The organism is Actinopolymorpha pittospori (genome assembly GCF_014873875.1).
Taxonomy (GTDB): domain Bacteria; phylum Actinomycetota; class Actinomycetes; order Propionibacteriales; family Actinopolymorphaceae; genus Actinopolymorpha; species Actinopolymorpha pittospori.
Genome location: NZ_JADBEM010000001.1, coordinates 6,685,641 through 6,798,680 on the forward strand (window position 1 = coordinate 6,685,641; position 113,040 = coordinate 6,798,680).

The window sequence follows — 113,040 nt, forward strand, 5'->3', positions numbered from 1 at the left end:
GACCTCGCCGGGGCTCAGCGCGGCCCGGCGATTCCTCAGGAACTCTGCCAGCAGTTGAGCATCCACGCTCTCAGTGTGCGCGCCCACATACTCGCTCGACAGAGTGAGGTTCACTCTGCCAAGGCCGCGCCGGGCCGACCTAGGTTGAATCACGACCGATCCGGCCGATCTAGGCCGGACCACGACGATCCGACCGAGCTTGGGAGAATCACCATGAACACCTGGTTCCTCACCGGCGCGTCCCGCGGGCTTGGCGCCCACTGGGCCGAAGCCATCCTGGACCGCGGCGACAACCTCGCCGCCACGGCGCGCGACGCCGCGACACTGAAACCGCTGACCGACCGCTACGGCGACCGGGTGCTCGCGCTCAAGCTGGACGTCACCGACCGCGCTGCCGTCGACGCCGCAGTCGATGAGGTCGAGCAGTGCTTCGGCGGTATCGACCTGCTGGTCAACAACGCCGGGCACATGCTGCACGGGGCGGTCGAGGAAGTCAGCGCCGATCAGGCCCGCGCGCAGATGGACGTCAACTACTTCGGCGCGCTGTGGACCACCAGGGCGGTGCTGCCCGGCATGCGTCGGCGTCGCCATGGCCGGATCATGCAGGTTTCCTCCATTGGGGGCCTGGTTGCCTATCCGACGTTGGGCATCTACCAGGCGTCGAAATGGGCACTCGAAGCGATGAGCCAGTCGCTGGCCGCTGAGGTCGCCGCCTATGGCATCCACGTCACCTTGATCGAACCGATCATGTTCCCCACCGGCCTGGCCGCCGCCTCACCACAGTCCACGCCAGACCCCGCATACGCAGATGCCCGCGAAGCCCTCTACGCGGGGGCGGCCGGGTTCCTCCCCGGAGACCCCGCCGCCACTGCCCAAGCGATCCTCGCACTCGCCGACACACCCAATCCACCCCTGCGAGTGCTCTTCGGCACCAACGGACTCGACGCGCTACGAACCGAGTACGCCGGCCGTCTCGCTGGGCTCGAAGAATGGGACTACATCTCACGCCTCGCCCAAGGCAACCCCGTCCGTCAGTGACACGAGTGCCGGACGCCACCGCTCAGCCCTCCGCCAACGTGGCGCATCACTGAGCCTCTTCAACAGGTCATTAGCGCCTATCGGCTGGTGAGTTCAGCCAGAAGCATGTCGCGACAGGTGCAAAGACCGTCAGTGCGTCGGGGGCGGGCGAATTCCTTCGGTGCGACCTCGGAGCGAGGTCGTTGATCGTATAGCCGTAGGCCACGTCGTAGACCGCGCACGCCTGGTTCCAGCGCATTACCCGTTCACGGTCCATTTCCGCCGCCTCGGACCAGGCGGTGAGCTGGCGGACCAGGGAGCCTTTCAGGTCCCCTTCCGCCACCATCTGAGGCCACCGGTCGCGCAGGAGTCTTACCGAGTCGTACGCGGGATCGCCGGAGTGTCCCTTCGGATCGATCGCAAGCCAGGGCTCACGGCTACTCCGCAGCACGTTGCCAAAGTTCATGTCGCCATGGACGAGAAGGTTCGGCTGAACGGTGGCGAGGTTCCGAGCGGTCTCCAGCGCCAGGTCCACCACCGGGCGCGGGAGGAGTTGACGCACGAACTCAGACCTGCCGATCACCTCGACCCACTCCTCGGCCAACATCGTCAGCGGCAGCGCGGTGTCCGGGGCCTCCACCGCCAGCCGTCGGGTGAGGCTTCCAGCGATGGTGACGGCCTCGATCGAATCGGACAGGGTGTGGAGCGACTGGGGCTCAGCCCACTCCAGGAGCATGGCGAAGCTGGCGTCGTCGCGCTCCAGGAGATGGACCGCACCGTGTCCACCCCAAGCGGCCAATGCCACCGGTTCGGGCCTGTTTCCGGGATGGGGGTAGGAGATCTTCAACGCGGCGGGCGTGCCGTCGAGTCGACGAACCGGAACGACAATCCCCACATGTCCGTGGGTGACCGGCCCGGCCGGGCGGCATTTCCAGCGCTCCAGGAACTCATCCACCAAGGCAGGTAGCGAGTCGATCCAGGCCCGGCCCTCTTTCTCAGCCCGCCCGAGAGTGATCTCTGTCAGCCTCGCCGGAACCTCGACCACGCCAGCCTCCAGTCCGAGCCGCAGAGACGGCCTCGCGATCCGTCAGGGCATCCGAAGGTACTAGCTCCGGCACGCATGGAACAGGGATGGACTGGCGAGCATGGGTCGCAGGCGCGCGACCTGGCCCCTGCCTACATGGAAACGCACCCTAGCGGACCACGCGGTAGTCGACGAGAAGGTGGCCACTGGGTGAGGCGGTGCTGCGGATCGTCTCGAGCCGTATGGGCGGCAACCCGTCGAACAGTCCCTGCCCGCTCCCGACGATCGTCGGCGCGATGACAAGCCTGAGCTCGTCGACGACGTCGGCGGCAAGCAGCGTCCGGGCGACCGAGATGCTGCCGTGGAGGCCGATATCGCCGCCCGGCCGACCCTTCAGGTGCCGCACGAAATCGACCAGCCCGCCGTCGATCACACGCGAGTTGGTCCACTCACGTTCGAGCGGCGTCGACGTTGCGACGTACTTGGGAACGGCGTTGATGAAGGAGGCGAAAGGCTCGATCTCGCTGCCCGGCCAGAACTGTGCCCATGCGTCGTAACTGCGGCGGCCGAGAATGACCGCGTCCTGGGTCTTGATGAGGTCGGCGCCGCTGGCATCCGTTTCGTCGTCCCAAGCGGTGATGAACCGGTCGGGAGCCTCAGCCACTCCATCAAGAGACAGGAAGTAACCGCCAACAACCTTGCGCGGGGACTGGCCGGCCTTCGTCTCGTTCGTGTCGGGGTGGGCCTGGAACGACATGGTGGCTCCTCCTGAGGATGTCCGGAGTGGCGTTCAGGTCGGCATGGTGGCACATCGCAGCATCTGACGACTGGGACATGCCCTGGAGAGTGTGCGCTTTTCCGTCTGCCGCTAGTCCTGACTGGGTGCGTGGATCGGTACGTCAGGGCGTCACGCAGGCCGATCATCGCGTCGCCGGGTTGGAACCGGACGATGCCCGAGCCGATGGCGTCGACGTACCCGGCAACGTCCCAGCCAAGTCCAGCGAGGTCGCGTCCATCGTCGCCGGCGCGAGCCAGAAGATGCTTACCCAGACCCTCCGCAAGCTGGAACGTGACGGCCTGGTCGAGCGCAGCGGCACCGCCTCGGTCCCGCCGCGGGTCGACTACGAGCTCACGCGTCTTGGTCACGACCTGCTTCCACTCCAGCGGGCCATCAAGTCCTGGGCGGAGAGCCACATCGAGGCCGTCCACGCTGCTCGGGCACGCTACGACGCCACCGAGTAGCTCGGCGCTCATGCGGACGCACAAGGACCCTGCAGGCGCCTTGCGCCGCCGGCCGCAAGGATCAACAGAGTCCGTAGGATGCCTGGGGGCCAAGGGGGGCGTGGGACCAGTGAGTCGCCTCGGGACCCGGGCCGTTGCATGACGTCAGTCCAAGGAAGGAACACCTTGCCCACCAAGACGCTGCGGATTCCCACCACGGACGGCCAGGCCGATGCTTTCGCCGCCTTCCCCGACCGTGGTGAGCGGCAACCGGGGGTGCTGCTGTACGCGGACGCCTTCGGCGTGCGCCCTGTGCTGGAGGGGATGGCCCGCGAACTGGCCGAGCACGGGTACTACGTACTCGTCCCCAACGTCTTCTACCGGCAGGGCCCGGCACCGGTGATCGAACTTCCCGAACACATCGGAGAAGAGGTCCGGCCTGCGGTCATCGCGCAGCTGATGCCCCTGATCCGGGCGCACACCACCGAACACGCGCTGCGCGACGCCGACGCCTACCTCAGGTTCCTCACCAACCAGCCCGAGGTCAGCGCCGGACCGGTTGGCGTGGTCGGCTACTGCATGGGCGCCGTCCTGGCGATGCGCACCGCGACGGTCCACCCCGACCAGGTGGCCGCCGTCGCCGGATTCCACCCCGGCCCCTTGGTCACCGACGCGCCCGACAGCCCACACCGCCTCGTTCCCGAACGCCTCACCGCTCAGGTCCACCTCGGCCTCGCCGAGAACGACATGTCGCCCGAGACCATCAGTGAGCTCAACCGGGCCCTGGATGCCGCAGGCGTCGGCTACGCCGTCGAGATCTATCCCGGCACCATCCACGGCTACACCATGTCCGACACCGACGCCTTCAACCCCTCCGCACTGCAGCGCCACTGGGACCGCCTGCTCCCGCTTCTCGACCGCACCCTGGGCAACGGCTGAGGCTCGGCTCGGCTCGGAAACCTAGCCAGACGGCTGCGGAGTTCTCAGCTCGCACGTCCCGGCCGCTGCGTAGCGGCCGGGACCGGCTCCGTCGGGGAGCGGGGCCGTTACCGGAATCCCCCTGTGCCAATTCGGTTGCTGACATGGCGGGTAGCTGGTCGAATGTGCGCCGTGGCAGCCAGTCGTGAGTCCTCGACGATCTATGAAGCCGCCGACGGCAGTGAGCTACCCATGTTGGTCTTCGAGCCAGCCGAAGGCACACAGCCCGTGGCAGGCATCGTCATGTTCCACGGCGGCGCTCTGCGCAAAGGATCGGCCGACGGGCTGGCCCCGCACTGCCGCCAGCTGGCGTCGCGCGGGATCTTCGCGGTTTCAGCCGGGTACCGGCTGATCGGTCAGCGTGCTGTGAGCATCGACGACTGCATCGCCGACGTGCGTCTGGCGGTCGAGTACTTCTCGAGATTGGCCGCATCGCGCGGGCTCGATTCGTCACGCCTGGCGTCTGGTGGGACTTCGGCCGGCGGTCATCTCGCGCTCGTCGCTGCGATGATCGCTCCTGACGGGCCCTTTCCGGCGTCCAAACCTGGAGTCACGGCCGTGGTGGCCCTCAACCCTGTGGTCGATCTACTCGCCTATTCGCCAGAGCAGCAGCACGTCCTTGAACAGGGCGCCGGCATCGCTGCGGGAAGGGCAATCGAGTATTCGCCGATCGAGTTCGTTCGACCCGGGAATCCGCCGATGCTGATTCAACACGGAACACGCGACGAGGTCGTGCCCATCGACCAGGTGCGACGGTTCCGGGACGTGATGGTGCAGGCCGGTAATGACTGCATACTGATCGAGTACGAACGCGCCGAACACGGGTTCCATTACCCTGGCCCCGCTGGACACTTCGACGACGTTGTCGATGCGACCGCCGAGTTCCTCCTCCACCGGCTCGTGTCGCGACGTGAGGCGGGCGCGGTGGTGCCGGCGCGTGAATGGCCCTTTGATGGCACGGCGGGATCGACGGTGGTGACGACGCGATGACCCTGCCGACTTTCGTGGTGATCGGGGCGATGAAGGCGGGGACCACGAGTCTTCGTCACTACCTCGATGAGCATCCGGACATCTTCGTTCATCGTCATGATCCCATCCGTCATGCGGCCGGTCGGCGCGGCCCATTCTTCGACGAACCGAACTTCTTCGTAGCTGAGGACAACTGGCGCCGCGGACGCGAGTGGTACGAGTCTCTCTTCGAAGGCGCCGACCGGGCGGCCGCAGTCGGAGAGTGCTCGCCGTCCTATTCGTGGGCCCACACCTACCGCGGCGTCCCCGAGCGGATGGCACAGCTCATTCCGGAGGCACGTCTCGTATACGTGGTACGCGATCCCGTCGCCCGCATGCAGTCGATGTACATCCATCAGGTCTCAGCCGGCCGGGAGCGACGCCGCCCGGAGGTGGCCCTGCTCGACGACCGCTACCTCGGGCCAAGCCTGTACGGGTTCCAACTCGCGGCGTTCCTCGATCACTTCGATCGCAGCCAGGTACTCGTGGTCGCGAGCGAGGTGCTCCGCGACCGGCCACGTGAGGCACTGAGCGCGGTGTTCGACCACCTCGCCGTCGATCCGACCGCGGTCGACCTCGACAAGCAGCGCCGAAACCACCGCTCGATGGACAAGCCCATCCCGCGCCTGCACGATCTCAAGTGGCTGCCGCGACGCCAGGTCAAGCTCAATCCGCGATGGCGACCCGACCAACGCACCGGGCTGGCTCGACTCCTGACGACCCGGCCAGGGCGTGTCGACGACTCCACGATCCCACACGAACTCCACGACCGACTCGCCGAGCGCCTTGCCGGCGACCTGCGTCGCTTCGAGCACCTCCTCGGCCACGAGGTACCCAGTGACTGGAGATGGTCCTCTTCAGCGTCCACCTAACCCCGCAACCAGCAACCGGCCGGATCTGGATAATCAGGCCCCGTCATCGTCGGCTTGCGACTGGCGACCGATGCGGAAGCCGACCGTCCGGAATCGCGGGTAGCGTGCCGGCGAGTCTCATGGAGGACGACTGATGAAGATCGCCAGGCAGATCACTGTGTTCGACGCCACCGACATCGCCGCCGAGAGCGCGTTCTGGGCAGGGCTGCTGGGCGGCACAGTCTATGAGGACGAGGACTTTCATTGCGTGTTCGTCGACGGCAAGTGGCGGTTCGGCGTTCAGTACTCCCCGAACCACGTTCCGCCCGAGTGGCCCGACGGTTCGCAGCAGCAACAGGTCCATCTCGATCTGCATGTCGAGGACATCAGGGCCGCGCACGAGCACGCGACCTCTCTCGGTGCCCGGCTGCTCAAGGCCGCCGACGACCTGGACACTGAGGAAGGCCATCAGGTCTACGCCGATCCCGCCGGGCACCCGTTCTGTCTGGGCTGGCACCGAAACGTGCCCGCCGAGCACGACTTCGGCGCGACGCAGGGGTAGGTCCGAGACACAGTCACGAACGGCGCCTCAGCACGGAAGCCTGATGCCGTTTCGCCAGACCTCCTGTATGGACCTGGTCGCGTCGATGTCGGCGGTCGGGTCGCCTTCGACCAGTACCAGGTCGGCGCGCAGACCTGGTGCGATTCGGCCACGGTCACACAGTCGAAAGTGTTTGGCCGGCGCTATGGTCGCTGCGGTGAGCGCCTCGGTGGCGGTGAGTCCACTGCGGACCAGGAGTTCCAGCTCGTGGTGCATGCTGGCGCCGTACGTGGTGCCAGGATTCGCCGAGTCGGAGCCCGCCAGAATCGGTATACCAGCATCTCGTAGAAGGCGCACCGCGGCCAGCCCGTATTCCTGAAACTGCTCCTGACCATCAACCCTCTCGCAAAGAACGTCTCGCCATCTGGCCTCGAGCTTCGGCTCCAGCCGTGGGTCGTTGGCGAGTTTCACGCCCTCACAGCTGTGATACACGGCCAGTGTCATCACCACGAAGATGCCAGCGGACTTGAGGACCTGAGCAAATTCCGGGGTCAACGGCTCGTCGACCTACTGATGGGCAAGACCGTCCACGCCTGATTCGATCGCCTGCTCCACAAAGCGTCGGGACTGGGCATGGGCGACGACGAGTAGGCCGCGGGCATGCGCCCGCGCGGTGACTGCGGCAGAAACTTCAGGGGGGATGAACGGCGTCGACTGTCCGATCACGGAACTGTCTTCGATGATGATCTTTAGGTAGTCTGAGCCTTCCCTGATTCGGGCATCGATGAATGAGTCGACATCCCCCACGCCATCCAGGGTTGGGTAGTCGTCGAAGAACTGAGTTGGGTGGCTGCCGTCCACAGATGCGACGATCCCAGCGGAACGAAGATCGCTAAGCCTGGATCCGTGGACCGGGTGAGTGGTCCTTCGGCGTGGTAGCAGAGGAAGTGCCTTCTGGATCGGGAGAATCTGGAGTGTCGAAGTCCTGATCCAACCCGATCCAAAAGGCACTGACAGTGAAACTACCGTATGGGTGGTCGCGAGCCACGCCGGTCTTCGATGAGCAGAACCTGGTGTCGTGTGCGGGGCTGGTGCCGGTGATGGCGTTGGCTGAGCGGGCGGGCCTGTCGGAGTTGGTCTCCAGCCGTGTCGCGATCACCGAGACCAAGGTCAGGTCGGCGGCGGTGAACCCGGCGGGCAAGCTGGCCTCGATCGTCGCGGGGATGGCTGCGGGTGCGGACTGTATCGATGATCTGGATGTGATCCGGTCGGGTGGGATGCGTCGGCTGTTTGGTGGGGTGTATGCGCCGGCGACGTTGGGTCAGTTTCTGCGGGAGTTCACCCATGGCCACACCCTGCAGTTGGCCTCGGTCGCGCGGGCCCATCTGGTCGGTCTTGTCCAGGCCAGCGGGCTGCTACCAGGTATCGAGGATCAGGCGTTCATCGATATCGACTCGTTGTTGCGCCCGGTGTATGGGCATGCCAAGCAGGGCGGGAGTTTCGGGCACACCAAGATCGGCGGCCGGCAGGTGTTGCGCCGGGGCTTGTCGCCGCTGGCGACCACGATCAGCACGATCCAGGGGGCGCCGGTGGTGGCCGGGATCCGGCTGCGCGCCGGACGGGCCGGCTCCGGCAAAGGCGCGGCGAGCATGGTGACCGAGGCGATCGCCACCGCCCGCGCCGCCGGCGCCAGCGGGCAGATCCTGGTGAGGGGCGATTCGGCGTATGGCAACCACGCCGTGGTCGGCGCGTGTGTGAAGGCAGGCGTGCGGTTCTCGGTGGTGCTCACCAAGAACCCGGCCGTCACCGCCGCGATCGCCAGCATCGCCGAAGACGCCTGGACACCGGTGCACTACCCCGGTGCTGTCGTCGATGACGATACCGGTGAGTTGATTTCGGATGCTGAGGTCGCGGAGGTGGAGTTCACCGCGTTCACCTCGACCAAGCACCCGGTCACCGCCCGGCTGGTCGTGCGCCGGGTCCGTGACCGCGCCCGCGACCAGGCCGGCGAGGAGGAGCTGTTCCCGGTCTGGCGTCATCACCCGTTCTTCACCAACAACACCGAACCCACCGCCGATGCTGACATCACCAACCGCCGGCACGCGATCATCGAAACGGTGTTCGCTGACCTGATCGACGGGCCGTTGGCGCACCTGCCCTCAGGCCGGTTCGCCGCGAACAGCGCGTGGGCGATCTGCGCCGCCATCTGCCACAACCTGCTCCGCGCCGCCGGAACCCTCACCAGCCCCCGCCACGCCCTCGCCCGCGGCGCGACGCTGCGCCGTCACATCGTCACCGTCCCTGCACGACTGGCCCGCCCCGGGCGCCGGACCGTGCTGCACCTACCCGAGCACTGGCCCTGGGCCCAACACTGGAAAACCCTGTGGAACAACGTGTTCCGCCCTGCGACCGGGCCACCACGCCTCGCCTGAAACCTGCCCACCCGCCGTCAAGGCCCGACCAGAAACCAAAGGAAAGCTGGGCAGACCAGCGAGCCCGACCTGCCCAGCCGCAGCCCACACCACCAAACCCACAACCAAGATCACCAACCCACCCGGTCCACGGATCCAGGCTAAGGTCTGACTGTCTCAACGTCTTCAGCTGTGCAACAAAATCGGGGTGACGACAGCCCATGCACAGCACGGTGGTGACTCCGAACCTAAGGGCCTGTCGCAACGCGGAGACCGCATCGGCCAGGGTGCCTTCGTCGGGGGTGTGAACGTGGGCGTCGATGAAACCTGGCATGAGCATGCCTCCGCCGCCGTCGACGACCGCGCTTCCAGCCGGGGCCGAGAGATCCCGGCCGACCATGACGATCCGGTCACCCCGGAGTAACACGCAATCGGCGTCCAGGACCTCAACGCCGTCGAAGACGCGAACCTGTTTGATGAGCGTTGGCATCCGGATGATCGTAGTCGCCGACAGCACTCAGAGCATGGGGCTGCTGCGCTCCGTCCTCCTTTGGGATCTACTCAGTTGGCCGACAGGGGAGCGGCCCTTCAGTCACATCGCGCAGCTGTGGCACGCGGGTCAGTATTGCGTTGCGCCCGAATCCTCGGAGCGTTCAGGCTGTGGTTGTGGAAGCGAGACGAGATGACCCAGCGATCCGGCCGTTCGCGCCTACGTACGCTGGCGGGATCTCGGCATCAGCGCGAGCAGAGGGGTGGCCGACGTTCTCCGATCCAGACCGAGTACGTCGGCTGTTCACCGCACCTGGGGCGCTGGGCGTAGTTGCGGTCGGCCGCCGTTCTACCGGAGCCTGCCCTACCGTGACTTGCTCGGGTTCCGCATCTGGCCGGAATGGATGGGTGACCATCCCGACCCGCACACCGAACAGCCAAGCGAGTGAAAGAGGGCGCGCACATGATGACAGTGCCGAGACTCGGCGAGGATGGCGAGATGTCGATCAGCCGCATCAACCCCCCGGATCTGCATGAGACTCCCGGCTACCACCACGTCACCGTCGTACAGGCGGTACGAATGGCGATGTTGGCGGGCCAGTGCCCCCTCGACCGGACGGGCGAGGTGGTCGGCAAAGGCGATCTTCTCAGGCAGGTAGATCAGGTTGTGGCCAACGCGACCGCCGCACTCGCCGCTGTCGGTGCGGGTCCTGAGCACGTAGTGCGATCGGTGATCTACGTCATGAGCGCGGACCGCGCCGAACTCGGCGCCGTCTGGAGACGCCTGACGGACTCCACTCTTGCGCCGGCCTTCACCACGGCGAGCACGTTGCTAGGAGTGGCGGCGCTGGGCTACCCGGGCCAACTCGTCGAACTCGACCTCACCGCCGCGCTCGGCACATAGCGTTGCTGGCCGCCGTCATCTAGCTACGCTTCCGGGATGACGAGCGGAGAGCATCGCCGGGCAGTCCGAGGTGGGTGGGAGCCAGATCCTTCGTGGCAGGAGATGCCAGGGGCACGGGGGTCTGCGACACGCGGTGTCTGGCGAGTGGAGCAGGGGGAGCGTCCCTGCATCGTCAAGCGTTTGCAGAGGCCACGGTCCCCGCACGGCTTGGCCCAGCTTGACCGTCGACATCATTCATGGTGGCGGCGGGAGGCCGAGGTTGCACGCGAGGACATCCTGGTCCGTCGGCCTGATTGCGCCGAGTCCGACGAAGGTGGTCGAGGACGAGGACGGAATCTCCCTGTGGATGCCGGAGATTCCGGCCGAGCCGGTCGCGGATGAGGTGCTGGCCAATGCCTACGGTCGCTTTGCCAGTCAGGAGATGATGGACCCCGGCTGGTTCAACCGTGGGATGCTGCGCCATCGGGTTGTTGCCACTGACCGCATCGGCGGGACCGCGCCACTGCGAGAGGAGGGGGTAGTCCCCGAATCTCTCCGGTCTCAGTGCGAAGGTGTTTGGCGGGCGCGCCACGTGATCCTGGATGCCTTGGACCGACTCCCACTGGTCCTGTCCCACGGCGACGCGCTGCCGAGGAACATGATTCGCCAGGAGCAGGACCAGGTGGTGGCGGTCGACTGGGGCCAGCTCGGCCACAACACGGTTGGCGCCGATCTCGCGACTCTTGCTCTCTACTCTTCGGCTGAGATCGACAGCCTTGTGGAGGCCTACGTCGACGGGTTGGCCGGCGCGTATCAAGCGAACAAGCCGATGGTCAGATACGCCACGATTCACACCATGGCGTTGATCGCGGTCTTGCGGGCATCGAGGGCAGTCGCCTCCAAACAGGATATCGATGGTTACGTCAGCCGACTCCGCAAAGCGGAGCCGGTCCTCGTCGAGGCGTCCCGGTAGCGGCACGCCGTTGTCAACGGCGAATGGATGGAGGCGCAGCGTGGTTCAGACGCCGCCGTGGCGCAGTCCGTTCATGAGGAGGGCGAGCAGGCGGTCGGCTTGAGCTGAGCTGTCCGGGGCGTCCTGGGCAGCCCACGCGATGGCGCCGACCATCCTGAGCACATCGGCGTCGTCCGCGTCGGCGGCCACAACCCCTGATCGCTGCGCCCGCGCCAGCAGCGCCGCTCCGACCTCGAACAGCTCCGCATGCCAGGTCGACGCCAGGTCATTGCCGCGGTCGAGAGCCGAGTTCATCACCGTGGCCGCCAGACCTCGATAGGTCAGGGCGTGCACGAGCGCAGCGCGCAACCAAGTGGACAACGCGTCGAAGGCGTCCTCGACCGTCAGCAGCCCGCGACCAAGGCTGACCAACTCGGCTATCTGTTCGGCGAGCACCGTCTCGATGAGATCCAGTCGAGTGGGGAAATGCCGATACAGCGTCCCGCTGGCCACCCCCGCCCGCCGAGCGATCTCGTCCAAGGAGGCGTCCACTCCGAACTCGGCGAACGCAATCTTCGCCTGCTCGACCAACTGCTCGTAGTTACGCCGTGCGTCCGCACGCCTTGGGCGCCCGGGGCGCGACAGCGACTCCTGACCCGCCAGTGCGATCACCACACCCTTGCTCACCGGGGGCACGGTCCGTTACCGTCCCCGTCTAACCGGACTATGCCTCATCTTACCGGCGTCACGCACCCACAGCTTGGAGGGTCGCCCGCATGGCACTGTCGGAACGCGATCGAATCGGCGAGGAGGGAGCCGGTGCGCGTGAGGTTCTGGAGCGTCTCCGCCAGGCCTCTGTCAACCAGTCCGTCGATGACATGAGTCGTCTCTACGCGGTCGACGCGGTCCACGAATTCCCGTTCACCGCACCAGGCTTCCCATCCCGGCTCGAGGGCAGGGACGAAATCGTGAACTGGATAACCGCTCTGTGGACGACCAACACGTTGAGGTATGAGCGTTACCGCACTCTCGCCACCTACGACACCGACGATCCGGAAACGATCATCGTCGAGCAGGAAGCCCTCGGAACCAGCGCATCCACCGGCGAGTTCGCGCTTCCCAACATCGTCGTGCTCACCGTGCGCAATGGCCAGATCGTCCGGCTGCGCGACTACGTCAACATCCTGGCGGCCGCAGCGGCCATCGGACGCGACATGTAAGGGCCAATCCAGCCGCGGCACGCCCTGTTCGCGGTGGACTGCCTCATGCGTCGAGCAGCCGCCAGGCGGTGAGGGCGAGTCTGGCCCGGGTCAGTCCGGTGGGCTCGGTGAGGTCGATGCGCAGCGCCTTTCCGATCTGTTCGAGCCGGCGGGCGACGGATCGCCGCCGTCGGCGAAGCGATGACCGTGATGACCGGCCCATGGGGTCGGCCTGTCGGCCTGTCCATGGCCGACACACCCAGGTGGTTGTTAGGGTCCAGTCAGGAGCGCTGGTCGTGATGGCGGAGAGGAGCGTGGGGATGACGCACAGTTGGTCGACACCCCGGGCTCTTCCTGCCGCCGAGCCTCTTCACCCGCGCCGATGCGGTGTCCGTACGTCGGTGCCGATGGGTGAGCGTCGCCCGATCGGCACGAACGGCTACGTCAGCACCTGGGGTGCGATCGTGAGTGCCTGTCCTCCTCAAGGTGGCTGAACCCGCCGGTTTGTCTGGCGGGGACAAGGGTCCATGACACCTCCTGCCACCCTGGAGTTTCTCGATGTCTGCGTTCGCGCGGATGATCGCTGCCCTGCGCTCGGATGTGGTCAGCGGATCCCTGCTGATCGGCGTCGCCGCGTTCGCCTTGATCTGGGCGACCTCGCCTCTGTCGGCTTCCTATGAAGCGGTCCGTTCCTTCACGTTCGGACCCGCCGCCCTGCACCTGGACCTGCCGCTGCACGTGTGGGCGTCGGACGGGTTGTTGGCGGTGTTCTTCTTCATCGTCGGCAACGAACTCAAACAGGAGATCCGCCACGGCGAGTTGCGTAACCCGCGCCGGGCCGCCGTGCCGATCGTCGCGGCCCTGGGCGGGGTCCTGGTGCCCGCCGTCATCTTCTTGGCGATCAACGTCACCGATCCCGAAGCTGTCCGAGGCTGGGGCATCCCGATGGCCACCGACATCGCGTTCGCGCTCGCGGTGCTCGCGGTGGTGGGCCGGCACCTACCCGGCTCCCTTCGGACGTTTCTGCTCACCCTGGCCACCGTCGACGACATGTGCGCCGTGGTCGTCATCGCGGTCTTCTACGCCAAAGGCCTGTCCTGGCTCGCTCTGGCCGCGGCCGTCGCGGGCCTGGCCATGTTCGGGTACCTGCAGAACGGACGCGGCAGGCTCGCGCTCTGGCTGCTGACCCGGATACCTGGCTGGCCGATCTACGGGATCCTGGCCGTGGTGATCTGGGCGTTCGCCCACGCTTCCGGCGTGCACGCCACCATCTCGGCGGTGGCCATGGGCCTCCTGATGCGCACGAAGGCACGCGCCGGCGAGACGGTCAGCCCGTCCCAGCGGGCAGAACACGCGCTGCGTCCAGTGGCGGCGGGGGTGTCGTTGCCGGTGTTCGCCCTCATGTCCACGGGGATCTCCGTGAGCGGCGCCGAGGGCATCTGGTCGAGCACCATCACCTGGGGAATCCTGATCGGCCTGGTCGTAGGGAAACTCGTCGGGATCCTCGGCGGCGGCTGGCTGACCGCCCGGCTCACCAGCGCCCACCTCAACCCGCGGTTGGCATGGGCTGACATCGCGGGGATCGCGGTCCTCGGCGGGATCGGCTTCACCGTGTCGCTGCTCGTCAGCGAACTCTCCTACACCCGCATCGAAGCTCTCACCGATGCCAAGGCCGCGATCCTGCTCGCCTCCACCACCTCCGCCCTCGTCGCAGCCATCGTGCTCACCGCGCGCAGCCGCCACCACCGCGTCGCCGGCGGCGACACGAAGTCCCCGTAGGACGGATCACATCTCAGTGTCACCGAGTCGGGCCGTCCAGGAGGTAGTCGGTCAGGTCGCCGTACCTGAAGCGGCGAGCACAAGCGCGGCGTGCGCGGCCGCTCAGAACGATGAACCTGGCCGTGGCCTGACAGCAGTTCTGGAGACGTATCGCGGGTCAGCGGTAACCGCGGGCCTGACGCGCGTAAAGCTCGGCGTACTGGCCCTCGGCCGCTGTCAGTTCCTGGTGCGTGCCGACTTCGACGACGGCTCCCTGGTCGACGACGACCACGAGGTCGGCGGCGGCAACCGTGGAGAAGCGGTGGGTGACCAGCAGGGTGACCGCGCCACGAGCCCGTGCCTCGCCGGCGGCCGCGATCTAGCGCTCGAAGAGTCGGTGCTCGGTGATGGCGTCGAGTGCGGCGGTGGGTTCGTCGAGAACGAGCAGGAGCGGTTGCGAGCGCATCATGCCGCGCGCGATCGCCAGGCGTTGCCACTGGCCACCGGACAAGTCGACGCCGCCGGTCCAGGAGCTGCCGAGTTGGGTGTCCAGACCCTGGGGGAGCACCTGAAGAACGTCTTCACTCGCGGCGCCGCGAAGCGCGTCGTGGACCGCGGCCGGGTCGTGGACCCGCGGTAGGTCGCCCACGCCAACGGTCTCTTGGACGCGAAGCTCCAGCTTCGCATGGTCCTGGAACGCTCCGGCGGTGCTGGCTCGCCACGCGTCGATGTCGAGCGCGGCGAGGTCGGTGTCGTCCAGCAGGATCTGGCCCGACGTAGGTCGGTACATACCCGTGAGGAGCTTGACCAGTGTCGTCTTCCCGGCGCCGTTCTCGCCCACCAGCGCGACCACCGCGCCAGCCGGCAGGTGGAGATTGACATCGCGGACGGCCGGCGTGTCGGCGTCGGGATAACTGAACGTCAGGTGCTCCAGGAGTATCCCATTCTCGAACCGGGCGGGAGGGGCCTTGACTCCGGAGCCTGCGGCACGGACCTGCTGGTCGTAGTCGTTCAGCCAGAGGAACTGGCCCGTGATGCGGGCGATGCGAGTGAAGCTGGCGATGGCCCACTGGACGGACTGTCCGGCGTTCTGCAGACGGCCTGCCAGCATGACGGCCAGGACCAGCGCGCTGACAGGTACGGCCCGAACGAGTGCGTCGCTGACCATCCAGGCCAGGACCGCTGCGGCAGTGAGGAAGAAGAATGTCGCGCACGCGCCCTGGAGTGCGTTCGTGCGGATCGCCAGCAGCACGGCGGGTTGGCGCCAAGCGGTCACAGCGTCGGCAAGTCTGGCGCGCGTGGTCCGGCGGATTCCGAACACGCGCAGTTCGGCACCCGCGGTGGGTGAGGTGCCCAGGGCCAGCAGGTGGGAGGCCAGACGGCCCGGTTCGGCCGAGGACTTCTCGGCCGCGGCCTGCCAGCGCGAGATCCATCGCGTCACGACGAGGGTGGGGAGGCCGGCGAGAACGAGCAGCAGCAGTCTCGCATCTGCGGTCAGGGCGAGCAGGATCGTGCCCGCCACGGTGAGCAGACTGTTGAACGTGTTGACGAACATGTTGAACGCCCCGCCGAGAGCCGTCTGCTGATCACGCAGGATCTGGAGCCGGTCGAGATAACGCGGGGACTCCAGGTGATCCAGTGTCGGGATGCTCGCCGTGATGCGGGCGATCTCCTTGTCGAACGCGAAGCCCACGCGTTCCATCTGGTTGACCCGCGCGGTCGTACCTGCCATCTGCAGGATCCAGTTCAGGCCGATCGATGCGGTGAAGGCACTCACGGCGAGCACCATCTGCGGCGTGTTGGATCGCACCGCACCGTCGACGAACCACGCCAGGTAGAGGGGTTGGAGCAGCCCGATGACCTTGCCAACCGCCTCCAGGAGACAGACCAAGGTCTGCCAGGGGCTGACACGCACGGACATGGCCAGCACGATTCCGATGCCTCGTAGGGCCCTCACTGCCTCGACACCTGTCCGGCGTCGGCCGCCATTTGCTCGCCCTGTTCGGGCCAGCCGGCGCCCGCGGCGGCGAAGCGCCGCGCCTGCAGGCTGAACATCCGCGCGTATGCGCCGTTCGCGGCCATGAGCTGGCCGTGTGTGCCGTCCTCGACGATGCGGCCCCGTCCGATGGTGTCCTGGCCGATCACGATGATGCGGTCAGCATGGCGAACGCTGGAGAGTCGATGGCTCACAAGCAGCGTGGTCATTCCGGCGGTCACCTCGAGGAAGCGATCGAACAGAGCCGCTTCGGCGCGCACGTCGAGCGCGGCTGTGGGTTCGTCGAGCACGATGATCCCGGCCCCGCCAGCGACGGCAGCGAGCGCACGGGCCAGGGCGACCCGCTGCCACTGGCCTCCGGACAGGTCGGTGCCACCGGTGAACTCCGGTGACAGGATGGTGTCCCAGCCGTTCTCGAGACGCTCCAGGAGTTCTGAGCCACCCGCGTCCTCCAGCGCCTTGGCCAGGGCCGAGTCGTCGACCTGAGGCGCCGACGAGATGAGCCCGACATTCCAGCGCAGCGACGACTTGTAGCGGACAAAGTCCTGGAAGATGACGCCGATCCGGCGCCGTACGGAGTCATCGGCGGCGGGATCGCCGCCGTCGATCCTGACGGTCCCGGAGTCCGGTGCGTACAGGCCACACAGCAGTTTGATCAGCGTCGACTTGCCCACCCCGTTCTCGCCTACGACGGCCAGTGCCTGGCCGGCCGGGACTGTCAACGACAGTCGCGTGAACGTTGGCTTCTCCTGCGCCGGGTAGGTGAACGTCACATCGCGAAGCTCGATGTCCGCGGCAGTTGACCGGATCCCCGGTTCAGGTGATGACGCCTGTGTTGGCGTCTCGTCGAATGGATCCGGCAGCTCCCTCAGCCCCAGCTGGGTTCGTAACCGGACCAGCTCCCACGTCGCGGCGGTCGACCGGCCGAGCGCCATCTGCTCGTCGCCCAGCGGACCGAAGGCCTCCAACGCGAGGATCGCCTGCACCAGCGTGACGATCGCCGCGAGCGACACCACGCCAGCCGAGGCATCGAGAGCGAGCAGAGCCAGCACCAGTCCGTTGGCGGCGAGCATCCCGGCCTCCGCCATCATCACCATCCCCAGTCCACGGTGGCGATTGCGCCAGACGAGACTCATCGCGTGTCTCCACGTGGTGGAGTACCGCTCCAGCAGCCAGCCTGCCAGGCCGAACAGGCGGACCTCTTTCGCCGGTCCGGCACCGGTCAGCAGTCCACGCAGGTAGGCCGCGCGGCGACGCTCGTCCCCGGAGACGTCGAGGATGTCGTCGTGTTGCCTGCTCACCCACCAGCTGAACACCCGGGACAACAGGACGTAGGAACTGGCAACGACCAAGGGTGCCCACCAACGCCACGTCATCAGTACGAGGAGCGATCCCAGCCCGGTGAGCCGAGTACGGACGATCGACCAGGTGAGCTCGATTCCGGCGGTGAAGTCCCATTCGCGGGTAGCGCTGATCACCGCATCGAGCCGACCGGCGAAGTCCGGGTCCTCCAGGTGCGCCACACCGTGCGGCGCGGTCCCGGCGTCCATCGCCATGTCATGGACTGTACGGAGGTAGCGGGCGGAGATCGCTTGGGCCAGCGCCGCCGTCGCCGACGTCAGGATCGGGGAGGCGACGAGGGCGGCGGCGGTGAGCAGCAGCCAGAACCACACCGTTTCGGTGGCGGCCGGCGACGCCTCTTTCGCGATCGCCTGGTGCAAGGCTCCAACCAACTGGCCGGTCGCCAGGACGCCGCCGGTCGCGACTGCGGCCGAGCCGGCGGCCAATGCCAAGGCCGTTGACGAGTGGGCTGGAGCGGACGCCCACAGCACCCTGCCGTAGAGAGCCGTACGACGAAACGACGTGACCAGCAGAGATGAGCCTGGAACGTCCACGCGCGAAAGCTAGCAGTGGCTGAGGATCATGAGCCAGCGCTTTTGACTTCCCCTTGCACTGTCCGGCTCAGTGCCGTCGACGCCGGTACGGGGTTCCATCGGTTGCAGCAGGGCTCAGCTGAGCGGCGGTGGGGCGGCGTCGACCGGACGATCAACGACGCACCGAAGTTCGATCTCCTCCCGATCGCGACCGAGGGCCGCCCGGTCACCACCACTGGCGGCATCCGCATAGAGGCACCCAACCGGCTCGACGACCTCGACCGTGCCGGGATCGTGGTCATCCCCAGTTGGCGTGACGCACACGAACGCCCTCCGCAGGACGTCCTTGACGCGATCGTCGCGGCGCACCACGACGGCGCGCTGATCGTCAGCCTGTGCATGGGCGCGTTCGTCCTCTGAGCCACCGGGCTCGTCGACGGCCGGCGGGTGTCGACGAACTGGTTCTGCGCGCGGGTGCTGGCGGAGCTGTATCCGCAGGTCGAGGTTGACGCGTCCGTGCTGTACGTCGACAACGGAGACGTCGTCGCCAGCGCGGGAACCTCTGCCGGCATCGACGCCTGCCTGCACGTCGTACGAAGGATCTGGGGCGCGCGGGCCGCGACGGCGATCGCACGGCGCATGGTGGTCCCTCCACTGCGAAGCGGTGGACAGGCACAGTACATCGCGCAACCAGTGCCCGACGGGAACGAGGACCCCGACCTGGCGGACGTGATGGGCTACGTCCTCGAGAACCTCGGCAGCCGGCTCGACGTGGGCCAGCTGGCCCGGCACGCGCACCTCACCCGCCGCACCTTCGACCGAGGCTTCCGCGACGCCACCGGTAGTTCGCCGATGCGATGGGTGCTGGGCCAACGGATCCTTCAGGCACAACGGCTGTTGGAGGACACCGACCTTTCGGTCGACGCCGTTGCCAGCCAGGTCGGGCTGTCCACGGGAGTGACGCTACGCCCGCACTTCCGCCGGCTTGTGGGCGTCAGTCCGCAGCGGTACCGCGAGGCGTTTCGCCTCACCGAAGCCGAGGCCCGATAGCGATCGGTGGAGGCTCACGCGCGTATCTGACGATGAGCCCGTCGAGCCCGTCGCCCCGCTAGCCGAACTGGCTGACGCTCGTCGTCGACCGCTGCGCCTTCCGGTCACGGAGGGCGGTGAGCGCGATGATCAGCAGCCCCATGACCGCGACGACCGCGTTACCCGTCGTCAGCAGGATCGCCTGTCCCACGTTCGCGTTCTGCATGTTCTCCAGGTGGTAGAAGAAGTGCGGGATGGAGAACATCGAGTACGCGACAGCCGCCGGGAAGACGAAATGGGCCAAGGGTTTGACCAACGCGATCCCGAGGACCACCGCGATTCCCAGCATCACCTCGCCGTAGTCGCGCGCGTAGTGCTCGCTGAAGGGCGGCGTCAGATCGACCGTGGGGAAGTACAGGTAGAAGGTCTCCGGAGACAACGCGTTCCATGCTCCGACGACGGCGGCCTCGACGAAGAGGATGGCCAGAAGGATGCGAACGGTGATGGTCACGGTGTACTCCTTGGTGCCGCTGGGAGATCCTCACACCTAAGCCTCAATCCGTGGACTCGCTGGGTTGATGGTTTTGGTTGTGGGTGGGTCGCGGTTGGTGGTGGGTGGGCAAGGCGGGCCTGCTGGTCTGCCCAGCTTTCCTTTGGTCTCCGGTCGGGCCTTGGCGGCGGGTGGCTAGTTTCAGGCGACGCGTGGCGGGCCGGTTGCGGGCCTGAATACGTTGTGCCACAGGGTTTTCCAGTGTTGGGCCCAGGGCCAGTGCTCGGGTAGGTGCATGACTCTCCGGCGCCCGGGGCGGGCGATCCTGGCGGGGACGGTGACGATGTGGCGGCGCAGGGTCGCGCCGCGGGCGGCGGCGTGGCGGGGGCTGGTGAGGGTGCCGGCGGCGCGGAGCAGGTTGTGGGTGATGGCTGCGCAGATCGCCCAGGCGCTGTTGGCGGCGAACCGGCCTGAGGGCAGATGAGCCAAGGGTCCGTCGATCAGGTCGGCGAACACGGTTTCGATGATCGCGTGCCGGCGGTGGGTGATGTCAGCCTGCGCGGTGGGTTCGGTGTTGTTGGTGAAGAACGGGTGGTGACGCCATACCGGGAACAGCTCCTCCTCGCGGGCGCGGTCCCGGACCCTGCGCACGACCAGCCGGGCGGTGACCGGGTGTTTGGTGGAGGTGAACGCGGTGAACTCCGTCTCGGCGACCTCGGCGTCGGAGATCAACTCACCGGTGTCGGGATCGGTGACCGCGCCGGGGTAGTGCACCGGGGTCCAGGCGTCGTCGGGGATGGAGGCGATCGCAGCGGTCACTGCCGGGTTCTTGGTGAGCACCACCGAGAACCGCGCCCCTGCTTTCACACACGCGGCGACCACGGCGTGGTTGCCATACGCCGAGTCGCCCCGCACCAAGATCTCCCCACTGGCGCCGGCGACACGGGCGGTGGCGATCGCTTCGGCCACCATGCTCGCCGCACCCTTGCCCGAGGCGGCCCGTCCGGCGCGGAGCCGGATCCCGGCCACCACCGGCGCGCCCTGGCTGGTGCTGATCGTGGTGGCCAGCGGTGACAGGCCCCGGCGCAGCACCTGCCGGCCGGCGATCTTGGTGTGCCCGAAGCTCGCGCCCTGCTTGGCATGCCCATAAACCGGGCGTAGGAGTGAGTCGATGTCGATGAACACCTGATCCTCGATACCGGGCAGCAGCCCGCTGGCCTGGACAAGGTTGACCAGATGCGCCCGCGCGACCGACGCCAACTGCAGCGTGTGGCCGTGGGTGAACTCCCGCAGAAACTGGCCAAGCGTCGCCGGCGCGTACACCCCGCCGAACAGCCGGCGCATCCCACCAGAGCGGATCACATCCAGATCGTCGATACAGTCCGCGCCGGCAGCCATCCCGGCAATGATCGAGGTGAGCTTGCCCGCCGGGTTGGCCGCTGCCGACCTCACCGTCGTGGTCCGGATCGCGACCCGCTCGTCCACCAGCTCCGACAGGCCCGCCCGCTCGGCCAACGCCATCACCGGCACCAGGCCCGCACACGACACCAGGTTCTGATCATCGAACACCGGCGTGGCTCGCGACCACCCGTACGGTAGTTTCACTCTCAGTGCCTTTTGGATCGGGTTGGATCAGGATCTAGACACTCCAGATTCTCCCGATCCAGAAGGCACTTTCCCTGCTACCGCGCCGAGGGCCCACTCACCCGGTCCACGGATTGAGGCTAAGGACGAGACAGCGCGGCCAGGAGTGACACCCACGCTGACCCGCGCGCTGTCACCAAACACCGGGCCGTCTCGTCCTTGTCACGGGGCCCACGGGGCTCTCCACACGCACGAGGTACGAGGGAGACGATGAGCAAGCTGCTTGTGACCGGCTCGACAGGCCAACTCGGCCGGCCCACGACGGCCGCTCTGCGAGCCGCCGGAGTCGACGTCCTCGGCCTGACCCGGTCCGGTGGCCCGGGAGCGGTCGCCCATGACCTCCGCACCCGCCGCGGCCTGGACGAGGCCATACAGGGGGTCGACACCATCGTCCACCTGGCCTCGACCAACGGCAGGCAGGACGTCGAGATGGCCAGGAATCTCACCGACAGCGCGAGACGCGCCGGGGTCGCGCACCTCGTCCTGATCTCCATCGTCGGTATCGACGAGACGCCGCTGCGGTTCTATCGGGACCGCGTTGAGATCGAGCGGATCGCCCTTGCTTCGGGAGTGCCGCTGACGATCCAGCGCGCGACGCAGTTCCACTCCCTGATCGACATGATCTTCAGCGTCCAGAAGCTACCGATGATCTTCGTCCCACGCTGGCGTGTGCAGCCGATCGCCGTCGAGGACGTGGCGAGGAGGCTCGCGGAACTCGCGGTCGGAGCCCCGCAGGGACGGGTCGACGACATCAGCGGACCGGAGCAGCACTCGATGCGAGACCTGCACACCTTCTGGAAACAGGCGACCGGCAGCAGACGCCCCGCCGTGATGGTCCACCTTCCCGGCAGGTTCTTCGCCGCGTACGACGCCGGCGCCAACCTCGTGCCCGGACCGGGCTATGGCACGAAGACGTTCGAGAGCTACCTGCAGGAGAAGTACCGATGACCCGATCCCGTACGACGCCCCCCATGGCCGGGACCTGGCCCCTTCGCCTCGCCGCCGGCGTCCTCGCGCTCGCGGGTGTGTTCTGCGTCGACGTCGCCGTCGGCGCATCGACCGGGTGGGCGCACGGAGCCGTCGAGGCCACGACCCCACGGGCGGGTGAGCGGCTCGCCTCGCCGCCGGTCGAGGTCCGGGTCGAGGTCAGCTCGGGGCTCCGTGAGGCCGGAGCTGCCGTCGTGGTCGAGGATTCGGCCGGCCGGAACTGGGCGGTGGGGCCGGCCAGCGTCGACGCCCCGACCCTGAGTCAGCGGGTCCACCCGCGAATGCCTGACGGCGACTACCAGGCGCGCTGGAACGCCGTCGCCGCCGACGGCGCACCGTTGCATGGCGTCCTCCGATTCACCGTCGGCGCCGTGCCCGGGGACTCGAATCCGTTCAACGCCGTCGTCACCGCCGACGGGGTGCGGTGGTTGCGCGGCGCCTCGTTCGCGTTCGTGGGCGTCGTCGTGGCGCTCGCCGGCTACGTCCTGGTCACGACGTATCGGTCGCCGACCTAGGACTCCGGGTGCGGCCACCCCAGCGGGCGCGGCCGAGCGTCGGGGCCGCGCCCGGCGGAATCCGAGCGTGGGGATAACGGACCGTTGGGACGGCGGAGCACTGGGTGGCTGTCCGAGACGTCCACCTAAGGGACGTGTCATCCCCAAGGACAAACCTTCGGCACCTTCGGTGGAGGCCGGCGAAGGGTCGCGGTTCGTAGCGTGCCGGTATGACGATCCTTCTCTGCGACCCCCGGGTCGGCGCGATTCCGGTCCAGGACGACGGGGAGCCGCTGGTCGAACTCCCGGCCGCGTTCGGACCAGCCGGAGCGCTGGTACGGGCGTCCCTGGCGCAGCGGCTGATGCTGGCCCGTGGCCGGCTCCCCGTCGGTGTCGGACTGCGGGTGGTCGAGGGACACCGGACGATCGAGGACCAGCGCGCGATCATCACCGCGTACGCCACCGATCTCCTCACCGCCCGTCCCGAGTTGGAAGCGGATGAGCTCCTCACGCTGACCAGCCGATACGTGGCTCCCGTACCGGTGGCGCCGCATGTCGCGGGTGCGGCCGTCGACCTCACTCTCGTGGACCACGAGGGGAGCGAGCTCGACCTGGGTACTCCGATCGACGCCACACCGGAGCAGAGCGGGGGAGCCTGCTACTTCGACGCGCCGCAGGTGACGGGCCAGGCCCGGGCACACCGTGACCTGCTGGCGACCGCCCTGACCAGCGTCGGGCTGGTCAACTACCCCACGGAGTGGTGGCACTGGAGTTACGGCGACCGCTACTGGGCGCTCAGCACCGGCGCTCCGGCCGCGCTGTACGGGCCGATCAGCGCCCACCAGGTCGCCGCATGAGCGCACTTTCGGTAGCCGTGGAGCTGCCGCGTGTCAGTGGACCGACGCTGCTGGTCGACCTTTCCGCGATCGCCGAGAACACGAGGACCTTCACCGCCCGGACCGACGCCGCGTTGATGGCCGTCGTGAAGGCGGACGGCTTCGGGCACGGCGCCGTCGACGTCGCCCGGACCGCGCTCGCGCACGGCGCCACCCAGCTCGGAGTGACCAGCATCGAGGAGGCTCTCGCGCTGCGCGAGGCGGGGCTGCGGGCCCCGGCGCTCAGCTGGCTCAACCAGGTGGACGCGGACTTCGAGTCGGCGGTATCGGCGGACGTCGACCTCGCCGTACCGAGCCACCAGCACCTCGAGGCGATCCTGCGCGGAGTCGCGGGGCGGACGCGCGCGCGGGTCCACCTCCAGCTCGACGTCGGCATGGCTCGCGACGGCGCCCCTCCGGATGAGTGGGCCCAGCTGTGTCGGGCGGCGCGCCAGGCGGAGCAGCGCGGCCTCCTCGACGTCGTCGGTGTGATGGGCCACCTCGGATGTGCCGACGACCCCACGGATCCGTCCAACGCCGCGGGTCGCAGGCGCTTCGCCTGGGGCCTGGAGACGGCACGCGCGACCGGCCTTCGACCCCGGACGCGCCACCTCGCCGCCACCTCGGCGACACTCACGGACCCGCGTACCCACCACACGATGTGCCGCGTCGGGGCCGGTCTGGTGGGCATCGACCCGTCCCGGACGGTCCGCCTGCGACCGGCGCTGACCCTCACCGCGCCGGTCGTCAGCGTGCGCCGGGTCCGGGCCGGCACCCCCGTCGGTTACGGGCACACCTGGACCGCACCCACCGCGACGAACCTCGGCCTGCTCCCGCTCGGATATGCGGACGGGCTGCCGCGCGCGGCGTCGGGTCGGGCCGAGGTCATGGTGCGCGGGCGCCGCGCGTCGATCGTGGGCCTGTTCTCGATGGACCAGATCGTGGTCGACCTCGGCGAGGACGCGGTTCCCCCCGGCGAGCCGGTGACGATCTTCGGCCCGGGGGACGCGGGCGAGCCCACCGTCGCCGAGTGGGCTGGCTGGGCCAGCACCATCGAGCACGAGATCGTCACGGGGATCGGCGCCCGGGTGCGTCGAGACGTTCGAACCGAACACACCAGCGGACTACGGAGCATGCGATGAGGACCCGAGTCGCCGTCATCGGTGGCGGACAGAACAGCGAACACGAGGTGTCCCTCGCCTCCGCGGCGGCGGTGGCCTCCGCACTCGAGGAGGCCGGGTACGACGTCGTACGGCTGCGGATCGACCGGAGCGGCGACTGGTATGGGGGAGAGGAGCGCCCGGTCGGCCTGGCCGGCGCGGTCGAGGTGCTGCGCACCTGCGACGTCACGATCCCGGTGCTGCACGGTCCGCACGGGGAGGATGGCACCCTCGCCGCGTTGTGTGAACTCGCGGGCGTCCGTTATGTCGGATCCGGCGTCCGGGCCGGCGCCCTCGCGATGGACAAGTGGGCGACCAAGCTGGTGGCCGAGGCCGTTGGTATCGCCACGGCTCCGGCCGTCCTGCTCGCCGCGGCGACCGCGCCGACCTACGCCTGGACCCGTCCGGTCGTGGTGAAGCCGGTCGCGTCCGGCTCGAGCCAGGGCGTCTCGCTGGTCCGGGAGCCGTCCGGGCTGAGCGCCGCGCTGGACGCCGCCCTCGCGTTGGACGACCGGGTGCTGGTCGAGGACGTCGTGACCGGCCGGGAGATCGACCTGGCCGTCCTCCGTCGGCCGGACGGGTCCCACCTGGTCGCTCCCGCGCTGGAGATCGTGGTGGACGGCCTTTTCGACTTCGACGCGAAGTACGGCGGCGGGGCCGACTTCCGGATCCCCGCGGAACTCGCCGACGTCGAGCGCAAGACGCTCGAGGAGGCGGCGGTCACGATGTTCGACGCGCTGGGGTGTTCCGGTGTCGCCCGGGTGGACTTCTTCTGGACCGACAAGGGTCCGGTGCTCAACGAGGTCAACACCATGCCCGGCTTCACCGAGCACTCCCAGGTGCCGAAGATGTTCGCGGCCGCAGGAACGTCGTACGCGGACCTCCTCGACCTGCTGGTCCGCGACGCGCTGACCGGGTGATGGGGCCCGGCAAGCCCAGCCGGCGCGTCGCGGGGCTGGACCTGCTGCGGGGGATCGCGGTCGGGCTGGTGCTCGCGCGGCACGCCTTGCCCACTCCGTTCGCCGGTGCGGGCGTCGTGGGTGTGGTGATGTTCTTCACCCTCTCCGGCTACCTGATCACGGGTCTGCTCGTCGACGAACTCGAACGGACCGGGCGCGTGGACCTGCGCCGCTTCTACGCCCGGCGGGTCCGCCGGCTCGTCCCGCCCCTACTGGTGCTGATGGCGGCCGTGGTCGTGGTGACGCTCGCGTTCGACCCGATCGGTGACCGGGGCGAGCTACCGAAGACGGTGCTCGTCGCGCTCACCTGGACCGGAAACCTGCCGTTCGGCCACCCGAGCGACGCGACGTTCCACCTGTGGACGCTCGCGACGGAGGAGCAGTTCTACCTGCTCTGGCCGACGGTCCTGGCCTTCGCGTTCGTCCGCCGCCGGGTCGGTGCCGCACTGGTTCTGGCGGGCGCGGCCTGTATGCTCGCCTGCGCCATGACCGTGCTGTGGCTGCGTGAGGCTCCCGACCTGGCCTACTCGCTGCCGACCTCATGGGCCGGATGCTTCGTGATCGGAGCGGCCGTCCGAACGCACGGTGATCGGCTGGCGCTCCCGCGGTGGGCGGTTCCCCTCGCCCTGGCCGGGCTGGCGGCGCTGAGCGTCGTACCGATCCGTGGTCACGCGCTCACCTATCTCGCAGGAGGACCGACCATCGCAGTACTCACCGCGGTCCTCGTGCTGGCCTGGCGTACCTGGACCGACGTGACCACACCAGCGCTGCGCGTGATGGTGTGGATCGGCACGGTCTCCTACGCCGCGTACCTGTGGAACTACCCGCTCACCATCTGGCTGCGTCCCTACGTCCCGGTCGGCAGCGGCCTGCTCGCGGCCTGCCTCACCCTGGCCGCCGCGGCGCTGAGCTGGAAGTACGTCGAACAACCCCTGGCCCGTCGATGGCAGGGGCAGCGGCTCACGACATGAGGCGTACCGACCTGCGCGGCTGGTTGCCGGACGTGGCCGTCGCCGCGGTCGTGGCGTTCTTCGGGCTCTTCGAGATCTCGGCCCTCAGGAGTTACGAAGGGCCGCGGCCACAGGCGTTCGTGACGCTTGGGATGTCGGTCGCCGCGGGTTTGTGCCGCCGCTTCCCGTCCGCGGCGCTGGCGCTCCTCTGGGCGATGTGCGGCGTGCAGTTGCTCTGGGGAATCCAGGTCATGTTCGTGCAGTTCGCCGTGGGGGTCGTGGCGTTCGGCACCGCCCGCTGGGGAAGCGCCGCGACACTCTGGCTCAGCGGCCTGTCGATCCCCGCCGCCACCATGATCGTGATCGTCGACGCCCAGGTCCTCGGCCGCTTCAACGGCCTCGGCCATCTGCTGAGCAACCCGATTCTCGTCCGTGGCGTCCGCGAGCTCGGGTTCACCTTCCCCGTCGCGGTGGCGAGTATCGGCATGCTCACCCTTGGTACGCCGTGGCTGGCCGGCCTCGCGTTCCGGTTCGGTGACCGGGCCCGGGAGTCACGGGCCTCGCAGATGGCCGCGGAGGAGGTGGCGGCCCAGGCGGTACGGGATTCGACGCAGGCACAGGAGATCGCCAGGCTTCGCGACGAGCAGACCCGACTCGCCCGCGACGTGCACGACGTGGTTGGCCACTCGCTGGCGGTGATCCTGGCCCAGGCCGAGTCGGCCCAGTACCTCGACGCCGCCGATCCGCAGGCGCTCAAGAGCACCATGGCCAACATCGCGACCGCAGCGCGTTCGTCTCTGCGGGACGTGCGACACGTCCTTTCCGACACCACGCAGCCGGCCGCCGTTCCGGGTGGCCTGGACAAGGTCGTCGACGGCGTACGCATGAGTGGCCACGAGGTCGTCAGCACCGAGGTCGGGACCCGGCGACCGCTCCCACCCGAACTCGAGGTGGTGGCGTTCCGTGTCCTGCAGGAGATGTTGACGAACGCGATCAAGCACGGTCGTCGAGACCAGCCCGTGCTGATCGAGCGGCGCTGGGAGGACGAACTGCGGATCGAGGTACGCAACGCCATCGGCGAGCCGGACGCGCTCGACGCGGCGCAGCCGATTGGCGGCCAGGGCCTGGAGGGCATGCGAAGGCGGCTCGAGTCGGTCGGTGGGCGCCTCCACGTACGACGCGAACAGGAACCACAGCGAGGACAGGGAGGGCTCGGACCGATGTTCACCGCCACGGCGTGGGTGCCGGTCCGGGCAGGAGGACGATGAACGACGACATCAGGGTGCTTCTCGTCGACGACCAGGAGCTGTTCCGCGAGGGCGTCCGCGTGATCGTGAACGCCCAGGACGGGATGACGGTCGTCGGCTCGGTCGGGGACGGGCTGGCGGCGGTCCGGCTGGTCGAGGAACTCGCCCCCGACGTGGTGCTGATGGACGTCCGCATGCCTGAGATGGACGGTGTCGAGGCGACCCGGCAGATCTTCCTGCCCGAGCTGGTGGAACGACGGGTCAAGCCGGTCCGGGTCGTGGTGCTGACGACGTTCAACCTCGACGACCGTGCCGCCACCGCGATCCGCTACGGCGCGAGCGGGTTCCTGCTCAAGGACACCACACCGGCGTTGCTGTGCGACGCGATCCGTACGGTGCACGCCGGTAACGCGGTCCTCGCACCCCAGGACCTCGCGGCCCTGCTCGACGGTCAGTACCGCTCGCGCGTTCCGTTGCCGGAGAACTACCTCGCGCTCACCGACAAGGAACGTGAGGTGTTCACCGCCGTCGCACGCGGCCTGTCCAACACCGAGATCGCCGGCCTGGTCTTCGCGAGTGAGTCGACGGTCAAGACACACGTGGGCGCGATCCTGCGCAAGCTCGCCTTGCGCGACCGGGTACAGATCGTCGTCTTCGCGCACGAACACGGCCTGGTCGAAGGTCGTTCCTGACGGCCGCTCCCGCGCCGAAGGTCGATCGCGGGTTTGTGTGGTGCCCACGCGGGCGATGTTCCTTTCACCATGGGTGTGAAGGTCAGTGTCGTCGTCCCGATCCACAACGCACGGTCCTGCCTCGACGCGTGTGTGGAGTCGGTGCTCGACCAGTCCATGCCGCCAGAGGACTACGAGGTGCTGTTCGTCGACGACGGCTCGACCGACGGGACGTCGCGGCTCCTCGACGATCTCGCCGACAGGCATCCGCGGGTACGCGTCATCCACAACGACCCGAGCGGCGGGCCCGGACGTCCACGCAACAACGGAGTCGCCGCTGCCGAAGGTGACTACGTGTACTTCCTCGACCAGGACGACCGGTTGGCTCCACCGGCCCTGGAACGGCTCGAGGCCATGGCGAGGCGATGTGACTCCGACATCGTGATCGGCAAGGTGGTCGGCCACGGTGGAAGGGGCGTTCCGAAGAGCATGTTCGCCGCCTCGCGCGAGCGGGCGGACATCCTCGCGGACAGGTTGCTCGGCTTCATGACCCCGCACAAGCTCTTCCGGACCAGCTTCCTGCGCCAGCACGACCTCCGGTTTCCCGAAGGTCCCGCGTGGCTCGAGGACCATCGCATGGTCGTCAGGGCGTACCTGCTGGCGAAGACGATCAGCGTCCTCGCCGACGACGTGTGCTGTCACTGGATCAGGCTGCCCGGCCGCGCACACCACTCCGCTCGCCGGTTCGATCCGATCGCCTACTACCAGGCGCTTCGGGAGGTCCTCGACATCGTCGACGCGCACACCGAGCCGGGCGACGAGCGCGACCAGATGTATGCGTACTGGTACCACGCCAAGATGCTGCGGCTGCTCACCGGACGGGCGTTTCTCGGCCGGCCGTTGCGCCCCAGCAGGTACCGGCACTACCGACAGATCCGTCGACTCGCCCTCGAACGCTTCTCCAGCGGGGTCGACCGGTTCCTCCCGTTGTCGATGCGGGTGAGATCGCGGCTGCTGCGCGCGGGTGCGTACGGCGACATCGCCCGACTCACGGCGGCCGAACACGGGCTCACCATCGCCGCCAGCCTCGACGCCGTGCGGTGGACGGGTGCTGGCCTGGTGGTCGAGGCGAGCGCCCACCTGGTCTACGCCGACGGAGCGCCGGTCTCGTTTCGCCGCCGCGGCGACAGGTTGTTGTGGGAACCCCCGTGCGCGCTGCGGACGAGACTGCCGGACGAGGCGTTCGACGCGACCGCACTGGTGCGGGACAGCCGGCTGGACGTCTACCTGCGATGTCGCGAGGACCAGGGAGACTACCCGCTGCCGACCACCAGTGCGCTCGTCCCGGAGGTCGGGGTTCGCGAGGCGATCGAGGGTGTCGACGGGTCCGGCACGCACCTCCGGATGCGGGCCTCCGCCCACCTGGACGTGTGGACGGCGAAGCTGGGCCGGCCACTCGACGCCGGGACCTGGGACTGCTTCGTCCGGGCCGAGACGTGCGGGTGGGGGCCCCAGCGTCGACTGGGGCGGGCCAACGGCCCGCTGGCGGACTCGAGCGCGCCTGCGGAGACCCGAACGCTGGACGGGGACGCGGTGGCTGCGGTGGCTACGGACGAGGTGGCCGTCGTCCAGCCGTACTGGACCGCGCTCGGCAACCTCAGCTTCAGGATCAGTCGGCCCTCCCGCTGACCCCATCGCGCTCCCGAAGCGGGCGGCACCGATCACCCGGCGAGCCGGCGTCCCAGTTCCCGCAACCGCTCGCTGATCTCCTCGGGTGCGTCGAGGGTGAACTCGGCACCGAGTGCCGCGATCGCCGCGACGTACTGGACCACGAGCTCCGCCGAGTCCGCGCTGAGCCGGACCACGCAGCCGTCGGGACCACGCTCCTCGATACTGCCGGGCACCGACGCGAACAGCCCGGCCAGTAGTGCCTTCGCCGAGAGCTGGACGCTGACCCAGGCGGTGTAGCGGTACGGAGCCGTCGAGAACGACCGCGTGAGGTAGGTCGCGGCGTCTGGAGCGGGCAACTCGCGCGGGGCGAAGTGGCGGTGGGTGGGGAGTATCCCCTCGATCCGGTCCACCCGGAAGATCCGCCAGTCGGCGCGGTCAGGATCGTAGGCGAGGAGGTACCAGTACCCCCGGACGGTCACCACACTGTGCGGCTCGACCCTGCGCGCACGCGTCTGCCCGCCTCGATCGCGGTAGTCGAAGGAGAGGATCTCCCGGTCCCGGCAGCACGATGCCAGGACGGCGAGGACGCTCGGGTCGACGCGCGGTGCGTCCGGATGGGGTACGGCGGCGGTGGCGGTGCTGACCGCGGCCAACCTGGGTCGCAGGCGCGCCGGCAGCACCTGCTCCAGCTTCGCCAGCGCGCGCATCGAGCTCTCCTCGATCCCGGCCACACTGCCGCTCGCCGCGGTCACCAGACCGATGGCGACCGCGACCGCCTCGTCGTCGTCGAGCAGCAGGGGTGGGAGGTTCCGGCCGGAGGTCAGCCGGTAGCCGCCGGCCGTGCCGGTGACGCCCGCCACCGGGTAGTCGAGCGCGCGGAGCCGATCGACGTCCCTGCGGATGGTCCGGTCGGTGACTCCGAGCCGCTCCGCGAGTTCGCTACCGGACCACTCGCGTCGGCTCTGCAGCATCGCCAGCAGCCGCAACAGCCGGGCGGGCATGTCCTTGCGGGCGGAGATCTCGCTCATTGCCTCAGATTGCCACGCCTTGCGGACAAGATAAGTCCGCAACGGTTCCTAGCGTGAAGGCATGAACGAAGCACGAGGTGACCTGAACGCCGCGCTCGGCCCGCTCCGTGATCGGATGCGTGGGCCGGTCTATCTGTCCGGTATGGACGAGTACGACGAGGAACGCACCGGCTTCCAACGAGTCGCGGCGCACCGGCCCGCGATGATCGTGGGAGCCGGACACGAGCAGGACGTGCGCGCCGCCGTCCGGTTCGCCGCCGCGCACGGGACCAGGGTCGCGGTCCAGGCCAGCGGGCACGGCCTCGGCCGACCCCTCGAGGGTGGTGTGCTGATCAGTACCCGTCGGATGTCCGGAGTCGACGTGGACGCGCGGCGTCGTACCGCGTGGGTCGAGGCCGGAGCGAGCTGGCAGCGGGTGATCGACGCGGCCGCACCGCACGGGCTCGCGCCGTTGTCCGGTAGCTCGCCCGGGGTGGGCGCCGTGTCCTACACCCTGGGCGGGGGAGTTGGCCTGCTGGCCCGACGCCATGGCTTCGCCTCGGACCACGTGCGCCGTCTCGACCTGGTGACCGCCGACGGACGGCACCACCGGGTGACGGCAGACGACGAACCCGACCTGTTCTGGGCGCTGCGTGGCGGGGGCGGCAACTTCGGCGTGGTCACCGGGATGGAGATCGACCTGGTGCCGGTCAGCCGGATCTACGGCGGCGGGTTGTACTTCGACGTCCGCCAGGTGCCGGAGGTGCTGGACGGCTGGCGCCGCTGGACCGCGACGGTGCCGGAGGAGATGACCTCCGCCGTGGCGATGCTGCCGTTTCCGAACCTGCCGATGGTGCCCGAGTCGCTGCGCGGCCGACACGTCGCACAGGTGCAGATCAGCTGGCTCGGCCCCGTCGAGCAGGGCCGGCTCGTGGTGGAACCGCTTCGCGCACTCGGCGGCCTCCTCCGGGAGACGTTGCGCGAGATTCCCTACACCGAGTCCGGCACGGTGTTCGACGAACCAGACCGACCGCATGCCTACCGGTCGCGGAACGCGCTGCTGCGCGACCTCGAGCCGGACGCGCTCAGCGCGCTCACGAAGCTGGCCGGACCCAGCGCCCCGGTGATGTGCGTGGTCGGACTGCGCCACCTCGGCGGCGCGCTGGCCGAGCCGCCGCCCCTCGCCAGCGCCGTCAGCCATCGAGAGGCGGCGTACTCGCTGAACGTGCTCTCACCCGTCGAACCCGGACAGGAGGAACTCGTGCGTGCCGTGCAGGACGAGGCGGTCGCGCCCTTCGCCGAAAGGACGCTCGGACGCTCACTCAACTTCAGCTACGGCCCCCTGACGCAGGACCAGGTGCGCTCGGCGTTCTCGGCCGAGGCCTATCGGCGCCTCACCGAAACCAGGGCGGTGTACGACCCGCAGGGCATGTTCCACAGCAACCACGTCATCCCGCCGGCCATCCGGACGTGAGCAGGCCGAGGTTGACGCCAGACCCGCAGCGCACGGTCGGGCCGAGGTCGACAGCAGGATGAGGTTGACAGCGGCCCGACCCGTCTTCGGGTGTCATTACGCCTTCGCCAGAGGGATGATCCTGCGGAACTTGCCGCCGGGGGACTGCTGCGGTGGCTCGGCGGCACGTTCGAGGGTGACGTCGGCGACCTTGTGCTCCGTCAACAGGTGGACGATCTCGGCGCGCACCGTCTCCCAGACGTGGTCACCGTCGGCACCATCCGCGGACCGCAGGCGTACCCGCAGCGTCGCGGGCGCGGTCTGGACGAGCTGGAACTGTGCGACGCCGGGAACCCGGTCCAGCAGCGTCCCGAACAGCATGGGCGAGATGTCGACCTGCTCGCCGTGGCTGGTGGGGAAGGCGAGTTGGTCGGCGGCGCGGCCCTGCACACGGATCGCGGGGAACGGGCTCCCGCACGGACACGGCTCGGGGCGGAGCAGGACACTGTCGCCGAGGTCGTACCGCAGGATCGGCTGGACCCGGTTGGCGAGGTTGCTCAGCAGCACCGTGTGCGACGGTTGACCGGGCGGGACAGGCCGGTGGTCGGCGTCGACGGGCTCGACCACGGCCCAGTCGCTGTTGACGTGGTACCAGTCGTACGCGCATCCCAGGCAGAGGAAGCCGCACTCGGTCGCGGCGTAGGCGGCGCGGACCTTGGCGTGGAAGGCGGTGGCGATCCGCTCCCGGGCCTGGGCGCTCAACGTCTCACCGCCGGGGATGACAACCGCCGGGCGGACGCGCAGTCGACCAGCCTCCTGCTCCCCGGCCAGCAGCGTGAGCATGCCGAGGAAGCCGGCGAGGCTGGCGGGGTTGTACCGGTTGAGTTCGGCGACCAGGTCCGGCAGCGGCTGGTGGATCGAGAAGACCCGCATCATGCGGCCGAGCCACGGGTGGTCCAGGCGAAACCGGGCCTTCGTGGCGACTGTGAAGAAGTGGCCGCCGGGCGCGGAGACGATGGCGGTACGCCCGGCACGGGCGGCCATGCGGATGAGGTCGCCGGCTCCGACCACCCCGCCGGCGCGCGATCCGAGCGCGGTGTGGACGGCGCTGTAGCGATCGTCGATGACGAAGAGGCCACGTAGACCGCTGGTGCCGGAGGTGGTGGCCACCAGGTAGCGACCCAGGAACCGCTGCCCCGCGAGACCGGGGTCCGCCACGAACGCTTCCACCTTCTCCTGGGTCACCTCCCGGTCGGTGACCCAGTCGTCGAACCGGTTCATCAACGACTTCTTGTCGGTGACCGGGAGCCGCGTGACGTCGTCGAGCTCGGCCGGCAGGTCGTCGTACAGCTCCCGGTAGTACGGCGAGTTGGTGCGCGCGTAGGCCACCAGGTCGGCCAGGTGGACGCGCTGGCGTCGCGTGATCCCCTCGGGGCCCTCGGCTGTGGCGCGTCGCGCGTCCCGGGCGAGCTGTCGGAGGCTTTCCCCCATGACGGCCTGATCCTTTCCCCACCGAGCGGATCCCGCTGGTGGCGTTGGAGGTGACTCGACTCCCCGTCCGGTGAAAACCCTTGTCATCAGGGGCTTTCGCCAGACGGTCGTACCGAGAGCAGGCCGCGCAGGGCGACGTCGAGGCCGTGCTGGGCGGCCTCCCACAGCTCGTCCTGCGACCGGCCGAGCTGGACGCTTGCCAGGCTCGCCTGCTGGATGGCGCCGAGCAGGGATCCGGTCATCGCCGCCGCGGTGATCGGGTCGAGTTGGTCGGGGAACGCCTTCACCAGCTCGCCGGCGATCCGCTGCTGCAGATCCAGCAGCAGGTACAGCCCCTTGGCCTGGAGAGCGGGCGTGGTCAGGGCGAGTCGGGCCGTCGCCGAGAGTTCCTCGGGTTTTCTGGGGGGAACCTTGGGCCGGCGGTGGGCGGCGTACTCCCGGACCATCCTCGCCAGAACCTCGCCGGGGCTCTCGTCGGGCCGGCGTTGCGCGATGGCCTCCAACAGCACGTCGAAGTCCTGCTCGTTGTCGGCGAACAGCACCTCGTCCTTGCTGCGGAAGTAGTTGAAGAAGGTCTTGGCGTCGACATCGGCCGCTGCGGCGATCTGCGCGACCGTGGTCTGCTCGTATCCCTGCTCCTCGAACAGCCTGATGGCCGCCGCGGCGATCCGCTCCCTGGTCAGCCGTTTCTTCCGGGCGCGCCGCGACTCCTCCATGCCCCCAATATGCACCTCCTAGAATTTTCTAGCAACTAGAAAAATCTAGGACGTGGCATCAACAGGCCGTGCGCACCGCGCACGGACGACGCGGGACAGCAGCGCCGGCTGCAGTGAGTCGTCGCGCGCACCCCAGCCGTGGTCGAACATGTCCCGCTGGCACAGGTCCTCGACCACGCCGAAGCCGTGTTCGGTGAGCAGTGCGGCCATCTCGTCGGGCGTGAAGAAGCTCAACCAGGGCTCACCGCGCTCGGCGGCGACGGCCGCGACGCCTTCGGCGTAGGTCTGACCGGCGGCGTCTCGCAACCGCTCCGGAACCATGTAGTCCAGGACGATCTCGGTGCCCGGCGCGAAACCGCCGACGACCGCGAGGGTCTGGGCGATGGCGGCGCGGGACAGGTACATGCTCACGCCGAGCCAACTGACGAGCGCCGGGAGGCAGGGGTCGAAACCCGCGGCGCGGAGACGTTCGTCCAGGTCCTCGGCCTCGAAGTCGACCGGTACGTAGGTGACGGTCGCGGGGATCGGGATCCGCGTGTCGGTGAGCTGCTGACGTTTCCAGTCCTGGGTCGCCGGATGGTCGACCTCGAAGGTCCGAATCCGCTCGGCGAGGTCGGATCGGTAGGCGAACGTGTCGAGGCCCGCGCCGAGGATGACGTACTGGCCCAGGCCGGCCCGCACCCCGTCCGCGAGGCGTTCCTCGGTGTAGCGGCTGCGGCAGAGCACCTGGGTGCGCGCTCCGGCGAGGATGACGTGCTCGCCGTGGGCCCGGTGATAGCCGAGAAGTCCCTCGGCCAGGTCGCCGAGCAGGGTGGAGGCAAGCGTGTCAGCGAAGAGCGGCGGGGGTCGTCGACGATCAGGTGGGCCGCGCGAGCCGCGGCAGCTGTCAAAGCAGAGTTGCTGAGAGTCGTCACGCCGGAAACCGTAACGTGAAGAAATCGCAGTATAACACATCCAAGGATTTTTTTCAAGCCTTCGATCCATGCCCTCGGACTGCCCGCGAACTGCCTGGGCGGCAGGTCGGCGGATCCGGAAGGCGGCTCCGCGGCGCGGGCATCCCGGGGGAGGGGGCAAGGGCCGGGTAGCGTCGTTTCGGACCGCCACCGGCGCCCTGAACGACCGCCCGCACGAGGACCAGCGGACAGCCGCGACGGGCTCCTTCATCGACGAGGGAAGCAATGACATCGCGACCACCACTTCCGCCGTTCTCCCTGGAAACCGCTCGCGAGAAGGTGCAGGCGGCTGAGGACGCCTGGAACACCCGGGACCCCGAACGCGTCGCTCTCGCCTACACCGAGGATTCCGTGTGGCGCAACCGAAGCGAGTTCGTGACCGGACGCCAGGAGATCGTGGCGTTTCTGACGCGGAAGTGGGAGCGCGAGCTGGACTACGCACTCCGCAAGGAGCTGTGGAGCTTCCACGAGAACCGCATCGCGGTCCGGTTCCAGTACGAGTGCCACGACAGCTCCGGCCGGTGGTGGCGAAGCTACGGCAACGAGCTGTGGGAGTTCACCAGCGAAGGACTGATGAGTCGGCGCGAGGCGAGCATCAACGACCTGGCGATCGAGGAGTCCGAACGTCGAATCCACGGCCCACGGCCATCCAATGAGCACGGCCAGCTGTTCCCGCTGCGCTGAACGCGCTTCTCATCAGGGCATGACGCTCCCGATAACTTTTCGGTAGTGACCGCAACCTCGCCCGTGGGCGAAACGTCCTCCGGACAAGATCCACGAGCGCACGCGCGGTTTGGGGGACGTCATGAGCACCATCACGAGACGCGGGATCAGCGCACTGGGGGCGGGGGTGCTCGCCGTCACGGTCGCCGTGCTGCCGGCCACACCGGCATCCGCCGCCGGCGGACTCGACCCGTCGTACGGAACCAACGGCACCGCTGCCGTGAGGATCACGGAGTGGGGACTCTCGCCGGGCTGGATCCTGCCGGGGTGGAACGACGGCGCGATCGTCGTCGGCGGCGACACGAAGTACCTCGGCGGAGATCCTTACGACGTCGAGACCCTGGGAGTGGCGACTCTGGCCAGCCTCACCAGCACCGGTGCGATGGACCGGTCGTTCAACTCCGGCGCCGTCAGGGCGATCGACCCCGAGATGGGGTACGTCATGGATCCCGGCACCACGGTGGTCGGCGCGGCGGTCGACCCGAGGAACGGTTCGCCGTTGGTCGCCACCCAGCACATCACCCGGCCCGGGCGCATCACCAAGCTCGGCCGGACCAGTGGGCAGGAGTGGAGCGTCGAGACAGCGGACGTGGGAGCGATCGCGGTCCTGGCCGACGGGCGGGTGCGCTACTGCGCGACCCGTGTCGGGTCCGGCACGGTCCAGAGCTTCGTGGGCGGACTCACTGCCGACGGCGAGCCTGACCCGGCGGTCGGCGCGAACGGCCTGCGCCCGCTACCCGCGATCTTCGGGTTCTGCAAGGCGATGGCTGTGACACCCACGGGCGCGCTCGTGCTGGCGTCGAGCACCGACAACGCCCGCAGCCGGATCATCGTCGCACGAACGAACGCGACGAGCGGCGTCGTCGACACGACCTTCGGAAAGGGCGGCACCCAGGTCATCGGCGCCGTCAACCGCGACTACAAGGTCAGCCGGGTCGCGATCGGCGCGGACGGCGCCGTCTTCCTGCTCGGGCAGTTCACCGACCTCAACCCGGACGGGTCCGGTGGTGAGGCCAGGGTCGCCCTGCACAAGCTGGGCCCGGACGGCACGGGGATGCCGGGATTCGGGTCCGGTGGTCTGATCAGGTACGGGGTCGGCTACTTCGTCCCGGGCGCGCTGACGATCGCACCGGCCGGCAAGGTCGTGGTCAGCATCAACAACGGCTCTACGGGGTCGGCCAAGGGGATCCTCTACCGAGTGACCGGGGCGACCGGTGCGCCGGACCCGGCGTTCGGAACCGGCGGCAGGGTCATCCCGCCCGGTCCCGTCGTCGACGCGAGGATCACCTCGTCGGGAAAGCTGCTGACCCTCGGCGTCAAGGGCGGCGCCGCTGACTACCAGACGGTCCTGCAGCGCCGCTACGGCTGACGAACGCGTCGTTCTGGCCTCTGTAACGGGCCGGGCGTCAGGGTAAAAGGATCTTGCGCCCGGCTCGCCGGCTCCGGCAGCATGCGTCCATGCGCTCGAAGTGAGATCTGCACGCGTTCCTCGGGTCCGCGCCTCGTCGAGGTTGCTTGACGGCGAACGGGCTCGCGTCAGCCTCTCTTCGACAGGACCTCAGATGCGCGCCGAATCCGGCATCCCCGAACATCAGATCCGCCCCTACCAGCGCAGCGACGCCGCGAGTTGGCTCCGCTGCCGCCTGCTGAGCTTCTTCTCCACCAACTACTACGACGACGTTGCCGTCGAACGCCCCCGCTACGCAGCCCCCGCGATCCAGCGGGTCGCCGTCGTCGATGAGGCCGTCGTCGGTCTGATCGACGTCGCGGTGGCGGGTGCGAAGGCCACCATCGAGGTGCTCGCCGTCCATCCCGAGCACGCACGACGCGGGCTCGGAACCGCCCTCCTGCACTCGGTCCTCACCGAGCTTCGAGACGCCGGTGCCGTCGAGACACTCGATGTGTGGACGCGCGAGGACGTGCCCGCGAACCGGTGGTACCTCCGTTCCGGCTTCACCGAGGCGTTCAGCTACCTGCACGTTTACAAGAGCCACGAGGATGACGCCGCGGGATTCCAGAGCCCGGCCGGGTTGGACCCGCCGCTGACGGCGTTCGTCCACGCACCGCGGGAGCGGGAGGCCGAACTGCGACGGCGGTTCCGGCGGGTCTACGTCTGCCGGCGCTACGTACGGGCGCTGCGAGGAGGTGCCGCGACATGCGACACACCCTGACCGCCGGAGTGCAGGTCGAGATCACGACGGTCGCGGAGCGTCCGGAGCCATCGAGGTACCACTTCGATGCCGGTCCCTGGGGCGAGTTCATGCGATTCAACCGCGTTGCGGAGGCGTACTTTCTGCAGGCGAGACAGGTGTTCCCGGAGATCTGCTTGCTCGCGACGACGGACGACGGGACGGTCGTGGCCGACGGGCAGGCGGTCCCGCTCGCACTGGGCGGACCTGGGCGTGCGCGGCTTCCCGACGGCGGATGGGAGCAGGCCGTCGTCTGGGCGTTCGCCGACCAACGACGGGGTGTCCAGCCCAACGCCGCCTGCGCCCTGAACATCGCCGTGGCGGCGTCGCTTCAGGGACAGGGCCTGTCCCGCCTGATACTCGCGGCGCTTCGCGATGCCGTCCGCGACGCGGGCCTGTCCACCCTGGTCGCGCCCGTTCGACCGACCTGGAAGGACCGCGAGCCCTGGACGACGATGGGGGAGTACGCGGCGCGGGTGCGCACCGACGGTATGCCGTACGACCCGTGGCTGCGCACCCACGTACGGGCCGGTGGCGTGATCGTCGCGGTGGCGCCGACGTCGTGGGTGATCGCCGCGACGCTGGCCGACTGGCGGGCGTGGACGGGACTGGCGTTCGACGCGGACGGTGAGGTGGAGGTGCCGTACGCGCTGGTCCCGGTGCGTTGCGACACCCGCGCCGGGCACGTGACCTATGTCGAGCCGAACGTCTGGGTCCGCCACGACGTCGGCTCGTCCCGTCCCCTCCTGGCGGCGGGGGATTCGGAGCGACAATGAGAACTTGACCCTGACACGGTGTCAGGCCCGACCGTTGGACGTGCCATGTTCAGTATCGGAGACTTCGCCAAGCTCGGCCGCGTGTCGGTCCGGATGCTGCGGCACTACGACGCGCTCGGGTTGCTGTCCCCGGCCGTCGTCGACCCAGCGACCGGCTACCGGCTCTACGAAGCCGACCAGCTGCGCCGGCTCAACCGCGTCGTCGCTCTCAAGGATCTCGGTTTCACCCTCGAACAGGTGGGCGCGATCCTCGACGACAAGGTGAACGCCGAGGAGCTACGCGGCATGTTGCGCCTGCGCCGTGCTCAGCTCGAGGCGCAGATCTCGGCCGACACCGACCGGCTCACCGGCGTGGAGGCGAGGCTCCGGATGATCGAGACGGAGGGTCGAATGCTCACCGAAGACGTCGTCCTCAAGCACATCCCGGCGGTCCGGGTCGCGGAGTTGGCCGCGCTCGCCGCGAGCTACGAGGGCAAGGACATCGGACCAGTCATCCAACCGCTGTACCCGCGGCTGTGCGAACTGCTCGACGCGGCGGCGGTGGGCTGCTACGGGCCGTCGATCGCCTACTACGAACCGGCGCCTGAGGTGTCCGAGGAGGCCGTCACCGTGCACGCGGCGATGACGGTGTCGGTCGGACCGGATCCGGCGTACGACTTCGCGATCCTGGACCTGCCGGAGATCGAGTCGGCAGCGACGATCGTCCATCGCGGTTCTATGGACGAGGCGGACCGGAGCATGCAGATCCTGGCTCGCTGGATCGAGGACAACGGCTACCACATACACGGCTATGCGCGTGAGGTCTGCCTGGAGTTCGACCCGCAGGATCCCGACAAGTGGGTGCACGAGTTCCAGGTCTCCGTCACCCGTGGTTGACGCGACTCGCGGTTGACGGGGACGCGACGTCGGACCCGCCCGCCAGGTCAGGCGGGCGGGTCGTCGTCGCCCAACGGGTGCAGGTCGGTCGGTGTCAGCGTCCAATGCAAGCCGTACTTGACACCACGGCGATCTCCCTTGCCCGGCGCGAAGTACTCCGCCACCAGGCTGGTCAAGCGTTCCCTGAACTCCGCGGCCTGCTCGAGGGAGAGCCGGCCGCCGTGCTCACCGCCTGCCTGCACGTAGGTGTCGCCGAACATCCCGGCCGCGGCGTCGGCGAACGCCTGCCGGAAGTCGTACACCGTCTGGCCCGGCATGGTCGTTCCCTCCGGCACCGACGACGGGCCGGCGAGCAGTCGGCTTCCCTCGGGCGTACGGGTCCACCTTCCCCCAGTCACGACGACCCGGCCGCTCGCCTCGAGCTTGCGGAGGTACCACAGCACCCGGGCGTTGTTGACTTCCAACTGTGTCGCGACCTGCTCAACGGTCCTGGGCGAGTCGAGGGTGCGGAGGATGTCGCGCGGAAGCGCCGAACCATCCCAGGACGTGTCGTCGGAGGTCACCTGGTCGCCCGCTTCGGTTTCGGCCATCCGGACATCGTAGGGACGGGCCGACCGCGGTTCGGTCCTGTCGCCCGGGTCGGACACCCCCTTCGTGGCATGGCGTGCGGAGACGGTCTGTGATGTCATCCTTCGATAAGTCACGACCGTGGAGTCTCACCCGGGGCGAGGAGGCTGAACCGTCATGGACGCCTACACGATCGCGTTGTGCGATGTGCGCCGCGAGGACGTCGCCGCGGCCGGCGCGAAAGGAGCCAACCTCGGCGGCCTGATCCGGGCCGGCTTTCGGGTACCCCCGGGATTCGTCGTGACGACCACGGCCTACCGGGACTTCCTGCACTCGGCGGGACTGCATGCCTGCGACCCGGCGGAGACCTGTCAGCGGATCCCGAACGCCGTGGTCCCCGACCAGATCGTCGAAGGCGTGCTCGACGCGTTCGGCAACCGCGGTGCGCGGGCCGTCGCGGTCAGATCCTCCGGTACCGCCGAGGACCTCGCCGACGCCTCCTTCGCCGGCCAGTACGACACGTTCCTCGACGTCGCCGGAGAGCAGGCCCTGATCGATGCGGTCCGGTGGTGCTGGGCGTCCCTGTGGACCCCACGCGCCGTCGCCTACCGCCGGCAGCGAGAGTGGAGCGACGACGTCTCGCTCGCGGTCGTCGTCCAGGAGATGGTGGACGCGGAGTGGGCGGGCGTGCTGTTCACGGCCGACCCGGTGACCGGCCGACGGGACCAGATCGTCGTCGAGGCCGTTCGCGGGCTGGGGGAGAAGCTCGTGTCGGGCGAGGCCACGGGGCAGCGGTACGTCGTGTCGAAGGACTCCGCCGCCGGAGTCCTGTCCGCTCCGTCGGACGACGATCTCCCGCCCCGGCTGATGGCGCAGCTGGCCAGGGCCGCCCGGGAGGCCGAGCGGCATTTCGGCGGCCCCCAGGACCTCGAGTGGGCCTACGCCGAGGGGGAGTGCGCGCTCCTCCAGGCCCGGCCGATGACCGCGCTTCCGGACGAACCGGCCGAGCCGGCCGAACCGGCCGAGCCGGCGTCCGTCAGGAGCGGACGCGGACGCTCCAAGGGCCTGACGAGACGGGCCGCGATGGCGGCCGACCACGTACCCTTCCCGCCGTACCCGATGGACAACTCCCTCACTGTGCGGCCCGTCGTCCGTGGACTGGTGCGCATGATGGCTTCCGCGGGGTTGGCCGCACCGGCGGCCGAGGATCTCCTCACCGAAGTCGCCGACGGTGTTCTCCAACTCCGGCCGCCGGCGATCCGCTTCACCCCACGGGCCGTCGTCCGGCTGCCGGCCGGGTTGCCACGCCTGGTGGCGACGATCCGGACTCAGCCCGAACGCTGGATGGCGCACTACCGGACGACGTTGCTCCCGCTGCTGGAACGCGTCGATCAGGTCGACCTCTCCACCTGGTCCGACGAAGCGCTGCTCGACCACGTCGCGGAGATCCAGCGCGCCCAGGGCCGGTTGGTGGCCTCCCGGTTCGGCGCGGCGGTTCCTCGGGTGCTCGCCGACCGCGTCGTCGCCGTGCTGCTCTCGCTGACGCTCGCTCCGGCGCGAGCCCGGGCCAGTCACGCGGATCTGATGTCGGACATCCCGAGCGTCACCCGAACCGTGAACGACGAACTCGACCGGCTGGCCGCCACGGTCGAGGCGACGCCCGAACTCGCCGAGATCTACGACCGCACGGAACCCGACGCGATACCCCGCCGGCTCGCCCGGACACAGGTCGGGACGGCGTTCCTCGAGGAGGTGGGCGGGTTCCTGCGGCACTACGGCTACCGGCAGCCCACCATGTCCATGGCGGGCTTTCCGACGATGGGGGAGACCCCCGCCGTGGTGCACCGGCTGGTGAAGGCTCTGGCAGGCCGGAACGCGGCTGGACGCGGCAAGGAAGGCACCGGCCGGAACCGGTTCGTCGCCGTCCGCGAGGACCTGCGCCGGGAGCGTTCGGCGCGGGCGCGGGCGCTCGTCCCCCTCGTCCTCGCGATGACCCGCCTCGCGCGGACGGGCACCAGCTTCCGCGAGGACAGTCACGCCTTCCTGTTCATGCGTCCGGCGGCCGCACAGCGTCGGCTGCTGCTGGAACTCGGCAGGCGGTTGGTCGACCGCGGGACGCTCGCGAGCGCGACCGACATCTTCTTCCTGGAGTTCGACGAGGTACGTCAGGGAGCCGAACGCGCCGGGGAGGTTGTCGAGCGGCGTCGATCCGCCCGCAACCGCGTCCTGCCCACCTACCGGGTTCTGCCCGACCGGAGCCCGCCGGACCCGACGACGGCGGACGGACGATCCGAGGTGTCCCGGCCAGCCCGGGTACGGTGGCGGGCACGGTCCGGATCATCCGGGACGAGGAAGGGTTCGGCGACCTCGCCGCCGGTGAGGTACTGGTCTGCGCGTTCACCAACCCCGCGTGGACCCCGCTGTTCGCGCTCGCCGGCGCGGTCGTCACCGATGCGGGCGGGGCGGCCTCCCACGCCGCGATCGTCGCCCGTGAGTACGGCATCCCGGCTGTCATGGGTACGGGTATGGCGACCAGCCTGCTGCGGGACGGCCAGCGCGTGTCCGTCGACGGGACCCATGGCACGGTGACACCGCTGCCCGGTCCGACGGGACTCGCGGAACCCGGCTGACCCCACCGTCCGCACGGGCACCGAGAGTGGGCATACGCCACAGCGCGTACATGCACCCCGGAAGCGGTGATTCGGGCGGTCCCGGCAGCGGCTCGCCCCCTACAGTGGGGCGTATGGGGTTGGTTCACGCTGTCGGCTTGGTGCTCCACCCCGAGCGCGACGCCTCGCCGGCGATCGACGCCGTGGTGAAGTGGGCCCGCGCTCGCGACGTGGACGTGCTCGGCCTGACCGAGGAGGTCGGGCGCCTTCGGTGTGGTGCGACCCCGATCGACGCCGTTGAGCTCGCCGACCGTGCCGACCTGCTCATCAGCCTCGGTGGCGACGGCACGATGCTGCGGTCGATGGCGCTCGTCACGGGACGTCGCACGCCGGTCCTCGGTGTCAACCTCGGCCGGCTGGGCTTCCTCGCCGAGATCGACGTCGGTGAGTTGTCCGAGGCGCTGACGGCGATCGACGAGCATCGCTACACGGTCGAGCCGCGGATGGCCATCCGCACGATCCTCCCGAACGGCGCGGCGGTGACCGCGTTCAACGACATCGCCCTCGTCCGGGTGCCCGGGCACGGGTCGGCGGCGGTGGCGATCTCCGTCCTCGGCCGCCCCTTCGTCCGCTACTCCGCCGACGCGGTTCTGGTGGCGACGACGACCGGGTCCACGGCCTACAGCTTCTCGGCCGGCGGACCGATCGTCTCTCCCCGCGTGGACGCCGTCCTCGTGGTGGCGGCGGCCGCCCACTCGACCTTCGACCGGGCGCTCGTCCTGCCGGCCGATGAGCAACCGTCCCTGGAAGTGCTCCCGGTCAGCGGACGGCTGGCGGTCGAGGTGGACGGCCGGGTGGCGGGTTACGCGGTGCCCGGTGACCGACTGGACGTCACCACCGTACGGGCGGCGGCCCAGGTCATCCGGCTCGGTCGGGCGAGCTTCTACGAGCGTGCTCGGCGCAAGCTTCAGGTCAGCGGCAGCCTCGAGGTCGAGTAGCTCCGACGGCCCGTCGCGTTGCCGAATATTGACATCAGTGGCGAAGCGGTTGACCGGTTATAACAAGGCGCGGCAAGCTTCCGTCAAGAGGAAGAATAATTTCGCATCCTGGATACGACCTCTCGCATTCCCTTCGGCGATGACGCCGAGGTCTCTCGTCAAACCACCGCCCCGCCCGCCCGGAGGAGACCTCTCATGGATCCGTCGTGCCTGCAACACCGGCTTACCGACGAGGAACGCAAGACCTTCGAAGAGACCGGCATTCTGCAGATCGAGAACGCCATCTCGCCCCAGCAACTGGCTGACCTGACAGCCGCGACCGACGCTCTGCACGAGCGCCAGCTCGCCGCCGGCAAGGCGAAGCCGGACGTGGCCATGTTCTACCCGAACTTCATCCCCGTGGACCAGGTCTTCGCCGACCTGGTGGACTACGACCGGATCCTGCCCAAGGTGTTGGACATCCTGGGCTGGAACATCTACCTCTACCACGGCCACCTGATCGTGACCCCGCCCTCGGGCCTGGAGAAGACGGACAAGACCTTCGGATGGCACCAGGACTCCGGCCGGGTCAACCGCGACATGGAAAGCCCACGGCCGCGCCTGTCCATCAAGGTTGCGTACTTCCTCTCCGACACCAGCGAAGAGGGACGCGGCAACTTCTGGGTCGTCCCGGGCAGTCACCACACCGACAGCCTGGAGATCCCGGACGGTAAGGGCCAGCCCGAAGGAGCCGTCCCGGTGCTCGCCAAGCCCGGCACCGCGGTCTTCTTCGACCGTCGCCTGTGGCACGCGGCCAGCCCGAACTGGTCCAACGTCACGCGCAAGGTCCTCTTCTACGGCTACGGCTACCGCTGGATCCGGACGAAGGACGACATGACAGTCCAGGATCTGTGGCCCACCAGCAGCCCGATCCGTAAGCAGCTGCTCGGCTACGGCGTCAACGCCAACGGCCACTACTCGCCGTCCGAGGACGACGTGCCGCTGCGTACCTGGCTGCAGGAGCACAGCCCCGAAGACGGTCAGTGAGCGGTGTGCGGGGTCACCTCGAAGAACCGAGGTGACCCCGCACTCGTCAATGAAGTCTCACCGAACCGTCACCGCACGAACCTCACGTCGGGATGGCGTGGCGAGGGCCCTTCGAGCAGCCGCTGCCGTCGGTGGCGCAGGTGCTGGTCGAAGAAGGCCGGCAGGTAGGCGCGCAGCGAGTCCACGACGCGTGCCGGATCAACCGTGCCGAGGGTGCTGGTGACCAGCGCCTCCGGAAGGTCGAAGGCCGCGGCGAGCCGCGGCAGCAGCGGCTCGTGGTCGGTGAAGGTCATGTGCTCTCCCTCGGGCACGTGCAGGTCGAGCTTCCACCCGGTGGAACGCTCCCAGAACCGTCCCCAGTCCACGGCCCCCAGATGCGTGTGCGGCGCGCCGTCACTCAGGCCCGCCCCCATCAACAGGAACGGCCGGTCGAGTCCACGTTCCACGACCTGCCCGAACTCGCCTCGGGAGAAGCTGTAGGCCATGCTCCCGTCGAGGTTGGCTCCCGCGTCGACGCGCCGGTCGACCAGCATCGTCTCGCCCGTGGTGAACCCGCCCGCCGAGTGGCCGAACATCCCGATCCGCGACAGGTCGAGGGCGTGGTGGAGTCCAGCCGGTAGCCGCCGACCCTCCGCGTCGGGGTTACCGCCCGCGGCCAGGACCGCGAGCTGGTCCAGCACGAACCGGGTGTCCTGGACGCGCATCTGGATGAGCAGGCGGTTGAGCTCGGTCGGGTCGATCGCCGGTACCTGAAGCTTCTCGACCCGCCCGAACGGAAACTCCACCTCGTTCGCCTCGAAGGTGTGGTCGATCGTGACGACGACGTACCCGCGACTCGCCAGTTCCTCGACCAGCAGCGTCCCGAGGGTTCGCGGTACGCCACGTCCGGGCGAGAAGAGCACGACCGGGTTCCCGCGGGCGCCGGTCCGAACCGGCGCCTCGGACGCGGCGTGGGTGGTGATCCCCGTCCAGTCCACCTGGCCGGGCGCCAGGCCGAGTTCGGCCTCGGTCCGCGTCGCGAACGCGGCCGCGGCGTGTGGCCGCATGTACGGCGCGAGCGGGTGGCGCCGGCCCGGCCGGGCCGGGTACCACACGCTGACCATCAGTTCCCGCACACGACCCGCCACCAGCGGATCGGGCCGGGTGTGGTCGACGAGGTGGAGTTCGGTCGTCCCGACCGGGATCGGTCCGGTCGGCCTGGGCAGTTCGAGCCTGAGCGGGCCGGCGCCCCTCGGTGCGGTGAGCAGGGCCGGGCGTGACGTGGTGGGCAGGGACGTCGAGGGCAGGAACGTCGAGGGTGGCGCGGGGCTCGCGGAGGCGGTGGGGCCGTTCCCCGAAGTGATCGGCACCAACGCGAGGGTGAGCCCGCCGAGCAGACTTCGACGGCTGAGAGTGCGCATGGCCGGAACGCTCCCAGCGAACACCGCCGGGCGCCTCACCCGAAGGTCGATGGCTGGTTCGACGAAGGTGGCAGCGGATCGGCTGAGATCACGGCCCGCAGGTAGGCGGTGGCGGTGTCGCGGGTGCGGATCACCGCCGGCAGGACGACGTGCTCGACCTCGCGGTAGGGGTCGTCGCTGCCGATCCTGCCGGCGAGCAGCCGCATCGCCTTCCGGCCCATGTCGTAGGAGGGGAGGACCGCGGCGACCGCGGTCAGCGGCAGGATGTCGTAGGGGCCCGCGTCGTCCATGCCGGCGAGGTCGACCTGGACCGGGATCTCGACTCCCAACTGGAGCAGGGTGTTGGCGGCCGCGGCGAGGACGTAACCGTTGGAGCACAGGAAGACGGTGGGCGGCTCGGTCGAGCCGAGGAGCCTGGCGAGAGCGGCACGCCGTCCGGCGTCCGGAAGTGTCTGGAACGACTGCAGCACGGTCAACTCAGGCACGACCGGGAGCCCGTGGTCGCGCAGTGCGTGTTTGTGGCCGGTCAGCCGATCCCGGACACTCGTGCACTGCGTCTCCCCCCACAACGTGCCGATCCGGTGATGGCCGCGGTCGATCAGCTCCTTCGTCAGCTGGTAGCCGACGGTGAAGTTGTCCACGATGACCGCGTCGGTGGCGAGGTCGGTGCGGTAGCGGTCGACGAGCACGAGCGGTACCCGCCGACGCCGAAGCTCATCCACCAGGTCGCCGTTGACCTGTCCCTCGACCGGATAGAGCACGACGCCGTGCGCGTGCGTGTCGACGGCCTGCCGCAGGGCGCGGCGTTCGCGTTCGGCGGAGGCGTCGGACTCGCTGAGATACATGCGGTAGTCGAGTTCGGAACACATCGACTCCACGCCCTTCACCAACTGCGAGACGTGCGGACCCTGCAGGCCGTGGACGACGCAGGCGATGCTGCGGTCGGCCCCGGTCGGTGCGGGCTTGGGGGTGTCCTGGTCCGCGACGTAGGTGCCCTTTCCCCGGCGGCGGATCAGCACGCCTTCGGTGACGAGGTCGTTGAGGGCACGCACGGCGGTGGTGTTGCTGACGGAGTAGCGCTCGCAGATCTCCCGCTGGGTGATGAACGGCGCACCCGGAACGTAGTCGCCCCGGACGATCGCCGCACGGATCTCTCGCTTGATCCGGTCGTAGAGCGGCGCGGGTGACCCGGGATCGTCCATCACGCCTCCATCACGCCTGCCTGCTCCGGTCGAACGGAACGCCCTGGGCCACACGCTTTTTGACATGTCAAACGGTTGCCGGTGACCGTAGCACACGGATTGCCGGCTTTTTGTCCGTCCATTGACATGTTAATAACGCATTACTACGGTGCGCCGTAAACGCTTTCCTACCTGTCGTGCGACCGCTCTCGTGTGCCCCGGACCACCAGGTCCCACACGGGCCGCGGCACGACGCGCAGCATTCGCGAGCGACGCCGAAGCGATCCCGCCGCAACGATGCCGAACCGCGGGCCGGCTTCGTGAGACACCGCAGTGGCAGTGCAGTCAACGCCTGTCCAGCAACGGGTTCGACCACGGATCCGGTACGGCCAGGGCAGTTCCCGAGCAGCGGTCAACAGCGTCCAAAAACGGTCGTGACGATGGTTTGGGAGAGGTGAGATGCGCAGGATCCGTTCGGTTCTCGGCTATCTCATGGCGGCCGCGGTCGCCGCCACGGCAGCACTGGTCGCGGCACCACCGATGCCGGCCGGTGCCGCCGACGTACGTGAGGTGATCGGTCACTTCGAAACAGGCTCGGAGGGATGGGCACTGGGACTGGGGAACGAGTTTCCCGGCGCCCGGGGCGACTTCCAGTTCGACACCGCCGACGCGCACGAGGGTGAACACTCCGGCCTGCTCTCCGGTGACTTCAGCGGTGGCGGTAACTACGTCGAGGTGAGCCGGCCGGTCGGGCTCGACATCACCTCGCTGCGGTTCTGGACGAGGTCGGCCGACCTGGACCGGCTCGTGGTCCGGGTGTTCGACTCCACCGGTCAGGCACACCAACAACAACTCCCGCTCGCGGCGGGCGGAGCCTGGCAGCAGCTGGAGGTGACCAGGTTCGACGGGGGCGTCGGGTACTCCCACTTCGGCGGCGCCAACGACGGCGTCTGGCACGCACCGGCCCAGCGGGTGACCTTCATCCTCGACCGAGGACGCCTCCTCGGCGGCCGGACGAACGGCACAGTGCGCTTCGACGACGTGAGCGTGACCACGCAGGCCTCCGACCTGGACCTGCGACCGGTCCAGCCGGGCAACGTCTTCGTGGGTTCGGAACCCAGCCGGATCTCCGTCGTCACGAACGGCGACGCGCTGAGCTGGGAGGCCTACGACTTCGCGGGGAGCCGGGTGGGTGGTGAACGAACGGCCGTGGAGCCGGGCGAAACCACGCTGACCCTGCCGATCCAGCAGCCCGGCTACTACCGGCTGACCGTGACCGCCGAACGGGACGGAGCCGTCCTCGCGACGCGTGACACCACCTTCGCCCGACTGACACCGTTCGACACCGCGGGTCTCGCCGACTCACCCTTCGGCATGGCGGCACACATCTCGGGCACGTCGAACCTCGGCATCACCGCGCTGATGGCCAAGGCCGGGGTGAAGAACCTCCGCGAGGACGCGTTCTGGAACTCCATCGAGGCCACGAAGGGCAGCTACGGCTTCCAGCGCTACGACGCGCTGCAGTCCTCCGTCGAGGACGCGGGCATGCAATGGCTGCCGATCGCGGCCTACACCAACCCGTTCTACGACAACAACGCGACGCCCTACACCGACGCGGGCCGAGCGGGGTTCGGTGACTTCGCCGCCGCGACCACGAAGCACTTCGACGGCCAGGTGAAGTGGCTCGAGGTCTACAACGAGTTCAACATCCCGGGCTTCGGCGACCAGGGTGGCGGACCCGCCGACAACCGTGCGGACTACTACTTCCCGCTGCTCAAGGCGACCTACGAACGCGTGAAGGCGCAGACCCCCGACGTCACCGTCGCCGGCGCGGTCACCGCCGGCGTGCCCCTGGACTGGCTGGAGGAGCTGTTCAAGCTGGGCGGCCTGAAGTACATGGACGTGGTCTCGGTCCACCCCTACGTCTACCCGGCCGTGCCCGAGCTGGCGGCGAAGAGTCTCGCCGACCTCCAGGACCTCATCAAGCGCTACAACGGCGGCAAACCCAAGCCGATCTGGATCAGCGAGCAGGGCTGGCCCACCCACACCGGTGGGAACGGCGTCAGCGAGTCGACGCAGGCGTCCTACATCGTCCGCAGCCACGTGGTGGCGTTCTCCCAGGGCGTCGAGCGGTACTTCTGGTACGACTTCATGAACGACGGTCTCGACCCGGCCTACAACGAGAACAACTTCGGCATCGTCCGCAACACCTCCGACCCGGCGGGGGCGTGGACGCCGAAGCCGGCGTTCGTCTCCTACGCGACGATGACCCGGCAGCTGACCGGTGCGACGTTCGACCACCAGGAAGACCTCGGTTCGGGAGTGTCGAGCTACGTCTTCACCAAGGACGGCGAACCCGACCGCGTCCTGTGGTCCACTGATCCCACCGTGGTCACCGTGCGGACGGACGACCCGATCACGGTGACCGACCTGACCGGCGTGGCCAAGACCTACACACCCCAGGCGGGGCAGGTTCATCTGTCGCTGTCCGGTGACCCGATCTACGTCGCGGGTGACGTCGAGGTGAGCGTCACCGGCAAGTTGTCCTTGACGGCCGGCAACGGCGGTCAGGCGGTGCTCGGTGAACCCGTTCCGTTGACGCTCACGATCGACACGACCAAGGCGCCACAGGCGCCGGTGCGGGGCACCTTCGAGATCGCCGGTGCCTCCGTCCCCGTCTCGGTGCCGGCCGGAACGAAGGCGGAGATCCCGGTGAGCGTGCCGGCGCAGTCTCGGACCGGTCCGCGCGACCTCGTGGGTGACCTCGTCGTACGCGGTCGAGCGATGGCCCGGCTCGACGTCCGGGTCGAGGTGACGCACCCGTTCGGACTCAGCGCCACCCACGTCCTGAAGGAGGGCGCCGACGTTCTCACCGTTGCCGTCACCAACCACGCGAGCCAGGCCCTGTCGGTGGAGGCGGTGTCCTGGAAGATCGGTGACGCGACGGGAACGATCGACCTGCCCGAGGCCGTGCCCGGCCGCTCGACCCGAACGGCCGACGTACCGCTCGGCGACATCCCGAAGGGCCAGGCGTACCCCCTCGAACTCCGGCTCAGCTCGCCCGGCCTCAGCGAGGTCGTGGTACGGGGCAAGGTCTCCTTGCCGGAGAGCGCGGACGTCCGCGCGCTCGCGCACAAGTCGATCACGGTCGACGGGGTACTGGACGACATGAGCGGCGTACCCGGGATCGACCTCGCCGCCGAGGGTCAGGTCGAGATGCCCGGTTACGGCGGTACGGACGACCTGAGTGGCACCGCCTGGTGGACCTGGGACGCGGACAACCTGTACCTCTCCGCGCGGATCCACGACGACACGCACGCCCAACCGGCGACCGGCGACCAGATCTGGTCCGGTGACGGGTTCCAGTTCACGGTCACCGGGGGCCTGCCGGGGGAGAGCACGACCTGGTACGAGTACGGCGTCGCCCTGACGGCGCAGGGGCCGCAGGCGTACCGGTGGTTGTCGGCACAGGGGCCGGCCGGGCCGGTCACCGACGTCGATCTGAAGGTGACCAGGGACGACGCCGCGGACGAGACCGTCTACGAGCTGGCGATGCCGTGGCAGAAGGTCGCACCCTTCGACCCTGACCATCGACTGATGAGCCTGTCGTTCCTCGTCAACGACAACGACGGTACGGGGCGCAAGGGCTGGATCGAGTGGGGCTCGGGCATCGGCGGGTCGAAGGACCCGGAGCTGTTCAGGCCGGTTCGGCTGGCCGACGCGTCCTAGCCCGGGGTCCACTGGTGGGGAGTGCCTCCGGAGTTGTGGGCCTGAGGCACTCCCACCCCGCGTTCTGGCCGTTCACAATTGAGGTGGAGGCGAGGCGACGCGCCGGTTCGTCGGCGCCTCGAGGCGACGTCGTCCTTCGGTGTGCGGAGCCCTCGGGGGTACGCGGGGAGGTGACCGCGCGATGGCAGACGTGGACGAGCGGCGAATCGTCGTGGGCGTCGACGGTTCGGAGGAGTCCAGGGCCGCTCTGGGCTGGGCCGTGCGGCAGGCCCGGTTGACGGGCGCGGTGGTGGACGCGATGGTCGTCTGGAAATATCCGTCGACGTTCAACTATGACACTCCTTTCACCGACGCGGACTTCGCCGCGTGGGCGAAGGAGTCGCTGTCCGGCTGCGTCGACGACGCTCTGCACGCCGGACCACCGGTGGAGGTGCGGCAGACGGTGGAGCACGGTGATGCCGCCAAGGTCCTGCTGGAGGCCGCGCGCGACGCGGACCTCCTCGTGGTGGGAAACCACGGGCACGGCAGCTTGATCGCGGCGCTGCTGCGTTCGGTCGCCCGCGAGTGCGCGCACCGCGCGAGCTGTCCGGTGGTGTTGGTGTGTCGCCAGAAGCGGGGCCAGGGCGAGGTGGGCGGCCTCCCATGATCGGAGCACCGGCGCCGTGCGGTGCCCCATGGGGGACGCCCTAGAGTTGGGGCACATGCGGATATGCGTCTTCTGTGGTTCCTCACCCGGACTGGTCCCGGCCCACGCCGAGGCCGCCGCCGACCTCGCTCGGTTGCTGGTCGGCAAGGGGATCGGCATCGTCTACGGCGGTGCGAGTGTCGGGATCATGGGCGTACTCGCCGACGCGGCCCTCGAAGCCGGTGGTGAGGTCATCGGTGTCATCCCGGCCCACCTGAACGACTGGGAGGTCGCGCACGGCGGTCTCACGCAGCTGCACGTGGTCGACAGCATGCACGAGCGCAAGGCGCGGATGGCCGACCTGGCCGACGCGTTCGTCGCGTTGCCCGGTGGTGCCGGGACGATGGACGAGTTGTTCGAGATCTGGACGTGGTCCCAGCTCGGCCTGCACAACAAGCCGGTCGGACTGCTCGACGTCGCGGGCTACTACCGCCGCCTGGTCGAGTTCCTCGACGACATGGTGGAGGCGGGGTTCCTGCGACCCGCCGGCCGATCTGCGCTCATCGTCGCCTCCGACCCTCAGGTGATGCTGGAGCGGTTGGGCGCCGCCTGAGTCCCACGACGGCAGTACAGGAACTGTTGGGTCTCCGCTGGGGTGTCCTCGTGCTCGGGCGCGTAGGTGCGGTGGCGCTGCTCCACGACCTCGAAGCCCGTGGCCTCGACGACCGCGCGGAGCTGGTCGTGGGGATAGCCGGTGAGCCGTACGGGGCTGCCGAGGAACGGCAACTCGACGTCGTCCAGGTCAGCCTCGACCATCGCCAGCATCAGCAGGCCGGCGGGCGTCAGCAGACCGTGCAGGAGCCGCAGCGCGGCCATGATCTGGCGCCGCGGAAGCATCAGCAGTGAGAAGAACGCGACCACACCGTCGAAGTGCCCCCAGGTTTCGTCGAGATCCATGACGTCGGCCTGGTGGAACGACGCCTCCGGCACCGCCGCCCGAGCGAGGTCCAGCATCCCCGCGGAAATGTCGATCCCGGTCACCCGAAGGCCGGCGTCGACCAGCTGACGGGCCGTGGGCATCCCGGTGCCGCATCCCACGTCGAGCACCCGGCTGCCCGGCTCCAGCCGAGCGGCCAGCCACTCGCCGGCGGCGAGTTGCTCCTGTTTGTGCGGGAAGGCCTCGTCGTAGCGCGCTCCGATCCGGTCGAAGGCCAACGCCTGCGCGGACCGTCGCGCGTCGCGCGCGTTCGTCGCACCGCCTGACGGTGCGTCCTCGGGTGGGCCGGTGTCGGCTGAGGTCGGGTCCGTCGTCATGCCCACGATCCAAACACGACCGGCCCGCGCATTCCACGACCGGCGTGCGGTGTGGCGAACGCGTGTCCGCGCCGAGGCGCGGATTCGCCCATCCACCAAGAAGATGCCCGGTCTCGGGCACAAAGTCGTCCGGCTTTGCCCATACGGTGCTCCCGCGGTTGACGCCCCTTCGCGACGCCCACTACTACAGGACCAGACCTGAACTGCGGAGGCAGGGTGACCACGACACAGACCCGAACCGACCGGCCGGCGGTCAGAACGCCGGCAGCGCGACCGCAGCGCTCTGTGTGGGCACAGATGTGGCGGGAGCGCTGGATGTACGCGTTCATCCTGCCTGGCTTCGTCTTCTTCGTCGTGTTCCGCTACATCCCGCTGCTCGGCAACATCGCCGCCTTCCAGGACTTCTCTCCCTACCTCAGCTTCAGCGGGAGCACCTGGGTCGGACTCCAGAACTTCGTCAATCTCTTCACCGATCCCGACGTCGCCATCGCGCTTCGGAACACCCTGGTCATCAGCCTGTTGCAGATCATCTTCGCCTTCCCGGCCCCGATCGCACTGGCCCTGCTGCTGAACAGCATCCTGAGCGATCGGATCCGCCGCTTCATCCAGTCCGTCGTGTACCTTCCGCACTTCATCGGCTGGGTGATCCTGATCTCCTTGTGGCAGGAGGTTCTGGGCGGTGCCGGGCTGGTCAACCAGGTCCTGCAGAGCCTGGGGATGGGCACGATCGACGTCATGTCCAACCCCGACTTCTTCAAGGTGCTCGTCGTCCTCCAGGTGATCTGGAAGGAGATCGGGTGGGGAACGATCATCTTCCTGGCCGCGATCACCCAGATCGACCCACAGCTGTACGAGGCGTCCGTCGTCGACGGTGCCGGCTCCTGGCGACGGATGTGGCACGTGACCCTGCCGGGCATCGTCAACGTCATCGTCTTGTTGCTGATCCTGCGCCTGGGCAGCGTCCTGACGGTCGGGTTCGAGCAGATCCTGTTGCAGCAGCCGGCGGTGGGTGCCGACGCGGCACAGGTTCTGGACACGTTCGTCTACTACCGCGGCGTTCTCGGCGGTGACTGGGGCATGTCCACCGCCGTCGGGCTCGTCAAGGGACTGATCGGCACGATCCTGGTGATCGGCGCGAACCGGCTGGCGAAGCGGGCCGGCACGGGAGGGGTGTTCTGATGGCGTCGACCGCGGTGCGGCCACCATGGATGGAGAAGCCGTCCGGTGCGACCCAGACGGTCAAGACCGTCGTCCTCGTCCTGCTCACGATCGTCATGCTGCTGCCGTTCGTCTACGTGGTGGCGGTGAGCTTCTCCTCACCTGAGGACGTGCGCGAGGGTGGGTTGATCCTGTTCCCCACCAACCCCACCCTCGGGGCCTACGACGCGGTCCTCGGCGGCAGCAGCGTCGTCGGACGCTCGCTGGTGGTGAGCCTCGGGGTGACCCTCGTCGGCACCGCTCTGAGCGTGGTGATGACGATCCTGATGGCGTACGGCCTGAGCCGAACCCGCGACGTGCCCGGCAGCAGGTTCATCCTGATCCTCGTGCTCGGCACGCTGCTGTTCGGCGCGGGGATCATCCCGAACTTCCTGCTGGTCAAGCAGTTGGGACTGCTCGACACCTACGCCTCGCTGATCCTGCCGGGTGTGATCAGTGCCTTCAACCTGGTCGTGATCCGCAACTTCTTCATGGAGATCCCACAGGAGCTCTACGACTCCGCCCGGATCGACGGCGCCAACGAACTGCAGATCCTCGCCCGCATCGTCCTGCCGCTGTCCAAGGCGGTGATCGCGGTGATCGCGCTCTTCTACGCGGTGGCGTACTGGAACGAGTTCTTCAACGCACTGCTCTACCTGAACGACACCTCCAAGTGGCCGGTGCAGCTCGTCCTGCGGCAGTTCGTCCTGGAGGGCTCGCCACTCGCGGACGCGGTGCGGGAGCAGGCAAACACGCAACCACCGCCGGCACAGACGATCCGGATGGCCGTGGTCGTCCTCGCGACCGCACCCATCCTGCTCGTCTATCCCTTCGTGCAGAAGTACTTCACGAAGGGCGTGTTGACCGGCGCGGTCAAGGGCTGAGGGAGGCACGGCATGGAGGGCCTGAGCCGGCGGCGGTTGCTCGCCGCGGTCGGGATGGGAGCCGCGGGGGCCGCACTGGGCGGATGCGCCGGCGGTGCGGCAGAGGGCGGGTTCCGACGCAGCCACCCGCTGCGGCTCCCGTTCGAGGCGCCGCAGCCGAACGTCGAGGGCGCGATCCCGAGCGGAACCGACGGTGTGCCGACCGCCTACCGCTCCTTCGTCTCGCCGCCGTACCGCTCGGTCGCGTCCCCGCCCGGCAGTGGCGGGACGGTCACGACGTTCCAGATCCTCTACGGGCCGCCGCCCCCTCCGGTGGACGAGAACCCCTGGTGGCAGGAGCTGAACAAGCGGCTCAACGTGCAGATCAAGCCGATCCTGGTGCCGGACGCCTCGCTCGGCGACAAGCTGCAGACGATGATCGCGAGCGGGAACCCGCCGGACCTGACCTACGTGCACCTCGGGGTCGCCCCCGCCGCAATGCGGGTGATCCGGCAGGGCGCCTTCACCGACCTGACCCCCTACATCGGGGGAGACGCGGTGAAGGAGTTCCCGAACCTCGCCCGGCTCCCGACGTACATGTGGCGCAACTCCGCGATCGAGGGCGGTCTGTACGGCGTGCCGCGGGTGATCCCGATCGTCAACGGCACCATCGGACTGTACCGCCGCGACTGGGCACGCAAGCTCGGCTATCCGGAGCCGCCGAAGAACGCCGAGGAGTTGCTCGAGCTGTTCACAGCGTTCTCCAAGGGCGATCCGGACGGAAACTCGAAGGTACAGACGTGGGGTCTCGGCAACATCGACACCAACCTGGTGCGACAGATGTTCCGGGTGCCCAACGGCTGGCGCCGCGAGTCGAACGGGCGGCTCGTCAACGCGATCGAGACCGACGAGTTCGAGGAGTCGCTGAAGTATCTCGTGCGGATGTGGAAGGCCGGGGTCTTCCATCCGGACGCGCCGAACCTCGAGTTCTCGAGGGTGCAGGACCTCTACATGGCCGGCCGCACCGGACTCTTCGGAGGCGGCTACATCCCGCTGTTCGGCCGCACCGGCACCCGCGGCTCCCTGCGCAAGACCTTCCCTACGGCCGATCCGTACCCCCTCCTCCCGCCCGGCCATGACGGCGGCGACCCGCAGATGCTCCAGGGGCCCGGCTACTTCGGCTTCATGTCCATTCCCTCGAAGGTGGGTGCGGACGAGAAGCGTGCCAAGGAACTTCTGCGGATCCTCGACTACTACGCCGCGCCGTTCGGCAGCGAGGAGTACGTCTTCATGACGTACGGCATCGAGGGCAAACAGTTCAACTACGACGACGACGGAAGCCCGGTGGCGATCGACGACGACCGCGTGGCCAACTGGGACACGTTGAGCTACATGTGTCAGACGATGGAGAACGCGTTCTACTACCCGGGCGCGCCCGAGGACGCCGTACTCGCGCAGCAGACCCTGAAGCGGGCCGTCGAACTCTCGGTGGCCGATCCCACGCTGGGACTCGTCTCCAACCTCGCGATCAGCCGGAACGCCGCGCTCTCCTCGTACAACGACGACCGGCAGACCGGCATCGTGACCGGGCGCGAACCGCTCAGCGTGCTGGCGGAGTGGCGCAGGGGCTGGCGCGAGCGCGGCGGCGACAAGATCCGCGAGGAGTACCAGGAGGCGCTCGCCAGAGCGCAGGGATGACCCGCCCGACGTCGCGGTCGCCGCCCAGGGCGACCGCGGCGCGTCGAACGTTGCCCACCTAGCGTAGTTCGTGGTAGAAAATCTTCGCACTTCGGTCAGGGCCGTTACACCAGTCCACCCGTGCCCTTCTCGAGCCGACGTACGCCGTCGACGCCCCATCGCACAGTCGCGCGGACACCCACGAACACCAGCCGGGAGGGGAACGGCTTTGGCAACCACAGCCAGCGCTTCGGCGACCGCCGCGGCACGGGGAGAGGGCCCACAGGCGCCGACCCGTTGAGTCGTCGAAGACGCAAGGAACACTTGCTTTTCCTGGCGTTCGTGGCACCCAACATCGTGTTGCTCGCGGTCTTCTCCTACTGGCCGATCATCTACAACGGCTACCTCAGTCTCACCAGCTGGGACCTGCTCTCACCGACCAAGACGTTCGTCGGCCTGGCCAACTACGTCGACATGTTCACCGATCCCGACTTCCGTGCCGTGCTCTGGCGGACGCTCTACTTCTCCGGCGGCATCGTCGTGGTCAGCATGGTCGCCGGACTGGCGGTCGCCCTGTTGCTCAACCAGAAGTTGTGCGGCACCCACGCCGTCCGCACGATGGCGTTCGCCCCTCACATCGTGAGCGGCGCGGCGATCGGCACGGTGTGGCTGTTCATCTTCGATCCGACGTACGGCCTGCTGAAGGCGATTCTCGCGCCGTTCGGCATCGGTTCCCCCGCGTGGATGACCGACTCCGCCTGGGCGCTACCGGGCCTGGTCATCGTCTATCTCTGGAAGACGATCGGCTTCGTCGCGGTCGTCTACCTCGCCGGAATGCAGGGCCTCCCGGCCGACCTGTACGAAGCGGCGAAGATCGACGGCGCCGGCGCGTGGACACTCTTCCGGCGACTCACGCTGCCTCTGCTCTCGCCGGTGACCTTCTTCGTCGCGGTCACCGCGATCATCGGGAGCTTCCAGGCGTTCGACGTGATCGCCGTGATGACCGACGGTGGTCCGGGCGGCGCCACCAAGATCCTGTCCTGGTACATCTACGAGCAGGCGTTCCGAGCCTTCGACGCGGGCCACGCGGGCGCGGCCTCGATCGTCATGTTCGTGATCCTCCTGCTCATCACCGGCGCGCAGGCGCGCTTCATGGAGCGGAGGGTCCACTACCGATGAGCACCGGCGAAGCGGTGGCCGCGCCCCGTGGAAGCGCGACCCTGGCGCGGTTCGGCAAGTACGCCTTGCTGGTGATCGTGGCCTGCGTGTCGATCCTGCCGATCTACTGGCTGCTCTCCTCCTCGGTGAAGCCGGCCGACGGCATCTACCAGTTCCCACCCGACTGGATCCCGATGCGGCTGCGGTGGAGCAACTACGCCGAGGCCTGGCGGTCGGCACCGTTCGGCAACCTGTACCTCAACTCCGTGCTCGTCACCGTCGTCGGCACGTTCGCCCAGATCACCGTCGCGGTGCTCTCGGCCTACGCGTTCTCCTTCCTGCGCTTTCCCGCCAAGCGGTTGCTGTTCCTGCTGTTGCTCGGCGCGATGATGGTGCCCGGCCACGTGGTCCTATTGCCCAACTACATGACGATCGCCCAACTCGGCTGGGTCAACACCTATGCCGGCCTGATCGTCCCCGGCCTCGGCAGTGTGTTCGCGACGTTCCTGCTCCGCCAGCACATGCTCACCCTCGACCGCGCCGTCCTCGACGCGGCCGAGGTCGACGGAGCCGGACATCTACGGATCCTCTGGAACGTCGTCCTTCCGATGTCGCGCCCGATGATCGTGACGGTGCTCATCATCGCGCTCGTCGACAAGTGGAACGACTTCATCTGGCCGCTCATCACGACCAGTGCGGCGACGATGCGGACCCTGCCGGTCGGTCTGTTGATGCTGAAGAGCGACGAGGGCTACACCAACTGGGGTGCGGTCATGGCGGCCACGGTGTTCGTGGTGCTCCCCGTGCTGGTGGTCTTCTTCTTCGCCCAGCGGCACATCATCGCCGGACTCACCCAAGGCGCGACGAAGGGCTGACACGGTGACCACGACCAGGACGACGGCGCTTCGCGCCGGCATGAGCAGGCGGGCACTGCTGGCCGCCTCGGGCGGTGTCCTCGCCGGACTCAGCGGCCTCGCCGCCGGTTGCGGCTCACGGGCGTTCGTCCAGGCGACCGGCGCCGTTCCCGCGAGGTACGCGCGAAGGACCCACATCGTCTTCTGGCACTCCTTCGCGAGCATCGTCGGCGACGCCATGCAGAAGCTCGTCGACGAGTTCAACGACATCCAGGACGAGATCTACGTCGACGCGCAGTTCCAGGGCAGCTACGACCAGACGGCACAGAAGCTCGCAGCCGGCGTCATCGCCCGGCAGGTTCCCGACATCTCGATCTTCTCCGAGATCACCTGGCGGAAGTTTCACCTCGCCGACGCGCTCGAGCCGCTCAACGACTACTTCGACGCCGACCTCGCGCCGACGGCCTACCTCGACCAGTTCATTTCGGAGGGAACGGTCAAAGGCACCATCTGGTGGATGCCCTTCGCCCGGAGTACTCCGCTCTTCTACTATAACAAGGAGATCTTCGCCAAGGCCGGCCTACCCGACCGCGGGCCGAGGACCTGGACGGAGCTCCGCGAGTGGGGACCCGCGATCCAGGGCGTGCGCACCGCGAGCGGACCCGCGAAGGTGCACGCGCTCACCTCGGGCGACGCCGACTGGTTCTTCCAGGCGAAGGTATGGCAGTGGGGCGGCAACTACTCCAAGGGGCTCGAGGTCACGATCGACACCGAGCGTCCGATCGCCGCGGGAGAGTGGATGATCGACTTCATCCGCAAGGTCAAGATGGCCTATCTGTCCGCGTCGTCCAACATCGACTTCGCCAACGGCGTGGCGGCCACCACCGAGATGAGCACCGGTGGCCTGCGCAACGCGACGGAGCAGGCGAAGTTCCCCGTCGGCGCGGCGTTCCTGCCGGCGTTCGAGCACTTCGGCTGCCCCACCGGCGGCAGCGGTTTCGGCATCATGGCGACCTCGACGCCGGCGCGTAAGCGGGCGGCGTTCGAGTTCGTGAAGTTCGTGGCGACTCCGCAGAAGTCGGCCCAATGGTCGATCGCCACCGGTTATCTGCCGATCATCAAGGCCGCCCAGCAGGAACCCGCCCTCCTGGCCGCGACGAAGGAGAACCCCAACTTCGCGGTCGCCGTACGTCAGTTGGAGCGGACGCGGGTTCAGGACCTCGCCCGACTGGTCGTCCCCAACGCGAACGTCACGATGTACACCGCGCTGCAGCGGCTGTACTCCTCCAGGGACTCCGTACCCGACGTCTTCGCCACGCTTGCCCGCAAGCTCCGCTCCAGCGCCGACCTGATGCGGGAGAAGTACGACCGTCACTACACCTGAGCGCAGAGCGGCCTTCACGACGATCGGTACGAGACCGGGATTCGTGATCATCGTGCCGAACGGGCCCGAACCCAACAAGCGCGACCGCGCCGCTGCCCCCGAGGCGGCGCGAGGGGCGTCCGGAGCGACTGTCAAGGCCGTCTTGACGTAGGCGTGGGCTGAGCGGCACCGACCGGCCACGACGTGGTGGCTCCAGCGTGTGGCCCCGAGCGTGCGTCTGAGGGTGGGCGCGGGCTCGGGCTCGGGCGTGACACCGCGTGGCCGGCTCGAGCGCAGCGCTCCAGACGTCGCACGGTCAGACGTCGCACGGTCAGGCGTGAGCGGGGGCGCACCGCGCCAGCGTCGTGAGGGTGCGCCAGGCGCGGCCAGTCCGACCAGGCGCCTCCCGCGGCGCGGACGCGGAACCACGCCAATTCACGCGAGAACGCGGGCGGCCACGCGTACGTGTCGACTCACGCCAGGATCTGCTCGCGAACGTATCTTGCGCACCACCTTGACCTGGCTGGAAACTGAAGTGGTCGACCCAAAGGACAGCCCCGCTGTAACGCGGCGCCGGGCGTTCGCGAGGCAGGAGGTGCTCATGCCTGGACCACTGCCGGTCAATGTCGTCGCCTCGATGGACGGCGTGCTCCGGCAGACCGCGGCCTCCGCCGTGCTCTGTGACCTGCCACACGCCGTCGTCGTCCAGCACGACCTGTACCGAGGCGACGACGACGACCTTCTGCTTCGCCGCGTCGTCCACGACCTCGGCGGCGTGGTCGAGGACACCGGCGTGGCGCTCGACCACGCCTGCCTCAGCTGCGCGCTGAGGGAGGACATGGTGCCGACGGCGGCGCGGCTCGCGCGAAGCGGCCGCTGGGAGCGCGTCGTCCTGGCGTTGCCGGTGACCGCCGAGCCCGGTTTGGTGCGCGATGCCCTGCAGGGCGCCGTTGTCGGCGGGCGTCCGGTCGCCGACGTCGCGAGGTTCGCGGGCGTGCTGACGGTCGTCGACCTGTCCACGCTCGTCGACGACCTCTTCGGCGACGACCTCCTGGTCGAGCGCGACCTGGCCATGACCGATGACGACCGGCGCGCGGTCGGCGAGGCGCTCGCGCACCAGGTCGAGTGCGCCGACATCGTGGCGACCCGGGGGGAGTGCGCACCTGACGCCCGTGCGCTGAGCGTGCTCAGGCACCTCGCCGGTGCGTCCGCGACCTTCGCCGACCTACACGAACTCGACCTCGCCAAGGCGCTGGACCAGGCCGACGGTGGGCGTGGCCCGCGGCGTGGCGACTACCGGACGGCCGCACTCCCGCAGCCGGTGGACGCCGACGGGGTCTGGACGCTCGAGCTGACCTCCTGGCGACCGGTGCACCCAGCTCGCCTGCACGATCGGATCGTCGACCTCGCCGGCGGGCGGCAGCGGAGCCGCGGGTGGTTCTGGCTACCCACCCGTCCGCACGCGGTGTGTGGGTGGGACAACGCGGGCGGCCAGCTCAGCATCGGCACCGTCGGCCGCTGGAGCGCGGGCGACCGGCAGACCCGGATCGTGGTCACCGGCATCGACTACGTACAGGACCGGCTGCGGGACGCCTTCGACGCCGTCCTGATGACCGACTCCGAGCTGGCTCGCGGGCTCGACCACTGGGAGCGTCACGACGACGGCTTCTCCCCATGGCTGGGGGACATCGACCGGGCCGCCTAGGCGACGCCCGGTGTCCGCCGGCCGTCCCGGGCCAGCTCGTCCGGGCCATGCCGGACCAGATCGTCCGGGCCGGGTCAGATCGGCGCCGACAGGGAGAGCGCGAAGTCGCCGGCCGGGTCTGTCCACCACGCCTCCAGGGAGAGGCCTGCCGCCCGGAGTTCCTCGCGGACCCGCTCCTCCCGGAACTTCGCGGAGATCTCGGTACGGAGTTCCTCGCCCACCTCGAAGGTGACGTTCAGGTCCAGATCGGCGACCCGGACCCGCTGCGCCCGGCTGGAGCGCAGCCGCATCTCGATCCACTCCTGCTCGGCGTTCCACAACGCCACGTGCTCGAACGCCTCCGGGTCGAAGTCGGCGTGCAGGGCGTGGTTGACGACCCGGAGGACGTTGCGGTTGAACTCCGCCGTGACGCCCGACGCGTCGTCGTAGGCGCGCACCAGGCGGCCCGGGTCCTTCACCAGGTCGGTACCCAGCAGGAGCCGCTCCTGCGGGCGCAGACCGGAACGGAGAGCCGTGAGGAAACGCGCCCGCTGCGCCGGCGCCAGGTTGCCGATCGTCCCTCCCAGGAAGGCCACCAGCCGGGTGCCCTCCTGCGGAAGAAGCTCCAGGTGGCGCTCGAAGTCGGCGATCACCCCGTGCATGGCCATACCGGGATAGTCGACGTGGAGGGACTCGATCGCGCCTCGTAGGGCGCTCTCGCTCACATCGACCGGAATGTAGCGCGCGAGGCGTCCGATCTCTCGCATCCCGTCCAGCAGCAGCCGGGTCTTGGTCGACGAACCGGACCCGAGCTCGACCAGCGTGTCGGCGTCGGCGAGCTTGGTGATCTCAGCGGCATAGGTGGCGAGGATGGACTCCTCGGTACGAGTGGGGTAGTACTCCTCGAGTTCGGTGATCTCCTCGAACAGCTCGCTGCCGCGGGCGTCGTAGAAGTACTTCGGCGGGATGCTCTTCGGCGTGTGATCGAGCCCCTGCCGGACGTCACGGGCGAGGCTCTCCGCGAGATCGGCGCTGGTGAGATACCGGCTGATCCTCGGAGCTGTGCGGGGAACGGTCACGCGAACCTCCATCGTCAAGGCAGAACTGCCTGCCGTCGAGTCGGGGTGGGATTCCTACAGCGCACTGATCGTGACGCCGTGCTGGTCGACCTCGACCAGCGAGTGGGGTGGGACGGGCGCCCAGGCGGGGTCGTCGTCACACGGCTCGGACGCCAACAGCACGCCGTCGGCCGACTCGTGCACGAACAGCGTGTCGCCGTACGTCGTACCGGCGATGCGGTGGCCGTCGCTGGCGAGCAGGTTGAGCCGGCCACCACCGACGGCGGCGACGTCGTGGGTGGCGGAGGCGAGCCCCTCACCAAGCGTCGCGCCCGCCTCCCAGCGGGCCACGGCCAGTCCGAACAGGAGGGCCGAGTCCACCGGAGCGAGCGCGTCCGGCACCCAGGCTACGTCCTCGCGCAGGGCCTTCCGGGCGAGGCGTAGGTCGGCGAGGACGCCGTTGTGGCTGAACAGCCAGCGCCCGTGGGTGAAAGGTGCCGCTCCCGACTCCTCGGACGGGAAGCCCGGCGTGGCCGAGCGGACGGCGGCGAGGACACAGGTCGACTCCACCGTCGGGGCGAGGCTCGCGAAGGACTGATCGGCCCAAACCGGTTGGGCCCGGCGATAGCGGACGGGTTCTGGACGAACGGGGGTGTACCAGCCGACGCCGTACCCGTCCACGTTGATGGTGCCGTGTTCCTGGCGCCTGGGCGCGTAGGCCTGCACGGCAAGGGAGTGTGGCGGGTCGAGGACGACGGCCTGCAGGGACCGGGGCCTACCGAGGTAGGCGAGATGACGACACATGCGCGGCGCCTACGCGTCCCGGGCGCAACGGAAGCCGGCGAAGATCTGCCGCCGGATCGGATAGTCCCAGTTGCGGAACGTCGTACGGCACGCGGTCGGGTCACTCGCCCAGGAGCCACCACGTAGCACCTTGTACTCGTTGCCGAAGAAGACCTCGGAGTACTCCCGGTAGGGAAAGACGCAGAAGCCCGGATGCCCGGTGAAATCGGTCGAGGTCCACTCCCACACGTCGCCGAGCATCTGCCGCGCGCCGACCGGCGAGGCGCCCTCGGGGAACGACCCGACCGGCGCGGGCCGGTAGCGCCGCTGGCCGAGGTTGGCGCGGGTGGGGTCGGGCGGCTCGTCGCCCCAGGGGAAGCGGTGCTTGGTGCGGCTCACCGGGTCCCAGGAGGCGGCCTTCTCCCACTCGGTCTCGGTGGGGAGTCGCTTGCCGGCCCAGCGTGCGTAGGCGTCGGCTTCGTACCAGCAGACGTGCTGCACGGGCTCGTCGTCGGGAAGCTGCTCGACGTGGCCGAAGCGGCGGCGTAGCCACTGGTCGCCCTCGCTCACCCAGAACGCCGGCGCGCGTTTGCCGGAGGTGCACCGCCACTCCCAGCCGGCCGGGCTCCACCAGCGCTCCTGGTCGTAGCCACCGTCGGCGATGAACGCGCGGTAGGCGGCGTTGGAGACCGGCATGGTGTCGATCCAGAACGCCGGCAGCGAGACGGTGTGGGCGGGGCGCTCGTTGTCCAGGGCCCAGGTGTCGGTGGAGGTGCCCATCACGAAGTCACCCGCCTCCACCAGGACCTCCGCCGGCAGCACGCGGTCGTCACGTGGGGCGGGGTCCTGGTCGGTCGCGGGAAAGACCGGTGCGCCTCGCCTGAGCTGGTGGGTCGCGAGCATCGTCTCGTCGTGCTGGTGCTCGTGCTGGATCACCATGCGGTAGACGAAGCCGGCGTCGAGCAGCGGCCGGTCAGGGGAGAGCCGGATGGTTTCGAGGGAGTGGAGTACCTTGCGCCGGACGAGACCGATGTAGTCCTGCGCCTCGGCGGGGGAGAGCAGCGGCAGGGTCGGGCGCTCTGACCGGGGATGCTCGAACGCGTCGTACAGGTCGTCGATCTCCGGCCGCATCGGATCGATCCCGGCGGCGGCACGCAGCAGCCACAGCTCCTCGTAGTTGCCGACGTGCGCGAGATCCCAGACCAGGGGAGACATCAGCCGCGAGTGCTGGGCGGTGAGCTCGGCGTGGTCGAGCACGTCGGTGGTGAGCCCGAGACTTCGGTCGCGGACACGTTCGAGTTCGGCCGCCACCAGCGCCTTGAACGTGTCGATGTCGGCCTCGCCGGCCTCGGTGAGCAGACCGGTGCTGATCGGCTGGCCGATGGGGTGGGGGTGTTGGTCCTCGGTTGTCATCGCGTGGCTCCTCCCTGGCGGGGTTCGGGCAAGGGGGTGGTCGAACGGCGCGTCGCGGTCATGCGGGTCACGAGACGTGCCGAAGCGGATCGAGGTCGTCGTCGGCGGGACATCGCCGGCGTAGGACGTAGCGGAGTCGGTAGGACTCCACCAGGTCGATGAGGGCCGGGTCAGCGCCCTGGCGGTGCAGCGCGTCCAGCGCCGCCTCGAAGCAGCACTGGGCGGCCCGGGCCAGACCGGGATGGTCCAGGCCGTTGCGGGCGGCGTTCCACCAGGCGTCGGCCACCGGCTCCACGGCGGCGAGGGCGCGTTCACCCGCGCGGGGGTCGTCGACCAGCGCGGTGAGGACGGCGACCGCCACCGGCCAGTACTCCGCCGGCTGGTTGTCGAGGTAGCGCACCTCGAACCACCCCCGCGGTCGGACCGGCGGGAACAGCGTCGTGAGGTGGTAGTCGAGGTCCTGGGCGGTCGGCCTGCCGTAGGTGTGACCGTTGACGCCCGAGACGTGACGGCCACCGCCGACGGCGCTGGTGGCGGCGAGAGTGGCGGCCGCCTCCGCGTTGCCCTCGTTGCCCTCGTGAGCGGGGACCGAGGACAGGCCGGTGGTGCCGTGGTGGGCGCAACCGGTGGAGTCGTGTCCGGCGCCGTCGAGGTGCAGCCACTGGCGGAAGGTCAGGCCTGGGTCGGCGTGCCAGTCGCTGCCACGCCGACGCATCATCAACGGCGCGTCCAGGGCGTAGTCGGTCCAGGCCGTGATCGGGTCGGGCCCCTGCGCCGGCCGGGTGCGGCGTGGGTCGAGCCGCTGCCAGACGGCCTGCCGGGCGGACTTCCAGCCGGTCAGCCGGCCGGCGTGCCGTGGTGAGTTGGCGAAGGCGGCCACCAGGGTGGGGCCGACCGCGTGCAGGATCTGCCAGCGCCGGCGGATGTCGTCGAGGTCGGCGCCGGCGTCGACGTTGACCTGGAGCGAAGCGGTACAGCACATCATCAACCGGCCTTCGGGGCCACGCCGGTCGAAGTAGGCCTCCATCGCGGTGTAGCGCGGGTCGGTGAGCTGGCGTCGGGGCCCGCGGAACGGATCGATCGCGGTCCAGAGCATCGTGAGATCAAGGCCGGCCAGGACCGCCTCCACGTGGCCGATGTCGGCCTGGAGTGCCCTCCAGCAGGCGTCCACACCCACCGCGGGCGCGGAGCTCAGCTCCAGCTGCCCGCCGGGTTCGAAGGTGATGCTGCTGCCGCCCGGTAGGGGACCGGCCTGGTCCAGGGCGGTGCGCATGAGGTCGATGGGAACGGGTCGACGAGGGTGCCGTGGCGAGGTGACGAGCCACTCGATCTCGGCGCCGACCGTGGTCGGTGGCCCGGTCTTGAAGCAGATGGTGCCGATATGCCCGTGTACGGAATCACATGAGACAACCTGTGCCGTCCCGGCCATTGGTTCCTCCTGGGATCGCGCCGGTCAGGATTCTGCCCTGTCCAAGCCCTCGCTAACGCCGTCATCCGATCCTCGCGCGGACCACCCCCAGGGCCAAAGGCACTGAGGGGCTTGTCACATCGGGTGACGACACGCCGGACTGGTGCTTTCCCGGGCCAGTACCTCGAGTTCATCCGTCGGCGGCCAGGACGACACTTTCGGGACGCCGCCGAATCTCCGCGCCCGGACACAGCTCACCACCGGCACGTCCGGGTGCGGGCCGCGTCGCCCGCGCCCGGACGGACCTGGTGGTTTCGCGTCGCCCGGACTACCGGGCCCGCGAGCGCGGCCGGGTCGCGCCGTTGCGGCTCCGGCCCTGCCGGGCTGGTGCCTGCTCGCCCCGCTGGGCCTGCGCCCGCTGGCCGCGGCCACCGCGCATCCGGCGTTCCACGACGTACGTGCCGATCGCGACGACGCCCGCTACCGGCCACTCCACGACACCGAGCGCGGCGACGGCGGCGAGTCCGCCGTACCAGAGGAACCGTCCGGACCGGTCGTTCAGGGACACATGCGGCACAGGTACGTGCGGCATGTGCACCTCGGGCATGTGCATCTCCGGCATGTGCATGCCAGGCATATGGATGTCGGGCATGTGCATGCCGGCCAGGCGGCTTTCGCCCCGGCCGGTCCTGCGCCGGGTCGGCTGCTTCTTCGCGACCGGAGCGGCGGTCTTCCTGGCGCCCGTGGCGGTCTTCTTCGCGGCCGTCTTGCGGGTGGCCTGCTTGCTGGTGGTCTTCCTGGCGCCCGCTCGGGTCGTCGGCTGGCGGGGCGTACGGCGACCGGCGGGTCGCGTCGTCCGTGGTCGGGTCGAGCGGCGGGTTGTTTCGGTCATACCTATCCCCCCTCGCGTTCCCCATCCTTTTGCGGTCCGGCGAGGCGACCGTAGGGCCGAAGGTCCCGGGGCAGGGATCGAGGGTTGTCGGCGGCTCGATCCGCCGAGTCCGGCCGGCCGTCGACGGGGCTGCCGGCGAGGACGGAGCAAGATCAACGCCCGGTGGATCGGGGTGGTTCCCGCCTCGACCAGCGTCTGGATCCGCGGGGCCGTAGGCTTCCTCCCCGTGGAAGAACGAATTCTCGGACGAACGGGTCGCAAGGTGGGCGCCGTGGGCCTCGGTGCCTGGCAACTGGGCGCCGACTGGGGTGAGGTCAGCGAGGCCGAGGCACTTTCGATTCTGAACGCCGCGGTCGACGCCGGCGTCACCTTCATCGACACCGCCGACGTCTACGGCGACGGCCGCAGCGAACGCGTCATCGGCCGCCTGCTCCGCCAGCGGCCCGAGGCCGACCTGATGGTCGCGACCAAGATGGGGCGCCGGGCTCCGTTGGACCCGAGCGAGCACAACCTGGACAACTACCGCGCCTGGACCGACCGGTCGCGGGAGAACCTCGGCGTCGAGCGGCTCGACCTGGTGCAGCTGCACTGCCCGCCGACTCCCGTCTACTCCTCCGACGCGGTCTACGACGCCCTCGACACCCTGGTCGAGGAGGGCCGCATCGCGGCGTACGGCGTGAGCGTGGAGACCTGCGCGGAGGCCCTCACGGCGATCGCGCGGCCCGGGGTCGCGACGGTCCAGATCATCCTCAACGCGTTCCGGTGCAAGCCGCTGGAGGAGGTGCTTCCGGCCGCCGTCCGTGCGGGCGTGGGCATCATCGCGCGGGTGCCGCTGGCGAGCGGGCTGCTGTCGGGGAAGTACGACGCGACGACCGAGTTCGCCGCTGACGACCACCGCACCTACAACCGGGACGGGTCGGCGTTCGACGTGGGCGAGACCTTCGCGGGGGTCGACTTCGCCACCGGTGTCGAGGCGGCGAGCCGGCTGGAGCCGCTCGTGCCGCCGAAGGCCGCGCTGTCCCAGGTCGCGTTGCGGTGGGTGCTCGACCAGCTCGGCCTCAGTGTCGTGATCCCCGGTGCTCGTAACCCGGTCCAGGTCTGGTCCAACGCCAGCGCGGCCGACCTGCCCCGGCTCTCGCCCGGTGCGCACGACGAGATCCGGGCGGTCTACGACGAGCTGATCCGGCCGCAGGTCCACGACCGCTGGTAGGGGGTTTAGCTGGTAGGGGTTCAGCTGGTAGGGGTCAGCGGAAGGCCGACAGGCCGGTGATGGCCTCCCCGAGCACCAGGGTGTGTACCTCGGTGGTGCCCTCGTAGGTGAGCACCGACTCGAGGTTGTTGGCATGCCGCAGCACGGGGTACTCGAGCGAGATTCCGTTGGCACCGAGAATGGTCCGCGCCTCCCGGGCGATGTCCAGTGCGACCCTGACGTTGTTGAGCTTGCCGAAGCTCACCTGGTCGGGGCGAAGCTCGCCGGCGTCCTTGCGGCGGCCGAGGTGGAGCGCGAGCAGGAGCCCCTTGTTCAGCTCGAGCGCCATGTCGACGAGTTTGTGCTGGGTGAGCTGGAACGCGCCGATGGGCCTGCCGAACTGCTCGCGTTCGCGGGCGTAGCGAAGCGCCGTCTCGAAACAGGTCCGGGCCGCGCCGAGGGCGCCCCACACGATCCCGAACCTCGCCTCGTTGAGGCAGGCGAGGGGCGCCCGCAGGCCGGTGGCCTCGGGGAGCTGTGCGTCGGCTGGAAGTTCGCAGTCCTCGAACACCAACTCGGAGGTGACCGAGGCGCGGAGTGAGAGTTTGTGGCGGATGTCGCGGGTCGTGAATCCCGCGGTTCCCCTGGGGACGCAGAAGCCGCGAACCCCCTCATCCGTGCGGGCCCAGACGACGGCGACGTCGGCGATACCGCCGTTCGTGATCCACATCTTGGTCCCGTTGAGCACCCACCCTCCGCTCGTGCGCCGTGCCGTGGTCGCCATGGCGGAGGGATCGCTGCCATGGTCGGGTTCGGTCAGGCCGAAGCAGCCGATCGCCTCGCCGGCTGCCATCCGGGGAAGCCACTCCTGCTTCTGCGCCTCCGACCCGAAGCGCCACAGGGCGAACATCGCGAGGGAGCCCTGGACGGACACGAAGCTGCGCAGGGCGCTGTCGACCGCCTCCAGTTCCAGGCAGGCCAGGCCGTAGCTCACGGCGTTGGTCCCCGCGCAGCCGTACCCCGTGAGGTGCATGCCCAGCAGCCCCAGCTTCGCGAAGCGGGGAACCAGGGCGGTCGGGAACTCCGCCTGTTCGAACCAGGTGCCGACATGCGGCTCCGCGTGTTCCCGCACCGTGCGACGCACGGTGTCCTGGATCGCGCGTTCCTCGTCGCTGAGGAGAGCGGAGGCGTCGAGCAGGTCGCTGGGGTCGAGGGGTCCGGTGGACCGGGAGGCGCGGCTCATGGCCCCGATCTTCGCAGCCCGCTCGAGGTGGTGTCCCAATGACGGGGTGGCCGCGTCGGCCCGGACGGGTCCGGGCGGGTCGCTCGGGTCGTTCTCCCCGGGTGAGGTTTCCGGGCGTGGTTCCGGGTGCGTTATCGCGGAGGGACCCTGGGTATCACCCGCTCTGGGGGAGGGCCAGCACCTCGACAGCACCAGTTCGGCGCCGACCCGCGTTCCGCCGACAGGCCGTCGACCGCCTTCGGGCGCGGTTCGCCGGGCGACCAGGGAGAGAGCACGTCATGAGCAACCGAGCAGGACTCACCGTCCGGGCGGCGTCGGACCGGACGCGGCCGCACCGGGCCTCGCTGTCGCGGACCGGCCTGGTCCCGTTCGCGGCTGCCCTGCTGTGCGCACTCGTCGCGGCTGGTTGTGCCGGACCGACCGACTCCACGCCCTCCGCGAGTCCGAACGCGACCGGGGCGGCACCCACCCCCACGCCCAAACCCGCGAGCGCCGCGTTCTGCGCCCAGGCCCGGAAGCTGCAGACCTCGCTCGGCGCGCTCGGGAAGATCGACATCCGGGACACGGGCGTCGACGGGGTGGAGGACAAGGTGAAGCAGGTGCGTACCGACCTCGACGGGTTGGAGTCGGCCGCCTCGGCGGGGTGGAAGCCGGAGATCAACGCCCTGTCCAGCGCCTTGACCGGGCTCGGGACCGCGGTCGAGGAGCTCGGCGAGTCCGAGTCGTCCGGGACGTCCTCAGCCTCACCCTCGATGGACGGGATCGCCCCCGCCGCCGTGCGTGTCGCCACCTCGGCTGAGGCACTGCGATCGACGATCACGGCGAGCTGCCCGAAGCGGTAGGCGGGTCACGGACTCATCCCGCGCAGGGCGAGGTCGAGCAGCCGGTCCGCCCGGGCCGCGCCCTCGGGCTCCTGTTCGGTGGCCAGCGCGATCGCGTTGGCGAGCGTGAGCAGGTCGATGATCGAGATCTCCGGTCGTACGGCGTTCGCCGCGCGGGCCGGCGACAGGAGTCTCTCCCCGGCGTCCACGATCATCGCGTGACACGTGGCACCCAGGGTGGGGTCACCGTCCTGGGCGCCACGCAGCAGTGCGGCGGCCAGGCCTCGGTTGGACGCCGCGTGCGTGACGACGGAGCGGAGCCAGGTCACCAATGCGTGCTCGGGATCCGGGTCGGTGGCCAGGTCATCGGCGGCGGCGCAGAGGGTCTCGACCTTCCCCCGGAAGACCGCCTCCAGCAGCGCCTGTCGGGTCGGGAAGTGCCGGTGCAGGGTCGCCGAGCCGACGCCGGCGCGCCGGGCGATCTCCTCCAGGGACGCCTCGGCTCCGTCCTGGGCGATGGCCGAGGTGGCCGCCGCCAGGATCCGGTCGTAGTTGCGGCGCGCGTCCGCGCGCATCGGCCGGTCGGGTGAGGTCGTACGGGCGTCCTGAGGCATGCGATCTCCGCCAGCTTGCAAAACGGGGTGGTCCTCCATATCGTCCTCGACGATACCGGAGGGGCACCCCGTTCAGGTCGCGCCCCACGAAAGCGCTTCTGGAGACACACCTTGGACACCGTGGGCCACCACGAACTGGACACAGTGGGCCAGCACGAACCCCACCTCGGTCGGATCGGAATCTGGGCCGGCGAGCTGGACCGCTGGCCGGCCACCGACCTCCGCGAGGCGGCGGCGGTCGTCGAGGACCTCGGCTATCCGGCCTTGTGGTTCCCCGAGGCGGTCGGTCGTGAAAGCGTGGCCCAGGCCGCGATGTTGCTCTCGGCCACCCGGCGCACCGTGATCGCCTCCGGCACCGCCAGCATCTACGCCCGCGACGCCGTGACCGCCGCTGCCGCCCAGCGCACCCTCGACGAGGCGTTTCCGGGTCGCTTCCTGCTCGGCCTCGGAGTGAGCCACCCCGCCCTGGTCACACAGGTACGCGGCCACCGCTTCGGCCCACCGGTGGCAACCATGCGCGCCTACCTGGACGCGATGGACGCGGCGCCCTTCGGCCCGCCAACCACCTCCTCCTCGGCGCCGCCGCGTCGAGTCCTGGCCGCGCTGGGCCCGAAGATGCTCCGCCTCGCCGGCGAACGCGCCTGGGGCGCCCACCCGCTGGGCATGCCGGTCGCGCACACCCGCGCCGCCAGGGCGGTGCTCGGCCCGCGGGCGCTGCTGGCCGTCACCCAACTCGTCGTCCTCGACCGGTCCCGCTCGCGGTCGGCGGACCTGGCCCGCGCCCATGCGTCCACCGCCCTGCCCAACCGGCTCACCCTGCTTCGGGATCTGGGCTTCGACAACGCGGAAGCCCTCGACGACCGGGTGGTGGACGCGCTGGTGGCGACCGGTGGCACCGACGACATCGCCCAGCGGGTTCGTGAGCACCTCGACGCCGGCGCGAATCACGTCAGCCTCCACGTCATCACCTCCGTACCCGACGAGGCGCCGTTACGTCAGTGGGGTGAGCTCGCCGCCCTGCTCCTGTGACAGAGCGGACGACGGGCCGTCCCGTCGTGCGTCGTCTCGTGCACCGCCACCGCGGCGGCGGTCCGTTCCGGTCCGCCGCCGCGGAGCGCGGCGCTCAGTCGGCGGTGGCCCGGGCATCGGCGAGGGCCTTGGTCCACCAGGCGAGGTCGTCGGCGAGCACCTTCAGCTTCGGCTCCAGCGGCGCGAAGATCGAGTCGTCGAACGGCTCGGGCGCCTGGATCGCCGGCACCAGGATGTCGGGCAGGATGTGAACGGCGTGACGCAGCGGAGCCATCTCGAACTCCACGGCGACCTCCCGCAGTTGCTCGATGGCGCGGGCGCCACCGACGTTCCCCCATCCGACGAAGGCCACCGGCTTGCGCCGCCACTCGACGAGGGTGTGGTCCATCGCGTTCTTCAGGACCGCGGTGTAGCCGTGGTTGTACTCCGCGGTGAGGATGAGAAAGCCGTCCGCGGCATCGACCCGGCGACCGAACTTCGCGATCTTCTCGCTGGGGTAGTCGCGCAGGGTGTACATCGGGCTCATCGGCTGGTCGAAGAAGGGCAGCGGGTGCTCGCGAAGGTCGAGCAGGTCGACGGTGAAGTCGCTGCGACCCTTCAACTGGTCCACCACCCACGCGGCGGCCTTCTCGCTGAAGCGACCTTCACGGGTGGTGCTGTTGATGATCAGGATCTGGGGCAACGGTCTCTCTTTTCCTCGATGATCGTTCGTGGTTCCACAGCTGGTTGGAACGCCGCCGCGGTGATCAACCGGACCGTGGTCCGGTTGGACACGCCCAGGTTAACCGGACCTCGGTCCGGTTCTATTCCCGGGCGTTAGGCTGCCCCCGTGCACCCCGAAACTCCGCCCCACACCGTGTCGCCGGTCGATCACCCGACGCGCACGCTCGCCGTGGTGGACCAGGGACCGCCCGAACGCGCCGACGCGGCGCGTAACCGTGCCCGGCTGCTGGAGGCGGGCGCCCGCATGGTCGAGGAGCTCGGCGCCGAGAACGTCACGATGGAGGCCGTGGCCGCGGCCGCCTCAGTGGGCAAGGGGACGGTCTACCGGCGCTTCGGGGACCGCGCCGGGCTGATGGCGGCGCTCGTGGACGACGCCGAACGCAGTTACCAGGAGTCGTTTTTGTCCGGCCCCGCTCCACTCGGCCCGGGCGCGCCGCCCGAACAGCGGCTGCGAGCCTTCGGAATCGCCACGATCCGGCACGAGATCCGGCACCGCGACGTCCTGCTCGAGGCCCGGCGCGAGCACGGCCGCCGCCACGCCGTCACCCCCGCGCTGGGGCTGCGCGCCACCCACCTGTCGAACCTTCTCCGCGAGGCCGACGTCGCGGGCGACCTCCAGATCCTCACGGAGGTACTGCTCAGCTACCTGAGCACCGGCTTCGTCAACCACCTGCACACGCGGCGGGGTGTGCCGGCCGAACGTATCGAGGCCGGCTGGAACGACCTGGTCGACCGGGTCCTGTGTCCGGCGTCGAAGCCCTGAGCGGAAGGCGCCTCGCGTTCCGCGCCGGTCAGGCGGCGCCGGGTGGCCGGTCGGGCCGCGGTTCCTCCTCAGGTGAGAGCCGGGGTTCCGGCAGGGGCTGCTGGGGGCGCTCCGGCGGACGCTCTTCCTCGCCGGCCTGCCCGACCTGCCCACCGAACGCGCGGGTGACCTCGCGGAGTGCCGAGGTCACCTCGCCCGGGATCACCCAGAACGTGTTGCCCTCGCCCTGGGCGATCTGCGGGAGTGCCTGCAGGTACTGGTAGGCGAGGAGCTTGGGGTCGGGGTCGTTACGGTGCACCGCCGAGAACACCGAGTCGATCGCGGTGGCCTGGCCCTCCGCGCGAAGCATCGCGGCCCGACGTTCGCCCTCGGCGGTGAGGATCGCTCCCTGCTTCTCGCCTTCGGCGGTGAGGATCCGGGCCTGTCGCACACCCTCGGCCGTCAGGATGGCGGCGCGCTTCTCGCGGTCGGCACGCATCTGCTTCTCCATCGACTGCTTGACCGAGTCCGGCGGGTCGATGGCCTTGAGCTCGACGCGGTTGACACGAATGCCCCACTTGCCCGAGGCCTCGTCGAGAATTCCGCGCAACTGACTGTTGATGTGCTCACGGGAGGTCAGGGTCCCCTCCAGATCCATGCTCCCGATGACGTTTCGCAGTGTCGTGACCGTGAGCTGTTCGATCGCCTGCAGATAGTTGGCGATCTCGTACGCCGCCGCCCGTGGGTCGGTCACCTGGAAGTAGAGGACCGTGTCGATGTGGACGACCAGGTTGTCCTCGGTGATCACGGGACGGGGCTCGAAGGACACCACCTGCTCGCGCAGGTCGATCAGTCGACGGACCCGGTCGACGAAGGGGATGACGAGGTTCAGGCCGGGCTCCAGGGTCCGGTAGTAGCGGCCGAGGCGTTCGACATTGCCCGCACGCGCCTGCGGGACGATCCGCACGGCCCGCAGGGCGATGAGGACGACGACGAGCGCGACGATCACGCCGACGATCACGTCGGCCATGGTTCCTCCTGGGGGTACACCAGCGCGGTCGCCCCCTCGATCGCGAGGACCTCGACCATCGCCCCTTCCGGAATCACCACGGAGGAGTCGTAGGGACGCGCGGTCCATTCCTCCCCGCCGATCCGCACCCGCCCGGAGTGCCGGGTGACCTCGCTCAGCACGAGCGCCTCCCGACCCACCAGCGCCGCGGTTCCAGAGCGCATGACCGGAGCTCGGCGCAGCGCGTGCTGCGCGAGCGGTCGGACGAACACCATCAGGAGAAGCGCACTGATCGCGAACGCGGCGAACTGGAACGGTGTCCCCAACCCCACCGCGGCGAAGAGCATCGCCACCAGCGCGGCACCGCCAGCCAGCGCGAGGTAGAGCGTGAGGCTGAGGAGCTCGGCGATGCCGAGCACCATGGCCACGATCAACCAGACGACCCACGCATCCATTGCTCACCTGCTCATAGGTCGTGCCCAGGTCTCCATACGACCGTATCTCTGATCGCTTCGATCCAGCCGCGATGAGCACGAAGTCCTTGTCCGCAAGGGCGTCGAAACCTGCCGACAATCGGCGTTTCCGGCTGTGGCGAGGGACTTTCGGCCCGTGCGGGCCGGGGATTCGCCCGACCGAAAAAGGTGGGGCACATCCCCCCAGAGGTCACCGCCGGCTGGGGCACTTCGCTGTCCGGATGCCTTGTGGCGTGCTGATCTGGAGGGGCGGAACGACACATGTGCGGGGGCGGGCAGGGCGAAGCGGGCACAGCACGCACTTCGGGTCAGGAGTTCTCGTGACGTCGATTCCTCGCCAACGTCTGGTCCTGGTCGTCGCACTGGTGGTGGCGGCACTGGTGATCGCGGGTGTGGGCAGCGTGATCACCTCGATGAACCGCAGCGGTCACGACGATCCACGCGCTTCGGAGAACCCCAAGGATCCTCCCGTCCCGGTGGATCCGATCGCGGGGGAGACGGTGTCGACACAGGACCTGATCACCGAGGTGCTTCCCAACACCTCGACGACGAGCCCGGTGCTTCGGCTGCCACCACTGCCGATGCAGCAGGGGCAGGTGATGTACCTCAGGGCCCAGATGAGTGGGCGCAGCAACATCGTCCGTACGCCGATGTTCGGGATCCGCGTCATCTGTCTCGGCCCAGGCGGGGGAGCCGGTTCGATCTGGACCGTGCAGAACCACCTCGGCCAGACGTTCGGCGTCAACACCGAACGCCTGCGGTGGTTGTTCAGGGCGCCCAACACCACGAGCTACACCTGCACGATGCACGGGGTCTCGACCACGGTCGTCGATCCGACCGTCGCGGAGTTCACGATCGACGCGCGGACGACGATCCTGTCCGCGACACCGGTGACACCCATCTCGACGCAGTGGTTCGAGGACATCGACACCTGCGTGGGCGCGGTGCCGATTCCACAGATTCCGCGCTGCTCCGTCGCCCGGCCTTCGGTGACCGTACTCGAGCAGACCGTACCGACCCGGGGCGCACGGTTCGCGAACCTGCTGGGCGACGTTCAGCTCACTCGGGAGTACGGAGCCTTCCCGGGCGGGGTCTCGACCGTGGAGGTGGCGGTCCGCGCGACGCCGGTCGACAGCGGCGGGCAGGGATGCGCGCCCACCCGGACGATCACCGGCCGGCAGGCCATCACCAACGACCTGCACCACATCAAGGTGACCCTCAACCTGCTGGACGTTCCACTGAACCAGAGCCCCTCGTGCGGCCGTTCGCTGCGGGTGGACGCCACGGTGACCCACCTGGCGGGAAATCCGGTCACGATCGACGGGCCGAGGTACTCCATCGGCATCGCCCTCCTGCGCTGACCCGGGCCGGGACCGGGGCAGCGCAGGAGGGCGATGCCCCGTCTCAGTTCAGGCGAACCCGCGGATCCAGCACGGCGTAGGCGAGGTCGACCAGGATGTTGGCGATGATCACCGCCGCCGAGGCGAAGATGACGATCCCGATGATGACCGGCAGGTTCTGCTGGTTGATCGAGTCCACCGCGGTCTTGCCGAGCCCGTCGATGCTGAACACCGCCTCGGTGACCACGACACCGCCGACGAGCTGTCCGAGGTCGATACCGAACTGCGTGACGACCGGCGTGAGCGCGCTGCGCAGACCGTGTCGGTAGATCACCCGGCGTTCGGAGATGCCCTTGGACCGGGCCGTACGGATGTAGTCCTCACCCAGGACGTCCAGCATCGAGCCACGCGTCAGTCGGGTGTAGGTGGCCGCCAGCACGAGCGCCAGGGTGAACCAGGGGAGCACCAGGTGTCGGGCCCAGTCCAGCGGATTGGCCAGGAGCGGTGTGTATCCGCCGGCGGGGAATATCGGGAAGCCGGCGAGAGTGAGTTGGAAGTACAGGAAGAACAGCAGCAACAGGCCGAGCAGGAACGTCGGCATCGAGTAGAAGAACAACGCGAAGCCGGTGAGGCCGCGGTCGGCGACCGAACGCGGGCGCACCGCCGAGACGATGCCGTTGAAGACACCCAGCAGCATCCAGATCACGGCGGCACCCGCTGCCAGCGACACGGTCGCGGGCAGCGCGCCGGCGATGACCGAGGTCACCGGCAGCTGGTGGTAGTAGTCGTAGCCGAGGTTGCCGTGCAGGGCCTTCCACAAGAAGTTGAGGTACTGCTTCCACACCGGCTGGTCGAGACCGAGGCGCTCCTGGATGAGCGCGATGGTCTGTGGGGTCGCCTGCCGCCCGGCGAGAGTGCGGGCGACGTTGTTCGGCGCCACGAAGAAGATTCCGAAGACCATCATCGTGATCAGGATCAGCACCAGCAGGCCGTGCAGGATCCGCTTGACCAGGAAACGGGCCATCGTCAGTCACCCTTTCCCGCGTTGATGAGGCGGTCCGATCCCGGGTCGAAGGCATCGCGTACGCCGTCACCGAGCAGGTTGAACGCCAGAGTCGTGATGACCAAGGCGGCGCCCGGGAACACGATGAACCACCACGCGACCTGGTAGTAGCTGATCGCTTCGTTGAGCATGCCGCCCCAGGTCGGGGTGGGTGGCGGAACGCCGAGGCCGAGGAAGGAGAGCGTCGCCTCCACCACGATCACGGTGGGGATCAGCAAGGTGGTGTAGACGATCACGGGCGCGAGGACGTTGGGAAGCACGTCCACGAACATGATCCGGCTGTCGCTGGCACCAAGTGATCTGGCCGCCTGGACGAACTCCCGCTCCCGTAACGAGAGCACCTGCCCGCGGACGATGCGCGCGACCGAGGCCCAACTGAACGCACTGATCGCGATGATCGCGACCTTCAGACTCGGCCCGGTGATGGAGACCAGGGCGATGGCGAACAGCAGGAACGGGAAGGACAGCACGACGTCGACCAACCGGGCGAGGATGGTGTCGACGACACCACCGAAGTAGCCCGCGGCCAGTCCGACGATCACGCCGATCCCGACGGTGATCAGGGTGGCGACGACGCCGACCAGCAACGAGATCCTCGCGCCGTAGGCGATCCGGACCAGGATGTCCCGGCCGAGATCGTCGGTGCCGAAGAGGAACTCCCCACTCGGCGGCTTGGGCAGACCGTCCGGGGTCAGGCCGTTGGCGCGGTACTGCGTGTCGACGCCGTGACCGGTGATCGACGCGACGAGCGGCGCGAGGATCGCGACCAGGACGATGATCACGATGATCACGAACGACACGATCGCCACCCGGTCGCGGCGCAGCCGCTCCCAGGCGAGCCGCCACGGGCTGCGGCCCTCGATGGAGCCGCCGGCTTCCCCGTCCTCGAGGTCGACGGGGGCACCCTCTGTGGTGCTCACGACTGCTCTCCGTTCCCGAGGTCCTGGGCGGCGAACTCGGTGTACTCGGCGGCGAGGGTCGGCCGAGCCTCCGCGAGGTTCTCACCGGGCTGCACCGGCAGGTGACACGCGGCCAGGTGGGTCGCGGCGTCGCCACTGCGACTGATCAGCAGCGGCTCCTCGACGACGCACTGGTCCGCGGCCTTGGGGCAGCGGGGGTGGAAACGGCAGCCCGACGGCGGGTTGAGCGGCGACGGAACGTCACCGCGCAGGATGATCCGCTCCCGCTGGTCCGACACGTCCGGGTCGGCGACCGGGACGGCGGACAGCAACGCGTTGGTGTAGGGGTGGCGAGGCCGTTCGTGCAGGTCGTCGACGTCCGCTATCTCGGCCACCTTGCCGAGGTACATCACCGCCACCCGGTCGCTGACGTGCCGGACCACCGACAGGTCGTGGGCGATGAAGACGTAGGTGAGGTTGAACTCCTTCTGCAGATCGGCCAGCAGGTTGATGATCTGCGCCTGGATCGACACGTCCAGAGCAGAGACCGGCTCGTCGCAGATGATGAGCTTGGGCCGCATGGCGAGCGCGCGGGCGACTCCGATCCGCTGCCGCTGACCGCCGGAGAACTCCGCCGGGAACCTGTTGTAGTGCTCGGGGTTGAGCCCGACGAGCTCCATGAGCTCCTGGACCTTGCGCTTGCGCTCGGTACCGCTGCTCACGCCGTGGATGGCGAACGGGTCACCGATGATCGAACCGATCCGGCGCCTCGGGTTGAGGGAGCCGTACGGGTCCTGGAAGATCATCTGGATCTCACGCCGCAACGGGCGAAGCTCTCGCCGGGACATCGCGGTGATGTCCTGGCCCTCGAACGTCACCCGGCCGGAGGTGGCATCGTGCAGGCGGATCATGCACCGGGCGAGCGTGGACTTGCCACACCCGGTCTCGCCCACGAGGCCGAGGGTTTCGCCCCGGCGGACCTGCAGGCTCACGCCGTCGACGGCCTGGACGTGCTCGTGCTTGCGTCGGAGGAAGCCGCCAGAGGCGACGGGGAACCACTTACGGAGGTCCTCCACCTCCATGAGCACGTCGCCGTCGGACCGACCTCGTGGGTCAGGGTGCGCGGGCGTGCTGCTCGATGTGTCGCTGCTCACCGATGCCTCACCTGGTGCTCGTACCGATATTCGCCCGCGCCTCGTCGCGACCAGCCGCGTCCAGCGGAAGCCAGCACGCGCTCTGGTGGTTCTCGTTCGCGTCGACCTGGCGCGGTGGCGGGGTCTCCGTCCGGCACCGGTCGAAGGCGTAGGGACAACGGGGGTGGAACGGACATCCGGCCGGCGGCCGGATCAGACTCGGAGGGCTGCCGGCGATGGGACGGAGGCGACGCCGCATGTCGGTCTCCACCGGCAGGGAGCCGAGCAGGCCCTCGGTGTAGGGGTGATGGTGGTGGTAGAAGAGCTCGCGCCTGGGTGCGCGCTCCAACACCGTCCCGGCGTACATCACGACGACCTCGTCAGCGACGTCGGCGACGACGCCGAGGTCGTGGGTGATGAGGACGAGGGCCGTGCCGAACTCCGCCTGAAGGTCCGCCATCACTTCCAGGACCTGCGCCTGGACGGTCACGTCGAGGGCGGTGGTGGGTTCGTCGGCGACGAGGAGGACGGGGTCGAGCGCCATCGCCATCGCGATCATCGCGCGCTGGCGCATCCCGCCGGAAAACTGGTGAGGGAAGTCGTCGACCCGGCGGTCCGGCTTGGGGATGCCCACCCGGCGCAGCAGCTCGATCGAGCGTTCCCGGGCCTCCGCCTTGGAGACCTTGCGGTTGTGGGCGCGGATCATCTCGCTGATCTGCCAGCCCACGCGGTAGTAGGGATGCAGGCTTGACTGGGAGTCCTGGAAGATCATGCCGATCTTCGCTCCCCGGATCCGGCGAAGCTCCTCCTTGCTCGCCGTGAGCAGGTCGCGGCCCTCGAAGAGCGCCTTGCCGCTGACCTTGGCACCACGGGTCAGGCCCACGACCGTCTGCGTCGAGACACTCTTGCCTGAACCCGACTCGCCGACGATCGCGAGCGTCTTGCCGCGTTCGACGTCGAAGGAGACGCCGCGCACGGCCTGCACCACGCCGTCGGGGGTCCGGAACGACACCCGCAGATCCTGCACGGAAAGGAGGGGAGAAGCGCCGGCTCCGGCGGCCGGGGTGTCCGGTCCGGTACTGGCGATGTTGTCAACCACAGCTTTCTCCATCCGGCCGAGAGGGGCGCCCGACCGGTCGGCCGGACGCCCCTCTCCGCGCGGCTCAGCCGCCTTGCTTACCCTGCTCCAACCAGACGTTCGTCGGGTCGAAGCCTTGGTAGTTGGGGATGTAAACGGCGTTCTTCACCTGCGATGCGTGGTAGTTGGGCTGCAGCGGGTTGGTGATCGGGAAGAACGGGGCGTCCTTCATGACCTGCCGGTCCGCCTGTCCCCACAGGTTCAGGGACTCAGCCTCCGAGCTGGCCGACGAAGCCCGCTTGACCAGGCTGTTCACCACGGGGCTGTTGTAGAACCCGAAGTTGCTTCCCGACGGCGGGTAGGACGGCGGCCCGGAGAACAGCGGGGCGAAGTAGGACAGGGCGGCGTTGCCGTACCAGTCCGAGCTCCACCCGGCCAGGGACACGTCCCAGACCCCGCGCTTGGCGACGCTTGGCACCTGCATGTACTTCGTGTAGAAGTCCGCGTTGGGCACCGGGACGCCCTGGACGGTGATACCGGCCGCCTTGAGGTCCTGCTGCACGGTGGCGAACGACTTGCGGTTTCCCTCGGAGGCGTTGCGGTACAGGAACTTCAGCGTGAGCCCGTTCGGGTACCCCGCGCTGGCGAGGAGTTGCTTCGCCTTCGCGACGTTGTGCGGGTACAGGTCGAAGTTCTTGCTGCCGAGGGTGTCGGGCGGCAGGACGTGCGTCAACGGCGGGCTGACCTTCGGTCCACCGAGCGCCTGGACGAGGTTCGTCCGGTTGAGCGCGTAGGCCAGGGCCTGCCGGACGACGGGCTTGGTCAGCGCGCTCTTGTTGTTCGGCGACACGGTGTTGAACACGACGTACGGGTTCGACGAGCCGGTGATGCCAAGGTTGAGGTTCGGGTCCTTCTTCGCGATCAGCGCGGGAAGGCGAGAGGGCGGCGGGTAGGCGTCCCACTCGAGGTCCGCGGAGGGCGTGCCCGTCTCCAACTGCTGCTGGACCGACTCCTGGCTGACCGTCTCGTTGACGATGACCTTGTCGACGTAGGCCTTACGAACCGGGTCCGTGGACGCCGCCCAGGCCGGGTTGCGCTCGAGGACGATCTGCTTCGTCGGGGAGTACGTCTTGATCTGGTACGGCCCGTCGGACAGGGTGTTCTTGGCCAGGTCGAGGCTGCCCGGAAGGTAGTTCAGGAACTCCTTGGGCGCCGGCGAGAAGGCCGGCAGGGTCAGCATGTCGACGAAGTAGGTCGCCGGGTGGGTCAGCTTGAAGACGACAGTACGCTCGTCCTTGGCCTCCACACCGGTGAGCTTGTGGCTGTTGATGTAGGCGGCGATCGCCTTGGCGTCCTGCGGCACCTTCGCGAACCCGGAGCAGAAGGACTGGTAGCCGACGATCAGGTCGGCGAAGTCCGGTGTGCCACCGAACGGCTGCACGGGGTTGCAGGTGCGCTTGACACCGGTCACGAGGTCGGCCGCGGTCACCTGCCGGGCCGGCGAGGTGTTCCACTTGGCGCCCTGGCGGATCGTGATGGTGTAGGTCTTGCCATCCGCGCTGATGCCGCCGTTTGCCTGGGTGGGAATCTCCTCGGCGAGGTCAGGGACAGAGGTCGTAGCCTTGTCCGCCACCGCCGGGTAGGTGAAGAGCTGGCGGCTCCACATGCGCAGACCGAGGTAACCGACCGAGTAGTAGCTGAGGTTGGGATCCATGTAATCCACGTCACCCGAGCCCAGCATGTTAAGGGTGCCGCCCTTGACGGGCTTTCCCGCCGAAGTGGACGTCGGAGCAGAAGGCACGGTCCCGCTGCACGCGGCAGCAATCAGACCGAGGACGCACAAACTACTCACGGCCGCCCAATGCCGGTAACGACGTTGGCCGCTCCGTGAAGAGAACATCCGGCCTAGTCACCTCCTTGAGGGCATTGCCATGCGCCGCCAGCGGGGGTGGTGCGGGCGGCCAGAACAATGTCGAGCTAACGGAACTTGGGGAACACCGTAAGGCCTGTTGTGCTCTGCGAGAAATCCGGCGGCGCAACGTTCGATGCGAAGAGTGGCACAGGCCTCACCAGCGGTCAGATTCCGACATCTCTGGCATTCAATCCATCCAATTGCGAGCGTTTTCCGTGACGATCATCACGTGGGCAATGATCAATGCGAGGGGCTGTTCTGGAACTTGATCTCCAGTAGTCGCCCCGCGCGGTCGCGTATGCACACTGGGGAGTCACGATCCGACTGCGTAGGGTGGAGTGGAAGGCGGCGAACGAGGGGGCCGCAGGGCGGGGATGGCTCGACATGGCTGACTCCAGCATCACCGTCGCTGTCACCGGTGGCAGCGGAAAGGTCGGCGGACAGGTGGCGCACCGGCTGGCCGGACGTGGCGTCGTCCAGCGGATCGTGGCCCCACGGCCCGAACGGGCGCCCCGACTCCCCGGCGCCGAGGTCGCGGGTGCGTCCTACGCCGACCGCCACGCCATGCAACGCGCGCTTGACGGAGTGGACACCCTCTTCCTGGTCTCCGGCCGGGAGGCCTCGGACCGGGTCCGCCAGCACGCCAACGCCGTCGACGCGGCCGTCGCGGCCGGCGTGGAACGGATCGTCTACCTCTCTTTCGTCGGCGCCGGCCCGAAGGCGACGTTCACCTTCGCCCGTGACCACTGGCACACCGAGGAGTACATCCGGGCGAGGGGAGTGCGGTTCACCTTCGTCCGCGACAACATGTACCAGGCCATGCTGCCGGGCTTCGTGGGCAAGGACGGTTGCCTGCGTGCTCCGGCCGGGACGGGCGCGGTGGCCGCGGTCGCGCACGACGACGTGGCCGACGCGGTGACGTCGGTCCTGCTCGACGAGGCGCACCAGGCCGAGAGCTACGAGCTGACGGGTCCGGAGGCGCTCACCTTCGCCCAGATCGCCAAGCACCTCAGCGAGGTCACGGGCCGGCCGATCCAGTACCACCCGGAGACGCTGGAGGAGGCGTACCTGTCCCGTTCGACCTACGACGCGCACGACTGGGAGGTCGCCGGCTGGGTGACGTCGTTCCAGGCGATCGCGACCGGCGAACTCGCCGAGGTCACCGACACGGTGCGGGTGCTCACCGGCCATCCGCCGATGGACTTCCGCGACTACCTCGGTCGCTGTCCGCAGACCTACCAGCACCTCGTATGAGTCGACAGAACTCGGGTCGCGCCGGGGTGTGAGTCGAAACGGCCGCGCCGACCGGTCGCGCCTGCCAGGCCCGTCCGGTCAAGTGGGCTGTGGATGCGAGGGACGGAAACCGGCGTGGAGAGGCGAGTGGCGGACACGCCCGTCCGCGGGGTCCGGCCGAGCGCGGGCCAGCCCCATCGCCGGGGCGACCATCGGCCGCGCCCGCCGGGTACTTGGGCTCTGGGACCTGGGTGGGGCGGCTAGCAGAGTGGTAGCCGTGCGCGGGAACTGTGACGGGGGAGGACCGGGCATGAGTGAGGCCACGATGACCGTCGGGTCGGCGGACGACTCCTCGGCGGCACGCCCTGTCGTGGTGGTCGGGGTGGACGGGTCGGCCTCCTCGGAGGCGGCGATCCGGTGGGCCGTGGAGGAAAGCGAGCGGCGTCGCGCCAAGCTCGTCCTCGTCCACGTCCGGGAGCCGGTCATCGGTTCGGTGATGACCGTGGAGTCCCGGCGCTACCGTGCCCTCGCGGTGGGTGACACCGTGGGAGACCTCTGGCAGCAGGTGAACGCACTGCGCGACGGCTCGGTCGACGCGGAGGGCAAGGTCGAGGAGGGCCTCCCGGAGGAGGTCCTGGTCAAGGCGTCCAGGGACGCCGACCTGCTGGTGATCGGTGCCGAGGGGACCGGCCGGCACCGGGGCCTGCTTCTCGGGGACGTCGCGCAGCGGTGCGCGCGAGCGGCGTCCTGCCCCGTCGTGATCATCCCGCCGCCCGGTGGGCGTTCGGAACTCTGATCCCACCGATATACCGACGTCTGGTCCGGCACGAGCGACCGCGCGTCCTCAGGGCTTGAGCGGGACCTGCCAGATGAGAACCGTGCCACCCTGTGCCCCGGGCTCGACGGTGAGGGCGCCACCGAACCGGCGGGCACGTTCGGCCATGTTGGTGAGGCCGCTGCGACGGGGCGGGTCGTCCGGGATGCCGACGCCGTTGTCCGTGACGTGCAGCTGGAACATCCGGTGCGCCACGTCGGCCTGGATGAGAACGTCGGCGTGACTGGCGTGCGCGTGGCGTACGACGTTCGCCAACGCCTCGCGCAGCGTGGCGAGGATCTCCGGGCGCAGCCCGTCGGGCACCGCGGAGTCGAGCGGTCCCTCGAGGGCGACGCGCGGCTCGAACCCCAGTGAGGACGCGGCGTCCTGGGCGATCTCCAGCACCTGGCCGCGCAGGCTGCGATGATCGCCGGCGCGTTCCTGCAGCGAGAAGATCGTTCGCCGGATCTCCTGGATCGTGGTGTCGAGATCGCGCACGTACCCACTCACCCGGTCGGCCAGGTCGACCCGGACGACCTGCCGGGAGATGCCCTGCAGACCCAGACCGACGGCGAACAGCCGCTGGATCACGTGGTCGTGCAGGTCGCGGGCGATCCGGTCGCGGTCCTCGAAGACAGCCAACCGGCCCCGGTCCTCCTGGGCGCGGGCGAACTCCAGTGCCAGCGCGGCGTGTCCGGCGAACGTCGTCACCATGTGCATGTCGGTCGAGTCGAACCCCGCCTGCCCGTCCGGTCGCGTGACGATGAGGACACCGAGCATGTGCGGGCCGGAGGCGAGCGGAACGAAGAGCATCGAGCCGCCCTTCAGCTGCGAGGCCCGGCCACTGTCGTCGTCCCAGCCAAGCGCCGCCGCGTCACCGTCGTAGACGTAGGGCCGGCTGGTGAGCAGGACGTCACCGATCGGCGTACCGGCCGTGGAGACACGTTCGTTGCGCAACCGCTCGGCGTGCGGCCCGGCGGCCGCCTCGAGGACAAGGTCGCCGCCCTCCTCGTCCACGAGTGCGAGCATCGAGAGCTCGGCGCTGGCGACAGCACGGGCGCGTTCGACGATCAGGTCGAGGGTCTCGCCAAGGGAGGCGCCGCTGAGCAGGTGGGCCGTGATCTCCGTGGACGCGATGAGCCAGCTCTCCCGGCGGCGGGACATGTCGTAGAGGCTGGCGTTCTCGATCGCGATACCGGCGGCCGCGGCCAGTGCGACCACGACCTCCTCGTCCTCGTCGGTGAAGTCGCCGCCACCCTGCTTCTCCGTCAAGTACAGGTTGCCGAAGGCCTCGCCCCGGACCATCACCGGTACGCCGAGGAACGAACCCATCGGCGGGTGGTCGGAGGGAAAGCCTGAGGAGTTCGGGTGCTGGGAGAGGTCGTGCAGCCGGATCGGGCGGGGCTCGTTGATGAGCAGACCGAGGATGCCCTTGCCGGTCGGGAGATGGCCGATGTTCTGCCGCGTCTCCTGGGTGAAGCCCGTGTAGGTGAACTCCGTCAGAGTGCGGTCGGGGCCGATGACCCCCAGCGCTCCGTAACGGGCGCTGACCAGATCACACGCGGATCGGACGATACGCTCCAGAACCTCCGGCAGGGCCAGGTTGCTCGCGACCGAGACAACAGCGTCCAGAAGGCGATGGACGCGGCGTTCGTTCTCGACGAGTTGGTCGGCGCGGTCGACGAGTTCGCGGAGCAGGGTCTCCAGACGAAGGCGGCTGAGATCCGGCAACAGCAGGTCCTGTGCGGTCTGGGCTTCCCGGGGTCGCTCAGGACCGGGCGTCACGTCCGCGTCCATGGAGCCTCCCTACTGGTGAAACCAACCCTCAGGCTAGACCACGCCTCGAGATCACGGCGCTCATTAGTAAGGCATACAGCTATGAGCGGATCTGTGTGCCGGAAGGGTTGTCGGGCCAGATGAATGATCGGTTAGCGCGCCTTCAGAATGATGTGCATTAAGCCGGTACTTGATCTCACATTGGGCTCAATTCAGGAGCAAAATTGCCAATTCAATTCGTCGCATCTTCGTGCCGAAGAGTCCAAGACTGCAGGAAATGCTCGTTTCAAAGTGTCCTAGGCCCCCAGGTTACCCGCGGATCGCTCGGCGCAGGGAGGTGCTGATCGGCCCTGGCCCGAACGTGGGATGACCAACGGCGCCGGCGTGGTGACCTCTGGCAGCGGCGCCGGTCGCGCGACCTCCGCAGAGTTGGCGCGTACACAGTCAGTCCAAGGAGGGCCGATGTCTGATCCCGGAGGGCCTGGCGGGCGGCGCACGCCGTTCATTCCGCACCAGCGCACCAGGGACTGTGCGCCGGACGAAGCGGGCATACCCTCGCCGGCCCGACCGACGTTTCCCACGCAGCGCGGCACGAGCACTCCTTCGGTCCTTCCCCACCAACGTCGGCCAACCGTGGCCGCCGGCCCCTCGCCCGGTCAGGTCGACCTCGGTCGTGTCATCGGCACGGATCCCGTCCAGCGGTCGGACTCCAGGGCCGTGCACTGGCCTGCCGTACTCCGACTCGCGACAGCTTTCCTTCTGGTCGGGGCAATCTGCGCTGATGCCCTCGGCTGGCGATACCCGGCCGGAGTGGGGACGAATCATGACGGGTCGCTCGCCCACGGGGTGCTCGATCCGGCAGCGCTGGCCGGGCTGACCGGCCTCGGCGTCGTCGCGGTCGTCCTCCTGTTCGGCGTCCTGTTGCGAGCCGCGGCCGCCATCGGAGTCGTCCTGTTCTTCGTGACCTGGGCGTCCCACGTGGGTTCGCTCGACACCGGCGTTCGCGCTCTGGTGGCGGTGGTCCTGCTCGTCCTGGCCGCGAGTCGCGCCGGTGACACCTGGGGCTTCGGGCGCCGCTGGGCCGCGCTCCCGCTGGTGCGCCGCCACCGCTGGCTGCGGTGATCTGATCTCGTCCAACGTGGGTTTGGACGCCGTGACGTGGACGACCTGGCCTGGAGAACCTGCCGTGGACGAACGTCCTGCGCCACGTACGACGCCCACCGTCAAGGCTCCCTTGCGGTCACCTGGGAGCCACCTGGGAGTCGGTCAGGACGGGGCCGGCGTGGATGGGACAAGTCGGCGGCCGTGCACCATCTCCATCCGGATCCGGACGAAGTGGGTCGGTTCAGTCGGTGCCCAGGAGTGCAAGGGAAGCCTCGAGAGCCGCTCGATCTCCTTGCCTTCGGTCACCATCTCGGCGTGCCCCACCACGGTCACACTCCAACCCTCGCGGTACGTCGAGTCGATCTTGTCGACCTCGAAGGCGACGATCGCGTTACGAGCCGCGGCCGCGAGTTTCGAGCCCACCGTCGTACGGATGACGACCGAGTCGCCATCCAAGGCATAGTGGACAGGTTGGACCGCCGGTAGGGCCTGTTCGGTGAAGACGATCCGTCCGATCGGCGCTTCGGCAAGAAGCCGAAGGCATTCGGCGGACGAGAGAACCTCCAGGCCTTTACTGTCGAACATCTGCTCCCCACTGGGACCGGGACGACACGGAATGGCCCCGGTGACTTTCCACGTTGCCGCCTCCGCCGGGACACGGCGCAGAGGCAAAGGTCCCCCACCGGGGTGGTGGGAGCCGTAGCGCACCATCGGCGCACAATGGCCCGTCGAAACGGGACCTTGTGCCCTGTCAACGGTTTCTGTCGCACGGAAGTCTGGCCGCTGGGTCACCGCAGGCCGTGCGGGGGCCAGAAGGGTGCTGATGACCGGATATGGGCTTCCGCCGATAGGCGGGATCGTTGTCGGAGTGAGCGAGGGATCCTCGGCCCGCGGTGCGGTGGGCTGGGCGGCGCGCGCGGCACGGGCGCGTCAACTCCCGCTTGTCGTGTGTCACGCCTATCAGGCGACGGACGCACGTGCCGACAACGAGCTCCAGTGCGCGGCTCGTAACCGCGCCTGGCGGATGGCCAGGGAGTGTGTCCGGCTGGCGCAGACCGAAGCGCCCGGGGTGCGTGCGGTGCCCTGGGTGGGGGAGGGACAGGTTCCGGAGGTTCTGGTGGGTGCGGTGCTGGACCCGGAGTTCCTGGTGGTCGGCGTTCGGTCGGGCGGTCGACGGGCGGCCGAGTTGGTCGCGTCGTTCGACCACTGGGCTGGGGGGTTCGGCCCCTGCCCAGTGGTGGCAGTGCCCTCACGCAGGGGTGGGTTGGCGCGCCTCGCGCGCCGGCGTCGGCGCGGTCCGCGGCGGGGGGCCGCGGGCCGCGTTGTCGTCGCAGCCGAGGGGGGCCACTCGCACGAGGACGTACGCCGGTTCGCCCTCGCGGAGGCGGCCGTGTGGGGGAGCCAGGTCCGCGAAGTCCCCATGTCTGCGTTCAGAGTCCCTGATTCCAGCGCATATGAGTCGTTGTCCTCGGCCGCACATGATGCTGATCTGCTCGTCGTGGGTAGGCCTGCCGGTGGCGGAGCCGTAGCAGCCCGGCCGATGCCGGTCTCGGCTCCGGCCGAGACCGCCGAGAACCTCCTGCAGCCGCCGTCCGTGGCGAGCCTGCGAATGGTGCTCGGATCGGATCTGCTGCGTAGCCTGGGTACGCCGGTGGCGGTCGTGCCGGTGACCGAAAGGTCCCTGGCGGCCGGACCCCGGATCGCCCGACAGCACGACGCCGGACCGGACAAGCGCGGGGGGAGAGTACTGATGACCGCACACGCGACGGTGAGGGGAGCCGGATGACCATCAAGGTCTTCCTGTTGGACGACCACGAGGTGGTCCGGCTGGGGTTGCGTCAACTGCTGGAGGAAGAAGACGACATCGAGGTCGTGGGCGAGGCGTCCACGGCCTCACAGGCACGCGCCCGAGTACCGGCGCTACGACCCGACGTCGCGGTTCTGGACGTACGGCTCCCCGACGGGGACGGTGTCACGGTCTGCCGGGACATCCGATCGTCCATGGACCCCCCGCCGGCCTGCCTGATGTTGACGTCGTTCTCCGATGACGAGGCGTTGTTCGACGCGATCATGGCCGGTGCGGCGGGCTATCTGCTCAAGCAGGTGAGCGGAAACGACCTTGTGGGCGCCGTGCGCCGGCTGTCCACCGGCGAGTCCATGGTCGACCCGGCGCTGACGGCCGCGGTCCTGGAGCGGTTGCGCAGAGGGCCCGACCAGGAGGACCCCCGCTACGCCGCGCTGACCGACCAGGAACGCCGAATCCTGGATCTCATCGCCGCCGGGATGACCAACCGGCAGATCGCCCAGACAATGTTCCTCGCCGAGAAGACCGTGAAGAACTACGTCTCGGGAATGTTGCGCAAGCTCGGCATGGAGCGGCGTACGGAGGCGGCGGTCTTCGCTGTCGAGCGCAGTCGTAAGGAACGCGCGCTCGGACCGCAGCAGTAGGCCCGGATCGCGTCCCGGGCGCACGTCTCAGGAGTCTTCTCCTACGGCGGCATCTCCCATTCTGGGCGGTGCCGCCGTCGTGTTTCCCGCGATCATCAAGGCCTGCCGCCACCGCGAAGGCCCCTCACGGCCGAGGCGGCCGGAGACGTCCGAGCAGCGCGCCGCTCCGGCGTCCCTGGGGGCCTCGGGCGGGCCACCAGGGACTTCTGGGTGCGCCGGGAGTCCCGGCACCAGGAGAGGCGCAGGGATTCCGCGGGCGGAGTACCACGGCGGAGCGACCTTCATGATCATGAACCGCGGATGCCTCCATACGCACCGATAAGCCTCAGGATCGCGAACCTGCTCACAGATGGCGCGAAACCCTTGTCCGGGTCGAATCTGCCGGTACGGCGTACCCGTCACCGGGTCTTGCGCCATTGCAGCTATCCCGAACTATCGCGGTCGGTGAGCGGTGCAGCACCCTGCGCCGAGAAACGTGGGTAGCTCGGGACCATCGTCACTTTGGAGGGGACCATCGCCCGCCCGCCCGGGACCATCGCCCACAGCGCGATGACCTTGGCACAACGGATCCTGAGAGTGATCTAACTGATGGTTGCTGGGAGGAAGTATGGCTGAGTTGACTTGGTTGCGCAGTCGGCACATGGAGCTGGGTGCAGATTTGGAGACCCTTCGGGGGACTGCCGATGGAATGGACGACAGCACCATGCTGGAGTTGTGGGACCGGGTCACCGGCCACGTCAGTTTCCTTGTGCACGATCTGATGCCGTTTGTGTCCGTCGAAGAAGAGATCCTCTATCCGGCATTGGCGGTGGCGGCCGACACGGCCACTCCGGTCGACGTCCTTCGGGCACACCAGGTTGAGATTTCCCGACTTGCGGCGGAACTCGACGAAGGGCGGCGTTCCCTTCCGCTCGGTGAGGAAGCCGGCTGGCGTGCGGTGCGGCGGACGCTGGCGGGAGTGCACGCCATCGCGCGCCTGTACTTCACGGTCGAGGACGAAGTGATCCTTCCGCTGTTGGAGTCCGACCTCGACCCGCACGAGGCCGAGGAGTTGGAGGACGCGCTGCGCGCCGTCGCACGCACCAACACCACGTCGCACGATTTCCAGCAGGCATGAGCGGCCGGGCACGGACGGGGACGCGGACAAGTCCTGGAGCGGAGTCGCCGACGGCGGCACGACCGGGGGCCCGGAGCGGCTTCGGAGCCGTCAGGGCCTTTGGACCCCGGGCGCGAGTGCCGAGGACTCTGGGGTCTGAGCGCTCGTCCCACGACCCTCGAATCATGTCTCGGCGCCACGTCCTGACCGAGCACGAGGAGCGTCTGGTGGTGGACGCCGCGGTTCGTGCGCCGTCGGTCCTGAACACCCAGCCATGGCGCTTCGTCTTCGGCGACGACCGGCTGGAGATCTGGGCGGACCCGTCACGTCAGTTGGCGAGCGCGGACCCGAGCGGACGGTTCATGGCGATCTCCTGTGGGGCCGCGACGTACAACGCCGTCCTGGCGATTCGGTACTTCGGGCACGAGGCGTGGGTGCAGGCCCAACCGCGGCCGTTGGCGACCTACCTCGCCGCGGTGATCCACATCGGCGTCCGCCGGCCGATCGCGTCGGAGGACCTGGCACAGTACGACGTGATCGCGGAGCCGCAGACCAACCGTGGTCCGTTCCGCGACTGGCGGCTGCCGTTCTCGCTGATCACGCGTCTGGAGGAGTCGGCGGAGGCAGAGGGGGCCTACTTCCGGGTGCTCACCTCGACCGAGATCGACCGCGTCCGGCGGATCGTGTCGCGACACGACGAGGATGCCGGCCTGGCAGCGGAGGAGGCCGGCCTGGGGGTCGAGGGGCAGGCCATGGAGGAGACCCGGCAGGCCATGGAGGGGAGTCCGTGGATCGGCGACCCGCGCGCTGCCAGCACGGGCGGCTCGGGAGTTCCGACACCACGGTCGGCCGAGCGACAGGCACCGATCCAGGACCTGGAGCCGCCGCGCCACCTGGCGGCACGTGACCACACGATGTTTGACCATCGACCGACGCTGGCCGTGCTGTCCACTCCGGGTGACGCCCAGAAGGACTGGGTACGAGCAGGCATGGCCCTGGAACACGTCCTCCTCACCGCGGGGTTGCACGGCGTCGCGGCGTCCTTCCTCGACGCGCCCATCGAACGACTTGCCGACCGCGGCCATCTGCGGAGTGCGGCACTGGGACTCGACCATCCCCAGATGGTGCTGCGGCTGGGATACCCCCGCAGCGAGTCGATACCGAAACCGCGGCGTCCCGCGGATCAGGTGAAGTGATCAGGAAGGTCTGGCAGATGCACGATCTCCCCACCGGGGCTCCACTCGTCGTGGGCGTCTCGGGTAGGTCAGGCGCGCGTGCCCAGGAACCGGAGTTCCCGGTGCGTTGGGCCGCGCAGGAAGCGCTGCTGCGCGGCGTTCCACTGTGGTTGGCGCACGCCTACCTCGGTGGGTCCAACCGGACCGGCCCGGCACAGAAGGCGGTACGTGGACTCGAGCGGACCGCGGCGTGGCTCGCCACGGACCATCCCGAACTCGAGGTCGCGATGTTCGCCCGGTGCGGCACCGCGGTGGCGGTGCTGGGAGATCTCGCTCTGGACGCGGGGCTGACGGTGGTCGGACACGGCCGGCACACGCAGGGACGGGTCGCGGAGGCGGTACTCGGATCGGTCACGGCCGGGCTCGCGCACACGGCGTCCAGCCCGGTGGTGGCGGTGCCGGCACATGCGTCGTACACCGCGGTGGACGCCCCGCTCGTGGTCGGCGTGAACGACCTCGGGGGACCCTCGAGCGTGACCATGGACTTCGCGTTCTCCGAGGCACAGGCGAGGCGGGTTCCGCTGCGCTTCGTGCACTGCCTGCCCTCCCACGCTCCGATGGACCTGGCCCGGACTGTCGAACGGCAGGACGCCGAGATGCGGGCGGCGGTGACGCCGTACCAGGAGGCGTATCCGTCGGTTCCGGCCAGCGTCGAGGTCGTCGACGGTGATCCGGGCGAGGTCCTGGTCAAGGAGTCGGTGACCGCGGGGATGGTGGTGCTCGGGCCCGGGCGTGGATGGACCGCGGGGTGGCGGCTCAGCCGGCTCGGCCCGGTCGGACACGAGGTGCTCAACCAGGCGGCCTGCCCGGTCGTCCTACTGCGCGATGTGGCCGAGGCGGGGCGCGCCTGACGCGTTCCGCCGGCACGCTGACGGGGGGAAAGCGTGGACCGCGAAGTGTTGCGACGCACCGATGGTGGTCGTCGATGAGTGGGGCGGTCGCAGGTCCCGTCCCGGAAAGTCAGATCAGCACCCGACAGGGGCAGCGCGTCGTGCTCGCCGGAACCGTCCTGGGTGTGGGTCTGCGTCCGTACGTGCAGCGACTCGCTTCGAAACTGGGCCTGGACGGTACGGCGCGGGCGGTCCGCGGCCGGCTCGTGATCGAGGTGGCTGGACCACCGGAGACGCTCACCTCCTTCGTCCGTGAGGTCTGCGAGCACGCACCACCGCCGGCGACGGTCAGGGAGGTCGTCGTCGTGGACCTGGAGGGTGTGGTCCCCGGTGCCGGCACCGGGTTCCACATGGTGCGGACCGTCGTCGCCGAGCAGTCCGGTGCGCTCACCTCCGAGGCGGACGGGCTGCATCCGGATCTGCCGACCTGCGCCGAATGCATGCGGGAACTCTTCGACCCCGCCGACCGGCGCTACCGATATCCCTTTCTCTCCTGCGCGGCCTGTGGCCCGCGGGCGTCGATCATCGAGGGACTTCCGCTGGATCGGGCCCGGACGGCGATGGCAGGCTTCGCGATGTGCGCCGCGTGCGAGGAGGAGTACGCCGACCCGCGGTCGCGCCGGTTCCAGGCTCCCGCGCAGGCCTGCCCAACCTGCGGGCCACGACTGCGATGGCGTGGCGCGAGCGACCAGGGGCTCGTCCGGGGGGATGTGGGGGAGGATCTTCGGGAGGAAGAGGACGCGTTGACCGCGGCCGTCGACCTGATCGCGGCCGGCGGCATCCTCGCGGTGAAGAGTGTCGGCGGCTACCAGCTGATGTGCGATGCCACCGAGCCGCGGACCGTGGCCAGGTTGCGGGCACGCAAGCGCCGCTGGACGAGCGCGTTCCCGCTGATGGTGGCCGACGTGGACGTCGCACGCTCGATCGCCCGGATCAGCTTCGCCGAGGAGCAGTTGCTGACCTCGGCGCAGCGGCCGACCGTGCTGGCCCCGCTGCGGCGGACCCGGCTGCCGATCGCGGGCGCGGGCGCCGGCTCCGACCAGATCGGCCTGTCACTCGCGCCGACACCACTGCACGCCCTCCTGCTGCACGAACTCGACCGACCGGTCGTCGTGACCAGCGGCAACCAGGCCGAGCAGCCGATGGTCATCGCCGACGAGGAGGCGATGGAGCGGCTCGCGGGACTGGCCGACGGGTTCCTGCTCCATGACCAACCCATCCGGGCCCGGGGCGAGGAATCCCTGTGCTGGGTCGTCGCCGGGCGACCGTCGGTCCTGCGGAGGGGGCGCGGCCTCGCGCAGGGCGCGCTCCGACTGCCCGTACCGGCCCGTCGACCGATCCTCGCGGTGGGCGCGCAACTCGCGCACACCTTCGCACTCGCCGCGGACGAACGGATCGTGGTGAGCCCACACGTGGGCGATCTGGCGAACACGACACGGCTCGAGGTGTTCGAGCAGGACCTCGCCCAGCTCAGCTCACTGACCGGCATCACCCCGGAGGTGGTCGCGCACGACCTGCACCCCGGCTACCTCGCGAGCCAGTACGCCGGCCGGTGGCCGGCGAGCGGGCGGATCGCCGTTCAGCACCATCATGCGCACGTGGCCGCCTGCGCCGCGGAGCACCAGGTGACCAGGCCGTTCCTCGGGATCGCCTACGACGGTCTGGGAGTCGGCGACGACGGCACCTACTGGGGTGGCGAGGTCCTCCTCGCCGACCTGCGGACCTACCGCCGGGTCGGCCGATTCGGGATGGCGCCACTGCCCGGAGGCGAGGCGGCGATCCGGCGGCCGGTTCACATGGCGCTCGGCTACCTGCTTGGTGGCGAGCGGCTCGGCGGCGCGCCGATCGAGCCCGAGCTCATCCGCGCCTACACCGAGCGGCTGCCCGACCGGGAGATCGAGACCGTACGTCGCATGGTGCGCGGAGGCGTCAACAGCCCGGTGGCCTCCAGCGCGGCCCGGCTGATGGACGCCGTCGCGAGCCTCCTGCGGTTGCGGGAGGACGCGGCCTACGAGGGCGAGGCCGCGACCGTCCTCGAGGCCGCCGCGCGGGAACGCCGCGAGGAGGAGTTGCCGTGGCGGGTCGTCACCAACGACGGGGTTCGGGTGTACGACCCGACCTCGACCCTGGCGGCGGTCCTCGCGGGCGTGGCCGACGGTGTGCCCGTCGGGCGGCTCGCCGCGGCCTTCCACGCGACCCTCACCGCGGTGACGCTCGCCCTGTGCGTCGACACCGGGCGTGAGTCCGGTGTGGACGTCGTCTGCCTGTCCGGCAGTGTCTTCCAGAACCGGCTCCTCACCACCAGCGTCGTGGATGCCCTGCGGCTGGAGGGATTCGAGGTCTTCGTACCCGAGCAACTGCCCACCAACGACGGCGGTGTCAGCTTCGGCCAGGCGGCGGTCGCGGCGGCCCGGATGGCCACCAGCTGATCGTGGGAGCGGCCGGGCGAAAAGGCCCGCGTTCGTGGGCCTGTCGACCCTTCTGGGCACCATGCGGCCAGTGATGGGCTGAGGGAGGACGTGAGGAGGGGAGCGAGATGGCAGGTCGTACACCTGAGACCCGGCGGGAGCGCCGTTCGCTGCCCGATCTGATCGACTGGGCGGAGAACCTTCCCGAGGCCCTGACGTCGGCCAACTGGCCTACTCCCACCAGCATGCGGGCGATGCGGGTCGAGGAGTTCCTCGAGGACGGGAAGTTCGTCGTACGCGCCGAACTGCCGGGCATGGATCCTGAGCGCGACATCAACGTCGAGGTGGACAACGGCATGCTGGTGATCCACTCCGAGCGCCGGGAGGAGAAACACGAGCGCGGCCACTCCGAGTTTCGGTACGGCACGTTCACCCGCCGGCTGGCCCTGCCAGAGGGAGCCGACGAGTCCAAGGTCAGCGCGCGTTACACCGACGGCATCCTCGAGGTGACGGTTCCGGTGAGTGAGAAACGGGCCGAAGCGCGCGCGGTTCCGGTGCAGCGCACCGGTTGAGGGGGACGGGGGACCCGCACCGGCCACCGGGGGGCGGCCGGTGCGGCAGGTGCGGCTCCGTTTTCGGAGCCGCACCTGTTCTCCTTCGACACTCGTTCGGCGCCCTGCCAGCACCTTCCGCATCACCCTCGTCGAGGGGAGCACCCGCGTGGACAGCAAGGAGATGGCGGAGTTCGCCGGACACCCGATCCTCAACGGACTGAGGGATGATCTCCTTGCCTCACTGGCAGCACACGCGCGGACGATCCGCTTTCCCGCCGAGACGAGGATCTTCGACGAGGGCCAGGTCGCCGACAGGTTCTGGCTGGTGTGCGACGGGCAGGTGGCACTTGATCTCCACGTGCCCGGGCGCGGCATGCTCCTTGTCGACACGGTGAGCCCCGGCGCCGTCCTCGGCTGGTCGTGGCTCTTCCCGCCGTATCGATGGCGCTTCGGCGCGACGGCCGCGGCGCCGACACGGGCGATGGAGATCGCGGCCGGGCCGGTGCGGGAGCTCGCCGAGAACGACGCGGAGTTCGGCCGGGCGACGTACCAGCGGCTCTCCGAGGTGGCGGTAGGGCGCCTGCAGGCGACCAGGCTGCGGCTGCTGGACGTCGACGTCGAGGCGGCCGAGCGCCCCAGCAGCGCCTGACCGCTTCCAGGCGACGAGGAGCGCCGGATATGCCCAGGTGCGCGGGATTGCGACCTACGACGATGACCTATGGGCGGCACGACCTCGACGAACGACCCTGGCCGCCTCGGCCGCGGAAGCGCTGCACTGCCAGCAAGGGGAAGCGCTGTGGCTGGGCTCGTCACGAGCCCAGCCACCACAGGGATAGGGACTGAAACGATGTCGGACACCAAACAGACCACGAAGCACTGGAACGTCGAGATCTCCATCGACGAAGAGAACGGCCAGACCCGTGCCGAGGCCTTTCTGGTCTCACCCGACAAGGAACGCTTGACAGGCATGGGAAGAGCTCGCTGCAACCCGGCGGACGCAGACGTACCCAAGATCGGTGACGAACTCGCGGTCGCCCGTGCCCTCGCGGAGCTGTCACATCGACTGCTCCACACCGCGGCGGACGACATCGAGGGCATCACCGCCCAACCGGCCCGCCTCGACTACTGAGGACTACTTTGAGCATTACTGAGGCGGGTCGGTCCGGGTGGCGAACACGATGACGTTGTCGCGGTACGACGTCTCCTTGCTCCAGGGCCCGCCGCAGGTCACGAGCCGCAGGGTGGACTTGTCGGAGGGGCCCCACACCAGCTCGGTCGGGAACTGCTCCTTCGGATAGGCCTTCACACCGTCGACCGTGTAGGTGACTTCGCTCTTGTCCTCGCGGACGATGTGAACGACGTCACCTGGCTTGAGCTCACCCAGTCGGAAGAACACGGCGGGGCCGAGCACCGCCGAGTCGACGTGACCGGCGATCACGGAGTTCCCGACTTCGCCCGGCGTCACCGTGAACTTGTACCACCCGGCATGGTCGGCCTCCTCCGGCGTCGGCACCGCCGCGGTGCCGTCGTCGTTCATCCCGAGCTGCATGAGCGTCGTCTCGACCCCGATGCGCGGGATGCTCAGGCTCACCGGCTCCGACGCGGGCAGCCCTGTCGGCGCGGGCGTGGGCTTCCCGCTCGCACCCTGACCCGAACCGCCGCTCGGCGCCGGGAGCGAGCCCCGGTTGGCGTCGGATGGCGTCGGGCTGGGAGACCTCAGAAACGCCGGTGCGGCGTCACCGGCGGGCAGTTGCGGCCGTTGGGCCGGCGAGTAGGCGAGCACCAGCAGCGCGATACCCGCGATGGCGAGGAGGGCGACGAGGCTGAAACCGACGGCACGTCGCGGTTTCCCGCGACGGCCGCCGGCTTCACTCGTCACCTTGTCAGGCGCGCGACCCATCGGTCTGACGACGCCGCATCAGGAAGGTGCCACCGAGGGCAGCGGCCGCGAGGGCACCCGCACCGCCAGCCACGAGCCCGGTGTTGGTGCCGGAGGCGCCACCGTCACCACCATCGACCCACCCGCGCGGGTAGTCGCCGTGGTCGTCCTTCTTGCCGTGGTCGTCCTTCTTGCCGTCGTCCTTGTGGTCGGACTTCTTGTCGTCGTCCTTCTTGGACCAGTCGTCCTTGTGGTCGGACTTCTTGTCGTCGTCCTTCTTGGACCAGTCGTCCTTGTGGTCGGACTTCTTGTCGTCGTCCTTCTTGGACCAGTCGTCCTTGTGGTCGGACTTCTTGTCGTCGTCCTTCTTGGACCAGTCGTCCTTGTGGTCCGACTTCCGGTCGTCGTCCTTCTTCGACCAGTCGTCCTTCTTGTGGTCGTCGGACTTGCCAGGGTCGCCATCGAGCGTCACCTTGCCGACGACCGGCGTGCTTGCCGAAGCGATGCCGGGAGCGGCCACCAGAAGCGTTGCGCCCGCGAGAGCAGCGCCGGCGACGAGCTTTCCGAAGTACTTGTTCGACATTCTTTGTGTCACTCCTTTGTGCGGTTCAGCTTCCTCTCAGCCAGTCGGCCTCCAAAAGGCTGCCCGAGCTCTCCGAGCGAACAAACGAAATTCGTAATCGGCTGGAAGGTCGAGTGGTTGACCAATTCCAGCGGTTAGCGTGGAGCCGTGTTTCCAATTAATTTCCTAGGACAAATTCCTGAAGTCTAGGACCTCGGGAATTGAGGCGTTCGACATTCAGTGAATCTATTTTGATGGTCGGCGACAGGGCTATTGACGGCGATATCCCGGCCGCGGACGAGGACATATGATGCGACCGCTGCGAATTGCATTGTTGGTGTCGGGTGCCTTCGCGTTGCTCATCGGCTTCGGGTTGATGCTCGCGGGTTCGACGTTGTTGTCCGGATACTTCACCCAACGCGACGACTCCGGCGTGGTGTCCTCTCCGCAGGCCCGCTACGCCGTTCCCAGCTTCGCCATGACGGCGACCCAGACCGGGCTGCGCGTGCAGCCCGGCGTCCTGGGATGGCTGCCGGCACACCGGATCGACGCCGTCCGGATCGACGCGACCCGGGTGGACGGCGGGCAGCTCTTCCTCGGCGTGGCGAGACGGGCCGAGGTCGAGCGGTACCTACACGGTTCGGCGGTGGCCCGGGCGGACTTTCGCCGCGCGCCGTTCGCACTTCGCTACCACCCGGTCGCGGGCGACCAGCGCCCGCGACCGCCCGCACGGCAGGGCGTCTGGGCCGCCACGTCCACCGGCGGTGGAACACAGCACCTCACCTGGCCACTGCGCGACGGGGACTGGACGGTCGTCGTGATGAACGCGGACGCCGCGAAGGGAGTGGACGTCCACCTCTCGGTGGGAGCCAGGTCGCCGGCGGTTCGCGCGATCGGCGTGTCGCTGTTCGCCGGTGGAGGTCTGCTCGGTGGGGTCGGCGCACTCCTCGTCTACGCGGCGTGTCGGCGGGCGAGGCCGGGCACGGACGTGGCCCTGATCCAGGCGCTCGCCCGGCGCGAGGCGCTTTCCAGGGCCGAACGTCCTTCCCGGTTCGGGGCGAAGAGCTGACCTTTGCCCCTATTCGAGCAGGGGCCCCGGCCCGAAACCTGGAGGGGCACAGCAGCACGACGTCCTGACCCGACTGCTCGTGGAGGATCACCGCGATGACGACCCGCCCACAGCTTCGCCAACTCGGCCTCAACACCGGGAAGAAGGCACGGCTGCACCGGATCCTGTTCCAGCACGGTGTCCGTAACGGGACCGCGATCTTCCTGCCGTACGACCAGGGCCTCGAACACGGTCCACGCGACTTCTTCGCGAACCCACTGGCAAGCGATCCGTCCTACATCGTGAAGCTCGCGGTCCGCGGCGGCTTCAACGGGATCGCCCTGCAGATCGGTCTCGCCGAGAAGTTCTTCTGGGACTACGCCGGTGAGATTCCGCTGATCCTGAAGCTGAACGGCCGGACCGACATCCCCTCCGACGCCGAACCCGTGTCACCGGTGCACGCGAGTGTGGCTGACGCGGTACGCCTCGGCGCGGACGCGGTCGGATACACGATGTACGTCGGTTCGCCGGCGCAGGAGCGTGACTTCGAACAGTTCCGCCAGGTTCGAGAGGATGCGCACCGCTTCGGGCTCCCGCTGGTGGTGTGGGCCTACCCGCGCGGCTCCGCGATCGACTCCAAGGGCGGCAAGGACTCCTTCTACGCCGTCGACTACGCCGCCCGGACGGCCGCCGAACTCGGCGCCGACATCGTCAAGGTGAACTTTCCACGACCGGAGCTACAGGCGGGGGCCCGCGCGGAGTACGCGCGTACCTTCTCGCCACAGCAGGCGATCGAGGCGGTCGTCCGTTCGGCCAACCGCACCTACGTGCTGGTGTCTGGCGGGGAGAAGGCCGACGACGCCGCGATGCTCGACAAGGCCCGCATGGCGATGGAGGCCGGTGGTCTCGGCCTGATCTTTGGTCGCAACGTCTGGCAGCGCTCCTACGACGACTCACTCGCGCTCGTCGACCAGCTCAAGGAAATCCTCGCGAAGTACCCCGCGTCCTGACAGTGCGGCCCCGGCCGCACCCACCCTTCGACCACACCCCCGGGGGCGACGATGATCGACGTCAAACAAGTCGATCGACTACTGCGATACCAGGATCCCGACGGCGCCGTGCTGTCGCTCTACCTCAACGTCCCGGCCAACACGGGTGGGCTGCGTGAGATGTTCGTCCGGTTGGAGAACCTCCTGTGCGACGTGGCCGCCAAACAGGATCGGGCTTCGCACTCGGTGAAGTCCGACCTGGCCGCCGCCCGGGAGGAGGTGCGAGGAGCGGTGACCGAGCATGTCCGTGACTGGCTCGGTCACGGCGTCGCCATCATGAGCGCCCCCTCACTGGGGTTGTACGAGACGGTGCCGGTGTCCTGGCCGGTCCCCGACCGGGCGGTCGTGGAACATCGGCCCTACGTACGCCCACTCATGTCGGCGCTCCACCACGCGCGGCCCTACTACGTCGTGGTGGTCGAACGCCGGCAGGCCTGGATCTTCCGGGTGGACGGGGAGAGCATCGAGCCGGTCAGCAAGCTCGTCGGAGAGGGCGTGCGGGACCGCTCCCACGCCGGCTGGGCGGGCCGGGAGGAGTACAACACCAGACACCGGGCCGCCGAACTCGCACGCCGCCACTACCGTTCGACCGCGGCGACGGTCGAGAACCTCATGCGAAACAACGGGCGTGACCTCGTGGTGGGCGGGCACGAGGTCAGCATCGTGGAGTTCGTCGGCATGCTGCCCGACGGCGTACGCCGCAAGCTCGTCGGCACGTTCGTGGTGGACCCGCACACCATGACGGCAGGAGACGTCCGGACGCGCGGCGCGCGGGCCCGCGACCAACGCCGGGTCGAGCACGAGCGCCGGGTACTCGCCGAGATCGCCGACCAGGAGGCCACCGGCCTGGCCGTGAGCGGGATCGAGGCGTGCGCGGACGCGGTCAACCTCGGCCAGGCAGCTGTTCTGGTCGTGCGCGGTGAGGACGTCGTTCCCGGGTTCGACTGCCTGACGTGCGGTGAACTGTCGGTGGATCCGGCGGAGCGGTGCGGCGGGTGCGGCGGCGGGCCACTGCGACCGGTCTTCGACCTGGTCGACGAACTCGTCGCGCGGGTGGTGCAGCAGGGCGGTGGCGTGGAGTTCGTCGACGCCGACGAACTCGGTGGGGGACTGCGGGTCAGCGCCACCCTGCGCGGACGGCTGGCCCGCCAGTCTCGTTGACCGGGTCGTGGATGACGGCGACCGGGCAGCCGACCCGGCGCAGGACGGCCCTGGTCACCGACCCGGTCACGATCTCGTTGCGGGGCCGAGCCCGTCCGCCGAGAACCAACAGTTGCGCGCCCGCCGAGTGCGCGACCAGGGTCGCGGTGGGGTGGGACTGCTCCGCGACGACCCGGACGGCGACCTGCGGGTACTTCTCCCGCCAGGGCGCCAGCGTCTCGGCGAGCATCCGATCGACCCGGGCCCGGCGTTCGCCGACCGCCTCCTGCAGGCCGCGCAGGTTGTACACGTAGGGGTTGACGATCTCCCAGGCCGACACGACGAGCAACGGGGCCCCGCGTAGCTGCGCCTCCTCGAAGGCGAACTCCAGCGCCGTCTCGCACTCGAGCGGGAGATCGACCCCGACCACGACCGGGGCGGAGGACGGCGGCCGCGCCTCCGGCCAGTCCGCGGGCACGATCACGACCGGGACTCGCGCGTGGACTCCCAGGCTCATCGAGGTGGAGCCGGGGAGCAGGTTCGCGATCCCGCCGCGACCGCGACGGCCGACGACGCACATGCGTGCCCTGCTCACCAGGTCGATGAGAACCTGGGCCGGCGCGCCCTCATACAGCGCCGTGCCGACCAGCAGCCGCTCGTGTCGGTGTTCCGCGAGGCGTGCACGCGCGGCGTCGAAGACCGCGGTGCCCTCCTCGTACATCTGCTCCATCCGCGACCGGGCCGGTGACCTGCGCCCGCCTCGTCCGCGTCCGTGCGTCGGCTGGAACGCGTGGATCATGCGGACCGGGCAGCCACGCAGCCCAGCCTCCTCCAGGGCCCACGCCAGTGCTTTCAGACCGTTCTCCGATCCGTCCACGCCGACGACGATGGCCGGACTGCTCCCCGGACGCGGCATCTGCCCACCCCTCCCGCGCACTGCTCCCGAACCACCCTCGCAGGCGAATCGGGGCGAGGCGGGCCAGACCTCGCGGGCCGGGTCGGTCGGCTCGAGGACACCTGACCAATGACCCTGGGTAGTCGCGAGGGCACGGATGACCATGAAAGTGGTGTCGTGTCGACGGCGTATGTCGACTGGATGGTGCACGTGCGGACACGAGTCGGACGCCCGGGAGGTCGGCATGACAGAGAGCCGACTCAGGCGGTGGGTGAGACTGACGGCCCGTCGGCTGGGCTTGAGTCGTAACCCCCTGTGCCGGACGTCCGACCGGATGGAGGGCCTGCTCGTCGTGGCGACGCTGCTCGCCGCGGTGATCGCCGTCCCGGTCGCGATCAGCGTGGGCAGGTCCGCGTATGCGGACGGCAGGCAGACCACCGCCTCACAGGTGGCCTCCGGTCACTGGGACACCGCGCGGCTGCTGGAGAGAGCCCCCGGTTCGATGGCCGGGCAGGATTCGTCCAACCCGCCGACGACACTCGCCCGGGCCCGCTGGCAGGGAGCGAACGGAGCCCGGACCGAGGGCGACGTGCCGGTACGTGCCGGCAGCCCGGCGGGTTCCTCCGTCCGAGTCTGGGTCGACTCGAGCGGCCAGGTCACCCGACCCCCGCTCACCAACTCCCAACTGTCGGACAAGGGAGTGGCGACGGCGATCACCACGTTGATGGGCCTAGAACTCGCGGTCGTGGTCTGTTCCCTGCTCGCGCGCTGGCTGCTCGAACGCCGCCGGCTCGCCGCCTGGGGCGCGGAGTGGGCGCGGGTCGCCCCGCGATGGAGCCGGAAGTACCACTGATGGGTGGGCGGCTCCCCGACCACGACCGACCACGACCGACCACGACCGACCACGACCGACCACGACCGACCACGGCCGACCACGGCCGACCACGGCCGACCGGCCACGCCTACCGACGCGACACGGGGGGCAGTGCTCGTGACCCTGGACCTTCGTAAGCACACACACGAGGTGGTGGACTCCGCCCGGATGGCGCCCTCGCTGGACAACGCCCAACCGTGGGCGTTTCGGGTGACGGCCCGCAGTGTCGAGGTGTATGTCGATCGCTCCCGCGCGGTGCCCTCCCTCGACCCCGACGACCGACAGATGCTGATCGGTGTCGGTGGGGCGATCTTCGCCGTACGACTCGGCATCTGCGCACTTGGCTCCGAACCCACCCTGGCGCTCCTTCCTGGCGACGAGCGCGGCGACCTCGCGGCCGTCGTGTCCCTCGGCCCGGACCACCTCTTCTCACTCGCAGAGGCCCGGATGTTCGAACAGATCCCGCGTCGTCGCACCTGCCACGCCCGGCTGGACCCGCAGGTACCACGCGAGATCAGGTCCGCGCTGGCGCGGGCCGTCGAACTCGAGGGCGCGCACCTGCGCTGGATGGTCGAGTCGGCCGAACGCCGGTCGCTTGCGCGGTTGGTCGCGATGGCCGAGCGCCGGGAGCAGGCCGGCCAGACCGTCCACGCCGCGGGTTCGGTGGGCACGGCCGCTCCGGCCACGGCGCGACATGGGTCGGACCTTCCGACGCGGGAGTTCGCCACCGCATCGTCAGGGCCGGCGGCGACGCCCGGGCTTCCCGCACAGGAGCCGAGTGTCGCGATCCTGGCCACCGACGGCGACCGGCCGGCCGAGTGGTTGCGGGCCGGCCAGGCACTGATGCGGATGCTGCTCTCGGCCAGCGTCGAGGGACTGGTCGCGACCTACTCCAACCAGCCGCTGGAGGTGCCCGACCTGCGCGGCCGGGTCCGCGACGACCTGGCGCTGCCGGGGTTCCCGCAGGTCATCGTCCGGCTGGGCCGACCCGTGGAGGGCTGGCCGGAGCCGACACCCCGCCGTCCGGTCGTGGACCTGCTGCGCCGCTGAACGCCTGGTGGCTCACCAGCCGAAGACGAGCGGGTCACGCCGCCGCCCGGCGACGACGATGTCGGTCAGGTCCCGTACGACGATGTGCGCCCCGTGGGCGCGCAACTCCTCCGCTCGGTCGGTCCGGTCCACCGCGACCACGACGGCGAATCCGCCGGACCGGCCCGCCTCGACACCGGCCGGGGTGTCCTCGACGACCGCGGCCTGGGACGGCGGGAGCCCGAGCCGCCGGACCGCCTCGACGAAGAGGCTCGGAGTTGGGCAACCGCTGAGGGAGGCGGGCGAGGGGTGCGCGTCGAGGACCTCGGCCCCGTCGGCGCCTCCCAGCTGCCCGGCGCCGCCCGCGCCGCCAGGGGCGCCGCGGGGGTCATGCGTCGGGCCGTTCCCGTCGGTGTCCTCCTCCGCGCCTTCCACCTGTACGTCGAAGAGCCGCTGCACCTGCGCCGCCGCGAGCATCCGGAAGCAGTGCCGGGTGACCGACACCGCCGCCGTCCTCGCGCCGCGCTCTCGAAGGTCACGCACGAGCCGGACGGTGGAGGGGAACGCGGCGACGCCGTACCGGTCGATCTCCTCCAGGAAGTAGCGGGTCTTGCGGTCGACGATGGCCGCGACGCCGTCTCTGTCCCTGCTCGCCCAGCCGCCCGGGACCCTGTTCGAACGCCTGTTCGACAGCCCCTTCGAAGGCCCGTTCGGCAGTGGGGCCTCGCCCAGGCCCACGCCGCGGGCGGTGAGGAAGTCACGAACGCCCTCCGCCCCGGGCCGGCCGTCCAGGAAGCGCAGGTAGTCGGCGCGCACGTCGAAGGGCGCGAGCGTATGACCGATCTGCCGGCTGTACTGGCGCAGGAACTCGTCGATGGACCGCTTCCAGGCGCCGGCGTGCACCCGTGCGGTGTCGGCGATCACGGAGTCGGTGTCGAAGACCACCGCGCCGATCCGGTCGAGGTGCAGGACTGGGTGCTCGGATGTCATCGGCTCGTGCCTCCAGAGTCCCCGGATCGAGGCCGGCGGAATGGTGTCACCGGTGGGCGAGCAGTTCCTGACGGCCGCGCCCGGAGATCAGTAGCTCGCCGAGGTCGCGGACGACCACATGGGCACCGAGCTGGTAGAAGGCGTTCTTGTGGTCGTACCGGTCAACCGCGACGATCGGTTCGAAACAGCCGTTCCAGGCGGCCTCCACTCCGGCGAGACCACCGGTGACCACCGCCGTGCGCCGAGGTGAGACGCCCAGCCGGTGCGTCGCCTCCAGCAGCAGCGCGGGGTCGGGGCGCGCCGGGAGCCGCAGCAGCGCGGCGTCCTCACCGTCCACCCGCAGGTCGAACAACGAGGCGACGCCCGCGGCCTCCAGGACGCGTAGGCAGGTGTGTCCGGCCGCGACGGCGGCGACCCGGATGTCGCGCCGGGAGAGTTCGCGCAGGAGCTCCACCGACGAGGCATAGGCCGACACGCCGACACGGTCGACCTGGGCCAGGAAGTAGTCGTCCTTGCGGGAGGACAGGGAGCGGACGGTGTCGTCGTCTGGATTCGCGGAGAACTCCGGTACGGAGACGCCCCGCGCGATCAGGAACCCGCGGACACCTGCCGCGGTCGGACGGCCCTCGGCGTACCTCAGATAGTCGGCCGGTATGTCGAACGGCGGCAGGTCCAGGCCGTCCTCGGCGCCGCGGCGGCGGAGGTAGTCGTCGAGCGTGTGCTGCCACGCCGCGGCGTGCAGCAGGGCCGTGTCCGCCAGGACGTCGTCGATGTCGAAGAGGACGGCGTCGAGCCGACCCAGGTGCAGAGTCGGTGAACTCACACTCATCGAGACCCCCTGGACACGTGCTCAGCGTCCCGGGCCCACGTGGGACCGGGCGAGAGGCTTCCGTCATGGCGGGATGGGACCTTCGCCCGCTGCCTGGTGGTGTGGTGCGAAACGACGCTGAAAGTGTCGTGGGAGCCGGACCATGGAGGCCGTATGCCTGTGCGGGTGGGCGTGAACGGGTTCGGCCGCATCGGGCGCGCCTTCGTCCGATGCGCACTGGAACGCGACATGGAGGTCATCGCCGTCAACGATGTCGCGCCCGTTGGAACCCTGGCCCACCTGTTGGATTACGACTCGACGTACGGACGGCTACACCTGTCCGTACGGCACGACAACGACACGATCTACGTGGACCGGGCCCCGATCGCGGTGACGGCGATTCCCGAACCGGCGGAGCTTCCCTGGGGTGAACTCGGCGTCGACGTGGTGATCGAGTCGAGCGGGCGTTTCGGCGCCCGCCCCGAGGCCGCCCGCCACCTCAAGGCGGGCGCCCGCAAGGTGCTCCTCTCCGCGCCCGGCCGGGACGCGGACGTCACCGTCGTGATGGGAGTCAACCAGGGTGACTACGACGCCGACCGTCACGACGTCATCTCCAACGCGTCCTGCACCACCAACTGTGTCGCCCCGATGGTGAAGGTTCTCCACGAGTCCTTCGGTATCGTCAAGGGAACCTTGACAACGGTGCACGGCTACACCAACGACCAGGTGCTGCTGGACGCTCCGCACGAGGACCCCCGTCGGGCCCGCTCGGCCGCGGTGAACATCGTCCCGACGAGCACCGGCGCGGCGCGCACCACCGGGGAGATCGTCCCAGACCTCGCCGGACGGCTCACCGGTACCGCGCTGCGGGTCCCGGTGGAGACCGGGTCCCTCACCGACCTCACTGCCCTGCTGTCTAGGCCGGTGAGCGTGGGGGAGGTCAACGCGGTCTTCCTGCGGGCGGCGCGGGAGGAGCTGTTCGGCATCCTCCGGGTCACCAGTGAACCGGTGGTCTCGCGCGACATCGTGGGCGATCCGGTCTCGTGCGTACTCGACGTCTCCCTCACCCAGGCAGACGGCGAACTCGTCGAGGTCTTCGGGTGGTACGACAACGAATGGGGCTACTCCAATCGGCTGGCTGATCTCGCGGAGTACGTCGGACGGCGGCTCTGAACGAACCGTGGAGGTGTCACCGTGCTCGTCCAGGAGCTCGACCAGGTCGAACGCGACACGCTCGTGCGGGCGGCGATCCTCGCGCCGTCCACACACAACACCCAGCCGTGGCGCTTCCGGTTCCGCAGGCGTTCGGTCGAGGTACACCGCGACCCGCGCCGTGAGCTGGGCGCGGAGGACCCCGAAGGACGCATGACCCTGATCGGGGTGGGCGCCGCCGTCCTCAACCTCCGAGTGGCCGCCGCCTCCCTCGGTGCGCACACGATGATCCTGCTGATGCCGGACCCGCAGCGCCCGACGCTCGCCGCGCAGGTGAGCGTCGGCCCGCGGGGCAACGGCAACGGTGACGGCGGTGACGGCGGCAGTCTGGGCGCGCTGTACCCGTTCCTGTCCCGCCGGCGTACCAACGGGCAGCCCACCGCGCACCGGGGCATCCCGGGCGACGTCCGTGACGACCTCAGTCGGGCCACCGCCTGCGAGGGGGCACGCCTGGAGTGGATCGACGACCGTGACCGCGTGCGCTGGCTCCGCGAGCTCGCCACCGACGCCGGCACCGGTATCGCCGAGGCCGACGACCCACGCCAACTGGTCGAACGACAGGTCTGGGTCGGCGGCCGGCGGACGAACGAGGGGGTTCCCTCCACGGCACTCGGCCCGCGTTCGGGTAGCCCGCCCGGTCCGGTCCGCGACCTCGGAGTCGACCCGGGCGACCGGCTCGGCGACACCGCGAAACTCGAGGCTGAGCCCAACCTCGCCGTCCTCTCGACCAGCCGGGACACACCCCACGACTGGCTCACGACCGGCCAGGCCCTGCAACGGCTGCTGCTCTCGGCCACGATCCACGGGGTGGCCGCGTCGCTGCTGAACGAACCGACCGGACACGCCGACCTGGGGTGGCTGGTGCGGGATCCGAAGTCCGGCTGGACCGAACCCCAGGTCGTCCTGCGCTTCGGATACGGGCCGGAGCTACCGCCGACGCCGCTGCGCCCGGTCGAGGAGTTCATCCTCGACGAGCACGCCGACGACCCGACGCAGCCCCCTGGATGGTGAGCTCATGTCCACCGTGTCCACCGACTCCGCCCTGCCGATCGTCGTCGGGATCGACGGATCCCAGGGGGCGCTGGACGCGGTGGCGTGGGCGGCGTCCGAGGCGGCCCTGCGCAACGCGCCGCTGCGCATCGTGCACGCCTACTGCTGGCCGCTGCTGCACATCCCGGCCACGATGTGGCGGATGGGACCCGACAGAGGCCTGCGCGCCCATGCGGACGCCATCGTCGCCGACGCCGTGACGACCGCCCGGACCACCGCGCCGGCAATCGAGGTCACGACCATGATCGAGACCGACTTCCCGTTGCCGTTGCTGGTCGGGCAGAGCTCGTGCGCGTCCTACGTCGTGGTCGGCACGTCCGGACGGGGGGCGGTCACGGGCGCCCTGGCCGGCTCACTCGCGGTCGAGCTCGTCGCGCGGTCGCGGGCCCCGGTCGTCGTGGTGCGCTCCACGACCTCACCCGAGCACGTCGAACGTACGGTCGTCGTCGGCGTCGACGGTTCACCGCTCGGCTCCGCCGCCGTGGAGGTCGGCGTGGAGGAGGCGGCCCGGCGGCGGGGCCGGGTCCTCGCCGCCCACGTGGTCCGCCACAGCCTGGCGACACGCTTCGGCGCGACCGACACCTCCGCCGGGCTCCGGCTGCTCGACCAGGCGCTCGCGGGCTGGCGCCGCAAGTACCCGGAGCTACCGATCGAGGAGCGGGTGCTGTCGGGCCACGCGGCCGGTGAACTCATCGACCTGTCCACGCACGCCACCCTGCTCGTCGTGGGTGCCCGCGGGCGGGGCGGCTTCACCGGGATGTTGCTCGGCTCGGTCAGCCAGACGCTGCTCTACCAGGCACAGTGCCCGGTCGTGATCATCACCCAGGGCTGCCTGCCCCTTGGCGGATCGGCCACCACCGCCCAGGTCGTGTCCTAGGGCGCTTCACCGGCTCGATGTGGGAGACGCACCCTAATGGGAGTGCACCGGGTGGTTTTGCCAGTCTGGTGTCTGAGCCGCTGGCCGGTGAGCACTTACGCGCCCTGGTCTTGTGTTTGAGACCTATGGCTAGATCGTGCCCCGTGCTGGTGGTCGGGGAGCGGTAGGGCTGGTGGGATGTCGTGCCGGTGAGCACTGGTCCATTAGGTCGCCTGGGTCTCCTCGCAGGCTCGTGTGGTGTTGTCGAGGAGGGTGTAGGGAGGCCTGGCTGGTGTTGTTCGTGGGTGATGACTGGGCGGAGTCCCATCACGACATCGAGATCGTGGATGAGGGTGGGCGAAGGTTGGTGCGGCGGCGGGTGCCGGAAGGGGTGGCCGGGATCGCCGTGTTGCACGGGCTGGTCGCTGATCATCTACCCGATCAGGGTGAGCCGGTAGATGTGGTGGTGGGGATCGAGACTGATCGGGGCCCGTGGGTGCAGGCGTTGATCGCGGCCGGCTACACCGTCTATGCGGTCAACCCGTTGCAGGCCGCCCGCTACCGGGAACGACACGCAGTCTCCGGCGCCAAGAGCGATGCCGGGGATGCGCATGTGCTGGCCGAGCTGGTCCGGCTGGACCGTGCCCACCATCGCCCCGTGGCCGGGGACTCCGCGCTGGCCGAGCACGTCAAGGTGGTGGCCCGGGCGCACCAGTCGCTGGTGTGGTCTCGGCAGCGGCAGACCAACACGCTGCGCTCCACGTTGCGCGAGTTCTACCCCGGCGCTCTGGCCGCCTTCGACGACCTGGCGAGCCGTGACGCACTCGCCGTGCTCACCCTCGCGCCGACCCCCGCCAAGGGGGCCCGGTTGACCCAGAAGCGGGTGGAGCAGGTGCTGGCCCGGGCCGGGCGCAAACGTAACCTGCCCGGCACCGCGGAGACGATCGTGACCGCGCTGGCCGCCCAACAGCTACCCGCCCGGGAGGGTGTCGTCGACGCCTACGCGGCCAGCGTGGCCGCCCTGGTCGCGGTGATCAGCGAACTGTCCCGCCAGATCCAGACCCTGGAGGGTGAGGTGGAGGCGGGTTTTGGTCGGCACCCGGACGCTGAGATCTACCTGAGCCAGCCAGGGCTCGGCATGACGCTTGGTGCCCGGGTGCTCGCCGAGTTCGGAGACGACCCGCACCGCTACACCGACGCCCGCGCCCGCAAGAACTACTCCGGCATGGCGCCGGTTACCAAAGCCTCCGGCAAGAAACGCGTCGTCTTGGCCCGACACGCCCGCAACCGCCGACTCGCTGATGCGCTCTACCAGCAAGCCTTCGCCGCCTTGGGCGCCTCGCCAGGAGCACGCGCCTACTACGACACCCACCGAGCCCGCGGCGCCACCCACCACCAAGCCCTACGCACACTCGCCAACCGACTCGTCGGCATCCTCCACGGCTGCCTACGCCACCACACCCCCTACAACGAAACGACCGCCTGGCCCCCCACCAACCAAACCGATCACCAAGCCGCTTGACACCTTACGAACGTGGGATGTCTAGCCGCGGCGGGCGCGGGCGCGCTGCTTCTCCCGGTCGGTCTGGCCGAGGATCGTCTTGCGCAGCCGGATCGCGGCCGGGGTGACCTCCACGCACTCGTCCTCGCGGCAGAACTCCAGCGCCTGCTCCAAGGCCATCTCCCGGGCCGGGACCAGCCGTTCCAGCTCCTCCGCGGTGGAGGAACGCACGTTGGTGAGCTTCTTCTCCCGGGTGGCGTTGACGTCCATGTCGTCTGGTCGGGAGTTCTCGCCGACCAGCATGCCCTCATAGACCTCGGTGCCGGGCTTGACGAACAGCGTCCCGCGCTCCTGCATGTTGAAGCAGGCGTACGCGGTGACCGCGCCACGCCGGTCGGCGACGAGCGAGCCGCGCGGCCTGGTGCGCAGGTCACCGGCCCAGGGCTCGTACCCCTCGAAGACGTGGTGGATCAGGCCGGTGCCGCGGGTCTCGGTGAGGAACTCGGTCCGGAAGCCGATCAGGCCGCGGGCCGGGACGAGGTAGTCCAGGCGGACCCAGCCGGTGCCGTGGTTGACCATCTGCTCCAGCCGGCCGCGTCGCAGGCCCAGCATCTGGGTGACGACGCCGACGTAGTCGTCTGGCACGTCGATGGTGACCCGCTCGACCGGCTCGTGCAGCTTCCCGTCGATGTCCTGGGTGACGACCTGGGGCTTGCCGACGGTGAGCTCGAAGCCCTCCCGTCGCATCAGTTCGACGAGGACGGCGAGCTGGAGCTCGCCACGGCCCTGCACCTCCCAGGTGTCGGGCCGCTCGGTGTTGGCGACCCGGATGGAGACGTTGCCGACGGTCTCGGCGTCCAGCCGGTTCTTGACCATCCGGGCGGTGAGCTTGTTGCCGCTCTGGCCCGACAGCGGGGAGGTGTTGATGCCGAGGGTGACCGAAATGGACGGCTCGTCGA

General features: G+C 69.2%; 109 protein-coding genes and 1 pseudogene (2 of these 110 running past the window's edge). 68 read left to right on the forward strand and 42 right to left on the reverse strand.

The window, feature by feature from the left end:
• Positions 1-66 carry the start of an MmyB family transcriptional regulator gene (locus tag HEB94_RS31140; protein WP_192753176.1) on the reverse strand. 780 nt of this gene lie to the left of the window's left edge, so the window shows 66 of its 846 coding nt (coding positions 1-66); its start codon is at positions 64-66; its stop codon lies off the left edge, out of view.
• Positions 67-213: 147 nt separating this feature from the next.
• On the opposite strand from HEB94_RS31140, the gene HEB94_RS31145 reads away from it, so the two are divergent.
• Complete coding sequence (locus HEB94_RS31145) at positions 214-1,038, forward strand: SDR family NAD(P)-dependent oxidoreductase (RefSeq protein ID WP_202896651.1); 825 nt, start codon at positions 214-216, stop codon at positions 1,036-1,038.
• 70 nt (positions 1,039-1,108) lie between these two features.
• On the opposite strand, the gene HEB94_RS31150 is transcribed toward HEB94_RS31145, so the two are convergent.
• Both HEB94_RS31150 and HEB94_RS31155 read right to left on the reverse strand, forming a co-directional pair.
• Positions 1,109-2,062, reverse strand: a complete 954-nt coding sequence (locus tag HEB94_RS31150) for an aminoglycoside phosphotransferase family protein (protein ID WP_192753177.1) — start codon at positions 2,060-2,062, stop codon at positions 1,109-1,111.
• Between the two features lie 148 nt (positions 2,063-2,210).
• Positions 2,211-2,798: a dihydrofolate reductase family protein gene (locus HEB94_RS31155; RefSeq protein ID WP_192753178.1), complete on the reverse strand. Its 588-nt coding sequence runs from the start codon at positions 2,796-2,798 to the stop codon at positions 2,211-2,213.
• A 179-nt stretch (positions 2,799-2,977) separates the two neighbouring features.
• Between HEB94_RS31155 and HEB94_RS31160 the strand changes: the two genes are divergently transcribed.
• The 5 genes from HEB94_RS31160 to HEB94_RS31180 all read left to right on the forward strand — a co-directional run bounded on the left by HEB94_RS31160 (position 2,978) and on the right by HEB94_RS31180 (position 6,661).
• Positions 2,978-3,283 (forward strand): winged helix-turn-helix transcriptional regulator, encoded by a 306-nt coding sequence (locus HEB94_RS31160; RefSeq protein ID WP_238361684.1) that lies wholly within the window; start codon positions 2,978-2,980, stop codon positions 3,281-3,283.
• Between the two features lie 165 nt (positions 3,284-3,448).
• Positions 3,449-4,201, forward strand: a complete 753-nt coding sequence (locus tag HEB94_RS31165) for a dienelactone hydrolase family protein (RefSeq protein WP_192753179.1) — start codon at positions 3,449-3,451, stop codon at positions 4,199-4,201.
• 171 nt (positions 4,202-4,372) lie between these two features.
• The gene (locus tag HEB94_RS31170; RefSeq protein WP_192753180.1) at positions 4,373-5,230 is read left to right on the forward strand and encodes an alpha/beta hydrolase fold domain-containing protein; all 858 of its coding nucleotides are present in this window, start codon (positions 4,373-4,375) and stop codon (positions 5,228-5,230) included.
• Complete coding sequence (locus HEB94_RS31175) at positions 5,227-6,120, forward strand: sulfotransferase (RefSeq protein ID WP_192753181.1); 894 nt, start codon at positions 5,227-5,229, stop codon at positions 6,118-6,120. The genes HEB94_RS31170 and HEB94_RS31175 overlap by 4 nt, the downstream gene beginning before the upstream one ends.
• Before the next feature lie 133 nt (positions 6,121-6,253).
• Entirely contained in the window at positions 6,254-6,661 is a 408-nt protein-coding gene (locus HEB94_RS31180) for a VOC family protein (RefSeq protein WP_192753182.1), read from the forward strand.
• Between the two features lie 27 nt (positions 6,662-6,688).
• Here the strand turns inward: HEB94_RS31180 and HEB94_RS31185 are convergent, their stop codons facing one another.
• The gene (locus tag HEB94_RS31185; RefSeq protein ID WP_192753183.1) at positions 6,689-7,144 is read right to left on the reverse strand and encodes an amidohydrolase family protein; all 456 of its coding nucleotides are present in this window, start codon (positions 7,142-7,144) and stop codon (positions 6,689-6,691) included.
• Positions 7,145-7,207: 63 nt separating this feature from the next.
• Positions 7,208-7,501, reverse strand: a complete 294-nt coding sequence (locus tag HEB94_RS31190; protein WP_192753184.1) for an amidohydrolase family protein — start codon at positions 7,499-7,501, stop codon at positions 7,208-7,210.
• Between the two features lie 155 nt (positions 7,502-7,656).
• On the opposite strand from HEB94_RS31190, the gene HEB94_RS31195 reads away from it, so the two are divergent.
• The 3 genes from HEB94_RS31195 to HEB94_RS31205 all read left to right on the forward strand — a co-directional run bounded on the left by HEB94_RS31195 (position 7,657) and on the right by HEB94_RS31205 (position 11,396).
• On the forward strand, positions 7,657-9,072 hold the full coding sequence (locus HEB94_RS31195; protein WP_192753185.1) for an IS1380 family transposase: 1,416 nt from the start codon (positions 7,657-7,659) through the stop codon (positions 9,070-9,072).
• 967 nt (positions 9,073-10,039) lie between these two features.
• On the forward strand, positions 10,040-10,444 hold the full coding sequence (locus HEB94_RS31200; RefSeq protein ID WP_192753186.1) for a RidA family protein: 405 nt from the start codon (positions 10,040-10,042) through the stop codon (positions 10,442-10,444).
• 313 nt (positions 10,445-10,757) lie between these two features.
• Positions 10,758-11,396 (forward strand): phosphotransferase, encoded by a 639-nt coding sequence (locus HEB94_RS31205; protein WP_192753187.1) that lies wholly within the window; start codon positions 10,758-10,760, stop codon positions 11,394-11,396.
• 45 nt (positions 11,397-11,441) lie between these two features.
• Here HEB94_RS31205 and HEB94_RS31210 read toward each other — a convergent pair whose 3' ends face one another.
• Positions 11,442-11,966 (reverse strand): TetR/AcrR family transcriptional regulator, encoded by a 525-nt coding sequence (locus HEB94_RS31210; protein ID WP_192753188.1) that lies wholly within the window; start codon positions 11,964-11,966, stop codon positions 11,442-11,444.
• Positions 11,967-12,151: 185 nt separating this feature from the next.
• Between HEB94_RS31210 and HEB94_RS31215 the strand changes: the two genes are divergently transcribed.
• Positions 12,152-12,595: a nuclear transport factor 2 family protein gene (locus tag HEB94_RS31215; RefSeq protein WP_192753189.1), complete on the forward strand. Its 444-nt coding sequence runs from the start codon at positions 12,152-12,154 to the stop codon at positions 12,593-12,595.
• 43 nt (positions 12,596-12,638) lie between these two features.
• On the opposite strand, the gene HEB94_RS31220 is transcribed toward HEB94_RS31215, so the two are convergent.
• On the reverse strand, positions 12,639-12,797 hold the full coding sequence (locus tag HEB94_RS31220; RefSeq protein ID WP_202896652.1) for a hypothetical protein: 159 nt from the start codon (positions 12,795-12,797) through the stop codon (positions 12,639-12,641).
• Between the two features lie 335 nt (positions 12,798-13,132).
• Between HEB94_RS31220 and nhaA the strand changes: the two genes are divergently transcribed.
• Complete coding sequence (gene nhaA, locus HEB94_RS31225; protein WP_192753190.1) at positions 13,133-14,353, forward strand: Na+/H+ antiporter NhaA; 1,221 nt, start codon at positions 13,133-13,135, stop codon at positions 14,351-14,353.
• Between the two features lie 358 nt (positions 14,354-14,711).
• On the opposite strand, the gene HEB94_RS31230 is transcribed toward nhaA, so the two are convergent.
• Together HEB94_RS31230 and HEB94_RS31235 are read right to left on the reverse strand one after the other, a co-directional pair.
• The gene (locus tag HEB94_RS31230; protein ID WP_238361685.1) at positions 14,712-16,253 is read right to left on the reverse strand and encodes an ATP-binding cassette domain-containing protein; all 1,542 of its coding nucleotides are present in this window, start codon (positions 16,251-16,253) and stop codon (positions 14,712-14,714) included.
• Positions 16,254-16,285: 32 nt separating this feature from the next.
• The gene (locus tag HEB94_RS31235; RefSeq protein WP_192753191.1) at positions 16,286-18,223 is read right to left on the reverse strand and encodes an ATP-binding cassette domain-containing protein; all 1,938 of its coding nucleotides are present in this window, start codon (positions 18,221-18,223) and stop codon (positions 16,286-16,288) included.
• Between the two features lie 102 nt (positions 18,224-18,325).
• Here HEB94_RS31235 and HEB94_RS31240 point away from each other — a divergent pair, with 102 nt between their 5' ends.
• Positions 18,326-18,622 carry a hypothetical protein gene (locus tag HEB94_RS31240; protein WP_192753192.1) on the forward strand — a complete coding sequence of 99 codons (297 nt, stop codon included), beginning with the start codon at positions 18,326-18,328 and terminating at the stop codon, positions 18,620-18,622.
• Positions 18,623-18,649: 27 nt separating this feature from the next.
• On the forward strand, positions 18,650-19,252 hold the full coding sequence (locus HEB94_RS53780; protein ID WP_192753193.1) for a helix-turn-helix domain-containing protein: 603 nt from the start codon (positions 18,650-18,652) through the stop codon (positions 19,250-19,252).
• Between the two features lie 58 nt (positions 19,253-19,310).
• Here HEB94_RS53780 and HEB94_RS31250 read toward each other — a convergent pair whose 3' ends face one another.
• Entirely contained in the window at positions 19,311-19,742 is a 432-nt protein-coding gene (locus tag HEB94_RS31250) for a hypothetical protein (RefSeq protein ID WP_192753194.1), read from the reverse strand.
• Positions 19,743-19,922: 180 nt separating this feature from the next.
• Entirely contained in the window at positions 19,923-21,326 is a 1,404-nt protein-coding gene (locus HEB94_RS31255) for an IS1380 family transposase (RefSeq protein WP_192753195.1), read from the reverse strand.
• Between the two features lie 249 nt (positions 21,327-21,575).
• Between HEB94_RS31255 and HEB94_RS31260 the strand changes: the two genes are divergently transcribed.
• The 9 genes from HEB94_RS31260 to HEB94_RS31300 all read left to right on the forward strand — a co-directional run bounded on the left by HEB94_RS31260 (position 21,576) and on the right by HEB94_RS31300 (position 30,397).
• Complete coding sequence (locus tag HEB94_RS31260) at positions 21,576-22,313, forward strand: SDR family oxidoreductase (RefSeq protein ID WP_192753196.1); 738 nt, start codon at positions 21,576-21,578, stop codon at positions 22,311-22,313.
• Positions 22,310-22,867, forward strand: a complete 558-nt coding sequence (locus tag HEB94_RS31265; protein WP_192753197.1) for a copper resistance CopC family protein — start codon at positions 22,310-22,312, stop codon at positions 22,865-22,867. The genes HEB94_RS31260 and HEB94_RS31265 overlap by 4 nt, the downstream gene beginning before the upstream one ends.
• 209 nt (positions 22,868-23,076) lie before the next feature.
• Positions 23,077-23,703, forward strand: coding sequence for a M15 family metallopeptidase (locus HEB94_RS31270; RefSeq protein ID WP_192753198.1), 627 nt, complete (start codon positions 23,077-23,079; stop codon positions 23,701-23,703).
• Positions 23,700-24,863, forward strand: coding sequence for an alanine racemase (gene alr / locus HEB94_RS31275; RefSeq protein WP_192753199.1), 1,164 nt, complete (start codon positions 23,700-23,702; stop codon positions 24,861-24,863). The genes HEB94_RS31270 and alr overlap by 4 nt, the downstream gene beginning before the upstream one ends.
• Positions 24,860-25,801, forward strand: coding sequence for a D-alanine--D-alanine ligase family protein (locus HEB94_RS31280; RefSeq protein WP_192753200.1), 942 nt, complete (start codon positions 24,860-24,862; stop codon positions 25,799-25,801). The genes alr and HEB94_RS31280 overlap by 4 nt, the downstream gene beginning before the upstream one ends.
• Positions 25,801-26,811 (forward strand): acyltransferase family protein, encoded by a 1,011-nt coding sequence (locus tag HEB94_RS31285; RefSeq protein ID WP_192756780.1) that lies wholly within the window; start codon positions 25,801-25,803, stop codon positions 26,809-26,811. The genes HEB94_RS31280 and HEB94_RS31285 overlap by 1 nt, the downstream gene beginning before the upstream one ends.
• Positions 26,808-28,058, forward strand: coding sequence for a sensor histidine kinase (locus HEB94_RS31290; RefSeq protein ID WP_192753201.1), 1,251 nt, complete (start codon positions 26,808-26,810; stop codon positions 28,056-28,058). The genes HEB94_RS31285 and HEB94_RS31290 overlap by 4 nt, the downstream gene beginning before the upstream one ends.
• Complete coding sequence (locus HEB94_RS31295) at positions 28,055-28,729, forward strand: response regulator (protein WP_192753202.1); 675 nt, start codon at positions 28,055-28,057, stop codon at positions 28,727-28,729. Before HEB94_RS31290 ends, HEB94_RS31295 begins: the two co-directional genes overlap by 4 nt.
• A 69-nt stretch (positions 28,730-28,798) precedes the next feature.
• The gene (locus HEB94_RS31300; RefSeq protein WP_192753203.1) at positions 28,799-30,397 is read left to right on the forward strand and encodes a glycosyltransferase family 2 protein; all 1,599 of its coding nucleotides are present in this window, start codon (positions 28,799-28,801) and stop codon (positions 30,395-30,397) included.
• Between the two features lie 32 nt (positions 30,398-30,429).
• On the opposite strand, the gene HEB94_RS31305 is transcribed toward HEB94_RS31300, so the two are convergent.
• Positions 30,430-31,407, reverse strand: coding sequence for a helix-turn-helix transcriptional regulator (locus tag HEB94_RS31305; RefSeq protein ID WP_192753204.1), 978 nt, complete (start codon positions 31,405-31,407; stop codon positions 30,430-30,432).
• Between the two features lie 61 nt (positions 31,408-31,468).
• Here HEB94_RS31305 and HEB94_RS31310 point away from each other — a divergent pair, with 61 nt between their 5' ends.
• Positions 31,469-32,860 carry an FAD-binding oxidoreductase gene (locus HEB94_RS31310; RefSeq protein ID WP_192753205.1) on the forward strand — a complete coding sequence of 464 codons (1,392 nt, stop codon included), beginning with the start codon at positions 31,469-31,471 and terminating at the stop codon, positions 32,858-32,860.
• Positions 32,861-32,956: 96 nt separating this feature from the next.
• Here the strand turns inward: HEB94_RS31310 and HEB94_RS31315 are convergent, their stop codons facing one another.
• From HEB94_RS31315 to HEB94_RS31325, 3 genes are all read right to left on the reverse strand, one after another.
• The gene (locus tag HEB94_RS31315) at positions 32,957-34,330 is read right to left on the reverse strand and encodes a phenylacetate--CoA ligase family protein (RefSeq protein WP_192753206.1); all 1,374 of its coding nucleotides are present in this window, start codon (positions 34,328-34,330) and stop codon (positions 32,957-32,959) included.
• 86 nt (positions 34,331-34,416) lie between these two features.
• Positions 34,417-35,046: a TetR/AcrR family transcriptional regulator gene (locus HEB94_RS31320; RefSeq protein ID WP_192753207.1), complete on the reverse strand. Its 630-nt coding sequence runs from the start codon at positions 35,044-35,046 to the stop codon at positions 34,417-34,419.
• A gap of 45 nt (positions 35,047-35,091) precedes the next feature.
• Positions 35,092-36,000, reverse strand: a complete 909-nt coding sequence (locus HEB94_RS31325; RefSeq protein ID WP_202896654.1) for a class I SAM-dependent methyltransferase — start codon at positions 35,998-36,000, stop codon at positions 35,092-35,094.
• 224 nt (positions 36,001-36,224) lie between these two features.
• On the opposite strand from HEB94_RS31325, the gene HEB94_RS31330 reads away from it, so the two are divergent.
• The 5 genes from HEB94_RS31330 (at position 36,225) to HEB94_RS31350 (ending at position 40,563) form a co-directional block, all read left to right on the forward strand.
• Entirely contained in the window at positions 36,225-36,683 is a 459-nt protein-coding gene (locus HEB94_RS31330; RefSeq protein WP_192753208.1) for a nuclear transport factor 2 family protein, read from the forward strand.
• Positions 36,684-36,804: 121 nt separating this feature from the next.
• Positions 36,805-38,091, forward strand: a complete 1,287-nt coding sequence (locus tag HEB94_RS31335; protein ID WP_192753209.1) for a hypothetical protein — start codon at positions 36,805-36,807, stop codon at positions 38,089-38,091.
• A 193-nt stretch (positions 38,092-38,284) separates the two neighbouring features.
• A complete protein-coding gene (locus HEB94_RS31340) occupies positions 38,285-38,893 on the forward strand; it encodes a GNAT family N-acetyltransferase (protein ID WP_192753210.1) in 609 nt (202 codons plus the stop codon).
• On the forward strand, positions 38,878-39,687 hold the full coding sequence (locus HEB94_RS31345; protein ID WP_192753211.1) for a GNAT family protein: 810 nt from the start codon (positions 38,878-38,880) through the stop codon (positions 39,685-39,687). Before HEB94_RS31340 ends, HEB94_RS31345 begins: the two co-directional genes overlap by 16 nt.
• A 45-nt stretch (positions 39,688-39,732) precedes the next feature.
• Positions 39,733-40,563, forward strand: coding sequence for a MerR family transcriptional regulator (locus HEB94_RS31350; RefSeq protein WP_192753212.1), 831 nt, complete (start codon positions 39,733-39,735; stop codon positions 40,561-40,563).
• A 47-nt stretch (positions 40,564-40,610) separates the two neighbouring features.
• On the opposite strand, the gene HEB94_RS31355 is transcribed toward HEB94_RS31350, so the two are convergent.
• Positions 40,611-41,153, reverse strand: a complete 543-nt coding sequence (locus HEB94_RS31355; RefSeq protein ID WP_192753213.1) for a hypothetical protein — start codon at positions 41,151-41,153, stop codon at positions 40,611-40,613.
• Between the two features lie 154 nt (positions 41,154-41,307).
• On the opposite strand from HEB94_RS31355, the pseudogene HEB94_RS54850 reads away from it, so the two are divergent.
• From HEB94_RS54850 to HEB94_RS31370, 4 genes and pseudogenes are all read left to right on the forward strand, one after another.
• Positions 41,308-42,135 (forward strand): annotated as a pseudogene (locus tag HEB94_RS54850) (PEP/pyruvate-binding domain-containing protein); the annotation flags it as partial.
• A 1,313-nt stretch (positions 42,136-43,448) separates the two neighbouring features.
• A complete protein-coding gene (locus HEB94_RS54855; protein WP_420481550.1) occupies positions 43,449-43,760 on the forward strand; it encodes a PEP-utilizing enzyme in 312 nt (103 codons plus the stop codon).
• 113 nt (positions 43,761-43,873) lie between these two features.
• On the forward strand, positions 43,874-44,737 hold the full coding sequence (locus HEB94_RS31365; RefSeq protein ID WP_192753215.1) for an NAD(+)/NADH kinase: 864 nt from the start codon (positions 43,874-43,876) through the stop codon (positions 44,735-44,737).
• Between the two features lie 195 nt (positions 44,738-44,932).
• The gene (locus HEB94_RS31370) at positions 44,933-45,763 is read left to right on the forward strand and encodes a phytanoyl-CoA dioxygenase family protein (RefSeq protein ID WP_192753216.1); all 831 of its coding nucleotides are present in this window, start codon (positions 44,933-44,935) and stop codon (positions 45,761-45,763) included.
• Between the two features lie 68 nt (positions 45,764-45,831).
• On the opposite strand, the gene HEB94_RS31375 is transcribed toward HEB94_RS31370, so the two are convergent.
• Both HEB94_RS31375 and HEB94_RS31380 read right to left on the reverse strand, forming a co-directional pair.
• A complete protein-coding gene (locus HEB94_RS31375) occupies positions 45,832-47,163 on the reverse strand; it encodes an alpha/beta hydrolase family protein (protein WP_192753217.1) in 1,332 nt (443 codons plus the stop codon).
• Positions 47,164-47,198: 35 nt separating this feature from the next.
• Positions 47,199-48,365 carry a GntR family transcriptional regulator gene (locus HEB94_RS31380; protein WP_192753218.1) on the reverse strand — a complete coding sequence of 389 codons (1,167 nt, stop codon included), beginning with the start codon at positions 48,363-48,365 and terminating at the stop codon, positions 47,199-47,201.
• Between the two features lie 438 nt (positions 48,366-48,803).
• Between HEB94_RS31380 and HEB94_RS31385 the strand changes: the two genes are divergently transcribed.
• The 3 genes from HEB94_RS31385 to HEB94_RS31395 all read left to right on the forward strand — a co-directional run bounded on the left by HEB94_RS31385 (position 48,804) and on the right by HEB94_RS31395 (position 53,311).
• On the forward strand, positions 48,804-52,073 hold the full coding sequence (locus HEB94_RS31385) for a sugar-binding protein (RefSeq protein WP_238361686.1): 3,270 nt from the start codon (positions 48,804-48,806) through the stop codon (positions 52,071-52,073).
• Positions 52,074-52,254: 181 nt separating this feature from the next.
• A complete protein-coding gene (locus tag HEB94_RS31390) occupies positions 52,255-52,719 on the forward strand; it encodes a universal stress protein (RefSeq protein ID WP_192753219.1) in 465 nt (154 codons plus the stop codon).
• 55 nt (positions 52,720-52,774) lie between these two features.
• Positions 52,775-53,311, forward strand: a complete 537-nt coding sequence (locus tag HEB94_RS31395) for an LOG family protein (RefSeq protein ID WP_192753220.1) — start codon at positions 52,775-52,777, stop codon at positions 53,309-53,311.
• Here the strand turns inward: HEB94_RS31395 and HEB94_RS31400 are convergent.
• Positions 53,278-54,012 (reverse strand): class I SAM-dependent DNA methyltransferase, encoded by a 735-nt coding sequence (locus HEB94_RS31400; RefSeq protein WP_192753221.1) that lies wholly within the window; start codon positions 54,010-54,012, stop codon positions 53,278-53,280. The genes HEB94_RS31395 and HEB94_RS31400 overlap by 34 nt on opposite strands.
• A 216-nt stretch (positions 54,013-54,228) precedes the next feature.
• Here HEB94_RS31400 and HEB94_RS31405 point away from each other — a divergent pair, with 216 nt between their 5' ends.
• From HEB94_RS31405 to HEB94_RS31435, 7 genes are all read left to right on the forward strand, one after another.
• Positions 54,229-55,191, forward strand: a complete 963-nt coding sequence (locus tag HEB94_RS31405) for an ABC transporter permease (protein ID WP_337918072.1) — start codon at positions 54,229-54,231, stop codon at positions 55,189-55,191.
• On the forward strand, positions 55,191-56,093 hold the full coding sequence (locus HEB94_RS31410) for a carbohydrate ABC transporter permease (protein WP_202896656.1): 903 nt from the start codon (positions 55,191-55,193) through the stop codon (positions 56,091-56,093). Before HEB94_RS31405 ends, HEB94_RS31410 begins: the two co-directional genes overlap by 1 nt.
• Positions 56,094-56,105: 12 nt before the next feature.
• Entirely contained in the window at positions 56,106-57,770 is a 1,665-nt protein-coding gene (locus HEB94_RS31415) for an extracellular solute-binding protein (protein ID WP_192753222.1), read from the forward strand.
• Between the two features lie 321 nt (positions 57,771-58,091).
• A complete protein-coding gene (locus HEB94_RS31420) occupies positions 58,092-58,928 on the forward strand; it encodes a carbohydrate ABC transporter permease (RefSeq protein ID WP_337918073.1) in 837 nt (278 codons plus the stop codon).
• Positions 58,925-59,782, forward strand: a complete 858-nt coding sequence (locus HEB94_RS31425; protein WP_192753224.1) for a carbohydrate ABC transporter permease — start codon at positions 58,925-58,927, stop codon at positions 59,780-59,782. Before HEB94_RS31420 ends, HEB94_RS31425 begins: the two co-directional genes overlap by 4 nt.
• A gap of 4 nt (positions 59,783-59,786) precedes the next feature.
• Positions 59,787-61,145 (forward strand): extracellular solute-binding protein, encoded by a 1,359-nt coding sequence (locus HEB94_RS31430; protein WP_192753225.1) that lies wholly within the window; start codon positions 59,787-59,789, stop codon positions 61,143-61,145.
• Between the two features lie 580 nt (positions 61,146-61,725).
• On the forward strand, positions 61,726-62,829 hold the full coding sequence (locus HEB94_RS31435) for a CobW family GTP-binding protein (RefSeq protein ID WP_192753226.1): 1,104 nt from the start codon (positions 61,726-61,728) through the stop codon (positions 62,827-62,829).
• A 74-nt stretch (positions 62,830-62,903) separates the two neighbouring features.
• On the opposite strand, the gene egtD is transcribed toward HEB94_RS31435, so the two are convergent.
• The 5 genes from egtD to HEB94_RS51345 form a co-directional block, all read right to left on the reverse strand.
• Positions 62,904-63,887, reverse strand: a complete 984-nt coding sequence (egtD, locus tag HEB94_RS31440; protein ID WP_337918074.1) for an L-histidine N(alpha)-methyltransferase — start codon at positions 63,885-63,887, stop codon at positions 62,904-62,906.
• A gap of 54 nt (positions 63,888-63,941) precedes the next feature.
• On the reverse strand, positions 63,942-64,670 hold the full coding sequence (egtC, locus tag HEB94_RS31445; RefSeq protein ID WP_192753228.1) for an ergothioneine biosynthesis protein EgtC: 729 nt from the start codon (positions 64,668-64,670) through the stop codon (positions 63,942-63,944).
• 9 nt (positions 64,671-64,679) lie between these two features.
• Entirely contained in the window at positions 64,680-66,062 is a 1,383-nt protein-coding gene (gene egtB, locus HEB94_RS31450) for an ergothioneine biosynthesis protein EgtB (RefSeq protein WP_192753229.1), read from the reverse strand.
• 67 nt (positions 66,063-66,129) lie between these two features.
• Positions 66,130-67,491, reverse strand: a complete 1,362-nt coding sequence (locus HEB94_RS31455) for a glutamate-cysteine ligase family protein (RefSeq protein WP_192753230.1) — start codon at positions 67,489-67,491, stop codon at positions 66,130-66,132.
• Positions 67,492-67,798: 307 nt separating this feature from the next.
• Positions 67,799-68,362: a hypothetical protein gene (locus HEB94_RS51345; RefSeq protein ID WP_192753231.1), complete on the reverse strand. Its 564-nt coding sequence runs from the start codon at positions 68,360-68,362 to the stop codon at positions 67,799-67,801.
• 271 nt (positions 68,363-68,633) lie between these two features.
• Between HEB94_RS51345 and HEB94_RS51350 the strand changes: the two genes are divergently transcribed.
• A complete protein-coding gene (locus HEB94_RS51350) occupies positions 68,634-69,572 on the forward strand; it encodes an aldo/keto reductase (protein WP_337918075.1) in 939 nt (312 codons plus the stop codon).
• A 34-nt stretch (positions 69,573-69,606) separates the two neighbouring features.
• On the opposite strand, the gene HEB94_RS31470 is transcribed toward HEB94_RS51350, so the two are convergent.
• Entirely contained in the window at positions 69,607-70,794 is a 1,188-nt protein-coding gene (locus HEB94_RS31470) for an acyl-CoA dehydrogenase family protein (protein WP_192753233.1), read from the reverse strand.
• A gap of 278 nt (positions 70,795-71,072) precedes the next feature.
• Between HEB94_RS31470 and HEB94_RS31475 the strand changes: the two genes are divergently transcribed.
• Positions 71,073-71,636, forward strand: coding sequence for a hypothetical protein (locus HEB94_RS31475; RefSeq protein WP_192753234.1), 564 nt, complete (start codon positions 71,073-71,075; stop codon positions 71,634-71,636).
• A 5-nt stretch (positions 71,637-71,641) separates the two neighbouring features.
• Here HEB94_RS31475 and HEB94_RS31480 read toward each other — a convergent pair whose 3' ends face one another.
• Positions 71,642-72,229 carry a TetR/AcrR family transcriptional regulator gene (locus tag HEB94_RS31480; protein ID WP_202896658.1) on the reverse strand — a complete coding sequence of 196 codons (588 nt, stop codon included), beginning with the start codon at positions 72,227-72,229 and terminating at the stop codon, positions 71,642-71,644.
• Between the two features lie 120 nt (positions 72,230-72,349).
• Between HEB94_RS31480 and HEB94_RS31485 the strand changes: the two genes are divergently transcribed.
• The gene (locus HEB94_RS31485; protein ID WP_202896659.1) at positions 72,350-73,258 is read left to right on the forward strand and encodes a TIGR03620 family F420-dependent LLM class oxidoreductase; all 909 of its coding nucleotides are present in this window, start codon (positions 72,350-72,352) and stop codon (positions 73,256-73,258) included.
• Positions 73,259-73,352: 94 nt separating this feature from the next.
• Here HEB94_RS31485 and HEB94_RS31490 read toward each other — a convergent pair whose 3' ends face one another.
• Positions 73,353-73,940: an NADPH-dependent FMN reductase gene (locus tag HEB94_RS31490; RefSeq protein WP_192753235.1), complete on the reverse strand. Its 588-nt coding sequence runs from the start codon at positions 73,938-73,940 to the stop codon at positions 73,353-73,355.
• Positions 73,941-74,087: 147 nt separating this feature from the next.
• Between HEB94_RS31490 and HEB94_RS31495 the strand changes: the two genes are divergently transcribed.
• Positions 74,088-74,744, forward strand: coding sequence for a TetR family transcriptional regulator (locus HEB94_RS31495; protein ID WP_202896660.1), 657 nt, complete (start codon positions 74,088-74,090; stop codon positions 74,742-74,744).
• A 28-nt stretch (positions 74,745-74,772) separates the two neighbouring features.
• On the opposite strand, the gene HEB94_RS31500 is transcribed toward HEB94_RS31495, so the two are convergent.
• Complete coding sequence (locus tag HEB94_RS31500) at positions 74,773-75,753, reverse strand: SPFH domain-containing protein (protein WP_192753236.1); 981 nt, start codon at positions 75,751-75,753, stop codon at positions 74,773-74,775.
• Complete coding sequence (locus tag HEB94_RS31505) at positions 75,741-76,187, reverse strand: NfeD family protein (RefSeq protein WP_192753237.1); 447 nt, start codon at positions 76,185-76,187, stop codon at positions 75,741-75,743. Before HEB94_RS31505 ends, HEB94_RS31500 begins: the two co-directional genes overlap by 13 nt.
• A gap of 338 nt (positions 76,188-76,525) precedes the next feature.
• Here HEB94_RS31505 and HEB94_RS31510 point away from each other — a divergent pair, with 338 nt between their 5' ends.
• Positions 76,526-77,566, forward strand: coding sequence for a hypothetical protein (locus tag HEB94_RS31510; protein ID WP_192753238.1), 1,041 nt, complete (start codon positions 76,526-76,528; stop codon positions 77,564-77,566).
• Between the two features lie 43 nt (positions 77,567-77,609).
• Here the strand turns inward: HEB94_RS31510 and HEB94_RS31515 are convergent, their stop codons facing one another.
• The 5 genes from HEB94_RS31515 to HEB94_RS31535 all read right to left on the reverse strand — a co-directional run bounded on the left by HEB94_RS31515 (position 77,610) and on the right by HEB94_RS31535 (position 83,432).
• Complete coding sequence (locus HEB94_RS31515) at positions 77,610-78,569, reverse strand: ABC transporter permease (RefSeq protein ID WP_192753239.1); 960 nt, start codon at positions 78,567-78,569, stop codon at positions 77,610-77,612.
• Between the two features lie 2 nt (positions 78,570-78,571).
• Positions 78,572-79,528, reverse strand: a complete 957-nt coding sequence (locus HEB94_RS31520; protein ID WP_192753240.1) for an ABC transporter permease subunit — start codon at positions 79,526-79,528, stop codon at positions 78,572-78,574.
• On the reverse strand, positions 79,525-80,661 hold the full coding sequence (locus HEB94_RS31525) for an ABC transporter ATP-binding protein (protein ID WP_425550413.1): 1,137 nt from the start codon (positions 80,659-80,661) through the stop codon (positions 79,525-79,527). Before HEB94_RS31525 ends, HEB94_RS31520 begins: the two co-directional genes overlap by 4 nt.
• A gap of 7 nt (positions 80,662-80,668) precedes the next feature.
• Positions 80,669-81,739, reverse strand: coding sequence for an ABC transporter ATP-binding protein (locus HEB94_RS31530; protein ID WP_337918076.1), 1,071 nt, complete (start codon positions 81,737-81,739; stop codon positions 80,669-80,671).
• A 64-nt stretch (positions 81,740-81,803) separates the two neighbouring features.
• Positions 81,804-83,432 (reverse strand): ABC transporter substrate-binding protein, encoded by a 1,629-nt coding sequence (locus HEB94_RS31535; protein WP_192753242.1) that lies wholly within the window; start codon positions 83,430-83,432, stop codon positions 81,804-81,806.
• A 582-nt stretch (positions 83,433-84,014) separates the two neighbouring features.
• Between HEB94_RS31535 and HEB94_RS31540 the strand changes: the two genes are divergently transcribed.
• Together HEB94_RS31540 and HEB94_RS31545 are read left to right on the forward strand one after the other, a co-directional pair.
• Complete coding sequence (locus tag HEB94_RS31540; RefSeq protein ID WP_192753243.1) at positions 84,015-84,884, forward strand: NmrA family NAD(P)-binding protein; 870 nt, start codon at positions 84,015-84,017, stop codon at positions 84,882-84,884.
• 289 nt (positions 84,885-85,173) lie between these two features.
• Positions 85,174-85,659 (forward strand): universal stress protein, encoded by a 486-nt coding sequence (locus tag HEB94_RS31545; protein ID WP_192753244.1) that lies wholly within the window; start codon positions 85,174-85,176, stop codon positions 85,657-85,659.
• Positions 85,660-85,707: 48 nt separating this feature from the next.
• Here HEB94_RS31545 and HEB94_RS31550 read toward each other — a convergent pair whose 3' ends face one another.
• Positions 85,708-87,474 (reverse strand): sensor histidine kinase, encoded by a 1,767-nt coding sequence (locus HEB94_RS31550; protein ID WP_192753245.1) that lies wholly within the window; start codon positions 87,472-87,474, stop codon positions 85,708-85,710.
• Positions 87,475-87,915: 441 nt separating this feature from the next.
• Here HEB94_RS31550 and HEB94_RS31555 point away from each other — a divergent pair, with 441 nt between their 5' ends.
• Positions 87,916-88,575: a hypothetical protein gene (locus HEB94_RS31555; protein ID WP_192753246.1), complete on the forward strand. Its 660-nt coding sequence runs from the start codon at positions 87,916-87,918 to the stop codon at positions 88,573-88,575.
• 144 nt (positions 88,576-88,719) lie between these two features.
• On the opposite strand, the gene HEB94_RS31560 is transcribed toward HEB94_RS31555, so the two are convergent.
• The gene (locus tag HEB94_RS31560; RefSeq protein ID WP_192753247.1) at positions 88,720-89,142 is read right to left on the reverse strand and encodes a pyridoxamine 5'-phosphate oxidase family protein; all 423 of its coding nucleotides are present in this window, start codon (positions 89,140-89,142) and stop codon (positions 88,720-88,722) included.
• A 283-nt stretch (positions 89,143-89,425) separates the two neighbouring features.
• On the opposite strand from HEB94_RS31560, the gene HEB94_RS31565 reads away from it, so the two are divergent.
• The 9 genes from HEB94_RS31565 to HEB94_RS31605 all read left to right on the forward strand — a co-directional run bounded on the left by HEB94_RS31565 (position 89,426) and on the right by HEB94_RS31605 (position 98,317).
• On the forward strand, positions 89,426-90,343 hold the full coding sequence (locus HEB94_RS31565; RefSeq protein WP_192753248.1) for a hypothetical protein: 918 nt from the start codon (positions 89,426-89,428) through the stop codon (positions 90,341-90,343).
• Positions 90,340-91,005 (forward strand): response regulator, encoded by a 666-nt coding sequence (locus tag HEB94_RS31570; RefSeq protein WP_192753249.1) that lies wholly within the window; start codon positions 90,340-90,342, stop codon positions 91,003-91,005. Before HEB94_RS31565 ends, HEB94_RS31570 begins: the two co-directional genes overlap by 4 nt.
• A 607-nt stretch (positions 91,006-91,612) precedes the next feature.
• Positions 91,613-92,122: a hemerythrin domain-containing protein gene (locus tag HEB94_RS31575; RefSeq protein WP_273378495.1), complete on the forward strand. Its 510-nt coding sequence runs from the start codon at positions 91,613-91,615 to the stop codon at positions 92,120-92,122.
• Between the two features lie 164 nt (positions 92,123-92,286).
• A complete protein-coding gene (locus tag HEB94_RS31580; RefSeq protein ID WP_192753251.1) occupies positions 92,287-93,297 on the forward strand; it encodes an Acg family FMN-binding oxidoreductase in 1,011 nt (336 codons plus the stop codon).
• 17 nt (positions 93,298-93,314) lie between these two features.
• A complete protein-coding gene (locus HEB94_RS31585; protein WP_192753252.1) occupies positions 93,315-94,187 on the forward strand; it encodes a universal stress protein in 873 nt (290 codons plus the stop codon).
• Between the two features lie 74 nt (positions 94,188-94,261).
• Entirely contained in the window at positions 94,262-96,655 is a 2,394-nt protein-coding gene (hypF, locus tag HEB94_RS31590; RefSeq protein WP_192753253.1) for a carbamoyltransferase HypF, read from the forward strand.
• A 107-nt stretch (positions 96,656-96,762) separates the two neighbouring features.
• On the forward strand, positions 96,763-97,206 hold the full coding sequence (locus HEB94_RS31595) for an Hsp20/alpha crystallin family protein (protein ID WP_192753254.1): 444 nt from the start codon (positions 96,763-96,765) through the stop codon (positions 97,204-97,206).
• Between the two features lie 148 nt (positions 97,207-97,354).
• A complete protein-coding gene (locus tag HEB94_RS31600) occupies positions 97,355-97,837 on the forward strand; it encodes a cyclic nucleotide-binding domain-containing protein (RefSeq protein ID WP_202896661.1) in 483 nt (160 codons plus the stop codon).
• Positions 97,838-98,035: 198 nt separating this feature from the next.
• Positions 98,036-98,317, forward strand: coding sequence for a DUF1876 domain-containing protein (locus HEB94_RS31605; RefSeq protein ID WP_192753255.1), 282 nt, complete (start codon positions 98,036-98,038; stop codon positions 98,315-98,317).
• Positions 98,318-98,332: 15 nt separating this feature from the next.
• Here the strand turns inward: HEB94_RS31605 and HEB94_RS31610 are convergent, their stop codons facing one another.
• Positions 98,333-99,067: a class F sortase gene (locus tag HEB94_RS31610; RefSeq protein ID WP_202896662.1), complete on the reverse strand. Its 735-nt coding sequence runs from the start codon at positions 99,065-99,067 to the stop codon at positions 98,333-98,335.
• Between the two features lie 4 nt (positions 99,068-99,071).
• Positions 99,072-99,650, reverse strand: a complete 579-nt coding sequence (locus HEB94_RS31615) for a hypothetical protein (protein WP_192753257.1) — start codon at positions 99,648-99,650, stop codon at positions 99,072-99,074.
• Between the two features lie 289 nt (positions 99,651-99,939).
• On the opposite strand from HEB94_RS31615, the gene HEB94_RS31620 reads away from it, so the two are divergent.
• From HEB94_RS31620 to HEB94_RS31630, 3 genes are all read left to right on the forward strand, one after another.
• Complete coding sequence (locus HEB94_RS31620) at positions 99,940-100,698, forward strand: hypothetical protein (protein WP_192753258.1); 759 nt, start codon at positions 99,940-99,942, stop codon at positions 100,696-100,698.
• Between the two features lie 95 nt (positions 100,699-100,793).
• Positions 100,794-101,687: a class I fructose-bisphosphate aldolase gene (locus tag HEB94_RS31625; protein WP_192753259.1), complete on the forward strand. Its 894-nt coding sequence runs from the start codon at positions 100,794-100,796 to the stop codon at positions 101,685-101,687.
• Between the two features lie 51 nt (positions 101,688-101,738).
• A complete protein-coding gene (locus HEB94_RS31630) occupies positions 101,739-102,887 on the forward strand; it encodes a baeRF10 domain-containing protein (protein ID WP_192753260.1) in 1,149 nt (382 codons plus the stop codon).
• On the opposite strand, the gene HEB94_RS31635 is transcribed toward HEB94_RS31630, so the two are convergent.
• Positions 102,844-103,782, reverse strand: coding sequence for a universal stress protein (locus HEB94_RS31635; RefSeq protein WP_192753261.1), 939 nt, complete (start codon positions 103,780-103,782; stop codon positions 102,844-102,846). The genes HEB94_RS31630 and HEB94_RS31635 overlap by 44 nt on opposite strands.
• A 223-nt stretch (positions 103,783-104,005) precedes the next feature.
• On the opposite strand from HEB94_RS31635, the gene HEB94_RS31640 reads away from it, so the two are divergent.
• Together HEB94_RS31640 and HEB94_RS31645 are read left to right on the forward strand one after the other, a co-directional pair.
• A complete protein-coding gene (locus tag HEB94_RS31640) occupies positions 104,006-104,614 on the forward strand; it encodes an Rv1733c family protein (RefSeq protein WP_192753262.1) in 609 nt (202 codons plus the stop codon).
• 138 nt (positions 104,615-104,752) lie between these two features.
• On the forward strand, positions 104,753-105,685 hold the full coding sequence (locus tag HEB94_RS31645) for an Acg family FMN-binding oxidoreductase (protein ID WP_192753263.1): 933 nt from the start codon (positions 104,753-104,755) through the stop codon (positions 105,683-105,685).
• Positions 105,686-105,697: 12 nt separating this feature from the next.
• On the opposite strand, the gene HEB94_RS51355 is transcribed toward HEB94_RS31645, so the two are convergent.
• A complete protein-coding gene (locus tag HEB94_RS51355) occupies positions 105,698-106,654 on the reverse strand; it encodes an HAD family hydrolase (RefSeq protein WP_238361688.1) in 957 nt (318 codons plus the stop codon).
• Positions 106,655-106,700: 46 nt separating this feature from the next.
• Positions 106,701-107,483: an HAD family hydrolase gene (locus tag HEB94_RS31655; RefSeq protein ID WP_192753264.1), complete on the reverse strand. Its 783-nt coding sequence runs from the start codon at positions 107,481-107,483 to the stop codon at positions 106,701-106,703.
• Between the two features lie 153 nt (positions 107,484-107,636).
• Here HEB94_RS31655 and gap point away from each other — a divergent pair, with 153 nt between their 5' ends.
• The 4 genes from gap (at position 107,637) to HEB94_RS31675 (ending at position 112,102) form a co-directional block, all read left to right on the forward strand.
• The gene (gene gap, locus HEB94_RS31660) at positions 107,637-108,635 is read left to right on the forward strand and encodes a type I glyceraldehyde-3-phosphate dehydrogenase (RefSeq protein WP_192753265.1); all 999 of its coding nucleotides are present in this window, start codon (positions 107,637-107,639) and stop codon (positions 108,633-108,635) included.
• A 21-nt stretch (positions 108,636-108,656) separates the two neighbouring features.
• On the forward strand, positions 108,657-109,685 hold the full coding sequence (locus tag HEB94_RS31665) for an Acg family FMN-binding oxidoreductase (RefSeq protein WP_192753266.1): 1,029 nt from the start codon (positions 108,657-108,659) through the stop codon (positions 109,683-109,685).
• 4 nt (positions 109,686-109,689) lie between these two features.
• Entirely contained in the window at positions 109,690-110,601 is a 912-nt protein-coding gene (locus tag HEB94_RS31670) for a universal stress protein (RefSeq protein ID WP_192753267.1), read from the forward strand.
• A 271-nt stretch (positions 110,602-110,872) separates the two neighbouring features.
• Positions 110,873-112,102 carry an IS110 family RNA-guided transposase gene (locus HEB94_RS31675; protein ID WP_192751286.1) on the forward strand — a complete coding sequence of 410 codons (1,230 nt, stop codon included), beginning with the start codon at positions 110,873-110,875 and terminating at the stop codon, positions 112,100-112,102.
• 21 nt (positions 112,103-112,123) lie between these two features.
• Here HEB94_RS31675 and typA read toward each other — a convergent pair whose 3' ends face one another.
• Positions 112,124-113,040, reverse strand: partial view of a translational GTPase TypA gene (gene typA / locus HEB94_RS31680; protein ID WP_192753268.1) — the 3' end only. The gene runs 949 nt beyond the window's last position; the window shows 917 of its 1,866 coding nt (coding positions 950-1,866); its start codon lies off the right edge, out of view — the gene reads right to left on this strand; its stop codon occupies positions 112,124-112,126.

Coding starts and splice junctions, on each gene's coding strand:
- HEB94_RS31435 (WP_192753226.1), top strand. CDS start 61,726: ATGCCTGGACCACTGCCGGTCAATGTCGTCGCCTCGATGGACGGCGTG.
- HEB94_RS31500 (WP_192753236.1), bottom strand. CDS start 75,753: ATGGCCGACGTGATCGTCGGCGTGATCGTCGCGCTCGTCGTCGTCCTC.
- HEB94_RS31260 (WP_192753196.1), top strand. CDS start 21,576: ATGAGCAAGCTGCTTGTGACCGGCTCGACAGGCCAACTCGGCCGGCCC.
- HEB94_RS31615 (WP_192753257.1), bottom strand. CDS start 99,650: ATGTCGAACAAGTACTTCGGAAAGCTCGTCGCCGGCGCTGCTCTCGCG.
- HEB94_RS31215 (WP_192753189.1), top strand. CDS start 12,152: ATGGCACTGTCGGAACGCGATCGAATCGGCGAGGAGGGAGCCGGTGCG.
- HEB94_RS31480 (WP_202896658.1), bottom strand. CDS start 72,229: ATGCCTCAGGACGCCCGTACGACCTCACCCGACCGGCCGATGCGCGCG.
- HEB94_RS31535 (WP_192753242.1), bottom strand. CDS start 83,432: ATGGATCCCAACCTCAGCTACTACTCGGTCGGTTACCTCGGTCTGCGC.
- HEB94_RS31640 (WP_192753262.1), top strand. CDS start 104,006: ATGACAGAGAGCCGACTCAGGCGGTGGGTGAGACTGACGGCCCGTCGG.
- HEB94_RS31630 (WP_192753260.1), top strand. CDS start 101,739: ATGATCGACGTCAAACAAGTCGATCGACTACTGCGATACCAGGATCCC.
- HEB94_RS31305 (WP_192753204.1), bottom strand. CDS start 31,407: ATGAGCGAGATCTCCGCCCGCAAGGACATGCCCGCCCGGCTGTTGCGG.
- HEB94_RS31515 (WP_192753239.1), bottom strand. CDS start 78,569: ATGGCCCGTTTCCTGGTCAAGCGGATCCTGCACGGCCTGCTGGTGCTG.
- HEB94_RS31570 (WP_192753249.1), top strand. CDS start 90,340: ATGACCATCAAGGTCTTCCTGTTGGACGACCACGAGGTGGTCCGGCTG.
- HEB94_RS31280 (WP_192753200.1), top strand. CDS start 24,860: ATGAGGACCCGAGTCGCCGTCATCGGTGGCGGACAGAACAGCGAACAC.
- HEB94_RS31180 (WP_192753182.1), top strand. CDS start 6,254: ATGAAGATCGCCAGGCAGATCACTGTGTTCGACGCCACCGACATCGCC.
- HEB94_RS31345 (WP_192753211.1), top strand. CDS start 38,878: ATGCGACACACCCTGACCGCCGGAGTGCAGGTCGAGATCACGACGGTC.
- egtC (WP_192753228.1), bottom strand. CDS start 64,670: ATGTGTCGTCATCTCGCCTACCTCGGTAGGCCCCGGTCCCTGCAGGCC.
- HEB94_RS31605 (WP_192753255.1), top strand. CDS start 98,036: ATGTCGGACACCAAACAGACCACGAAGCACTGGAACGTCGAGATCTCC.
- HEB94_RS31145 (WP_202896651.1), top strand. CDS start 214: ATGAACACCTGGTTCCTCACCGGCGCGTCCCGCGGGCTTGGCGCCCAC.
- HEB94_RS31270 (WP_192753198.1), top strand. CDS start 23,077: ATGACGATCCTTCTCTGCGACCCCCGGGTCGGCGCGATTCCGGTCCAG.
- HEB94_RS31540 (WP_192753243.1), top strand. CDS start 84,015: ATGGCTGACTCCAGCATCACCGTCGCTGTCACCGGTGGCAGCGGAAAG.
- HEB94_RS31350 (WP_192753212.1), top strand. CDS start 39,733: ATGTTCAGTATCGGAGACTTCGCCAAGCTCGGCCGCGTGTCGGTCCGG.
- HEB94_RS31580 (WP_192753251.1), top strand. CDS start 92,287: ATGTCTCGGCGCCACGTCCTGACCGAGCACGAGGAGCGTCTGGTGGTG.
- HEB94_RS31670 (WP_192753267.1), top strand. CDS start 109,690: ATGTCCACCGTGTCCACCGACTCCGCCCTGCCGATCGTCGTCGGGATC.
- alr (WP_192753199.1), top strand. CDS start 23,700: ATGAGCGCACTTTCGGTAGCCGTGGAGCTGCCGCGTGTCAGTGGACCG.
- HEB94_RS31395 (WP_192753220.1), top strand. CDS start 52,775: ATGCGGATATGCGTCTTCTGTGGTTCCTCACCCGGACTGGTCCCGGCC.
- HEB94_RS31375 (WP_192753217.1), bottom strand. CDS start 47,163: ATGCGCACTCTCAGCCGTCGAAGTCTGCTCGGCGGGCTCACCCTCGCG.
- HEB94_RS31220 (WP_202896652.1), bottom strand. CDS start 12,797: ATGGGCCGGTCATCACGGTCATCGCTTCGCCGACGGCGGCGATCCGTC.
- HEB94_RS31550 (WP_192753245.1), bottom strand. CDS start 87,474: ATGGACGCGGACGTGACGCCCGGTCCTGAGCGACCCCGGGAAGCCCAG.
- HEB94_RS31155 (WP_192753178.1), bottom strand. CDS start 2,798: ATGTCGTTCCAGGCCCACCCCGACACGAACGAGACGAAGGCCGGCCAG.
- nhaA (WP_192753190.1), top strand. CDS start 13,133: ATGTCTGCGTTCGCGCGGATGATCGCTGCCCTGCGCTCGGATGTGGTC.
- HEB94_RS31340 (WP_192753210.1), top strand. CDS start 38,285: ATGCGCGCCGAATCCGGCATCCCCGAACATCAGATCCGCCCCTACCAG.
- HEB94_RS31295 (WP_192753202.1), top strand. CDS start 28,055: ATGAACGACGACATCAGGGTGCTTCTCGTCGACGACCAGGAGCTGTTC.
- HEB94_RS31330 (WP_192753208.1), top strand. CDS start 36,225: ATGACATCGCGACCACCACTTCCGCCGTTCTCCCTGGAAACCGCTCGC.
- HEB94_RS31455 (WP_192753230.1), bottom strand. CDS start 67,491: ATGGCCGGGACGGCACAGGTTGTCTCATGTGATTCCGTACACGGGCAT.
- HEB94_RS31385 (WP_238361686.1), top strand. CDS start 48,804: ATGCGCAGGATCCGTTCGGTTCTCGGCTATCTCATGGCGGCCGCGGTC.
- HEB94_RS31230 (WP_238361685.1), bottom strand. CDS start 16,253: ATGTCCGTGCGTGTCAGCCCCTGGCAGACCTTGGTCTGTCTCCTGGAG.
- HEB94_RS31365 (WP_192753215.1), top strand. CDS start 43,874: ATGGGGTTGGTTCACGCTGTCGGCTTGGTGCTCCACCCCGAGCGCGAC.
- HEB94_RS31355 (WP_192753213.1), bottom strand. CDS start 41,153: ATGGCCGAAACCGAAGCGGGCGACCAGGTGACCTCCGACGACACGTCC.
- HEB94_RS31505 (WP_192753237.1), bottom strand. CDS start 76,187: ATGGATGCGTGGGTCGTCTGGTTGATCGTGGCCATGGTGCTCGGCATC.
- HEB94_RS31320 (WP_192753207.1), bottom strand. CDS start 35,046: ATGGAGGAGTCGCGGCGCGCCCGGAAGAAACGGCTGACCAGGGAGCGG.
- egtB (WP_192753229.1), bottom strand. CDS start 66,062: ATGACAACCGAGGACCAACACCCCCACCCCATCGGCCAGCCGATCAGC.
- HEB94_RS31310 (WP_192753205.1), top strand. CDS start 31,469: ATGAACGAAGCACGAGGTGACCTGAACGCCGCGCTCGGCCCGCTCCGT.
- HEB94_RS51355 (WP_238361688.1), bottom strand. CDS start 106,654: ATGACATCCGAGCACCCAGTCCTGCACCTCGACCGGATCGGCGCGGTG.
- HEB94_RS31285 (WP_192756780.1), top strand. CDS start 25,801: ATGGGGCCCGGCAAGCCCAGCCGGCGCGTCGCGGGGCTGGACCTGCTG.
- HEB94_RS31620 (WP_192753258.1), top strand. CDS start 99,940: ATGCGACCGCTGCGAATTGCATTGTTGGTGTCGGGTGCCTTCGCGTTG.
- HEB94_RS31425 (WP_192753224.1), top strand. CDS start 58,925: ATGAGCACCGGCGAAGCGGTGGCCGCGCCCCGTGGAAGCGCGACCCTG.
- HEB94_RS31470 (WP_192753233.1), bottom strand. CDS start 70,794: ATGAGCCGCGCCTCCCGGTCCACCGGACCCCTCGACCCCAGCGACCTG.
- HEB94_RS51345 (WP_192753231.1), bottom strand. CDS start 68,362: ATGACCGAAACAACCCGCCGCTCGACCCGACCACGGACGACGCGACCC.
- HEB94_RS31380 (WP_192753218.1), bottom strand. CDS start 48,365: ATGGACGATCCCGGGTCACCCGCGCCGCTCTACGACCGGATCAAGCGA.
- HEB94_RS31400 (WP_192753221.1), bottom strand. CDS start 54,012: ATGACGACGGACCCGACCTCAGCCGACACCGGCCCACCCGAGGACGCA.
- HEB94_RS31635 (WP_192753261.1), bottom strand. CDS start 103,782: ATGCCGCGTCCGGGGAGCAGTCCGGCCATCGTCGTCGGCGTGGACGGA.
- HEB94_RS31595 (WP_192753254.1), top strand. CDS start 96,763: ATGGCAGGTCGTACACCTGAGACCCGGCGGGAGCGCCGTTCGCTGCCC.
- hypF (WP_192753253.1), top strand. CDS start 94,262: ATGAGTGGGGCGGTCGCAGGTCCCGTCCCGGAAAGTCAGATCAGCACC.
- HEB94_RS31325 (WP_202896654.1), bottom strand. CDS start 36,000: ATGTGTTATACTGCGATTTCTTCACGTTACGGTTTCCGGCGTGACGAC.
- HEB94_RS31315 (WP_192753206.1), bottom strand. CDS start 34,330: ATGGGGGAAAGCCTCCGACAGCTCGCCCGGGACGCGCGACGCGCCACA.
- HEB94_RS31655 (WP_192753264.1), bottom strand. CDS start 107,483: ATGAGTGTGAGTTCACCGACTCTGCACCTGGGTCGGCTCGACGCCGTC.
- HEB94_RS31300 (WP_192753203.1), top strand. CDS start 28,799: ATGGGTGTGAAGGTCAGTGTCGTCGTCCCGATCCACAACGCACGGTCC.
- HEB94_RS31585 (WP_192753252.1), top strand. CDS start 93,315: ATGCACGATCTCCCCACCGGGGCTCCACTCGTCGTGGGCGTCTCGGGT.
- HEB94_RS31370 (WP_192753216.1), top strand. CDS start 44,933: ATGGATCCGTCGTGCCTGCAACACCGGCTTACCGACGAGGAACGCAAG.
- HEB94_RS31545 (WP_192753244.1), top strand. CDS start 85,174: ATGAGTGAGGCCACGATGACCGTCGGGTCGGCGGACGACTCCTCGGCG.
- HEB94_RS31575 (WP_273378495.1), top strand. CDS start 91,613: ATGGCTGAGTTGACTTGGTTGCGCAGTCGGCACATGGAGCTGGGTGCA.
- gap (WP_192753265.1), top strand. CDS start 107,637: ATGCCTGTGCGGGTGGGCGTGAACGGGTTCGGCCGCATCGGGCGCGCC.
- HEB94_RS31335 (WP_192753209.1), top strand. CDS start 36,805: ATGAGCACCATCACGAGACGCGGGATCAGCGCACTGGGGGCGGGGGTG.
- HEB94_RS31625 (WP_192753259.1), top strand. CDS start 100,794: ATGACGACCCGCCCACAGCTTCGCCAACTCGGCCTCAACACCGGGAAG.
- HEB94_RS31200 (WP_192753186.1), top strand. CDS start 10,040: ATGTCGATCAGCCGCATCAACCCCCCGGATCTGCATGAGACTCCCGGC.
- HEB94_RS31410 (WP_202896656.1), top strand. CDS start 55,191: ATGGCGTCGACCGCGGTGCGGCCACCATGGATGGAGAAGCCGTCCGGT.
- HEB94_RS31475 (WP_192753234.1), top strand. CDS start 71,073: ATGAGCAACCGAGCAGGACTCACCGTCCGGGCGGCGTCGGACCGGACG.
- HEB94_RS31185 (WP_192753183.1), bottom strand. CDS start 7,144: ATGACACTGGCCGTGTATCACAGCTGTGAGGGCGTGAAACTCGCCAAC.
- HEB94_RS31560 (WP_192753247.1), bottom strand. CDS start 89,142: ATGTTCGACAGTAAAGGCCTGGAGGTTCTCTCGTCCGCCGAATGCCTT.
- HEB94_RS31265 (WP_192753197.1), top strand. CDS start 22,310: ATGACCCGATCCCGTACGACGCCCCCCATGGCCGGGACCTGGCCCCTT.
- HEB94_RS31290 (WP_192753201.1), top strand. CDS start 26,808: ATGAGGCGTACCGACCTGCGCGGCTGGTTGCCGGACGTGGCCGTCGCC.
- HEB94_RS31415 (WP_192753222.1), top strand. CDS start 56,106: ATGGAGGGCCTGAGCCGGCGGCGGTTGCTCGCCGCGGTCGGGATGGGA.
- HEB94_RS31390 (WP_192753219.1), top strand. CDS start 52,255: ATGGCAGACGTGGACGAGCGGCGAATCGTCGTGGGCGTCGACGGTTCG.
- HEB94_RS31175 (WP_192753181.1), top strand. CDS start 5,227: ATGACCCTGCCGACTTTCGTGGTGATCGGGGCGATGAAGGCGGGGACC.
- HEB94_RS31555 (WP_192753246.1), top strand. CDS start 87,916: ATGTCTGATCCCGGAGGGCCTGGCGGGCGGCGCACGCCGTTCATTCCG.